This window comes from Hymenobacter fodinae (genome assembly GCF_004745825.1).
In the GTDB taxonomy this organism is placed as follows: Bacteria; Bacteroidota; Bacteroidia; order Cytophagales; family Hymenobacteraceae; genus Hymenobacter; species Hymenobacter fodinae.
This window is the reverse complement of record NZ_SRLA01000001.1, coordinates 284,435-399,777: the sequence shown is the minus strand read 5'-3', so window position 1 is coordinate 399,777 and position 115,343 is coordinate 284,435. Positions and strand designations below refer to the sequence as shown.

Sequence of the window (115,343 nt, the reverse complement as noted above, 5' to 3'; positions counted from 1 at the left end):
ACGGACTGGGTGAAGACCGGCTCGGTGGAGCCAAGCTAGGCTACCTCGATTCGCTGGTGGTGTTGCACCTAACGGGGCGAGTAGGTAACCAGTACCGGGTCCAGCTCAGCGAAACCCACACGGCCTGGGTGCCGCAGGAAGTAGTGCGGTTATTGCCGCCCGGCGGATTCGTGCCAACGTCTCTTACCGGCTCCTGGAGCGTGCAAGGCGACTCCCTCTTCGACTACGTGCGGGTACCCCTTACGGCTCGCCTCCCCTACCGCTCTGAGCTACTGACAAACCCCAGCCGATTGGTAGTGGATATCTACGGAGCCACCTCCAACACCAACTGGATAACCCAGCGCGACGGCCTGCAAGAACTAGGCGATGTGGCCTACGAGCAAGTGGCGCCCGATGTATTCCGGATGGTGCTGCACCTGCGGCATCGCCAAAGCTGGGGCTACCACATTGGCTACCGTGGCAACACCCTGGAAATCCAGGTAAAGCGCCCCCCTCAGAAACTGCGGCTGCGCGGACTAAGTGTGGCTATCGATGCTGGTCACGGTGGCACCAACGTGGGGGCAACCGGGGCTAGCGGAGCCAGGGAAAAAGACCTCACGCTGGCCATTGCCCAGCAGCTGCGCCGGGAGCTGGAGCAAGCGGGGGCCCGAGTACTTATGACCCGCGAGACGGATGCCACGGTTGATAATGGCGACCGGGTACTGTTACTGCGCCGCCGGCGTCCCGATTTGTTGGTAAGTATCCACGTCAACTCTTCGGGCAGTGCTACGGTTCGTGGCACCAGCACTTACTACCGGTACGTAGCCTTCCGGCCCCTGTCGGTAGCCTTGTATGAGCAAATGCGCGCCACTGGCCTACCAGGTTTTGGCAACGTAGGAAGTTTCAACTTTGGGCTGAATGGGCCCACCGAATACCCGAATGCGCTGGTAGAAACGGCCTTCGTCTCTAACCCTGAGGATGAAAAGCTTCTGACCTCACCGGCTTTTCAGCAGCGCATGGCAAAGGCTATGCACGTAGGAATTGCGCAGTTTCTGAAAAGTTGCCGGGCCAAAGGGCCAGCGGGCTGGTTGCTAGGCCAGTCTGCCGAGTGAGGCCGCTGCTTCCGCATCTATACATGTGCTGCAAGCCCTTAGCGGATGGAAAGAGTTGGCCTGCAGAATTAAGAGAACAGCAGGAATGGCTTTGGTGCTACGCACACGGATGTACATACACCCTTTTCAGGTAGAGCCCGTATCTGCTTAGCATGGGCTTGGGCTTGGCACATTAAGGCGCTTGGCGCTAGCTATAGCTACTTAGCAAAAAATAGCCGACGGGGCGCAAAAAAGCTCCCGTAAGATTCTACCTTACTGGTTGTCAATCCGTACAGCCGGAAACTGTTCCGGTAGGCCACTTGGCTCTCTGTTCTTTTACCTACTTTCCCACATCACCCCTCCATTTATGGCAAATGCTTCTTTACTAGACCGCAGCCGTACTATTGCCGGGCCGGGCTACAACCGGTGGCTGGTGCCTCCCGCCGCCTTGGCTATTCACCTGGCCATCGGACAGGCCTACGCCTTTAGTGTGTTTAAAAAACCGCTTGGGGCCTTGCTTAGTGGTGATGTGGACCACCCCGCCGCCGGCGACTGGAGCCCAGCTCAAATCGGCTGGATCTTCTCTATTGCCATTGTACTGCTAGGCCTGTCGGCGGCCATTTTTGGTACGTGGCTGGAGCGCGTAGGACCGCGCAAAGCCATGATGGCCTCAGCCTTATGCTTTGGGGGCGGCTTCCTGATTGGCTCGCTGGGGGTACATTTGCATAGTTTAGCGTTGCTGTATTTCGGGTATGGGTTTGTGGGCGGTATCGGCCTGGGCATTGGTTACATATCCCCGGTAAGCACTCTGATTAAGTGGTTCCCTGACCGCAAGGGTGTAGCTACCGGCATGGCCATCATGGGCTTTGGGGGCGGCGCCATGATTGGCTCTCCCTTGGCAGTAGCCCTCATGGCTCACTTCAAAGACTCAGCTCCGCAGGGCGTGGCCCCCACCTTTATTGTGATGGGTATTATCTACTTCCTGTTTATGCAGTTTGGCGTCTGGACCATTCGGGTGCCCGCCGATGACTGGGCGCCGGCGGGCTACGTGCCTAGCACAGAACACTCGGCCCTCATTACTACGGGCAACGTATCAGCCGACAATGCCATCAAAACTCCGCAGTTTTGGCTGCTGTGGGTAGTGCTACTCACCAACGTAACGGCTGGTATTGGGGTGCTGGAAACGGCCTCCCCTCTTATTCAGGAAACCTTTTCGGATAAAGCCATGGGAGCTGGTCGCGGCGTAACTGTGGCGGCGGCGGCTGGCTTTGTGGGCCTACTAAGCTTGTTCAACTTGCTGGGCCGCTTCTTCTGGTCCTCGGCGTCGGATAAGCTGGGGCGCAAAGTCACCTATGCTATTTATTTCGGGCTCGGTATTCTGCTGTACGCGCTGGTGCCCACCCTCGGTCATAATGCGCAGCTTACGCTGTTTGTGCTGGTAGCCTGCGTCATCATTAGCATGTACGGAGGCGGTTTCGCCACCATCCCGGCGTACCTGTCTGATCTGTTTGGCAAGTACCAAGTAGGCGCTATTCACGGGCGCCTCCTGACGGCCTGGAGCACGGCTGGCGTGCTAGGCCCCCTTATTGTAAACTACCTCCACGAGAGCCGCAAGGCCGAGGGCTTTACCGGGGCGGCCGCATACCAGAGCGTGTTTTACGCCATGGCCGGCCTGCTGGTGATAGGCCTACTGGCCAACTTAGCTGTAACGGCCGTGAACGAGAAGTACAATGAGAAAGGCCCCGTTACCATCCAGCCCGGTGGCCATTAATCCCACCTCCTCTAACCCGACTTCAACATGAGTGCGCAACCAACCTCTCCTGCTCCTACCCCCGCTGAAACCAGCTCCACCGCTTCCCTCGCCATTGCCTGGCTGTTTGTGGGCATTCCGTTGGTATGGGGTGTAGCCCAAACGTTTATCAAGGCTCTGGCCCTGTTCCAGTAAACTCAACCCACACATTCTCAACTAAAAGAAGCACCCATTTGGGTGCTTCTTTTGTTAGGGTAGTGGTGCATCTTTGCGTACCCTTCAGCCTTGGCTTGCCTCTTATGACCTCCGCCCTTCCCGCTGAACCAGCCGTGGTGCTGCTTAGCACATTTGCTGACTCCTTTGCTGCCCATTTGGCCAAGAGCCAACTGGATGCGGAAGATATTCCGTGCTTTCTGAGCAATGAACACCGGCCGTATGGGCCGGTGTCGGGTGGGGTGCGCTTGTACGTGCGTGAGCAGGATGTACTGGCGGCTCAGGAGCTGCTGCAGCCGCAGCACTCACCCATGCACGCCCTACCGGAGCAGCCAGATGGCCTAGAGGACGCGGCGCCCCGCTGTCCCCGTTGCCACCACCACGACGTAGTTTGCCGCCACACGCCCCAGCCCACAGACAGCCTGTTTACTAAGCTGCGCCTGTGGCTGCTGGCTCCCGAAGCGCCTCAATGCCACTGTTTCAACTGCGGCCACGAGTTTGAACTGAAGTAATAGCCAGCGACAGCAGAGGAGGCAGCACTGTGGTGGTGCCCCCAGCGAAGCTATTAGCTGTAGGCAGGGTGTAGCAAATAGAAAAAGGCTCCAGAGTAAGCATGCATAGCTAATATCTACGGGCTAGCGCCAGTCTGGTAAAAAGGCGTTCTGGAAAAGCCGGGTGCGGTTGCGGCCGTCCAGCTCCACGGTGTATACATCCGGAACGGAACCTGGCACGTTATTAACCTGCACAAAGAGAATGCGGGCACCATCGGGCGAATAGCGCGGAGTTACATCGTTAAAACCTAATGGCTTACCCGAACTACTAGTACTGCTATTTACCCCCGCTGACACATCTACTAGGCCACTACCATCAAGGTTTTGCGTGAAGATGTGGGCATTAAGCTGCCGACCCAATAGGTCACTGAAGCCATCCACATCGCGCGTGTACATTATCCGGCGACCATTAATGCTGAAAGATGGGGAATCGAGACGCCCAGGCAGGTTACCTACCGCAAGACTAGTACCAGAGCCGTCGGCGTTTAGCAGGTATATTTCTGAGTCGTAGACACTGATGCCCACTGTTTGCACCAGAATGCGGTTACCCTGGGCCGTCCAGTCGCACTCACGGAAGTGACGACCGGCGGGAGCCGTAGTCAGTAATGTCAGGCCAGTACCGTCGCGGTTGATGCGATAGAGCTTGTCGTAGCTGCTATAAACTAGTTGTGCCCCATCCGGCGACCAATGGTAGCCGATGCCCTGATTGAAGTACCCATCAACGGGCAATAAGGTAATCTGGCGTACGTCAGACCCATCCCGGTTCATGGTGTAGATCTGAAACTGCCCTGTAGCGTTGGAAGTATAAGCAATCCGGTCGCGGTTAGGGCTGAGTTGCGGGGCCGTTTCAATAAACGCGGACGTGGTAAGGCGCTGCAGCGAGCTGCCCGACTCGTTGCTAGAATAGATATCGGTGTTACCATTCACCTCGCGAGCAAACAGAAAGCGGTTATCGGGCAGGCTGCCGGTCTTAAAGCTCCAGAGGTTCGAGCGGGTTGAGGCACCGCTGGCATTGCGCACTGTTACTTGCCAGAAATACGTGGTATTGTACTGTAGGCCCGTTACGGTTACAGTAGTATCGCGCCGGTTGGTGAGGACCATCCGGCTGCTGCCATTGCTACCCTCGTAAAGCACTACATCGTACTTCAGTGAATCCGATCGAACGGCATTTACGGGGTGCCACTCCAGGGTAACATTAGGCCCGGGCACCTGCGCTTGATCGGCGGGTGAGGGACGATTGGGTGCCGCTGGTGCTGCGGTGCTTGGGCTTCTGGCCAGCAGAATAGTTACGGTAGTGGTTTTATTCTCGTCTACCGTAACGGCTACGGTTGTCTGCTGATAATCGGCTTTGCTAGCTACCAGTGTGAGTCGGCCCGTAGGTACGCTGCTTAGATCGAACCCTCCTTGCCCATCAGTGACTACCGAAGAAGTGGCGGGAGTGGTGGTAATGGATACACTAGGTAGCAATTGGTTGGTACGAGCATCGCGTACAACCCCTTGCACAGTTCCGTAATATACTGGCTCAACCGGATTATCTTCGCAAGCGCTCAACACGAGTAATATTGGGAGAAGCAGTAGGTAAAGGCCTTTGCTAAACGTAAGGCGCCGGACCAAGCGCAAATAGACAACCAACATTGAGGTGGGTGGGGATAGAGGAGGAAGAGGAGTGGGTGGAGCAATACCAGCACCTGCTACTGCTAGGCTACTGGTAGATATAGTAGTCTGCTTACCGGTTAGCTAGCCTGCCAGCAGAGCACTCAAGAGGCTACGGGTGGGTGGCTGTGTGCCGGATAGAGTCTTGCGCAACTAGGTGGCCTGCAGCATCCAGAATGCGTAACTGGCCTACAACGCTGGTGCGCTCATCGAAATTAAGCCGGACTTCAGATAAAGTGGTGGTTTGCCCAGGCCCTAACTCGAATCGTCCTTGCTGATTATTAGCTGATTGGCCACCCGGACCACGGCGCAGCAAATACAACTCATACCTATAAGCAGCAGTTTCTGATATCATACTACGGCAGTACCCAGTTACTACCACTGCTTGATCAGTTTTTTTTGTATTTATCCAAGCTTTACAAGGGGCAAGCACCTCAATACTGATGCTCCAGAGAATAAATAGTAGTGTTTGCATAAATGTGATTATAGCAATGACTGTTTTGATTATAAATATACACTTATTTCTTACTATAGCAATATTACTTAAATTTACTTTTTAAAATAACCTATAGAAATTATTCAATTTTCACTACCAACTCGCTGTAAAGCAAGCATGGCCAGACCTCGTACAGAGGCTGACCTATAGTTGGCAACTACATACTAGATGAGCAGGCGCAGTTACTGACCTATGCGCCCTTGTTCAATAGTAAGTTTGATACCATTACCCCGCATATCTATTTCGTATTTAGGCGGAGCTAAAGTTTCTGCTCCCCGCTGCAATAGTGCATTATTGTTACCTGTTTGAGTTAGCGTAACATCGGCGCCATTGGTCATTACATCGCGCACAATCTGGTTGCCACTTCCATATTGGTTTAGCTGGGTAGTGTTGTTGTTGCCTTGTACAGTACTAGTCACTTGGTTATCACTTCCATTTTGAGTTACGCGCGTGTTATTACCGCTACCCGTTTGCGTAACTACTGACTCGTTATAAAAGCCAACCTGCATAATGTAAGCCTGGTTGGCCACGTTACCCGGGTTATTCTGGATGGTGCTGGCTTTGTTGTTATTACCCTTCTGGACGATTTCGGAGAGGTTTTGGATGTTTTGTAACAGTGGAGCCGGCAGGTTTCGCCAATCAGCACCAACATCCTCCGCTAAGCGTTGCTCGGCAGTTGCTGCTTCGCTACGCCCCAACTGCTGAGAGTACGCAACTGAGCTAGCTATCAGGCTTGTGGTTCCCGCTAGCAGAAGGGTAAGTATATATTTCATATCAATCCCGATCAGAACAAATCCGCAATGAATTACTGACTACTACCAAAGCCGGGTACCATCTTCTCCGGCAGGAAGATGATACCCGGATGAGAGTTACCTCAAGCTAGGCAACGCAACGGAGCTGCTTAGTGGTCCTGCGTAACCAGAGCAGAGTTGTTATTACCGCCCTGCAGGATGGAGCTCCGCTGATAAGACTCGCTAGCCAGTGCTGGAATATTGCCAGCGCCTACGTTGTCGCGGCCCTGATAGGTTGCTGCGGTGTTTCCGTTACCCGTCTGCTGCTGTACGGCAGTGCTAAAGTTGGTGTGCTGGAAAATGTTGCCGCTGTTGGTGTTGCCAATCTGGTCTTGCGAAGCCAAGTTGGTGTTGCCATACTGGTTGATGTTGGCGATGTTATTGTTACCATCGCTGGTGCCAGCACCTTGCTGACGCTGTTGAGCCCAGTTGTTATTGCCGTTTTGTGAGCCACCCGGTATGGCTGCTCCGTTCACCTGGTCTACGTTAATACCAGCGCGGTTACCAGTACCACGCTGCAGTTGTAGCGTGGTGTTGTTGCTGCCATAAATGTTGGCTTGGGCACGGTTATCGGTGCCAGCCTGCACTTGCAAACCATAGTTGCGGTTACCCTCAACCTGGGTCAGCTTAGCAATATTCTTGGTCCCCGTCTGATCAACAACTGCTACGTTGTTATCACCCGCAATGACACCTGCACCGCCTTGAACTACTTCAGAGCAGTTGTCGATTTGCGTAGAGGTTGGGGGGGTATAGTTAGGATTAGGATTGGACTGGGTAGCAGAGCGAGGAGAGATGTCAACGGTGCCGCAACCAATGCAATCGTTTACGGACCGGAACGCTTGACGGGTACCGCTTTGTGCATTAGCAACACCAGCAACCAACATTGCTGCTACTAACAAGTGTACTTTTTTCATAATAAGGAAAATGTTAAAAGATGGATGGGTTGGACGGAAAGCACAGAACTTTAATCGGTAATATTTGTCCTAGCCGGAAGAACAGTACAAATATATATTATAAAAGTTATTATTCAAGTAATGCTATAACTTTTTATTTAAAATATTTATTCAAATAAGACAATTATATAGAAATGGCACTTTAGCGTACTATTACAAGGCCGCCATTATTTGCTCACTGATGCTGAGCGCATCTTGGTATGAATCTGATATACCAGCCCAATTCTAACTGCTGCGGTATTATCGTTGTAACGGCCGACGTTGGCCCCATCAATGTCATCGCGTAGAAACAAGCGACCATCTAGGCCACCTGTTACGCTCACTCGGGCATTTACTTGGTATTCTAGTCCCGCCCCTATTGTAACGTGCGGAACGATTCTGGGCTGGTCTGCCCGGGACGGTACCTGACCTGAGGCCCGTATAGTAGCGCCTGCCGCAGCCATCAGATACGGAGTAAACCGGTCGGTTGGGAGCAACCGTGTCTGGATACCTGCTTCAGCGTAATAAAATCGCTGGTTAAAGAACCGTTCAGTGGATAATCTACCCTGCCCGCCAGCTATAAATGGGCTCCAGCGGCCGCCGGGCAGCTGGTAGCTAAGCATACCGTGTATTACAGGCCTAGTTTGCGGCGAAGCATAGTCACCTGCATACCGCTGGGCTCCGGCAGTAAGCGTGAGCCCTAGTGCAGCCTGGCGCTGCATTACTTGGCGCCCTAATACATCATAATGCTTGCCATACTCCCGCTCCTGAACGTATTGTAGCATTTTTGAGCCTTTAAGCTCTGTAGAGTCTTTGGGTAGCCACAAGCCATCCAACATCCCTTCATAAATCAGAGCTTGTACGGCCTTCTCAATAGCTTCCTTCACAGCCATTTCGCTGGGCTCATTATAAGTGAAGCCGGTCTCCGTTTCGAGCAACCGCTTAAAGTTCACGAACCGAAATAAGCTAGCGTCTACTTGCTGGGAGAGGATGGTTTTAGATGTATATACCGTCTTAAGAATGCGGCCATTACTGGTACTAATAGCCCGCAGATATACCGTAACTCGATCTTGGCGGTACTGCCCTGAGGCCCCAGCCCCGAAATAGCGCAAGCCAGCCCCACCAGTAAGCATGTTGGCATCATAGGAGATAATACCTCCTTCCAGCATGGTACCAGCAAACAGCAAGGGGGGCAAAACTGGCTGTTTCACCCCGGTCTGTTCTGTAAATTCAGCGCGGGTAGAGCGGATAATCTTGCGCTCATTGAGCAAGTTGCCTAGATTTTCACGCTCAATAGGGTCAAACCAGCCCGACTCCTCCAGCGCACGGAGCAGAATGGTAGTAGTACCCTGAGTAATAGCGGTAGAAAAGCTGGAACCGTTTGTTTGAGGCTTGTATTGACCAGTTTGGTCGCGGAATTTATAAACGGCTACTACCGTGCGAAGTTTGGCCGCCGGTAGGTTTCGCATTTCCTGGTTACCGTTTACTTCTGCTCCCAGCCGGGCCCGCTCTGTAGAGAAGGGTTGATGGAAATAAGGGCTGCAACCGGTAAGCCACAGGCCTACCATCCCACCTAAGTAGGTAGAAATCAATTTCATGTATGAAGGGAATAAGTACTAGTATTAAGTCACTGCAATGAGGCCTGCCAACTACAATGCTGAGAGGCCTAAGGAATAGAAGGAATAGTAACAGTAGTCTGGTTGCCTGTGGCAGGGTCACTGATTTGAATAACGACCCCTGAATTACCCGGCGTCACTTGAATTTGGTAGCCGCCTACCGTGTAGTTGCCGGCACGCACTGCTCCCTTCCCAAACTGGTCAGAGATAAAACGGTCGGTGAGTTGGCTTAGAATCTGGCGGTTTAGCCCCGCCGCGAAATCAGTTAGTGGATCAGTGGCGGCGCGCGCCTGCGAGGCGTTAGGGTCCTTGTTCGTATCCTGAGAAGTAGCCGAGCTCAGCAGCCAAGAGTAATTAAAAGTGTTCCCTCCACCAAAGCTGGGGTTTTTGGGTTCGTACACGAAATCTTGAGCCAGTGCACTATGCCCCGTAAGCAATAGGCCTAGCCCTACTAAGAGAGAAAAAAACTTCATACGCACTGGGTATTAAGGGTGGGTGAGGTTGGTAGAGGTCAGAATATTTCGAGAGGCTGTTTAGCTCCTTTCTCTAGTTGCCGGCTTACACTGCTGGCTTCCTGTAGGTAGGCCAGCACGACGCCAATAGCATCGGCCACGGCTGCTTCTATGTAATCGGCTTTAGGCTGCAAGGGCATTTCCAGCAGGTCGTTTTCGTTGACACTAACAGTAATTAGTGTGGCAGTGCCACGACTAGGCTTTTCCACCAAGGTCACTACATACTCATCTGTGCCAGTTGGTGCTTCGAACTGTGTGTAGAACAGATCGTAGAAGTCGTGGCCCACTTTGCTGATAGTCTGATCTACAATTAGCCCATCTATCTCCATGGCCCGCTGCTGCCGAGGTGCCTGTGCCGAATCAGAGGTGGCTTGTAAGAGCAGACGGAGTGCTTCCTCCAACTTTTTAGCTGGTAAAGGCGCAGCTTTTGATTCCCGAACGGGTGCCTGCTGCTGTTTTTGTTGCTCCTGCTGGTTTTCGCGAACTGGAATGCGCCGTTGCCCTTGAGCCATCGCCGACTGAACCAGCAGCATAAAGCTGCCTAGGCAAAGTAGCATGCGTACACTTAGTATCCAGCCGGTAGCCGTAGCACTGGTCTTTTCCGTAGTGAGTGTATACCATTTGGCTGCCATAGTAGACAAAACAGGAGCCAGTTAGTATGACTGACGATGGGTAAAGTTTTTGAGCATAGAATTAGAAATGGGCTTTCACTAATAGGATTAAATAGATGCATAAATGTAATTGTTTGATCGAATAATACAAGGATTAGTAGAAATTTTACTTAAAATAGTCATATTTTGTATAATACAGGGATTACTGTATTATTCCCATAATGGCTTATTGTATGCTATTATTTCCAAAGAGCTTGGCTCACTGAATTTGATCTGGTACCTAACTGCTTCACCGGAGTACCACAAGGCGTATTTTGATGTTTTAATGCAGCTGATAGAAACGGTTGAGTTGGGCTCCAGAATTCAGCATTCATCTTCCACATTACTACAATTGCATTCAACAGCTAGGCCTACTGCAATCCTGCTCATCAAGGTGAGCGAAGGATTACAGTAGGCCTAGCTGCTTAATTGCCCTTACCGTTTAGTCAATAATTACCCGTTTGCCCTGAAGCTTAACATTGGTTTTTAACACATTGCCTTTGCTTACTGCCTCTGTGAGGGGCTGCCCACCACCGGCGAAGAGCTGCACCGTACCAGCTTCTTCCGCGCGCTGGGTCTGGGCGCTCAACTGTGATAGTTGCCGGGGCGTAAGAGTGAACTGTATGGTTTTCTTCTCTCCGGCTTGCAGGGGCACGCGGCGGAAACCTTCCAGGGCGTGTAATGCTACCCGGCCTTTAGCATCGGGGTGACGCACGTAGAGCTGCACTACCTCGTCGCCGGGACGCTGGCTAGTGTTCTGTACATCTACGCTTACTTGCACGGGCTGACCGGTTTTGGCTTTAGAAGGAGCTTTGAGGTTACTGTACTTAAAGGTCGAATAGCTCAGGCCGTGGCCGAAGGGGTAGAGCGGAGTATCCTTGAAGTAGCGGTAGGTGCGGCCGGCCATGTCGTAATTATCAAAGGGAGGCAGCTGGCTTTCTGATTTGTAGAACGTCACGGGTAGGCGACCGGCGGGGTTGTAGTCCCCGAAGAGCACATCGGCAATGGCCGTACCGGCGGCTTGGCCCCCGTACCAGCTGTTCACAATGGCGGGCAGGTTAGCGGCCTCCCACTGGCACCCAATGGCGCTGCCGGTCATCATTACAAACACTACGGGCTTGCCCGTGGAGTGCAGCACCTGCATCAACTCGGTCTGTACTTTGGGTAGGGCAATGCTGGTCCGGTCGCCGCCGCTGAAGCCTTCCACGTTTACCTTCATTTCCTCGCCCTCCAAGCGTGGCGAAATACCACCCACGAACACAATGGCGTCGGCATCTTTCACCTGGCCTAGAATGTTCTGGGCGTTCATGGGTACCACGTGGGCCCCGGTAAATTTTAGGATGGTGCGGCTTACCGCCTGGAAATATTCAATCTTAATAGCCAGCTTCTTACCAGCCTCTACTTTCATGATGTGCTGCCGGGTAGACACGCCCCGACCGCTCCAGTTGTCCAGCACCAGCTCATTGTTGATAAACAGGCGGTAGCCGTCGTCGCCGGTAATCTGGAAGGCCATTTCCTCCGTCTTCTCCGGTGTAAACGTGCTCAGGTAGCGCGCCGACACATTCTCCGATGGCAGCCCCGGCACAATTTCCTGCTTGGTATTGGCCAGGTACCGGTCTAGGCCACTCTCTTGCACAGTAGCTACGGGCTTGCCTTCTAGGTTGGTGCCCCGGAAGTACTCAGCCCGGAAGCCCGGCTTGCCTTCGTAGGTCAGGTTCTTGTTGAGGTCGAAGGCCTCGTAGACGATGTTGCTGGCGTAGTCGACGCCCTGAATGTACGTTACCTGGGTATTCGGGCCCACTTTCTCCCGAATGCCCATCAGGGGCTTCACGTTGCGGGTAGGAAAGCCGTTATAGTTGCCCAGCTGCACGCTTTCGTTGTCGGCGTTGGGCCCGAGAACGGCAATCTTCTTTAGGTCTTTGCGCAAAGGCAGCGTGTTGCCTTCATTCTTGAGCAGCACCATCGACTCCTGCGCCATTTTGAGGGCGTGGGCTTGGTGGGGGGCGCTTTCCACCACGCTCATCGGAATTTGGGCGTACTTCACGCGCTCCACGGGGTCGAACATGCCCAGCTGAAAGCGAATCTTGTAGAGTCGCTTCACCGAGGTATCAAGCTGCTTTTCCGTAATCAGCCCCTTCTGCACCGATTCCAGCAGGGAGTTGTAGGTGAAGAGCTTGCCAGTAGCGCACTCCAGGTCGGTGCCGTGTAGCACGGCGTTGGCGGCGGCAGTGGCGGCGTCAGGGTCGGTTTTGTGGTGCTGCCAGAAGTCATTCAGGCCGTCGCAGTCGGAGGTCACGTAGCCCTTGAACTTCCACTTGTCATAGAGGATTTCGTTCATGAGCTTATCGCTGCCGCAGCAGGGCTGCCCGGCATAGGCGTTGTAGGCGCACATTACGCCAGCTACTTTGGCATCCACAATCAGGTCGCGGAAGGCGGGCAGGTAGGTATCCCAGAGGTCGTAGTCGCTGATTTGGGCGTTGAACTCGTGGCGGGAGGGCTCGGGGCCGCTGTGCACGGCAAAGTGCTTGGCGCAGGCCGTAATCTTGAGGTATTTGGGGTCGTCGCCCTGGAAGCCTTTCACCAGTGCCGAGCCTAGTTGACCCGTTAAGTAAGGATCTTCGCCGTAGGTTTCCTGCCCGCGGCCCCAGCGCGGGTCGCGAAAGATGTTGATGTTGGGCGTCCAGAACGTGAGGCCCTGGTAAATGCCCCGCTCCCCGCGCCGCACGTATTCTTGGTGCACCGCCCGCGCCTCATCGGAGGTGATAGTGGCCATCCGCAGCATGGCATCCTGGTCGAAGGTGGCTGCTAGGCCTATGGCCTGCGGAAACACCGTGGTTTTCATGCTGGTGCGCGCCACGCCGTGCAGGGCCTCGTTCCACCAATTGTAGGCCGGTATTTCCAGCCGGTCGATGGCGGGCGAAGCATTTAGCATCTGCGACACTTTCTCCGCCAGGGTCAGGCGGCCTACCAAGTCATCGACCCGCTGATCGATGGGCAGATCGGGGTTGCGGAAGGGCAGATCGGCTACGGGTACCGGGACCAGCTGCGTGGTGGCGGGAGTGGTTTGCTGAGAGCTTTGGGTGGGAATGCCACCCGTAAGAGCCGCCAGCCACACCATGATGAGTGGGTTTTTCATCCGTAAACAACAAGTGAGTTTTCAGTACCTAACCACGGTCAGCGGGATGCACTGCCGGAAAAGGAACGGTATCAAGGTCGGCGCTAAAGTAGGGTTGACATGCAAGGATGCTTGTCTTCTTGGCTTAGGATGGCCAGAAATAAACTATGCAATCGATTTAGATAGTCTTTTTTAGAGGATGCTTAGCATCCTGCTGCTTGACCCATTCAGAAAGCCAAAATTGGGACGCGCCTTTAAGCAAGCTCGACAGAAAGCACAGCGAAAAAACGTTGTAAATCGCCCGATAAACGGCAGCCAGCAGCCATCAAGTCATTAGCAATTCTGCTTTCGCTCTATAAAATCCAAGGCTGAAAATTGACCTGAACTATTGTCTTCATTGGTTATAATCGGCTGTAAACCGTGGCCTAGCGAGTAGTTGGTGGCTAGGCATAGTTTGCTAATTCACTGAGCCTAAACTGTATATTCGCCGACGAGCTTAGCCTTTATTTCTTTATTCAGTGAATTCATCTTTCGTCCGCCTGTACGCTTCTTACCCGGAGGGCGCCCTGCTCGACGCTTTACGAGCGGGCGACGAGGGTGCCTTTGCGGAAGTTTATAAGCGCTACAGTTTCCGGCTGTTTACGGTGGCCTACCAGAAGTTGAAAAGTCGGGAAGCAGCGGAGGAACTGGTACAGGATCTATTCGAGAACCTCTGGACGCGGCGGGCCACAGCGCACATTGAGCAGCTAGATCACTACCTGTTTTCGGCTATTAAGTACCGCATCATTAACTACATCAAAACGCAGAAGCTGCGGACCGGCTACCAATTGTATCTGCAGGTAAGTGGTGCAGACCAACACACGGAAACCGAAGATACCCTCGCGCTAAACGACCTGACGGCCGCCCTGCTGGCCGGCGTGCAGGGCTTGCCAGAGAAATCACGGGAGGTATTCCAACTCAGCCGCCTAGAGCACTACAGTGTTTCAGAAATATCTGTGCGCGTAAACCTGTCGGAGAAAACGGTGGAGTATCACCTCACCAAATCGCTCAAACTATTGCGGCGTTACTTGCGAGACTTCCTGATAAGCGTTCTACCGCTGCTCTTTTTACTTAAATAGTTACACACTAGTAATCAATATTTTACCTACCATTTTATTCGTGTGTTTCGTCTTATTTTAAAAAAAGCAGCTTAGGAGTTTAGGGGTTGGGGCAAGTTGGGTGACTTGTTAGATAGATGCCCGCCTAACTCTCCGTGAACGTGACCGAAGCTCAATTTCAACTTTTACTCCAACGCTATCTGGATGGGCAGTGCACGCCTGAAGAAGTAATTGCAGTAGAACAGTGGTATAACCGTTTAGAAGAGACGGAGGGCAAAGCATTACGCAGCCTCAATCAGGAGGCGGTGGAAGATGCTATTTGGCAGCGCATTCAGGCCAAGAAGCAAACTGAAGCGCCGGCACCTATTGTGGTGCAGCACCCGGCCGGCTTCTGGCAGCGTCCGCAGCTGCAGTGGGCAGCGCTGTTGCTGTTTGCGATAGGCCTAGGCCTATTGTACCCGTTGTTGCGCCAGTTTCAAAACACGCGGCAGCTTAGCCACGCCACCGCCAACGGCTGGACGCGCCGCAGTAACACAACAGCCCTGGAACAAGCCTTCCGCCTTCCCGATGGCAGCAAGATTACGCTGCACCCCGGTAGCAGCCTGCGCTACGCAACTGGCCTAGCCGGCCCCAAACGCGAGGTGTACTTGGAGGGCGAGGCCTTCTTTCAGGTGAGTAAAAACCCTGCCCGCCCATTTTTGGTGTTTACTAAGCAGGTGGTTACCACGGTGCTAGGCACCAGCTTCCGAGTAAAGGCTTACGCAGGCAGTAAAGAAGCATCGGTGGCCGTGCGAGAAGGCAAAGTATCGGTGCAGGCCAGCGACCGGGCGCAGCTAGATGCTACTCCGGCTAAGCCCGCTACCCATGGCGTAGTGTTGCTGCCTAATCAGCAGGTAGTGTACTCTGTAGCTAAGCACCACTTACGCAAAGAGCTGGTGGATAAGCCCGTAATGCTGGCACCCCAGTCTTTCGAGTTTGAAGAACGGCCAGTAGCCGAGGTACTCACGGCGCTGGAGAAAGCCTATGGCGTAACCATAGCCTACGACAAAGCCAAGCTCTCAGGTTGTACCGTCAGCATTGCTTTTTATGATGAGCCCCTATTTGAGAAGCTAGGCCTCTTGTGCAAGTCACTGGGCGCTTACTACACCCTTTCCGAAACGCAAATCACTATTCATAGCACCGGCTGTCAGCTTTCCCCACAAAGCTAGGCCAGTCGGCGCCGCTCCCACTAGCGGTGGCTAAGCTGCTTCCCTCTGCTAAGCTACTCCTGCCCGCTCTGCAATCCCCTCTCCCACTTATTCCTGCAACACCTGGGGCTGCTTTGCCCTAACTCATCCCCTTCCCACAACCAACACAATCGTTCAGCCAAATCCCATGAAAAAGCTGGTACACTTTCCTCCTCCCAGAACTACGAAGGTTCTAACGCTGCAGGCGGCTATGCTTTGCTTCCCGGCTGGCCTTGCCACAGCTCATGTTGCAGCGCCCCCGGCTGCCGTAGCGCAGCCCACCGTAGCCCAAACGGTGTTGGAGCGCAAAATCACGCTACAGGCTGATGCGCAGACCATTAAAGAGGTATTGAACCGCATTGCGAAGCAAGCTAATGTTCGTTTTGTGTACAGCCAGCAACTCATTGGAGCCGAACGCAAAGTATCACTGCAAGCTCAGGAGCAGCCGCTTTCCACAGTCCTTGATGAGGTGTTGTCGCCGCTGAAAATTCAATATGAAGTAAGCAATGACCGGGTATTGCTACGGGTACCATCCAAGTCATCTTCCGCAATCGTTCCCACTGCAAACGTTTTAGAACTAGCCGATGTACCGGTCTCGGGTAAGATTGTTGATGCAAAGGGAAACGGCCTACCAGGTGTAACGGTGGTAGTGAAGAATACCACCATCGGCACTACCACTGGCGCCGATGGTAGCTTTAGCCTCCAAGTGCCGGAAAACAGCGTCCTGGTTGTTAGCTTTGTAGGCTTTACCCGCCAAGAGATACCTGTGACTGGGGCTGCCAGCAGTCTGAACATCACGCTGGCTGAGGACTCTCAGGCTCTAAACGAGGTAGTGGTTATCGGCTACGGCACAGCCCGCAAAAGTGACCTGACCGGTTCGGTGGCCTCCGTGAGTGGCGCACAACTGACGCAGGTAGCCACTTCCGATCCGGTGCAGTCGTTGCAGGGCCGGGTGGCGGGTGTAGAAGTAACATCAAACAGTGGGCAGCCGGGTTCTGGCACTCGCATCCGGGTACGGGGCGTGGGCACCATTAACAACAGCGACCCGCTGTATGTGGTAGACGGTATTCAGACCAGCGACATTGGCTTTCTGCTGCCCGCCGATATTGAATCGACGGAGATTTTGAAGGATGCTTCCGCCACGGCCATCTACGGCTCGCGCGGCGCAAACGGCGTGGTGCTTATCACCACCAAACATGGTAAGGCCGGCAAGACACAGTTCAACCTATCCGGCTACACTGGCTTTCAGGAAATTCGGCGCACGCTACCCCTGACCACCGCCGCTCAGTACGCCACACTCGTAACGGAGGCTTTCACCAATGCCAACAAGCCACTGCCTGACTACGCTCCGCAGTTGCAAGAGGCTATTGCTACCAACGCCAAAGGAATTGACTACCAAGATCTGGTAACGCAGCGAGGCCTCATCACCAACTATAGCCTGTCGGCCTCAGGTGGCACTGAGCAAAACCGCTACCTAATAAGCGGCAGCTACTTCCAGCAAGACGGCATTATCAAGAACTCGGGCTTCAAGAAGTACGTGATTCGCGTTAACGACGACGTGGTGCTCACCAAGCACATTAAGGCAGGGGTGGCAGCCACGTTTACCAACAACAACCAAACGGGCGCCGGCGACGGACAAGGCGGCTCACAGCCCTACCTAGTACTGCAATACGCCCTGCAAACAAACCCGGTCCTCAATCCATTTGGCCCCAACGGAACCTATAACGAGGACGTTATCACGCGTAACGCGCTGAACGTGCCGCGCTACCTCGATGAGCAGAAGTACAATAAGACCCAGAACAATAACCTGTTTAGCAGCAGCTACCTTGACATTGAGTTGCTGAAGGGCCTCTCATTCCGCTCCACATTTGGCATCAATTACTTCAATAACCACCCCAAAGTATACCAGCCACAGTACTACATCGGGCCGGTAGACCAGCGGGCCCAGAGTGCGCTCATCGAAACGCGCGCTGAAAACGTTTCGTGGGTATGGTCGAACTACGCTAACTACAATAAAACCTTCTCCGACAACAGTTCCTTTTCGGCCACCCTAGGCCAGGAAGCGCAACGCGGATATGGCAACGGCATTTCCATCACGGCCTTTAATGTGCCGGCCGATGCTTCCCTGCAATACGCTTCGGCCTCGCGCAGTACTGGCAATGTGGTGCGTAGCTCCCAGTACGACGGAGGTCTCATATCTTATTTTGGCAGGGCCAACTATAACTTCCGCGACCGGTACTTAATCACGGGCACGCTACGCTTCGACCAGACGTCGAAGTTCCTCGGACCGGTACGGACGGGCACGTTCCCGTCAGTGGGCGCAGCCTGGAATATCTCTAATGAGAACTTCCTCAAAAATGCTAGCTACCTATCGGCATTGAAGCTGCGGGCTAGCTACGGCCAGGTGGGCAATCAGAACGCGGCCCCTAACTACGGCTACGCCTCCGTAGCAGCTAACAACCAGACGTACTCCTTCAACGGAGTAGCGGCTCCGGGTCTGGCCATCAGCCAGATCAATAATCCGGATCTGAAGTGGGAAACGGCCGTGACCACCGACGTGGGCATCGACGCCGAGCTGTTTAACAGCAAGCTGAGCTTTACGGCTGACTATTATGAGCGGCGCACCCGCGACATGATTGCCCTGCTGCCGGTACCCGACTACGTGGGCCAAGCCCCTGCCAGCGCCAATGTAGGCGCCCTGCGCAACCGAGGCCTAGAACTGGCTCTGAACTACCGCAATGCAGTGGGTAAGCTCCAGTACAACGTAGGCCTGAATTTCACGAAAATCAACAATGAAGTTACCAGTTTAGGGGGCGGCAACCCCATTTCTAGTGGTAACGTGCTTACGCAAATCGGTAATACCACTCGCACTGGCGTAGGCCGCGAAATAGCCTATTTCTACGGTCTGCAGGCAGATGGAATATTCCACAATCAGGCCGAGATTGATGCCTATAAAAATGCTGCCGGAACACTAGTGCAGCCGGGCGCTGTACCCGGCGACGTGCGGTATCAGGATACCAATGGCGACGGCGCAATTACAGCGGCCGACAACACCTACCTCGGTAGCGCCACCCCCGACTTTAGCTACGGCGCCTCGCTGAACCTCAACTACTCGGGCTTTGATTTCAAGGTGTTGCTGTACGGTGTGCAAGGTGCAGAAGCCCTGAATGGCGCAGCTTTCAACCTGAACAAGTCGGCTGACTTTGTGGGGGTGTGGAGCAATTTCTACGCAAGCCGCATGGACCGCTGGACGCCCAGCAACCCCAACAGCAACCAGCCCCGCGTCACCTCGACCGACACGAACGGCAACGACCGCCTAAGCAGCCGCTACGTGGAAGATGCCAGCTACCTGCGTGCCCGCAACATGGAACTGGGCTACACCTTACCCCAAGCTTTCTTGAGCAGGATTCAGGTGAAGGGCGCCCGCGTGTTTGCCTCGGTTGACAACGTGTTTACCCTCACCAAGTACACCGGCTACGACCCCGAAATTTCTACGGCGGCCTTTTACAACAACCCCCTGGCCTACGGCGTCGATTACGGCAACTATCCGCAGGCGCGCACCTACCGCCTAGGCTTCAACGTGCAGTTCTAATTAGCTTTTCCTACCCAACGTATATGAAACTCACCCGCGTTGCTTTGCTCGGCCTGTTCCTGACTACGGTCTTGTCTCCCGGCTGCCAGAGCTTTCTGGATAAAGAACCCCTGGGCACTACCACCCAAGACAACCTTTTCAAAGACCCTACCAATGCCGTGCAGGCCATCAATGCCGTGTACGACGTGGCCGCCTGGGACCAAGGCCCCAAATGGGGCGACCCCAGCGGCGAATACGTACCTCAAACCTACGAATGGATGTTTGGCGACTTGATGACTGATGACTCTGAAAAGGGGGGCAGCTCGCCCAGCGACTTTCTCCCCTTAATAGAGCTCAAGTCCTGGAATATCCCGCCTTCTAACGGCCCCGTTACCACGCTTTGGGTACACAGTTTTACGGGTATTGCCCGCGCCAATACAGTTATCAACAACATCGATGCGGGTACCATTGATGCGGCTCTGAAGTCGCGTTTGAAAGGCGAAGCGCTGTTTCTGCGGGCATATTTCTACTTCAACCTAGTGAAGGGCTTTGGGGGAGTGCCGCTATTTGAGAAAACGCCAACCCCGACGGAAGCCCCCAACGCAACCCGCGCCAGCATTGCCCAAACCTACGCCTTCATCGAGAAGGACTTGAAGGAAGCCGCGACTCTACTACCGGAGAAAAGCGCCTACGCCGCCGCCGACCTAGGCCGTGCTACTAAAGGCGCGGCCACCGGCTACCTGGCCCGGGCTATTATGTACCAGTTGGGCACCGTGAACGGCAACAATCATACGTGGCAGGAAGTGTACGACCTGACGAGTACCATCATCACTTCCAACCAATACAGCTTGCTGGCCAACTACGCGGCCATTCACCAGGATATTGGCGAGAACAGCAGCGAATCGTTGTTTGAAATTCAGTTCGGCACTTCCAACGACACGTATGGCCCTATCTCGATAGGCACCACCAACAACATCTTCCAGAACAACCGCCGCACGTTTGGCTATGGGTTCAACAACCCTACCCAGAACCTGGTGAATGAGTTTGAGCCCAACGACCCGCGCCTCGAAGTCACGGTTATCAAGAACAACGACATCGTGCTGGGCATCCTCAACCCTGTTGATATCACGCAGAACGCTACGGGCTATTTCAACCGTAAGGCGGCTATTCTGGCCCCCAACGCGCCAGAGTCGGGCCCCCAGAACATTCGGAAGATGCGCTACGCCGACATCCTACTGATGAAAGCCGAAGCCGCTGCCCGACTCAACCGGTCGGCCGAGGCCGTGGCGCTGGTCAACCAAGTACGGCAGCGGGCACGTCTTTCTACCCGGCCTCCGGGCACACGCTTGGGCACCCTCACGTATGATCCAGCCAACACCCCAGCCGGCACCCTGCCCGATCTGGCCCCTGGCCTTTCGGGCCAGCCACTACTGAACGCTATTTGGCACGAGCGCCGGGTTGAGTTTGGGGAAGAGTCGTTACGCCTGTGGGATATGATTCGTACTGGCCGCTATATGAACATCTTGCCACCCGATGTGCGGGCGCGAGCTATGTCGCACGTGGCCACCGAAACCTCCGTGAATCCGACGCCCCTGCTGCCCATTTCTTTGAATGACGCCCAAAGCTGGAAGCTCCCCCAAAACCCTGGGTACTAGCATGTCCAGAGGTGTTTTCACCTCGTTAGTAGGCCTAGGCCAGCAAAAGCCCCTCTTTACTTATGGTAGAGTGGGGCTTTTTATTAAGACGAGAAACTCACTTGACAAGGGCCACCACTGGGTATGACCAGCATGATTTTTTTTCATTTCATCACTTGATGCCTCGATCGTTTATACCCTCGCTCTAGCCTACGTGGTTTTGAATAGGTACCACCCGTTGCCTAAGGGTTTGATGACGATAACCCGGTCGGGGCTCATGCCAGGCACCTGCCGCGCATCGGGCTGATAGAGCAGACCGACGGTATTATCGGTAACGCCTCCAATGATGAACTCCAAGCAACTGCCACAGTCCAGATACTTCTGCGAAACGCGGGTGATGTAGAGCGGACGTAGTAGAGCTTGCAGGCTGTCATCCTCGTTCACCGCCTGTTCCTCGTTAGCTGCCGAGTTGGGGGTGAAGTAATGATGAGCCTGCATGTATTGTACTACCCGCTGAAAAGCCGGCTGATTCTGGTGAAAGTGCTCGGCAATAGCGGCATCGGCCCCAATCCAGAGGCGAATGTTACCGAGCATAAACGCATGCGGGGCGTCGGGGTGCTTTTGGTTGTACTGGGCTACCTCGGCCGGGGGCATATCGGAGAGGAGCTTGAGCATGGGCGGACCGAGCTGCGTCATGGACAGACTGCGCACGGCGGTGAGCTTCCAGGGAGTGGCCGCAGTGGTAGAGTCGTGGCGGAAGTGTAGGTAAATATCGTTGCGGCTCACGGAGTCGCGCAGCTCCACGGTTACCACGGCAGTTTGCTGATTTTGCTGCAAGAGCTGGCAGCGGCGCTCCAGGGTAGCCGGAATCTGCTGGCCTAGGCTCTGGCTGCGAGCCTGACCGGCAGCTTCCCCACTGAGGTAGCTTTTCATGTCGGTCCAGCCGGTTTTGGCCACAAACTGCTCCGCAATCTGCAGGGGTTCCAGCGGCCGGGCAGCCCAGCTTACTAGGGGCAGGCACCAAGCCAATAGCGCAAGAAAATACTTCATCAACCAGTCCAAACTACCCGCCTTTCCCATTTGGGCGCGAGGCTTGAACTTCTAAGGTAGCCAGAAAGAAATCGGCAAGCCATAAAAAACTTGCTGCTGAACCTCTTACTCGTTTGGGAGACGACGCACCAGCCCCACCATTACCGCTCCCAGCAAGGCCATCAGGGCAAACGACCAGCGCAGGTTAGCCGCCTCGGCAATAAAGCCTACTACCGGCGGCACTACAAGAAACCCGAAATACCCTACCGTAGATACAGCCGCAATGGTCGAGCCCGAGCTAAGCGCACTGGAGCGCCCCGCCATGCCAAACACCATCGGAATTACGCACGACACGCCCAAGCCCACCAGCACAAAGCCTAGGCCCGCCACCACCGGTAGAGGCAACAGAGCCGCCAGCAGCAGGCCTACCAGAATCAGGAGGCCACTGTACTGCAACAGGGGTTTTACCCCGAAGCGGTTGGTAAGCGGGTCGCCGGCAAAGCGGCCTACCGTCATGGCTACCATATAGGCGGCAAAGCCCAGGGCGGCGTCTTCCTTAGGCATGAGTACAGCCTTGTTGAAGTAGATGCTGCTCCAGTCGTACATGGTGCCCTCGCAGGCCATGGAGGCAAAGGCAATGATGCCAAACTTAAGTAGGTCGGCGCTAGGCCAGCTAAACCCCGGGCGACGCTCTTCCGGTGCCGGGGGCAGTGCCAGGCTATGGCGGTAGTTGTACAGCGCTACCGCCGTGAGTAATAGGGCCACCACGGCAAAGTGCGGCGCCGGCGCTACCCGCTCCCGAATGAGGGCCGCCCCTACAGCCGCGGCAGCAAAGCCGGCCACGCTCCACACCCCGTGAAAAGTGGCAATGATGGATCTATCGTACTGCGCCTGCACGCCCACCGACTGCGCATTCATGGAGATGTTAAGCAGGTTGCGCGACGAGCCGAAGCAGAATAGCAGCGCCACCAGTTGCCAGGTGTGGGCCGCAAAGCCCAGCAAGGCCAACGCCACGTTATACAGGATGGCGCCCACCAGCATCACCTGCCGGCTGCTAAACCGGCGCAGCAGCAAGCCCGTGACCGGCAGCGTGAGCATCAGCCCCGTGGGTAGGGCCAACAGCACGCCGCCCAGCTCGGCTTCGTTCAGCCCCAGTTGGTGCTGAATGGTAGGGATGCGCGATGCCCAGGTAGAAAACCCAAACCCCGAGACAAAGAAAAACAGGGCAATAGCCACCCGGGCCTGCTTGGGCGTCACCTCTTCCAAAACCTGTGTCATACCAGCAATCAAGGCAGCCTGAGTGCTGCAAACGGGGATAGAGACGCGGATTGCGCCAGTTTCGTTGCGGAGGAGGTTAATACAGAGTGGCCTAGCCAGAGCATAAATGCAGCTAAGCAGGGCGACCATTCTGTGCCTAGGCGGTATGGCAACGTTGCCGGCATCGATTGCACAAAGAAATCTAACGGGTGATGCCTTCTGGGCGCAGTATTTGGGTACTATCAGTAGTGCTCAGGTGGACTCAGTACTGCTAGGCCAGGCGGCCTAGCAGTACTGATCTTCTCTTTAATTCTCCGATAATATGGTTGTCCATTCTTCGCTTCGTCGGCTGTGCCGCGCTGCTATCTGGCCCGCGGCGGCGGTAGCCTTCACAGCTCTGCTGGCCGCCACCAAAGCTCCCGTAGCCGAGCCGTTGCCGGCTTTTCCGGGGGCTGAAGGGGCAGGTCGCTTCACTTCCGGTGGTCGGGGCACAGCAGCCGTGCCCACCACAGTGTTTGAGGTGACCAGTCTCTTGGATGATGGGCAGCCCGGCAGCCTGCGCTACGCCCTTACTAAAGCGGCGCCAGCCCGCACGGTGGTGTTCCGAGTATCGGGCACGATTCACCTGAACTCTCCGCTCACCATTAGCAAGCCTAATACCACTATTGCCGGCCAAACCGCGCCCGGTGATGGTATTTGCCTCGCTGATTACCCCGTGAGCGTGAAGGCTCACAACGTGGTGGTGCGCTTCCTGCGCTTCCGGATGGGCGACAAAAACCAGAACCAGGGCAGGGTAGATGGGGCTGGCGGCGACGATGCTTTCGGGGCCACCCGGATCAACCGCCTCATTATCGACCATTGCTCTATGAGCTGGAGCACCGACGAGGCCCTGTCGGTGTACGAGGGCGACAGTACCACGCTGCAGTGGAACCTCATCAGTGAGCCGCTCAACTATTCTTACCACTTTGAGAAGGGCGACACTGATTTTGAGCAGCACGGGTTCGGAGGCATCTGGGGTGGACAGCATGCCACCATGCACCACAACCTATTTGCGAGCTGCAAAAACCGCACGCCCCGCTTCAACGGCAGCCGCTACACCCACCCCGCCGGCTTCGAGAACGTGGACTTCCGCAACAACGTGCTCTATAACTGGGGCGACAACAACGTGTACGCGGGCGAAGGCGGCAACTACAACATCGTCAACAATTACTACAAGCACGGCCCCTCCACCAAAGAGAGCGTGCGGGCGCGGGTACTCAACCCTTACAAGCTGGAGAAAGGCCCGAACCCACTTCCCTACGGCAAGTTTTACATCGTGGGTAATTACGTGGACGCCAGCGCCGAAGTCACGCGTCACAACTGGCGCGGGGTAACTATGAACGAGGGCACCGCCGCTGATACCGTGCTGGCCAAAGCAGAAAAGCCCTTCGAGCTGGGCCCCGTCACCACACAAACCGCCCAAGAGGCCTACGCCCTGGTGCTACAGCAAGTAGGCGCCACCATGCCTCGGCGCGACACCCTCGACCAACGCATCATCCGGAACGTGGTCACCCGCACGGGCCGCATCATTGATGTGCAGGGCGGCTACCCCCACGGCACTCCCTACAGCGTGTCGCAGAAAGCCTGGCCGGAGCTGAAGTCGGCGCCAGCCCCAGTCGATACCGACCACGACGGCATGCCCGACGCTTGGGAGAAAACCCACGGCCTCAACCCCACCAACGCCACCGACCGCAATAAACTAGCCCCCAAGGGTTACACCATGCTAGAAGAATACCTGAACAGCCTCGCCGCACCTATGGCGACAAAGGGTAAGTAAGAGAATGGCCTACAGAACATCAGCTCCCCTCCTCAGATGAGGAGGGGTTGGGGGTGGTTGAAGTGCCCTAGAACAACCACGTAAGCACGTCATCCTGTGAGCAGCAAAGGATCCTACCCACGCATAGACGGCTTGCTCTAGGCCAGTCGTACCTGCATGGCAAGATCCTTCCTGCGTCAGGATGACGTGCTTTTTGGTGTGGGTTAGTTTGGCAACGTCAGCAAGCGAGATGTCTCGACTGCGCGCGACATGACGTTCTTCTTGATCGTTCTGGGCCAACTCTAGGCCACTCTTCTTAACCTTGCTCTTCTACTGGCTTCTCTACCGTAGGTAGCAAAGAGGCCGGCTCGGCCTCCAACTCCGGCGGCACATCTCGGCCGGCCAGGGCGAGCTGGTGCTTGGCTTCGTCAAACTCATTCTCACTCTTAGCGACAACGAGCGTGGCCACGCCGTTGCCGATGACGTTGGTAATGGCCCGCGCCTCACTCATAAATCGGTCGACCCCCAGCAGCAGGGCCACGCCTTCCACGGGAATGATGCGGGTGGCGGCCAGCGTAGAAGCCAGCACAATAAACCCCGAGCCCGTGACGCCCGCCGCGCCCTTGCTCGTCAGCATTAGAATACCAATCAGCGTAATTTCCTGGCTGAGCGTGAGGTTAATGTTAAAGGCTTGCGCCAGGAAGATGGCCGCAATTGAGAGGTAAATGGAGGTGCCATCAAGGTTGAACGAGTAGCCCGTCGGAATCACGAGGCCTGCCACCGAGCGGGAACAGCCGTAGCGCTCCAGCTTGTCAATCATGCGCGGCAGCGCCGACTCCGACGACGACGTGCCCAGCACCAGCAAAATCTCCTCCTTGATAAAGCCCAGGTAGCGCCACAAACTCAGCCCGTAGTAGCGCATAATGGCGTTAAGCACCCCAAATACAAACAGGAACATGGTGAGGTACACCACCAGCATAAGCTTGCCCAGTGGCAGCAGCGTTGCCAGCCCATACTTGCCAATGGTAAAGGCCATGCCGCCAAACGCCCCAATGGGCGCCAGCTTCATCACCAGGGCCAGCACCCCAAACATGGCGTGCGAGAGTCGGTCAAAGGTCTTCATCAGCGGCTGCCCGTACTCAGCGGGGATGCGGCCCACGGCCACGCCAAACAGCACAGCAAACAGCAGCACCTGCAGTACCTCTCCTTCGGCAAAGGCCCCCACAACGCTGTGCGGCACAATGTGGGTCACGAAGTCAACCCAGTTCATGCCCTCCCCACTGGCGGCCTGGGAGGTGTACTTGGCGGCCTCCGCGGCTTGCGCCGCACTCTGGGTTGCCACCGAAGCCCGGGCATCAATGCCCACACCGGGCTTGGCCAGGTTGGCCGCCGTAATGCCGATAACCAGCGCCAGCGTCGTTACAATCTCAAAATAGAGCAGAGCCTTACCGCCCACGCGCCCCACCTTCTTCATGTCGCCCATGCCCCCAATGCCCAGTACCACCGTCAGGAAGATGATGGGCGCGATGAGCATTTTGATCAGGTTGATAAACGTGTCGCCGATGGGCTTGAGGGAAGCCCCGAAGGCGGGGAACAAGGAGCCCACCAGCACCCCCAGCGCAATAGCCGTGAGAACCTGAAAGGTGAGGTTGGAAGCGAGTTTTTTCATGCAGGGTATGTGAGCGAAGCCAAGGCAGGCTCTAAAGCTAAAGGTAAAATAAGGCTCGCCTCTGAGTTTGAGGAAGGGCTGGAAGTATTGAGGTGGCCTAGAACAGCTTCTAGATTGAATTCTACAGACCGTCATGCTGAGCTTGTCGAAGCATCTCTACTGCTTCGTCCTCACAATTGAGTTACTAACGGTAGAGATGCTTCGACAAGCTCAGCATGACGGTCTATGTAAACAATGATGGTCAACCACCCCCGGCCCCTCCTCATCTGAGAGGGGAGCCGTTGTTGTAGTGGAGACTGGCCTAGGTACGAAATTGCTGGGGACAGCGCCAGAAACAACGCGAAAACGCCCCGCCGGCCAGATGCCAACGGGGCGCTTCAGCGGAAGAGTAGCTACTCGGCGGTTACACGCCGGCGGCTACAGCTACTTTGGGGGCACCCGCCAGGATGTCCTCGTTAGCGTAGTCGGCGTACTTCTCGAAGTTCTTCACGAATTTCTCGGCCAGGTCGGCGGCTGTGTGGTCGTAGGCCTCTTTGTCGGCCCAGGTGTCGCGCGGGTCCAGGATTTCGGCGGGCACGTTGGGCACCGAGGTGGGCACCTCTACCCCGAAGATGGGGTGCTTGTGGAACTCCACATTATCGAGCTTGCCTTCCAGGGCGGCGGTAATCATGGCGCGAGTGTAGGCCAGCTTCATGCGCGAACCCACGCCGTAGCTGCCGCCGGTCCAGCCGGTATTAACCAGCCATACGTTCACCTCGTTCTCGTCCATTTTCTGACCCAGCATCTCGGCGTATTTGGTGGGGTGCAGGGGCAGGAACACGGCACCGAAGCAAGCCGAGAAGGTGGTCTGAGGCTCCGTTACGCCCATTTCCGTGCCGGCCACCTTGGCGGTGTAGCCGCTCATGAAGTGGTACATGGCGTGGCACTTATCCAGCTTGCTGATGGGAGGCAGTACGCCAAAGGCATCGGCGGTCAGGAAGAAGATGTTTTTGGGTGTGCCGGCTACTGACGGCTCCACTGCATTCGGAATGAAGCTGATGGGGTAAGCCGTGCGGGTGTTTTCGGTTACGCTCTTGTTGGCGTAGTCTACGGTGCGGGTGCCGGGCACGTAGCGCGTGTTCTCCACAATGGAACCGTAGCGGATGGCGTTCCAGATTTCGGGCTCCTTCTCCGCCGAGAGGTCAATTACCTTGGCGTAGCAGCCGCCTTCAAAGTTGAAGATGCCCGCGTCAGGTGTCCAGCCGTGCTCGTCGTCGCCGATGAGGCCGCGGTTGGGGTCAGCCGACAGGGTAGTTTTGCCCGTGCCCGAGAGACCGAAGAAGATGGCGGTGTCGCCGTCTTGGCCTACGTTGGCCGAGCAGTGCATGCTCAAGGTATTTTTCTCGTGGGGCAGCAGGTAGTTCAGAACGCCAAAAATGCCCTTCTTCATCTCGCCGGCGTAGCCAGTGCCCCCAATCAGAATCATCTTCTTGGTGAAGTTGAGAATGGCGAAGTTCTTCTGGCGGGTGCCATCTACGGCGGGGTCGGCCTCGAAGCCGGGGGCGCAGATGATGCTGAAGTCAGGCGTCCAGGTGGTGTCCGCGCCTTCTTCGGGGCGCAGGAACATGTTGTAGCAGAACAGGTTGTGCCAAGCCAGCTCATTCACCACGCGCAGCTTCAGCTGGTAATCGGGGTTGGCGCCGGCGTAGGCATCGCGCACAAACACCTCCTTGTCAGCCAGGTACTGCACCATCTTCTCGTGCAGTTGGTCAAACTTGTCGGCCGCGAAGGGGATGTTGATGTCGCCCCACCACACCGAGTCCTGGGTGTTCTCATCTTTTACGATGAAGCGGTCTTTGGGCGAGCGGCCGGTGAAGGCACCGGTGTCAGCCATCAAGGCGCCCGTGTCGGTGAGGGTGCCTTCGCCGCGGCGCAGAGCGTGCTCAATCAGCTCGGAGGGCGTCAGGTTGAGGTGGGCCTGACCGGTGGTGGGGAGGCCTAGCGGGGCCAAACGGGTGGAAATGGGGGAATTTTCCATGAGGGAAATGGGGATTGGGTGGGAAATCATGGAGGAAGTAGCGCCCGCAAACCTGGGTGGGGAAGCTTCAGCCTGCGGGGGCAGGAGGAAGCGAACGGGCGCTAGCAGAGCAGCAAGGAAAGCAGCGTATACGGGTTTGGGGAAGCCCCGGACAACTATCCTAGCAGCGACTCTGGCAGGGTAGGACAAAAATACGATAGCCTTGACCGCGCAGACTGAAACAATTCGCTATTTTGTCAGGACAAAAAAAACATCGGTTTCCTCTATCTCAGGAATTTGGGCCCTGAAACCCGAAAAGTACGCCCCTGAAAATGGGAGAAATCGATACCGCAGTGTTCTGTAGGCCAGTCAGTAAGTAGCCTTTTTTGCCGACATGAAGGAAGTTATAGCCCGCTACGACGGTATTTATGGGGACGAAAAGGCCCAGGTATCCCACGACTATCTGTGCAGCCAGATCATTTCGCCCCGCAACCGCACTACCGACTGGGGCCTGAAGCCGCACTTGCACGGCAACTTGTTTCAGATGTTTTTTCTGGAGGCTGGGCGCGCTTCTTTCCATGCCGCCGCCGAGCCGGTTGAGCTTACCACGCCGTGCCTCGTCATTATTCCGGCCAATACGGTGCACGGCTTCACGTTCAGTCCCCAAGTAAAGGGCCGCACCCTCACGCTGTCGGAGGCACTCATGGATACCATTCTGCAGGCCACGCCCGCCGTGATGGTAGAGCTGAACTCGGTGTATATCCTTTCTGACTTCGAGGATGTTCCCTTCACTGATCTGCTGACCCTAGAGCAGCAGATTCACACCGAAATCAACTCCGATTTGCCGGGCAAGCAGCTGGCCCTGAATGCTTACTTCAAGCTGCTGTTCGTGAAGATCTTCCGGATTTTGCAGCTCAACCGCAAGAAAAATGAGGACAGCTCTAACCGCGCCATGCATTACTTCCGCGAGTTTCAGAAGTGCATTGCCCGCTCGGCCCCGTTTGAGAAGAAAATCTCGGAGTTTGCGCAAGAACTGAAGATTACGCCGGTCCACCTCAACCGCATCTGCCAGACGGCGAAGGGCAAATCGGCCCTGGAAATTGTGCAGGCTCACACCGTACGCAAGGCCCACAACCTACTGGTGTACACTTCCCTTTCGGTTTCGGAAATTGCCTACGAGCTGCAGTTTGCCGACCCCGGCTACTTCGCCCGCTTCTTCCGCAAGCAAACCGGCCTCTCACCCATTGCCTACCGCGCCAAAGCCTACCGCGGCGAAGGCCCACCGAAAGCGCTGCGGGCTATAAACAATGAGCAATAAACGAAACGAGCACTGCGCTGCTGCTCCCAACAAGTGGCCAGCGGAGTGGCCTAGCCTTAGAGTCTTGGTGGCCTCTAGGCCTATGTTACCCAACTTACTGCATGAATCGATTTGACCGCGTCACGGCGCTGCTTGTGCAGTTGCAGACCAAGCGCAAAATAAGCGGGCCTGCCCTGGCCGAGAAATATGGCGTGAGCCTGCGCACGATTTACCGCGACCTGCGCACCCTGGAGGAAGCCGGCGTACCGCTCATTGGGGAACCGGGCATTGGCTACTCCCTGGCCGAAGGGTACCGGCTGCCGCCCGTCATGTTTACCCGCGAGGAGGCCACCGCCCTGCTCACCGCCGAAAAGCTGGCCGCCCGCCTCACCGACGCGCCCACGGCCCAACTCAGTGGGGCGGCCATGGACAAAGTACGCGCTGTGCTGCGCGGACCCGACCGAGACCATCTCGACGATTTAGCCCCGCACATTCAGGTGCTGGGGCCCCGTAACCAGGCTAGTCGGCCGGCTGCTTACCAGCAGCTGGTGGCCGCCATTGCCATGCACCGGGTGGTACACCTGCGCTACCAAACCGCCGAAAACGAAGCGCCCACCACCCGCGACATCGAGCCCATTAGTCTGTTTTTGAGCCGGCAGTGGCACGTGGTGGCCTACTGCCGGCTGCGCCAAACCATCCGCAACTTCCGCCTCGACCGTATTCTGGACCTGGAATTACGCTCAGAGGTGTATGACGTGCGACCCGACCTCTTGCAGCAGCACTGGGCCGCGGAGGCTACCCGGCGGCAGCGCGAGCGGGTGGTGCTGCGGTTTCAGCCAGCGGCTCTGCTGCCCGCCCTGGTTCAGCACCTCCACGATACCAAACACCAGTACGGCTGGGCCCATGAGCACCGCCTCGACGATGGGCAGCTGGAAATGACGTTGTTTATTGGGGAGCTGCCCTACCTGGCAACCTGGCTGCTCCCCTACGCCGGTGCCCTGACCATTGTGGAACCAGAGGCACTAGCCGAGCCGCTGCGGGCGCTGGCCCAACGGGCATATGAGTTTTTTGGCCGCCCTGCTTAATTTTTTGAGCCAAAAACATGCTGACACAGGGCTGTCAGTTGGGGGCTTGACCTTTGAATTATCAAGTGAGGAACACCTGATACTATCTCTCTTCAAGCTCCCTTAACAATGGAAAAGCGCACCGTAGACCCCTGGCCCTGGGGCCAGTACTCCAACTCAGTACAAGCCGTTGAAATCAAGCAGCCCGCCGGCACGCTCTACTGCTCCGGGCAGGTGGCCATCAGTGCCGAAGGCCAACCCAGCACCGCCGATATGCGCACCCAACTCCAGCAAACCATCCAGAACCTGGAGCAGCTCATCAGTGAAGCCGGGTACGAATGCGCGGGTATTGTTCGGTTGAACGTGTACACCACCTCCGTGCAAGAGTTTTTCTCAACCTGCATGGATGTGTATGGCCCCTGGCTGGCAAAACACGGCATCAAGCAAGCTGCTACACTACTAGAAGTGAAGGGCCTGTTTGCTTCTCTGACGGTAGAGCTAGAAGCTACCGTAGTGAAGTAAGACACTGACTACCACACAAACAAAAGCCCGACAGATTGCTGCCGGGCTTTTGTTTGTGTGGTGCAGGAAGCTATAATAGCCTGGCCTAGGGGTCTAGGCCAGTTACTTGATTACCCGGGGGCTGCCTTTGTAGTGGATGTCGCTGGCACCGGAGCTGCGGGAGGAAAGCTCATCGGCCACAGCCACGTAGGCGTCGCTGGCGCCGCTGGCCTGCACCTGGGCGCGCTTGCTTTTCAGGTCGTAGGCGCGGTAGTCGCTGCTGCCGCTGATAGATACCTGCTGGCGCTCAGCGTAACCGGTTAGGCGCAGGTCGCTGGCCCCGGAGGCGCTGGCGTTCAGGTTCTTCACGTCGAGGTTGAGGGTGATGTCGCTGGCCCCGCTGGCCCGGATGGTAAAGTCGCCGGCCTTAAAGGGAGTTTCGCTCTTCACGTCGCAAGCGCCGCTAGCTTCTACCGAGCTCAGACGCGGGCACGTGATATACACCATCACTTTACCCGTGCTCTTCATGCGCTGCAGCAACGATACGTTTTCTTGGTCGCGGTAGATAACCAGCTTATTGCCTTTTACTTCCGTTCTGATTTGCTCTACTACATCGGGCTCCGCTTCTACCTTCACCGAGGTTTGCGAGCCTTGGCGCAACACCACGTTCACGGCGCCGGAAGTTTGCAGCATCTCAAAGTCGCCGACTGAGCGGGTCTGGGTTCTCTGGGCTAATGCAGCTCCTGAGCTAAAGACAAGCAGCGTAGCAGCTACAACAGCGCGGTAGATAGGCGTCTTCATAAGCGAAAAGGATTTGGGTGACTGGTATTGGGTAGATGGCTGGGGGTAGCCTAGGGTTGCCTGTGGGTCTGATTATTCTCGGTCCAACTAATAGTCGAGCTTAAACAAGGCAAGCACAGGTATTTATTGCTCTGACTATCAGTATAATAATATAAAATACTTTGCACTCATAGCTAAGTGAGCAAAAAACTATATAGAAAAGCCTACGTACTGAGCGCCAACCCCCGGCTTTTTCAGCTGCGGATTTCACTAGCTTTTGAACTCATGCATAAGACGCTCCTTTTTCTCTCCTGCGCGGCTACTCTCACAGCCGTTTCCTGTAACCAGGATAAACAAGCGGCCGTGGATGCCGCTACCACTCCATCTGCCGATACGGCGGTAGTAGCCCGCGATGCGGCTGCCACCGAGGTAACCTCAACTGATGCCGACACGGCAGCCTACCGCACCGATGCTGACCGCCTCGCCGACCGTATTGCCCAGGACTTGCGCCTGACCGATACGGTAGTCGTTACCAAAGTGCAGAAAACTTATTACACCCGCGGCCGTCGTCTGCAGGAAGCCAATACGCGCTACGCCACCGACACTACGGGTCGTTATGCAGCGCTACGCTCCATCAACGACGAAACCGACCGCTCTGTGAAAACTATCGTGACGGACCCGGCCCAGTATAATACCTATGCTTCTAACCGCGAGGCCTACTACGCTGGTACGCCCTACACGGCCACTACGGAAACCACCTCTACCACCACAATACGAGCCGCTGCTCCAGCCCGCCGCCAGGGCCCGGCCATCGTGAAGTATGAGCGCGATGGGGGCGACGTGAAAATTGAATACGCCAACGGCACCAAGGTCAAAATTGACAAGGATGGCGAGCGGAAAACCAAGTACGCCAGTGGCCGCAAAGTGAAAGTAGACGACGACGGCGAGCGTAAAGTGAAAAACTAGCTTCCAGCTTTGAGATACGAAAAAGCCCCCGTAGCATATGCTGCGGGGGCTTTTTCGTATCTCAAAGCTAGGCCACTTGCATCAGCTATTGTGGCCTAGCGTATGACACCATACTTCTTTAAATCAGCATCGATGCGGCGGTTCCAGCGTTCTTGGGCGGCTAGGTCGGTGCCACCATGCGTCTCGGCATCGTACTGATCCTGCACGTGGTTCATCTCGGTGAACGATTTGAGGTACTGTAGTTGCAGAATGCTGTTGTAATCTTCCACTGTCAGGCTATCGGGGGAAGCTTTGCGGCGGAAGCGCTCTGCCACAATCCGCACCAAATCAAAGTGGCGCTGCTCGTGGTTGAGGTTGACGGCCGTCTGTTGCCCCGGTGCCACCCACGAAGAGCTGCGCACCACAAAGACGGAAAGCAGAATATCCAACTCCACTACGCCATTGCGCACTCGTGGCCGGCCCTGGTAAGCAAAGCTAGGAAACACCGAGGCGGCATACATTCCTCGCGGGCGAGGCTGCCCAGTAAAGTCGGTCCAGGTGAGCGGGTGGGCGGGGTCGTAGAACACAGTATCAGTCTCTGTGCGGCGAGTCTCGTAATGGAAGGTAGGGTGCACCGCCGTAGCCAGGCGCACATCGGTAGCCGCGGCTTGGTTTAGCCATGTGTTCAGGTAGACTAGAGAGCTGGCTAACGCCTGACGCAGAGTTGGCTCCACGGGTGTGCGGTCAGCAGCGTTCCGCACGTAGCGGGCCCCACCCCGGTACTGGGTCAGAAACACAGTTCGCTCGGGAGTCTGATAGTCGAAGGCCAGATCTAGGTTGATCTGTCCTTCGACGGCCCCGTTGGCCGCAGCCTTCTCCTGCACCCGGCACTCCCGCAACCGGATCTGAATGGGACGTAGCGCCGAATTGCGGGGCAGGCTTTGGCGCACAAAGGCCTGAATGGCCGCTAGGCCACCTCCCTGTAAATCAACGGGCTGAGCGGCCGGCAGCGGCGTGCCCGCTTTGGCGGACGCGGGCACCAGCCAAGCCACCGCGGCCCGGTTAGGCCGCTCATCCCGGATGTGGGCTACGTAAAATTGAGTAGGCGTAAACGGCAGCTTCACGGGCTGCAGCACCAAGGGAGTTTCGCGGGTGCCGGCCGGAACCGCCGCCAGTATGAGTGCCAGCACGGGCAGCACCAATAGCCACCAGCCCCGGCGAAGCATAGCCGGCCACTTGACCGAGAAAGCAGGCATAAGGAAATAGTCTAGTCGTGTGTCTGTCTAACACCGGGAGTGGCCTAGCGCGTTCAAGGTTAAGCGCTTGCTGACAGTAGAGCGGCTAACGTAGCCGCAAAAAGATGCTAGCTTGATCTATTAAAGAGACCATGCTTCTTGATGACTGTAAACGCCCTTCCTGCTTGCTTATTACTGGCCTAGATACAGTTAGTGTATGCCCAATCTGCCAATTTTTGCTCCGTCAAGGCCTGTCGTCATAGTGCCCTATCAGGCGGGGTGGGCCCAGGAATTTGACCTTCTCGCCCAACGACTCCGAGCAGTGACAGGAGAAAGTCTGCTAGCCATCAATCATATCGGCTCTACTGCTGTCCCCGGTTTGTGCGCTAAAGATGTGCTCGATGTGCAACTCCAGGTGAGCAGCCTGCAAAACGCCACCGAGCTTGTTGGGCGGCTGCAGGCAGCAGGCTTTCAGCAGGGAGAGCACTTGATTCACGACATCTTTCACGGGTTGCCGGCCGATTCTGCGGAACTTGAAAAGCGCTACATGCGCGAGCCGGCGGGCGAACGACGCATGCACCTGCACATTCGGGAGCAGGGGCGGTTCAATACTCGCTACGCGCTCCTCTTTCGCGACTACTTGCGTAGTCAGGCCCCAGCTCGTGAGGCGTACGGAGAACTAAAACTACGGGCCGCCTCCCTATTCCCGCACAGTATTGATGGGTACTTGTATGTGAAAGAGCCCGTTTTTCATCTGCTGTATTACGCTGCCGAACTGTGGGCTGAACAGATAGGCTGGACTCCTGCTGAATAAGCCACGGGTGGCGTACACAGCAAAAATCCAGCCCCGACGCACTGCCAAGCGGCTCTAGGCCACTGTACTTACACTACTAAGCGCTGCCGCCGGTACTCCGTAGGGCTTTGACCAGTGTGCCGGCGGAAGGTTTTGTTGAAGTGCGACACGTTACTGAAGCCGCTGGCGTAGCACACCTCCGTCACGGGAATATCATCGAGCAGCAGGCGGCAGGCGTGGCCTACGCGGTACTCCTGCAAGAAGTCGGTGAGGGTGAGGCGGGTCATTTGCCGGAAGTAGCGACAGAAGGCGGGCACCGAGAGGTTAGCCACTTCCGCCACCTCCTGCACCGAGAGTGAGGCCCGCTGGTAGTGCTGCTCCAGGAACTGGTACACCCGGCTGAGGCGCTGCTGCTCTTTGCCCTGCCGCCCTAGGCCGGCGTGGCCCGCGTGCAGAGAAAGACACTCGGAGGCCGGGGCTTGAGCCAGTGTTTGGAGCACGCGCAACAGCGTAAGCAGGCGGGCGAAGGGGGGTTCGTCTAACAGGCGACGCAACTCAGCGCCTACTGCGGCCCGGGTTTCGCCCCCAAACGAGAGGCCCTCGTGGGCGCGGGCCAGCAACTGCCGGATATCCGCCAGCTCGGGATGCTGCCAGAAAGTGTCGCCTAGAAAATCAGACCGCAGCTGTACCACAATTTCCTCGAACGGAATACCGGCCGGTTGCCCGTAACTAAATGTCAGATGGGGCAGGTCGGGGCCAATGAGGACTAGCTCGCCCTCCTCGAAGCGAGAAATGTGCTGACCAATGTGGCGCCGTCCACTACCCTGTGGCAGATAAACCAGCTCATACTCGGGATGGTAATGCCAGAGCAGGTCGCCTTTCTCAACGTTGGTGTAGTGCAACAGCGTAAAGGAGCTGTCGGCGGTAGGCTGAATGGGTTCGAATTGGAGCTTCATGACAAGGTTTGGTGCCCAACTAACGGCCAAGTTACTAAATTATAACCTTGCATGTTAATGCAGCACCATAACTTGCGAACCAGGCGGTAGATATGCGCTGATATTCTTTAGACCTTGTGCTTGTATTTGAGCATGTTGTAAGCAGTCGGTTACAATTGTCTTGCATGATGAGCTTAGTTCAGGTTATTAAACCTTGCTCGCTAAGCCTGTAAAATCAGAAACGAATACTTAAAATAAGACTGACCGCAAGCAAGGTTAGTCAACAGAATACAACGGTTGTGGGTGGGATCATGCCGTTGTAGCGTTTCTCCTGCCGTTGGTGGGATCCGGGTGACGGAGAAACGATAGAGAGGCTGAAGCTGTGGGAGCTTCAGCCTCTTTTTTTGCCTAACCCACTGCCAAGAAGAGTATCAAGCTATCAGCCCGCTCCACCGAAGTGAGGCCTGAATCTCAATATAACTGGTCCTCTACAGTAGTCTCACAAGGTGCAGCCGAATATGGTTTTTCTTGGCAAATGCCTGTTTATCTGATGAATAATAACTCACAGCTATTCACTAAAAAGATCTATTATCTAGCACTCTATTTCATCTAACAAATCTTAGAAATAGTGCTGCCGTGTCAGTAAATGAAAACTGACCAAAGACGGATAAATTCACCAGTATGGGCGCGTATAAGGCTCACGAAAGAGCCGGTGATCATAACGCTTGGCCTTTCAGGTCAAATATCAACAAAATAGTTATATTTAATCTCAAACCATTTATCTTTATATAAGACAATTTCAGGAGAGCAGCTAAGTATATTTGTCTCCTTATTTCCCTTTGCATTTGCACTGAATGGCTGCTGTTGAGCTTCTTGACTTAAAAAATAATCCGGCAACACCACCAACTGACGAGCGGGCATGGCGTGCCTGGGCAGAAAGTCACATTGCGGGTTTACAAGAGACTCTGGCTGCAGCGCAGCAGCAAGCGCGCCTTGCAGAGGCCCGGTTGGCTGGCTTACTAGAAATAATGCCCGGCAGCAACCTCCTATTGTCTGCTGATGGCCAAACGGTGGCGGCAAACCAGAGTGGCCTAGAATGGCTCAGCAACACGGAGGAAACCGACTGCGCAACCGCACTACAGCATCACTTCCAGCAACCCACCGAATTTACAGCCCAAACCCGACAGTTTCGTGCCAATGGTAAATCGGTGCGGGGTACGGAGCTACTGCTGGCAACTGGCCAAGTAGTAGAGTTAGATTACTTGATACTAGGTGACGGATCAGTAGGCCACTTGCTACGCCTTCAGCCCCAACCTGGCACTGCGTTGCCGGCCCAGTTAGCAGTTGAGCAAGAAGCCTCACCAGCTTTCTACGAGACTATTCTGCAAGAACTGCCCGTGGAGGTGGCCGTGTTTGACGCTCAGCACCGCTACCGGTTTGTGAATACCAAAGGCATTCTGGATGCAGCAACTCGCGCTTGGGTTATTGGCCACGATGACTTTGAATACTGCGCCCAGTTCCAGCGCCCTCAAGAACTAGCCGTGCAGCGCCGCCAGTGCTTTGAGCAGGCATTGCAAACTCGGACCGCCGTTGCGTGGGAGGAAATTCAGGAAACGGCGGCGGGTCGCCAGTGTATGCTGCGGCACTTCCTGCCCGTTTTTTCCCCCGACGGCTCCCTACACATGATGGTAGGCATAGGGGAGGATATTACCGAGCGCCGACAGGCAGAAAAGCAACTGGCTGACCAACGGGCTTTTTATGAGTTTGTGCTGGACCAGCTGCCCTGCGACGTGGGCGTTTTCGACCACCAGTTCCGGTACTTGTTTGTCAACGCCAGCGGCATTAAGGACCCGGAAATGCGGAAATGGGTCATTGGACGCGACAACTATGAGTACTTTGCCCGGACCCAACGCCCCGTGGCTATGGCCCATGAGCGGCATGCTCAGTTCCAGCTGGCCGTACAGGAACGCAGCTTAGTCACCTACGAAGAAACGTTCCTTCGCCCCGACGGCGACCGTCATCAATACCGGTGCCTGCAGCCCGTGTTTCACCCCGACGGTTCCTTGCACATGATTCTGGGATACGGCCTCGATGTGACAGAACGGGTAGCCACCGAGCGTGCTCTGCGCCACGCTAAACTAGCGGCTGAGTCGGCAGTGCGGGCACGCGAGCTATTCCTGGCCAACATGAGCCACGAAATTCGGACGCCCATGAATGCCATTCTGGGCATGAGTCAGTTACTGGCCAAAACCCCGCTCACCCCCACGCAAAGCAGCTACCAGCAGGCTATTACCACCTCAGCCGACAACCTGTTGGTCATCATCAACGACATCCTGGACCTTTCTAAGCTAGAAGCCGGTAAGATGGTGCTGGAGCAGGTAGGCTTCGGCCCAGCCCACTTGCTCGCTCAGGTAGAGCAGACCTTGCATTACAAGGCGGCCGAAAAAGGGCTGTACCTGAACACGCAGGTAGACCCTGGCTTGCCCGCCGTACTCTTAGGTGACCCCTACCGCATTACACAAGTCTTGCTGAACCTAGCGGGCAACTCCATCAAATTCACGGAGAAGGGCGGGGTATTGGTATCGTGCGAGGTGGTAGACGCCGGCGCACCGGAAGGGCAGGTGGATGTGCTGTTTCGGGTGGCTGATACGGGTATTGGTATCGAGCCGCAGTTTCTGGCCCATATCTTCCAGGAATTCAGCCAGGAAGACGCTTCTGTTACGCGCAAGTTTGGGGGTACTGGCCTAGGCCTACCCATTTGCCGGAACCTGGTTAAGCTCATGGGCGGCGACGTGCAGCTAGAGAGTGAGAAGCACCGTGGCACGATAACTCAGTTTACCCTACGCCTGCCCGTAGGCACCGCCCAAGACCTGCTCCCTCAGGCGCAGCTCCCCGAAGACAGCCCGCTGCGCCAGCACCTGCGCCACAAGCACGTATTGCTAGTAGAAGACAACCGATTTAACCGGCAGATTGCCAAGACCTTTCTGCAGCAGGCTCAGGTACAGGTTACCGAGGCGGTGCACGGCGCGGAGGCCCTAACCTTAGCGAAAGAGCAAACCTTCGACCTGATTTTGATGGATATCCAGATGCCCATTCTGGATGGCTACGGGGCCACCGAGGCACTGCGTCAGCAATTACAACTCACCACGCCCATCATTGCCCTAACGGCCAATGCTATTAAAGGCGAGCGGGAAAAGTGCTTGGCCGCCGGCATGAACGGGTATTTGGCCAAACCTTTTCAGGAAGCCGAACTGCTACGAGTAGTAAGCGAATGGGTGGTTCCGCAGGTGGAGGCCGTAGCCCCCGAACCTGACTCTACCCTTTGCCCCGCGCTGCCGCTGTACCAAACCAGCGAGCTACTGAAAGTAGGCCAGGGCGACCTGAGCTTCGTGACGTTCATGCTTGAAACTTTTGTAGAAAGCAGCGAGGAAGCCCTGCAGGAACTGGCGCAAGGCCAAAAAGAAGGCAACATCGCCAAGCTGAAGAGTACCGCGCACACCCTGAAGCCCAGCTTGGCCCATTTGCACGTATGGCATTTGCTCCCGGCAGTTACTGAGCTCGACCAATGGCAAGGGGAGTTTCAAGCAGGGCCAGTTACTACACTTGTAAGCACCATCACGCAGCGGCTGCGAGAAGTTATTTCTCAGATTCAGAAAGCGTTGGCGGAGGCCCCGGTTTCGGCAACCGAGTAATGGCACCTACTAGAGCAGCACACCTACCCCGCAACATAGCCATCTGACTACCGGAAACGCCAGGCGGGCAGCACGCTGCCTACCGGAAACACCTCCTGCTCGGGTGGCAACTCCAGGAAGGCTTGGCTGGGCAGCAGACTGGCCTGGTCGCCGGAGCCGCCGGCCCGCTCGGGGTAGGCCAGTAAGCGGCCATCGGGGCCGTGTTCTAGACTTACCAGCAGAAAGTGGGTGAGCTTGGGCTTGAACTGCACCTCCTGAGCCAACACTGCCGGGACCGGACTGCCGGCTGCTAGGGTGGCGGTAGCGGTAGGCTGCTGCACGGCCAGCAGCCAGGGGCGGGCGTAGCGGTAGAAGTTTACGAACGTAGAAACCGGATTGCCAGGCAAAGCAAACACCACGGCACCACCAGGCTGCTTCCCGAACCAGAAAGGCTTGCCGGGGCGCTGCTGTACCTCATGAAACAGCTGCTCCACGCCTAGCTCCCGCAGCGTTTGAGGTAGGAAATCGGCCTTGCCTTTTGAGACGCCCCCGCTGAGCAGCACGGCGTCGTAGTCGGCCAGCAGGGCGGGCAGGCCTAGGCGCAGGGCTTCGGGGTCGTCGTTGAAGTGAAAGCCCGCCGTTTCAGCACCGGCTTGCTGGGCGGCGGCTTGCAACATCAGGCCATTGGAGCGCCGAATCTGATGAGGCTCGGGCTGCTGGGTAATAGGCACTAACTCGTCACCGGTGCTGACCACAGCCACCCGCGGCCGACGCGTAACGGCGACGGTGGCAGCCCCTACGGTAGCGCCTACGGCCAACTCGGCGGGGCCTAGCACTGTGCCCGCCGGCAGCAGCAAGTCGCCATGATGGCGGTCGGCGGCTTGGGCGTGCACATTGTGGCCGGCACGGGGGGCCCCCACTTGCACCAGGGCTAACCGACGGCCGGCTTCGTCGGTGCGAATGACGAGGTCTTCGTAGCGGATAACCGTATCGGCTCCTTCGGGTAAGGAGGCACCGGTCATGATTTCTACGGCGGCGTTTGGGTCTTGTAGTGGCCTAGGGGGCTGACCGGCAAACTGGGTGTGCTCAATCAGGAACTCGGTTTGCCCTTCGGCCAGGGCGGCGTAGCGCAGGGCAATGCCGTCCATGGCCACCCGGTTAAAGGGAGGAAAGTCGCGGTCGGCGTACAGAGGTTCCCGCAGTACTCGCCCAAGGGCCAGCGGCAAAGACAGGTACTCGGCGGGCAACGGGCGGATGGTAGCAGCAACAAGGCGGGTGGCTTCTTCGACGGAGAGCATAGCAGGGGAAAGGACAGTATGGAGACGCAGCTGGGCAGTCTTGCGTTGTGTTAGAGTGACTGAAGCTAGGAATCAGGGAGGTGGCTTAGCGGCTAACCAGCCCCACCTCTCTGCCTGATGCGCAGAATGCTCGGAATAACAATCTTCGTGTTGGCGAAAGCAAAGTACTGGCCTAGCCGGTTTGTTTAACGTTCGCAACGACTAGACGCAAAGTTGCGTCTCTACGGCTACTATGTCTGACTCTCCTAAACTAACCCACCTCAATGCCGCCGGCCAACCGGCCATGGTTGACGTGGGCGCCAAAGTTCCTACCCGCCGGGTGGCCCGCGCCCGCAGCCGCGTCATTCTCGGCGCCGAAATTGTAGCGCTGGTGCGCGAAGGCGACCTACCCACCCGCAAAGGCCCCGTGTTTCAGACGGCTATTCTGGCCGGTATTATGGGCGCCAAACGCACCTCAGAGCTGATTCCGCTCTGCCACCCTCTCGGCCTCGATGACTGCCAAGTGCGCATTGACTTGGATGGCCCTGATGCCGTGGTAATTGAATGTACTGCTACTGTAACGGGCAAGACCGGCGTGGAAATGGAAGCGCTGACTGGTGCATCGGTGGCCGCTCTTACTATCTACGACATGTGCAAAGCCCTATCGCACAACATTGTAATTCAGGAAACACGCCTGCTGGAGAAGACCGGCGGCAAGCAAGACTTTCATCATGTCGGATAATCAGGCTTCTGCCCCGCGCACCAAGCACGCCCAGCTTGCTCGCCCCAACCTGGGCGAGTTTGGCCGCCACGAGCTGGCCATCCTGGGTGCACCCTGTGGAAAGATAAAAGATCTGGCAGCCCGCCTTCTACCCTTCCTCTCCCCTACTCTACAGGTGGCCTACGTCGATGCCGACCATGCCGCCGGCGACGATGCGGCCCAGGGCGGCAGTGGCGGCCAGGATGCCATTCTGCAGGCCGGTGCCGCGGCGGAGCTGACCGATAAAATCACGTTTGCCCGACTCGATGTAAAGCGAAGCTTCGATAAGTTTAGCCAGCCAGAGTGGCTGCAGCACCAAAGCTTGGTGCTAGTGAATGGCAACCACTTTCGGGCCCAGCAGCAGCTCGTAATTCTGGACCCCGCCAAGCCCGTGGAGAAAAAGCTCGACCGCCTCACCAACGTGCGCGCCCTGCTGCTGCCCGAAGGAGTAACGGAAGTGCCCGCCTACCTGCAGGCTCATTTGGGTTCTATTGAAGTACCGGTTCTCCCGCTGCACAACGCAGAAGCCATTGCTGATCTGATTCTGCAGGAATGGCACCAGGCTGCCCCGCCCTTGCGTGGCCTAGTCCTGGCCGGCGGCCGCAGCCAACGCATGGGGCAGGATAAAGGCAAGCTCACCTACCACGCCGGCCAGGAGCAGCGCGCCCGCGCCGCCGAGCTGCTGGCTGAGTTCTGCCACGACGTACACGTTTCCTGCCGCCCCGACCAAGTGGTGGAGCTGGAATTTGCCGGACTGCGCCCCCTACCGGATACTTTCTCTGACCTGGGCCCCCTGAGTGGCATCCTCTCTGCGTTCCGCCTCGACCCTAACGCCGCTTGGCTGGTAGTGGCTTGCGACCTACCCTTCCTCTCTGAAGCCACGCTAGGCCACCTGGTTGAGAACCGTCAGCCGGCCCGCATGGCTACCGCCTTCCAAAGCCCTGAGAACGAATGGCCCGAGCCGCTCATCACTATCTGGGAGCCCAGTAGCTACGGTACGCTGCTGCGCTTCCTTAGCCTCGGCTACTCTTGCCCCCGCAAGGCCCTCATCAACTCCGACATTGAGCTGCTCGCTACCCCCGCGCCCCAGGAACTGCGCAATGTGAACACGCCGGAGGAGGCAGAGCAGGCGAAACGTGAGATAGGATAAGCCATTAGAAAAATAGGAACGGTACACCCCCTCCTCATCTGAGGAGGGGGTGAGGGTGGTTGATACCCATTGTTTATAGACAACGTCATGTCGAGCTGGTCGAGACATCTCGCGCGAATCGTTGGATTATCACTGTAACGTCAACACACGAGATGTCTCGACCAGCTCGACATGACGTTTAAGAGTGTGACGTTCTAGCATAATCGTTCTAGGCCACCTCAATCACCCGAAAATGCGGTTACGGATGCGCCGCTACCCACACGTCGCCATCTTCATAAAACTCCTTTTTCCAGATGGTTACCACCTGTTTCAGGGTATCAATGATGTACTGGCAGGCGGCAAAGCTCTCGGCGCGGTGGGGCGTGGAAACGGCCACCACAACGGCCACGTCGCCGATGTTGAGGGTGCCTTTGCGGTGGATGACGGTCACTTTGCGCAGCATAGGCCACTGCTGCTGAGCCTGCTCAGCCACTTTGCGCAGTTGGTGTAGAGCCATGCTGTCGTAGGCTTCGTACTCGAGGCGCACCACGGGGCGGCCGGTGCTTTTATTGCGCACCGTGCCAATGAACGTGTTGATAGCACCCGCGCCGTCGTCCTCCACGGTTTGCAGGGCGGCGGCTACGTCAATGGGCTGATCGATTAGGTCGATGTGAATCAAGAAAGGAACGAGGTGATAAGGTGATGAAATGATACGTCAGTGGAGTGAGTGGGCTTGGATTCTGCTTAGCACTCATTCCCAATTGCTTATTGCTCAACTAGCCGCCGCTGACGGGCGGGATGAGGGCAATTTCGTCGCGCTCATGCAGGGGAGCATCGTCGGCGGCGTATTCATTGTTGACGGCCACGGCCAGACTGGAAAGGCGGGTCAGGGCGGGGTACTCTTGGTGCAAACGCGCCAGCAGCTCCTGCACCGACTGCCCCTCGGGGGCCGCTAGCTCCAGCGTCGACTGGCCTACGATTTCTCGGGCGATGCCGAACAAAGCAATTTTCAGGTTCATATACTCTAGAATTACGCTGTTTTAACGCTGATAAGCCAGATAGACCTCCGGCGGCGGGCATAGACGGTAAACTACCACGCCGGGTTGGTTGTTACCAAGCACGCCCCGCAGCTTTAGAACATCTTCCGGCTCTGAATCTGCGTACAGGCCCAAGTACGCAGATTCCCGTTTTTAGTGCGACGATTAATCATGAATAATCGTTTGCTTCGGGGTATCCGCGCCTCCTTTGCGTAATCCGCACCTTATGTCTGCTCCTGTACCGTCCGTTTTGTTTGATAATCATGGCCGCCCGCTGGAATACCTGCGCCTGGCCGTCACGGACCGCTGCAACCTGCGCTGCTTTTACTGCATGCCCGAGGAAGGCATCAAGTACATGCCTAAGCACGAGCTGCTGACTTACGAGGAGATGGAGCGCCTGGTAGCCATCATGGCTGGCCTAGGCGTGCGCAAAGTGCGCCTGACCGGCGGCGAGCCTTTCGTGCGCCGCGACTTGGTGCCCTTCATGAGCCGGCTCAGCCAGATTCCCGGCATTGAAGAGCTGACTATGACTACAAACGGCGTGCTTACGGCCCCCCACGTGCCGGAGCTGGCCCGCATGGGCGTGAAGGCCGTGAATCTGAGCCTCGATACCATGGACCGGGCCCGCTTTGCCAGCATTACGCGCCGCGACGAGCTGCCCCGGGTGATGGAGACATTCTACGCCCTGCTGGCGGCTGGCATCCGGGTGAAAATCAACGCGGTGGTGATGGATGGGCAAAATACCCAAGACATTCTGCCCCTGGCCGAACTCACCCGCGACTTACCCGTGGATGTGCGCTTCATCGAGGAAATGCCCTTCAACGGCCACAGCCACGCGGCTACGCTGCCCTGGAACCACCACCGCATCCGGGAACACCTAGCGCTGAATCTGGGTGAGCTAACACCCGTGGTCACACACCCCGGCGATACGGCTTCCCATTACACCGTGGCTGGCCACCAGGGCCGCCTGGGCATTATTGCGGCTTACTCGCGCACCTTCTGCGGTACCTGCAACCGCATCCGCCTTACCGCCGAGGGTGGCCTCAAAACCTGCCTCTACGACCAGGGCGTGCTCGATATTCGGGCGTTGCTGCGCGGTGGCTCTTCTGATGCCGAAGTGGCCCTAGCCCTCACCTCGGCCTTCCGCAACCGCGCCGCCAATGGCTTTGAGGCAGAGCAACAGCGCCCCTTGCATCAGCTCAGCTTTGAATCAATGAGCACGATTGGGGGGTAGTCACCTCATTTTTTTCGGGGAGCAGGGTGATAGTTAGGAGAAACGATGATTAATCTGCAGAATGGCTTCTCCTATGACTGCATCTGTTTTACTCCGGCCCGCCCCACCAGCCACTGCCTTCCTCCGGGACGAGCTGCTCGCTGACCGCACCAGCACGCTCACTCGCTTGTACCAACGGACGTTCCCGATGGTGCGCCGCCATGTGCTGGAGCGCGGCGGCACCACCCAAGACGCCAAGGACGTGTTTCAGGATGCGCTGGTTGTCTTCTATGAGAAGACAGTAAGCGGCCGCTTGATCTTGACCTGCTCGCCCGGCACCTACCTGGTAGGTGTGTGCCGCCACCTATGGCAGCAGGAACTGAGCCGCCGCAACCGTCTGCCGCTCTCGGAGCTTGGGGAGGCCGAGGAGCAATTGCCTGACTTCGCTGAAGCCCCTGCTACTGAGTCTGCGCCAGCTTTGGCAGTGCTGGACTACGTGGCCAAGCTGGGCGAAAAGTGCCAGCACATTCTGCTCTCGTTCTATTACTTCCAGCAACCCCTGGAGCAGATTGCGGCCGAAAACAACTACGGCAGCGTACGCTCGGCCACGGTACAGAAGTTTAAGTGCTTGGAGCGGCTGCGTAAGGCAGTGCGCCAAGCCCTTGCCTTACCCTCAGCTCGCTAGGCCATGCGTCCGGAACTCGAACATCTGCAACAACTGGAGCAGCACCTGCTAGGCCACCCCACGCCCACCGAAAAGGTGCTCTGGCAGGCCCAGCTACAACTCGACCCCGCCCTGGCCGCCGACGTCACGCTGCAACAGCACCTGTACCAAGGCCTGCTCCTGGCGGGGAGGCGGCAGCTCCGGCAAGAGCTAGACGACATTCACGCTCAGCTCTATCGACCCCGGCGCACATGGCTACGCAAGGCCGTAGCGCGGCTCCACCAAGCCCTGCGGCCCACTCGCCGCTAAGCCTTCCTATCTCGATTTTACTGGCTTCCGGCGCCCAAAATATGGGGGCTAGGCCTCTCCATGCCCTTTCACTTCACATAGCATGTTATGTTGATGACTCCCGAATTCCGAAAGTTCGCGGTACATGGCCGGGGCCTGAATGGCCTTACCGTAGACCGTTACCTTCATCAGTTTGAAAGCGCCGCCTACCCCAACGTAACGGGCATGACCCGCTCCGTGATTGAGGAGAGGCCTACGCGCTTTGCGGAAATCGATGTGTTTTCGCGCCTGATCATGGACCGCATCATCTTCCTGGGGCAGGCCGTGGATGATAACATTGCCAACATCATTAATGCCCAATTGCTCTTCCTGGAGTCAGTAGACAACCACAAGGATATCCTGCTTTACATCAACTCGCCGGGCGGCTCAGTGTACGCGGGGCTGGGCATGTACGACACCATGCAGTACGTGAACCCCGACGTGGCCACCATTTGCACTGGCCTAGCCGCGAGTATGGGCGCATTTCTGCTGTGTGGTGGGGCGTTGGGCAAGCGGTCGGCGCTGCCCCATGCGCGCGTTATGATTCACCAGCCCAGCGGCGGGGTACAGGGGCCTTCGGCCGATATTGAAATCACGGCCCGCGAGGTGGTGAAGCTGCGCCAAGAGCTCTACGCCATTTATGCCGAGCGCACCGGCAAAACCCCGCAGCAAATCCACGACGACTCTGACCGCGACTACTGGCTGCGTGCCGACGAGGCCAAAGAGTACGGGCTGATTGATGAAGTCTTGGAGCGGAATCCCTAGTCGATGCTAGCTTGTGAGTGCATGAGTTGTGTTGCTTAAGCCAACCGTTGAATCTGCAGGCAAACCCTACAATACCAATCTGCCCCAAACCCCGTAAGCTTGGAGCACGATGAAGGTTCTCTTGTGGATGCTAGGCCTGGGGGCCGCCCTGTACGTGGCCGTGTGCCTGCTGCTGTATTTCCAGCAGGAGCGACTACTGTTCTTCCCAACCAAGCTAGCCAAGAACTACCAGTTTCGCTTCCCCGGCCGGTTTGAGGAGCGCTGGATTACGGCCGCCGACGGTACTCGCCTGCATGGCCTGCTTTTCCCAGCCGACTCTTCCAAGGGCGTCATCTTCTACCTGCACGGTAATGGCGGGGCGCTGGATAGTTGGGGCGACGTAGCATCTACTTACACCCGCCTCGGCTACGACGTCTTCCTGCTCGACTACCGCGGCTACGGCAAGAGCGAAGGCCGCATTAGCAGCCAGCAACAGCTCCTAGCCGATGCCGATACCGCATACCGGCAATTGCTCAAGGAGTACCCGGAGGAACGCGTGGTGTTGCTTGGCTATTCCTTGGGGACTGGCCTAGCGGCTTGGTTGGCGGCAAATTATCAGCCCAAACTTCTGGTGTTGCAGGCGCCTTACGCCAGCATGCGCGCCACTGCCCGGCAGCATTACCCGTGGGTGCCAGGGCTGGTGGTACGCTACCCCCTGGCCACCGACCAAGTGCTGCCCCGCGTGAAGGCGCCCATCGTCATCTTCCACGGCGACCAGGATGAGATTATCGACTACCGCACAACCTTGCAGCTCAAGGCTCTACTGAAGCCACAGGACCAGTTCATTACTCTGCCCGGTGTAGGCCACAACGGCATGACGGAGAACCCCACGTACCGGCAAATGATCCAGCAACTATTGGCTCCGCAGGGTTAAGGCATGCATAGCTTTCGAGGCTTGACAAATTTGCCGTAGCTTGTCGCCATGCTCCGTCTTCCTTCCTTCCCGCGTTTACTGGCCGCCCTCTGCCTGGCCCTATCTGTAACATTAAGTGCGCAAGCACAGCAGCGCAAAATAAACGTCAAGCAGGAGTTTGACCGCGCCGGGCAGCAGCTCACGCGTCTGCTCCAGACCCACCCCGACGTCACGAAGTTTCCGTACTCCAGTAAGCCCGACGGCTCGCTCAAGGATACGCCCTCGGAGTGGTGGACCAGCGGCTTTTTCGGGGGCACGCTGTGGTACATGTATGAGTACACGAAGCAGCCCCAGTGGCAGCAGGCCGCCGACCGCTGGACGATGGCCATGGCCCAGGAGCAGACCAATACCGGCACCCATGACCTGGGCTTCATGCTCTATTGCCCCTTCGGCAACGGCCTGCGCCTCACTCAAACCCCAGCCTATAAGCCGGTGCTGCTTACTGGGGCCAAGTCGTTGGCTACGCGCTTCAACCCCGAGGTGGGCTTGATTAAGTCGTGGAATGACTTTGCGGGCTACAAGTATCCGGTCATCATCGACAACATGATGAACCTGGAGCTGCTGTGCTGGGCCGCCCGCACCACCGGCGACTCTACCCTGCGCCGCCTCAGCATTACGCACGCCGACAACACGCTGAAAAACCACTTCCGGCCCGATGGCAGCACCTACCACGTGGTCTGCTACGATGAGCACGGCCAGGTGCTGGCCAAGAAAACGGCCCAGGGGGCTGCCGATAACTCGGCGTGGGCGCGGGGCCAGGCCTGGGCCATTTATGGCTACACCACCATGTTCCGCGACACCAAGCTGGTGCGCTACCGCGAGCAGGCCCGCAAAACCGCCGACTTCTTCCTCAACCACCCCAACCTGCCCGCCGACAAAATTCCGTACTGGGATTTTAACGCCCCCAACATCCCGAAGGAAGAGCGCGATGCTTCGGCGGCAGCCATTGTGGCCTCGGCGCTGCTGGAGCTGCAACAGTACTGCCCTGCTGCCGATGCTAAGCGTTACCGCCAGGCCGCCGAGCAAATGTTGGTGAGCCTGAGCAGCCCGGCTTACCGGGCCGCCGTGGGCGAAAACAACAACTTCCTGATCAAGCATTGCGTGGCGCACAAGCCGGCTAAAACCGAGGTAGATGCTCCCCTCACGTACGCCGACTACTATTACCTGGAAGCTCTGCTGCGCTACAATCGGCTGAAATAACCGTCTGGCCTAGCCGAAGCCCGCATGTTGTAGGCCAGTCTTGGCCGGCCGTCGTTACCTTCGCGGGCTAGTATGCCGTTCGCTATGTCTGCCCGCTCCTACCTTCTTTCCTCCGTATTCACAGCCGCCGTATGGGCCGCGGGCAGTTCCGTGGCTCAAGCCCAGACCAATGCAATTCCTGACCCCAGGCTGGGTAGTTGGTTTGTCGGGACGGTGGTTCTGCCGGGTGGCCCCAAGCATTGGGGTGGGTACGTAGAGCTTCAGTCCCGGGCCAACGGCACCTTCCGACAGTTTTTCTACTATGAAACGAAGGGTGGGGTGAGCTATGACCTGGCCAAGAACTTCACGTTTATGCTGGCGGGGGGCCGCTACTCTACCTCCGACTACCGCGACCTGAGCGAGGGCCCGCTCAACACCGAAAAGCGTCTCTGGGAGCAGTTGACCCTTACCCACTACAGCGCCCGCCTCAAGATGGAGCACCGCTACCGGGTAGAGCAGCGCTGGTTCACGTTCCGCGATGATGTAGTGCCGGCCGGCTCATTCCGCTACCGCAACCGCATCCGGTACCGCTTCAACACCTTCCTGCCCCTCAACCACGCCACCTTCGTTGATAAAACGGTGTTTCTGTCGGTGTACGATGAGGTGTTTTTCAACCCGCGGGGGCCATTTTTTGAGCGCAACCGGGTGTATGCGGGGGCCGGCTACCAGTTCGACAAGCATTTTACGGTGCAGGCGGGGTGGGTAAACCAGGCCAACTATACGCCCGCCAGCTACCGCCAGAACACCTTCGTGCCCCAGACCAACATTGCCAAAAACAACCTAGTGTTTTCGGTTATCTACCGCATCAGCCGGCGTAACCAGGTAGTACCGGCGCCGGAGTTCGTACCCTCGCAGCCAGACTAGGCACTGGGGCCTCGAAAGCCTCTGGCACCAATTTGAGGGTGAGGGTGTGGCGGTCTTGGTCGGCGTAGAGCATGTGCAGCTCTAGCACCAAGTATTGTGCGGTCACGGCCTGCACGAGCAGATACAGCGGCTTCTGGTTTTCGACGTGCGTGATTTTATCGGCCTGGCGGGTCCAGTGCGCTGGCACAGCAACCACTGGCTTTTCCTGCGGCGCATCGAGGTACCGGAAATCAAACAGCATACTTTCTGAGAGGCTATAATAGCCCTGGAAAGGCTGCGGACCAGCCTCCACGTGTACTGTTTTCCAAACCTGACAGAGTAAATTTTCTTCCATACGCATCTACTTTCCTAGGCCTACCCACCCGCGCTGCATCGCGTAGTACAGGCCGGTACCTACCAACAGGCCCACAAGATAACCATACGGCAGTCCGCTGCACAGCAGGCCTACCAGCAGGGCCAGTAATAAATCGGAGCGGGAGCCGCTAATGTCGCGCAGCAGGGTGGCCAGCGTCAGCGCCTCGAATAAGAGTAGCACCCCCAGCACTGGCAGCGGAAAGATGTGCACAATCTGCTGGAAGCCTTGGCTGAAGAACAGGCCTAGCACCAGAAATAGCAGCCCGTACAGCACCACCGAGCCGCCCGTGCGCCCACCAAACGTGTAGTGGCCTACCATGCCGCCCGAGCCGTGGCACACCGGGAAGCCCCCCAGAAACGGATTCACCAGGTTCATGAGGGCATAGGTGAAGCTAATCTTGCGCACCGTGAGAGGGCGCTCGGGAAAGTAATCATCCACTACCTGCTTGGTAGCCAGCACCGAGTTGCCGAGCGACAACGGAATCTGGGGCAAGGCCAGCAGCACGGCGCCCAGCAGAATATCGGCGCGGGCGGGCACGTGCCAGCCGGGCAGGTGCAAACCGATAGCCCGTTGGGCGGTGGCAAAATCAAGCTTGAAGACGAGGCCATATGCCACTCCCAGCCCCAGCACAATCAGGGCCGCGGGCCAGCGCCGATTGCCCAGCAGCACTACCGTCACGAGGAAGCCCGCCGCAGCCAGCGCGTAGCCGGGCAAGCCGTCGGCCGGCACGTACTCTTTTAGGGCTAGTGTAGCCAACTGCAGAGCTAGCCCAAATTGAATACCGCGGATAACGGTCTTGGGCACCAGCCGGGCCAAGCTATCAATCAGCCCCGTCACCGAAAGCACTAGCATGCTCAAGCCCACCGCCAGCCCGCCGCCCCAAATCACGCGGCCCGGAATTTTCTGGGCAATGACCAGCGCGGCAAAAGCCTTTAGGGGCTGCACCGGCATGGGCATGCCGTACCACAGCCCCGAAAACAGCTGCATCACGCCGAACATGATCAGCACTCCGGCGCTATCCATGCCTGAGGCCGCAATAACGCCAATGAGCAAGGGCAGATCCGTCCCTAAATCCCCGAACGCCCCCGCCAGCTCATTGCGGTCAAAGCGAATGCGGGGACGGTGGGGAGACGGAGCGGTAAGGGGCATGTGATGGTGATAAGGAAATGAAGTAACAGGTGAGGAGGTGAAAGGAAGACCAGTAAAGGAACGTCATGTCGAGCTTGTCGAGACATCTCGCGTGCTGATGTTACCAGAGTACCTGCCCCAACAGCACGTCATCCTGACGAAGGAAGGATCTTGTCACTATGGAATAACTGGCCTAGCGTCTCGTGCTGGCATGAGAAGATCCTTCGCTGTGCTCAGGATGACGTGCTGTTGTAGTAGGCCTCTGCAATGGAGCGGTAGAGATGCTTCGACAAGCTCAGCATGACGTTCTTGGTCCGTACCCTTACACATCAATGGCTTGCTCATCCCAGGCCAGGATGCCGCCATCGAGGTTGAGCAGGTTGGAGAAGCCGTACTGGGTTTGCAAGCGCTCAATAGCTTGGGCACTGCGGCGGCCGGAGCGGCAATACACTACCACCGGGTGGTGGCGCGGCACCGAGCCCACTCCTTTGTCGAGGTTACTCAGGGGCAACAGGGTGGCGCCGGGGATGTGGCCGGAAGCAAACTCGTCGGGCTCGCGCACATCCAGCAGGAATGGCGGGTGCGCGGAAGCTAGTTGTTCCTGCAGCTCCTGCGCCGATACGGCATTTATGCCGGTTCCGCAGAAATCGGTGTAGTCGTTGGGGTCGGCGTTATCTAGGCCTATCGTGGCTTGGTCGGGGCGGCAGGCAAACTTGAGCAGGCGCGTCTGGAAGGTCAGGGCGTCGAACATCCAGAGGCGGCCCGATAGCACTTCGCCAATACCGAGAATTACCTTGAGTACTTCCGTCGCCTGCGCCGTGCCCACCAGGCCCGGCAGCACGCCCAGCACCCCAGTAGCATCGCAGTTGGGGGCTTCCTCGGCGGAGGGTGGCTGTGGAAACAGGCAGCGGTAGTTGGGCCCGCCCTGGTAGTTAAATACCGATACTTGCCCTTCATACTTGTAAATAGCCCCCGACACCAGCGTTTTGTGTAAGGTCACGCAGGCATCGTTGAGCAGGTAGCGGGTCGGGAAGTTGTCGGTGCCATCTACCACCACATCGTAGGTTTCCAGCAGCTTGCGCACGTTGCCCAGGGTGGCGCGGCAGGTTTGCACCTCCACCTGAATGTGCGGGTTGATGCGCCGCACCGCCCGCCCCGCGGCTTCGGCCTTGAGGTGGCCTAGGTCGGCGGGCCCGTACAGGATCTGGCGCTGTAGGTTGCTGGCCTCTACTTTATCGGCATCCACAATGCCGAGGTGGCCTACGCCGGCCGCCGCCAGGTACTGCAGAATGGGGCAGCCCAGGCCACCGGCGCCCACCACCAGTACGCGGGCATTTTTCAGGCGAAGCTGGCCCTCCTCCCCAATCTCGGGGAGCTGCAGGTGCCGGCGGTAAATCTGGCGTTCTTCGGAAGTGAGCATGATGAGGGGGCAGGTACACAAGTAGTACGGCGCGCCGTACTACTAAATGTACGACTCTGCAGACTACGCCTTCAAACTTACTTCTGGCCGATAAGGTTAAATAACCTCGGCTCCACCCACTTTCTTTCTTATGTCAGCGCCTGTTTTTCTGCCTCCTACCAGCTACGATTACGTGACCGTGCACAAAGTGCAGGGTGAGGAAATTACCCAAGCCTCTGATGTGCTGGCCGCCGAAGAACCGCTGGAAATTCGGGTGGGCTACGGGCCCAGCAGCCAGCGTGAGCACCGCACCCTTTCCATCACCATGCGCACACCGGGCCACGACTTTGAGTTGGCCGCTGGCTTCTTGCTCACGGAAGGCATCATTCGTAGTCGGGAGGAGCTACAGGGCGTTATTTACTGCCCCGATGTGGAGAAAGAGGAAGAGCGCGAGAACGTGGTGCGCGCCGAGCTGGCCCCCACCGCCGCCGTAGACCTACCCCGCCTGGAACGCCACTTTTACACCAGCAGCAGTTGCGGCGTGTGCGGCAAAACCAGCATCGATGCCGTGCACGCCGCGGCCTGCCCCGTGCTGCCCACCCAGGGTCCCTACGTCGATCCGGCCGTAATTCACCAGTTGCCGGAGCGGCAGCGGGCGGCGCAGGCCTTATTTGAGCAAACAGGTGGCCTACACGCGGCGGCCTTGTTCTCGCCGGAGGGTGAGTTGTTGCTGCTGCGCGAAGATGTGGGTCGCCACAATGCCCTGGATAAGGTAATTGGCGCGGCGCTCCTGCAGGAAATGCTGCCCCTGCACAACTCGGTGCTGCTAGTAAGCGGGCGGGCTTCGTTTGAGCTGGTGCAGAAGGCCGCCGTAGCGGGCATTCCGGTGCTGACGGCCGTGGGCGCCCCCAGCTCCCTGGCCGTAGCTGCCGCCAAAAACTTCGGGATGACGCTATGCGGCTTCGTGCGCCAGGGCCGCTACAACGTGTATTGCCACGAGTGGCGCTTGCAGCCCTCGAAATAGTAGGGTGCCAATAGTAATCGGCTGGCGGCCAGGTGGCCTACCACCATTTCTGCAACTGGATTTCAGCGAGCCACCGCAGGGTACCCCAAGACGCCATTGGACTGATAGGGCTAATAGTCTTGCCCAATACACTCGTTCTGCATCTTAAATAAAGACGCGCCTCCGCTTCGCCCTTTCCGTTGCCTGGGCAGGTATTTTGCTGATTTTACGCGCTTCTAGGCCAAACGCCACCATAACATCTGACGCGCCCCTGCGTCTGAATCTCATACCATTCCTTGTCATGAAGCTTCGCATTGAAGATAACTCGCTCCGCCTTCGCCTCTCAGAAGAGGAGGTACACCACTTTGCTGCTACCGGCCGCGTGGCCTCGGTAGTGCCACTGGGCCTTACGGCTACCGAAAACCTGACCTATGCCCTGGAGCGGGCCGAGACGGAGGAGTTCCGCGTCACGTATGGCGCCGGTGCTCTTACCGTGAAAGTACCCGCTGCCCTCGCTACCCACTGGACTACAACCGACCAAAACGGCTTCTCGGCCACCGTGATGATGGCCGAGGATCAACCCCTGAAAATTTTAATTGAGAAGGATTTGGACTGTCGCCATTAGCGCCCATTTCCGCCCCACCCTTATTTGCCCTGTCCATTTCGAGTCATGGATAAATCTCCCGCGTACGATCCTAACCAAGCCGGCAAAACCGAGCAGCAAGGTGCTGAAGCCAATGTGCCGAAAAGCGGTGAGCGTCCCGACCAGGGCACTGCCCCCACCAGCGACAACTGGAGCACTTCTCCCGACCGTAAATCCCTGGATGAGCGGAAAATGGAAGCACCCGATACCTTGGGGGCCAAGCACAAGTACCCTATTCTGGCTCAGCCGCCGGAAGAGTTTACTGGCCTAAAGCTGACCAAGCCGGCCAAAGTAGCAGCCGGAATAACGGCCGTGCTAAAATCAGGAGCGTTTGCTTTTGACTACGAGGGCCCGGTGCGCGGTACGCACGCGTTGCTGAAGATGAACCAGAAGGATGGGTTTGATTGCTCGAGCTGCGCCTGGCCCGACCCCGACGACCACCGCTCCGTAGCCGAGTTCTGCGAGAACGGCGCCAAAGCCACCACCTCCGACGCCCAATCGGACCCGGTAGGCCCCGAGTTCTTCGCCAAGCACAGCCTGGCCGACATGTCACGAATGACGGACCGCGACCTGAACAACGCCGGCCGCATTACGCACCCTATGGTATTGCGGCCCGGTGCCTCTCACTACACGCCCATCTCCTGGCCCGAAGCCTTCCAGCTGGTGGCTGATGAACTCAATGCGCTGCAGTCCCCGAACGAGGCTATTTTCTACACCTCAGGCAAGGTACCCAACGAGCCAGCCTACTTGTACCAGCTCTTCGTGCGGCAGTTCGGCACCAACAACCTGCCCGACTGCTCCAACATGTGTCACGAGAGCAGCGGCGCGGCCTTGAGCAACACCACTGGCCTAGGCAAGGGCTCAGTGACGCTCAATGACATGTACGAGGCCGAGGTAATCCTGATCATTGGACAGAACCCGGGCACTAACCACCCGCGCATGCTTACGGCTTTGCAGAAAGCCAAAAAGAACGGAGCCAAAATCATCAGCATCAACCCCTTGCACGAAGCCGGGCTGCTGCACTTCAAGAACCCCCAGGACTTCATGAACCCGCTGAAGGCCCTGGGCACTTTGCTCGGCGACGGTACCCCCATCACCGACATCTACCTACAGGTGCGCATCAACAGCGACCAGCTGGTAATGCGTGGGCTGCTGAAATGCCTGCTGGAGGCGGAAGCCCTCAACCCCGGCCAGGTCCTCGACCAAGAGTTTATCCGGGACTACACCACAGGCTACCCCGAGCTAGTAGAAACGCTGAACAACACTAACTGGGCCGATATTGAGGAAGCCAGTGGCATCACCAAGGCGCAGATTCAGGAAGCCGCGAGCCTGATTGCCCGCCACAAGAAAATCATCACGTGCTGGGCCATGGGCCTCACCCAGCAGAAAAATGGCGTGTACACCATCCAGGAGATTGTGAACATGCACTTCATGAAGGGGGCCGTGGGTATCCCTGGCGGGGGCCTGTGCCCGGTACGGGGCCACTCCAACGTGCAGGGCGACCGGACCATGGGCATCTGGGAGCGGCCCACCGAAACGTTCCTGGCTTCCCTAGACAAGGAGTTTAGCTTCACCTCGCCGCGAGAGTATGGCTTTGACGTGGTGGAGGCAGTTAAGGCCTTGCACGACGGCAACGTCAAGGTATTCATGGCTATGGGCGGCAACATGCTCTCGGCCTGCTCCGATACGGAGTTTGTAGCGGAAGGCATGCGCAAGCTGCGCCTCTCGGTACATGTAACGCCCAAGCTCAACCGCAGCCACCTCGTAAACGGCGAAATGGCCCTGCTGCTGCCCTGCAAAACCCGCATCGACATCGACATGCAGAAATCGGGGCAGCAGTTTATGACCTGCGAGAACTCCATGGGCGTAGTGAGCATGAGCAAAGGCGTTCTTGACCCCATTTCTGACCAGATGCTGAGCGAAGTAGCCATTGTGTGCGGCATTGCCATTGCTACCCTCGGCGACCGGAGCACCGTGGACTGGGTGGGCTGCACTGAGAACTATGACCTGATTCGGGACTACATTGCCCGTACTATTCCGGGCTTTGAGGAGTTTAATACCAAGGTGCGCCACCCCGGCGGGTTCTACCTGCCCAATGGCCCCCGGGAGCGGAACTTCACCACTGAAAACGCCAAGGCAAACTTCACCAGCACGCCCCTAGAAAAGCACGTGCTGGAGCCTGGCCAACTGGTGCTGATGACTATTCGCTCGCATGACCAGTTCAACACCACCGTGTACGACTACAACGACCGCTACCGCGGCGTACACGGCGAGCGGCGGGTCATCTTTCTGCACCCCGAGGATATGGCTGAGCGCGGGATTCAGGACAGAGGCCTAGTAAATATTACCAGCCACTTTGAAGGCCAGGAGCGCCACGCTGAGAAGTTCATTGCTATTCCCTACGACATTCCGAAGGGCAACTGCGCCGTGTACTTCCCCGAGGGTAACGTACTGGTGCCCATCGGGTCAGTGGCCTACAAGAGCAACACGCCTACTTCTAAGTTCGTGATTGTGACGGTGGCCCCCATAGAGCTGCCCATTGGCACCCGCATTCCAACCTCCAAGCAGGTAGCCGTACCGGCCTAGCTTCCCGCAAAGCTTATCACCAAAAAGCCCGACTGTACTCACAGTCGGGCTTTTTGCTGTCTGGGTATCAGCCCCTGGTTAAACGCATTAATGTGGCTGCTCTGGCAACCTCGTCCCTTACTTCTTCGTCTGAATCTCAAACCATTGTTCAGTTCACCGCTTATTATAAGGTGAGCTGCCGTTGATTCTTTTTGTAGTGGCCTAGCGCCGGTTTTGCTTCGGTTTTTCCTGCGTTTAGAGCCGTCCGGTACTAATACGCATCGACGACCTCCTTGCCGGCCAGCAGGCTGGTACCTTGATTTACTCCACACAAGCGAGCGTCCAGCCATGCCCACCGGTGAGCTTGTCGCTTTCTACTTAATATGTTCTGTCTGCCATGGAAAAGTCCCCCACCGAAGATCCCAGCAACGCTGGTAAAACCGAGCAGCAAGGCGCTGAAGCCAACGTTCCGAAAAGCGGCGAGCGGCCTGACCAGGGCACGGCTCCGACCAACGACCACTACCGCCCCGACCCGCAAATGGACCGCGACCAAAGCAACATCCCGGCCCCCGACGTGGCCAATGCAAAGTACTTGCACCCCATTCTGGCCCAGCCCCCAGAGGAGCTGACTGGCCTACAATTGGAGGAGCGGGCTAAAGTAGCGGCGGGCGTTACGGCCGTTATTAAATCTATGGAGTTTAGCTGGTCGGAGGGTGGTGTGAACCGCGGCACCCGTGGCCTGCTGAAGATGAACCAGAAGGATGGGTTTGACTGCTCGAGCTGCGCCTGGCCCGACCCAGACGACCACCGCTCCGTGGCCGAGTTCTGCGAGAACGGCGCCAAAGCCACTGCTTCTGACGCCGACGACAAAGCCGCCGGTCCCGAGTTCTTCGCTAAGCACAGCCTGGCCGAGCTCTCCAAAATGACCGACCGTGACCAGAACAACGCCGGCCGCCTCACGCACCCGCTGGTAAAGCGCCCCGGCGACAACCACTACTCGCCCATTGAGTGGTCGGAAGCGTTCCAGATTATTGGTCGGGAGTTGAATGCGCTGGACTCACCCAACGAGGCCGTGTTCTACACCTCGGGCAAGGTGCCCAACGAGCCCGCCTTCCTGTTCCAGCTGTTTGCCAAGCAGTTCGGTACCAACAACCTACCTGACTGCTCCAACATGTGCCACGAGAGCAGCGGCGCCGCCCTTAGCCCCACGCTAGGCCTAGGCAAGGGCTCAGTAACGCTGAACGATATTTATGAGGCTGAGGTAATCCTGATCATCGGGCAGAACCCCGGCACCAACCACCCGCGCATGCTCACGGCCCTGCAGAAGGCGAAGCGCAACGGGGCCAAGATCATCAGCGTGAACCCACTGCTGGAAGCTGGTCTCAACCACTTCAAGAACCCCCAGGACTTCATGAACCCGCTGAAGGCCTTGGGCGCCCTGCTTGGCGACGGCACGCAGATTACGGACATCTTCCTGCAAGTGCGCGTAGATGGCGACATGGCCCTGCTGCGCGGCATCATGAAGCACTTGTTTGAGGCCGAAGACCGCAACCCCGGCCAGGTAGTAGACCACGAGTTTATTGCCAAATACACTACGGGCTTCGAATCGTTCGAGCAGAACATCCGCAACACCAGCTGGGAGGACATTGAGGAGCTGAGCGGCATTACCCGCGCCCAGTTGCTAGAAGCCGCCAACCTTATTGCCAACAAAAAGAAAATCATTACCTGCTGGGCCATGGGCGTAACTCAGCAGCGTCAGGGTGTGCAAACCATTCAGGAGATTGTAAACCTGCAGCTCATGAAGGGCGCCATTGGTAAGCCTGGCGCGGGCACTTGCCCGGTGCGGGGCCACTCCAACGTGCAGGGCGACCGGACCATGGGCATCTGGGAACAGCCAACCAAGGAGTTCCAAGACGCCCTAGGCAAGGAGTTCAACTTCCAGCCCCCTTACGAGCACGGCTACGACACCGTAGAGGCCATAAAAGCTATGTATAAGGGTAAGACCAAGGTGTTCTTCAGCTTGGGGGGCAACCTACTGGCCGCTGGACCCGATACCGAGGTAATTGCCGAGGGCATGCGCAAGCAGAAGCTGACCGTGTTTGTGGGCACTAAGCTCAACCGCGGCCACCTCACCACCGGCGAAACCAGCCTGCTGCTGCCCTGCTTCACGCACGCCGATGTGGATATGCAGCGTTCAGGCCACCAAATGACTTCCTGCGAGAACTCCATGGGCGTGGTAAGCCAGAACAAAGGCGTGCTGGTACCCCTAGAAGGCCAGATGATGAGCGAAGTAGCCATCTTGGCCGGGGTGGCCATTGCTACCCTTGGTGAACGGACTAACATTGCTGACTGGGTAGCCATGACGGAGAACTACGACGTCATCCGTGACCATATCTCGCGCGTTATTCCGGGCTTCGAGAACTTCAATGAGAAGCTGCGCCGCCCTGGCGGTTTCTACCTGCCCAATGGCCCACGGGAGCGGAAGTTTACCACCAAGAACGGCAAGGCCAACTTCACCACCACCGAGCTGGAGAAGTACACCCTAGAGCCTGATCAGTTGATCCTGATGACCGTGCGCAGCCACGACCAGTTCAACACCACCATTTACGATTACAACGACCGGTACCGGGGTATACACGGTGAGCGGCGCGTGTTGTTCATGAACCGCGAAGACATGGCCGACCGGGGCATCAAGGCGAAAGACCTCATCGATATCACCAGTCACTTCAAAGGCGAAAAGCGCACCGTGGAGAAGTTTGTGGCCGTACCCTACGACATTCCGCGCGGCAACGTATCGGCGTACTTCCCCGAGGCTAACCCGCTGGTGCCCATTGCCAGTGTAGCCAAGGTCAGCAACACGCCTACTTCCAAGTACGTGATTGTGACCGTTGAGCCCACCCGCAAAACGGTAGGTGCCCCACTGGGTATCCGGTTGGCAGTAGAGGCCTAGGCCTCTTCTTCGCCCCACTTTTCAGGAGCATACATCCTATAACAGAGAAGGCCCCGCTACCATGGTAGCGGGGCCTTCTCTGTTATAGGGTGTGGCCTAGGCCAGTCTATTACCTACACGTCGCTGCGCAGCATGTGGTCTTGCATGATTTTCAATAAGAGCGCATCGGCACTGCTGAGGCCTTCGGCGGGCAGTTGCATGTGCTCGGGCAGCAGGAAGCCAGAAACGTTGCTTAGGTCCTCCTTTCGAACGGGCCAAAACGCCATACTCCAGCTCGGGAAGCTGCGTTTTACCACGTCCTTATCTGCCAGCTTAATGGTGCCCGTATGGCGCCCATCTTGCTCAATGTAGCTATACACCCGGCGCACGGCATCGGCGGGGCCCTCCAGCAGTTGCATAAAGCGGCCCTCGTGGTAAAGCAGCAGCCCAGTGATGTCGTACTTGGCGTTGTTTAGCCGGGCCTGCTCTAACAGTTTCTGCAGCTCCTCATCCGTCATCGGGCTTGTAGCTGTACTCATGTAAATGAGTTGATGCATGCGGTTTCTGATGTAAATCCTGTGGTCCGCTATGTGGCTGCAATAGGTATAGCGGTACTCTCTTATACAACTATTAGGCAACTACTGTTCAGCTTCAGTGTAATAATCTTTGGCCGCAAACATGCACAAAGCCGCGCCCCATAGCGGGGCGCGGCTTTGTGCATGTTTGCGGCCGTCCAGGTAGTGTAAATACCGGTTGCCGGACTCAGGGAGTGGCTTAGAGCTTGTCTTGCTCGGGCTTTTGCACGCTGTCGTCTTTGTGCATGTCGCCGTTGATGTAGTCTTCGTCGCCTTTGGCGGCGCTGTGCAGGTGGTAGGTGCTGTCGCCCATGGTCACACCGGCTTCGGAGTCGAGCTGCTGCTGGCTTGGGCGCGGAATGCCTACGGGCGTGTTGCCATCTTTGCGCTGGTTGCTGGTGGCCTGCTGGCTATCTTCTTGGGGGGCGGGTTTCTGCGATTGATCTGCCATATGATAAAGGGTGGGCTGCCGAGAAGCAGCGGTGCGAAAAAGTATGGGGCGCGGGCCACACTAGGCCACTACGCTGCTTGGTTAGCATGGCCTAGGCCAGTGCAAGCAAGCTTTCCTTCCTATACGCGCCGTAGCACTCGTGGTTATGACTGGCCTAGAAGGGGTAACCAATGGCAATGTTGAGGCGGCCCTTATTGTCCTGCACGTTGAATGATGAGTTCAGGCCAGGCCGAACTACCTCCGTGTTGTTATACGGCACCCGCAACGGATACGCATAATCGAGGCGAATCACGAAGAACTGCACGTCAATCCGGATACCGGCGCCGGCACCTACGGCCAGTTCTTTCAGGAAGGAGTTGAACCCGAACTGCCCATTTTTACCGTCGGGGTTGCCTTCAGCATCTACTGTCTGGCGGCTAGGGTCGGGGTTTACGAGCCAAATGTTGCCAGCATCAATAAACAAGGCGCCCTTCACATACGGGAACAGGTCTTGGCGGTATTCGGCGTTGGCCTCAAAGCGCAGGTCGCCTACCTGATCGTAGAAGTAGCTGTTCTCGCGGGAAACGGGCGGACGGTACGTGCCCGGCCCAATGCCCCGCGCTGGGAAGGCTCGCACGCTGTTGGGGCCGCCAATACCGTACTGTTTTAGGTAGGGCAGCACCGAGGAGTTTTTATAGGGCAGGCCCGCCCCAATGAGCACGCGGGTCGCAATTTTGTTGCCGCTGGTAGGGTTAGCGCTGGTCCGGAAGTAATTGCGGAATTCCAGATCTACCTTGGTGTATTGCGCAAACTGCTGCCCAGCCAACGTGTAGGCCTGGTCGCCGCTAGCGGTTTCTACTTGCTTCTGATTGGTGAGCGAGCTGAACAGGTAGGCCAGGTTGCCGGCTAGCTCAACGCCCCCACTGAAGTACACCTGGTTGCGGCGCTGCTCCAGGGCTTGCTGATTGTACGTGTAGCGGTAAGAGCTGGCTAGAATAAACTGTTGCCGGAAGGAATTGGCCAGAAACGGCCGGTCCACCAGCAACGAATCAAAAGACCTGCTAGTATTGCCCAGCTTTAGGTATTGAATATCAATGGGGCGCAGGGTTTGCTCATTGGTGAGCTTGGTTTTCCAGGTGTAGCCGTAGTTCAGGTTAAATAGGTCCTGCTGGAAAGCTTGACGCCGTTCTACACGCTTTACACCCGCCCCAATAAAGGTGCGGGGCTGGAAGTCGGAGCTGGGTAGGCGCACGTCCAGGAACGGCAGAGGCGGCGTAATCAGGCGCGGAATCTGCAGTTGGGCATCTACCCCCAGCTCATAACTAGTCAGGCCGATGGTGTTGGCATTGCTGCGCGTCTGGTTTTCAAACGAACCGGTAGCATTTACCACCAACTGCTCGGCACCGCGCAGGGCCGAGCGGTTGCGAAACTGCACCTGGAAACCCGGACCCACGAACCCGTTTTCCTTGCTCACCAGCAGCACCTCAGCCCGAATGCTCTTCTTGGGCACTTGTGTCATGCGCACGTAGGAGTTCAGGAAGCCGTAGCCGGCCGAGTCGGCCTTGGCGCGGGCGGGCCGGAAGCCAATGTCCACGTACCGGAACACGCCCAGGCTCATCAGTCGGCTCAGGGTCTGGTCTTGCCGGCGGCGGCGGTACACGCTGTCGGGGTACAGGAAGGTGGCGTTGGTAATGGACTTGGCCGTGAACACGTCCTCACTAGGGAAGTACTGGTACTTCTTGTACAGAATAGGCCGCTCACTCAGGGTAGTATCCGAGAGGGAGTAGTCGGTGTTGAGGCGCACGCGGTTAAGAACGTAGGGCTTAGCGGCGCGCTCGGGCGTTTTCTCCTTCACCTTCAAGTACACATTCACTTGGTTGTTGAGCGTGCTGTCTACCTGAAACAGAATGTAGTCGGGGGCGAAGTAGTAGAAACCTTGGTTTTTGAGGGCCGCATCAATGCGGGTACGCTCATTGGTGAAGGTTTGCAGATTATATGGGTCGCCTACTTTCAGCAGCGACGCCGGCTGGGTGGCCCGCACGGCCCGGGGCAGCAGAGAATCACCTTCGGGGAAGTAAATCTCCTTGATGGTATAGGGCTTGCCCACCGTGGCGGTGTAGTTTACGTGGGCAGCCTGGCCTTGCACATCTACCTGACTGTGCACGGTAGGCTTGAAGTAGCCATTATTGTAGAGCCGGTTAATCATCAGGCCCTTCACCTTCTGGGTGTCTACCTGACTGAGCAGCACGGGCTTCTCGCCGTACTTGTTGGCCAGCCACTTACCCAGGCCTTTGGTTTTGCCCTCGCCCAAGTGCCAGAAGTACAACTTAGGCCGAATTCCGAAGAAAGAGGTGTTGGGTTTAGGCGTAATCACGCTTTCCAGCTCCGTCGTAAGGACCGCCTCGTTGGGGATGGCGCTATCGGACTTTACCTTGACGGTGCTGCCGGTGTAGAGCTTGCTACCCTCGGGTATGTATTTGGTGCCGGAGCAAGAGGCCAGCAGCGTGGCAGCGAGCAGAGCGGTATAGACCCCACTTCTCCGCGCTCTTCCCTCAGGCCGAGGAAAAACCGAATGATTTGCAGCATTAGGGTGTGCTGCCGACAGGAGAGAGAGCAACCGTTGGGACATGAACAGGTATTTCGGGAAATAAAAACAGGCCACTAGGCCACTCCCCCTAGCGGAGGAAGTGGCCTAGCGAATACTTAGCGTTTCGCTGCCCGCACCGTATCGGGGCGGGGGCGGCGGGTAGAGTCGGTACGGGCGGCGGGGAATTGTGCGGCGGCGGTAGAGTCGCGCTGAGAGCGGCGGTCCTGCTTGCGGCGCCGACGCTCCAGCTTGATGTCTTCCTTCACGTTATCGTCAATGCCCCTAAACAGGTCGGCCAGGTTCTGGTAGTCGCGCTGGAACACCAAGGAGGCACCGTTGCGCACAAACTGCCCGTCAATGTCGCTGTACGAGTTGTTGCGGAAGGCCCGCAGGCGGATGCGGCCGTTAGCCAGCACATTGTACTCGATGCTCACATCACCGGCAAAGGCACTCACCCCACTGGCGCTCTGACCCTGGGTGCCCTGGTTGCCGCCCCCGCCCAGCGGCACGTCGGTACCAAGGCGCACGGTGAGGCGGTTGTTAAGCAATTGACGGCGCACGGCCACGTTCAGGTCGGTGCGGGTTTTCTCTTGCCCGCTGCTGAAGTCGGCGTAGGAGTTCACGCCCAGTTCCACACCCAAGTTGGAGAGGTAGCTGCCGGTGAGGTTGTTGAGCTGCTGGGTGAGCACCTGGCTCGCCGAGCCGCGCAATTGCTCGGCCACTAAGTTACCGCTGCTGCTCTGGAAGGGGTCGTCGGCTAGGAAGCGGCCGAGCACCAGCAGGGAGAATACCTGCTTGTTCAGGTCACTTTCCTGCGAAGGCTGGCGCAGTTGAGCCAGGCGGTTCTCAATGGGCCCCCGCAAATCGGTGCGCGACTCTTCCGGCAACCGGATATCGAACCCAATAACGGGCTTGAGCAGCTCACCAGTCACTTTCAGGTCTACCACGAAGGGCACTGGGTTGCGGGCCAGGGCGCTCTGGGTTTCATCAGCCACGCCCTGCGCCGAAATCAGCTCGGCGGGAGCGGCTCGCACGTTATACAGGGCCGTTACGTTGGCCTGCCCATTGTAAGGGTCACCACTCCAGGAAATAGAGCTGCCCGGTGCAATGTCAAACTCCCGCGAAGCCAGGTCATACAGCGACATCTGGTATTTACCATCGGCCACATCGAGGCGGCCGGTGAGCGTGATGTTGCCAGTGCGGTCAATAGCCGTGTTCAGGGTACCGTTGGCCCGCACCTGCAGGTTGTCGCCGGAGGCCTCATCCACTACAATAGTGAACAGGGCTTTATCGGTCACCGTTACTAGGGCCTGAATGTCGTAGCCGGCGGCGGTTTCGGCAGTGTCCAGGGGCACCTTGCGCGCCAGCAGCGTGTCGATGGGGGCGCTCTTATCAATGAACTCCACAATACCCTCACGCTCTACTTTCACCGGGTCGTCGGTGGGCAGGCCTACGAACAGGCTGGAGCCATCGGCCACGCGGGCCCGGGTGCGCACTATGGGCAGGTTGAGGTTACCGGTGATGCGCGAGTCGGAATCAACTAACAGCTTGCCCCAGAACAGCGGGTTGTCGCGCTGGGAGCTTTGCACAGCCAGGAAGTTGTTGGTAGTAGCCTCCAGGTCGAAGCGGAAGTCACTCACGTAGTCGCGGGTGCGCACATAGCCGTTGACGATGGCCTCGCTGCCCAAGGAGTCGCGCACCGCGAACCGATCAAAGCGAATACCCTCCTCGTTGAACGCAATGGGCTGCGAAACCAGGAAGAAGGGCGCACCTAGTTGCGTGAGCGTGAACGTAGCATCGGGGGTGGTGGTGAGCGTGCCGTTGATGCGCGGCTGGCTTACGTTGCCGCCTACGGCCAACTGACCCGTCAGGCCTCCACCCATGTTTTGCAGCTGCCCCGCCGAGAAAGGCTCAATGATTTTCAGGTCTAGCCGGTTCACGTTAACGGAGAACTGAATGGGGCTGGGCGGCGTGGCCAGGTAGTAGCCTACGGCCTGTACGTCCATGCCCTGTGCGTTGGTCAGGCGGGCATCTACGTTGAAGCGGTCGGGAGTGGGATTAGTGGCTTTCAGATTCACATCACCAATGGCCGCCTTATTATAGGCAAAGCCGCTGAGGGCCATATCAGCCGTGAAGGCCTGCTTGGGCTGGCCTAGGCTGAAAGCCACCGCCTGCCCGTTGAGCGTACCAGCCACCATCGAGTCGGGCATGCCGGCTGCTTTGGCGAGGCCATTGATATCGAGGTTGGTGAGGTTGACTTGCAGGGGATACTGCGCCCCGGCCAGTGTCTGGAGGGCAATGAGTTGGTTGCCTTGGCTCAGGCGCACATTCTCAGCCCGCACGGCACCGGTGGCCGTGGTGTAGCTCACCGAGTTATTAGGAGCCACCGTCCACTGCTGGTTGCTGAGCACCAGTTTGGGGTCGAAGCTGAAGGCGTAGACAGCACCCTGGTTCAGAACCTGCAATACCCCGGCTACATCTAGCGTGGTAGCGCTGTCGTTTTCGGCAATGCGGGCGTGGGCGCCAATCTTGTTGTTAGCCACACTACCTTTTAGGCTGGGGTTAGGTAGGCGCAAGCTCGTGTCCTGCGATACTTGCCGCAACGTCAGACCATAGTCCAGCTTCTGCGGGTCAGAGCCCACGTTCAGCCGCAGCGAGTCCATGGTATAGCCCATGTACACAATGCGCGGAATGCGGGTGTTCAGGCGCAGGTCGGCGGCGCGGCTATCAAAGCTGCCGGTCAGCTGGAAGGGCGAGAGGAACTTCAGATCGGGCACAAACTGGCGCACAATCCGGGTGTTTTTTAGGTTGGCCTCGAAGGTGAACTGCTGATTGGCATTGCTAGGCCTATACTGCACGCCCGGCAGGTCAAAGTACCGGTCGATGTGCTCTTGCAGGGCCGTGGCAATGTCGCCGAGGCGGGTGTTGCCGCGCAGGGTTACGTCGGCCACGTTAGAGGCAAAGTCAACCTCGGTGCGGCCCGTGCGCTGCAAGATGCGCCCGTTCAGAGAATCGAGAGCAAACGGTTGGTTGTTGCTGACGATAACAATGCGGCGGCCACTAAATGTACCGTTCAGACTGTTTAGGTCAGAACCGCTGAGGTTGGCGCTCAGATCACCCTGCACGCGCAGGTCGCCGCCGGTATAGAAGCCCAGGGCCGTGAGGTTGGCGCCGCGTAGGTTCAGGCGGTCTACGCTGTACGTGGGGTTGGCCGAGTTGCGCAGGTCCACCGTAGCCAGCAAATCTAGGTTGAGGTTGGGGTCATCTTTGCTGCTGGCATCAATCACGTAGCGGTTACGGTCAATGTCTACGTTGGCCGTAATACCGCGGTAGGTGTAGCCCTGGTAGGTAGCCCGCTGCACCCGCGCCGTGAGCTTACCCCGCATTTGGTTGGGGTCGAGGCCGCGGGCATTCAGGGTACCAGAGGCCGTGATGGCGCCAATGGTGGGGTCACGCAAGATTTTGCCGACGTTGAAATTCTGGGTGCTGAAGACGGCACGTACCGGCTCCTGGCCTACGGGGCCGGCACCCATGTTCACCTTCGCGGCCACGTTGCCAAAGGAGGTAGTGGCTCGTAAGTCGGTGTCAAATACCATGGCGGTAGGCCGGCCTTTAAACGTGCCGGCCACCGTGATACGGGGCGGCAGCGTGTACCCGGCCGGAATAGTGCCCTTCGGTACCAAGCTGCGAATGTCGGCGTCGGTAGTAGTGAACTGCTGAATATTCAGGTCGGTGTAGAGGCGTCGGTCTACTTCAGGCAGACCCTGAATTCGGCCGCTGGCCCGCACAATAGTGCTGCGGAACCCCACCAGCTCCAGGTTCTGCACCCGGAAGTCCTTCACGCGCCCGCTCACGCGCCCGCTCACCAGCACCGATTGGTTGGGTCCGGTGTTGAAAGGCGCCGTGGTGGCCAGGTCGGGGGCTAGGTAGAGAATGTCGCGGAAGCCCAGGCGCGTCTCGCGCAAGTCGCCCTCAATCCCTAGGTTTGGCAGGTCATCGGCAATAGCATCCAAGGATTTGTATTGCATGGCCAGGGTGCGCCGGATACGGGTATGGGGCGTCACCAAGTCGAGGTTGTCGAGGCGGGTTTCCACCGAGTCGAACACCACATCGGCCTGAGCTCGGGTCACGGCGAAGCCGCTCTGCTCCTGCCCCGCCAGTTGGTTGATGCGGACGGTGGTGCGGTTCTCGGAGTACGATAGGTTCTGTGTGTTAAGCGCTAGGCCAGTAAATTTCAGGTGGTTGTAGTCCATGCCCCGCACGGCGGTGCGCTGCCGGGGCTGGTTGAAGTTGTCGAAGGCTACGTCTACGCCCTCAATGTCTGACTGCTTCAGCGTGACCACCCAACTAGCTTCCTGGCCGGTAGCGTTTTCCACCGATTTGTTCAGGTCGCGCACCGCTTCGGCGGGGTTTACCACGCGCTGTTCTACTGGCACGTTTTCGTTTTGCGCGTAGGCAAAGCTGGTGTTGCGCAGGCGCAACGTGTTCAGGTTCACGCGGCTGTTCACCAGGTCAATGCGGTCGGCCGTGATGTCGGCCTCGCCCACGCGGGTACTGATGAACTGGGCCGAGGGGTCGTTTTTATACGTAAGACTGACGTTGTCGAGCCGGGCCCGATTCAGACCAAACTCCAGCTTTAGGGCGGCCGTGTCGGCGGGCGTATCTGGGGGCACCTTGGTCTGCACAATCCCGATGCTCGTATTCTTCAGCGCGGCTTGGTCAATGCGGTAAGTGGAGCCGTCTACGTCTACCTCGTCCATGTTCACGGCCAGCTCGCCCACCTTGGTGCGCACGTTCATGCCGTCCACCTCATCGTTGTAGGTGAGCAGCACATTGGTTAGCCGCAGGTCACCGATATCGTACTTGAAACCTGCGCCGGTGGTGTCGGCCGGAGTGGTGGCCACGGTGGTTGTGTCGCCGGTAGCGAAGGCATTGACAATGAAGTCGTAGTTGCTGATACTGTCGGGCTCGGTGCGCTTGATGGCCACCCGTCCGTCGTTGAGCTCCACGCTCTTCACATTGATCTGTGACTTAGTCAGGGCCCAGATGTCCAGATCTACGCCGAGGTGGCCTACCGACACCAGCGTGTCGCCTTTTTGGTCCTCCAGATAAACCCCATCTAGGCTGATAGCGTGTTTGAAATCAGTACGAAATTTGGCGATTCGTACCTCCGTCTTCAATTTTCCTCGTAAGTACTTTTCAGCTTGGCGGGCGGCGAAATCTTGGCCCGAGGGAAATTGCAGGAATAGCACCACCCCGCCTACGAGTAGGAGGATGAGCAGAACAAGCCCCAACAGGGCGTACAGGATACGGCGTACAGCTGGTGACAAGGGATAGGATAGTGCGGCGAAAGAAAGGGCTCTGGCTTGATCCAACGCAGAATCATGCGCTTAGGTTGGGCAAACGCCACCGTTAGCCATCTACCCAGCGCCAATGTCGAGCTTACTGAGCTTTGCACCTTGCCTCATTTTCTATTTGAGGAGTAGCTTCACTAAGTGGCCTACCAGTTGCGCCAGACGAGCCGCATTACCACTAGGCCACCCTCAAATGCGAAGTGAGTCAGTGGTCACCGCGCAAGCATGCTAAGTGTTGGGTTTTGCAGCTTTGGTTGGCCTCTTCTTAGCCCCGACTGATACCCTATTACCCAATACTTGGGCTATGTGCTCATGTTTGTCAATTTGACTCTGGGCAACTTCCGGCGGCCGGGGTATCGTAGTATCTTTCGCTTCCATACTCGATGCCCGCCCTCATGATTCTTCGTTTTACCCTGCCTTTTCGTACTGACTGGGGCCAGCGCCTCGTGGTGTGTGGCTCCCTGCCCAGCCTAGGCCAGTGGAACCTCGACCAAGCCCTCAGCCTACACTATAACGCTGATTATGGCGTTTGGAGCCAGGAGATTAGCCTCCCCGACGACCAGCTAGGCCAGGTGGCCTACAAGTATATTCTGCTGGATGAGCGCGATGGCGGCAAGCACTGGGAGTGGGGGCCAAACCGCACCATCAGCTACGATGGGCAGCGTTTCACCCGCATTGTGCTGGAAGACTTCTGGCGCCCAGCTGCGCAGCCCGAAAATGAGCTGCACACCGCTGCGTTTACGAAGGCCCTTATGCGCCGCGTGGTCCCAACTCAGCCTGCTCCCTCCACGCCGACCGCCGATTCCGTTGTGCGGTTTCAGCTCTCGGCGCCCCGCGTTGACTCCAACCACCAGGTGTGCGTGCTGGGTTCTGACCCCGCCCTGGGTGCCTGGGATGCCCAGCAAGCGGTCATCCTCTCCGATACCGATTACCCCACGTGGTGCGCCGACGTGGCCCTGCAGAACCCCGAGCAAACCACGCAATACAAGTATGGCATCTGGGACCCGCAGGAAAAGAAGATTCTGCAGCTGGAAGCCGGCGAAGACCGCCTCATCTTTCCTTCTGCTGACCGGCGTACTCTGCGCGTAAAGGCCGACGACAACTTCCGTTACCCCACCGGCAACTGGCGGGGCGCGGGTGTGGCCCTGCCGGTGTTTGCCCTGCGCAGCCGCCGCGGCCTGGGCGTGGGTGAGTTTCCCGACCTCAAGCTGCTCGTAGATTGGGCCGTATCTGCAGGCCTGAAAATGGTGCAAGTGTTGCCCATCAACGATACCGTAGCCACCCACACCTGGGTAGACAGCTACCCCTACGCCGCTATTTCGGTGTTTGCCCTACACCCACAGTATCTCAACCTCGATGCTATTGCTGAACTGCAAGACCCGGCTGCCCGCCAGGAGTTGGAGCAGTTGCGCGAGGAGCTGAACGCCAAGGATTTCGTGGACTATGAGCCGGTGATGAATGCCAAGTGGAAGTTCATCCGGCTGCTGTACCAGCAGGAAAAAGCCCGTTTCCTGGCCGACCCCGAGTTTCAGGCTTTCCGCCAGGAGCAGGAGTCGTGGCTGGCCCCGTACGCCGCTTTCTCGGCCCTACGCGACCGATTCAAGACGGCTGACTTCAGCCAGTGGCCCGAGGAGTTCCAGACGCCTACCCGCGTAGCTGAGCTGACCGACGAGACGTCGCCTGATTTTGATGAGGCTGGCCTTCACTTCTTCACTCAGTTCCACCTCGACAAGCAGTTACGCGAGGCAGTGGCCTACGCCCGCCAGCATGGTGTGGTAGTAAAAGGCGACTTACCCATTGGCATTTACCGCCACTCCGTGGATGCCTGGACTCAGCCCGAGCTCTACCACATGCACCAGCAGGCCGGCGCGCCCCCCGATGACTTCTCACTCACAGGCCAGAACTGGCGCTTCCCCACCTATAACTGGGAGCGGATGGCCGAGGATGGCTACGCCTGGTGGAAGCAGCGCATGGGCACCCTCGCCCGTTACTTCGACGCCCTGCGCATCGACCACATCCTGGGCTTCTTCCGCATCTGGGAAATTCCGGGTCACTCCGTTGAAGGCCTGCTAGGCCACTTCTCCCCCGCCCTGCCCTTCCACCGCCACGAGATTGAGCAGCGCCTGGGCTGGTTCGATTACGGCCGCCTGTGCGTGCCGTACATCCGCTGGCACATGCTGCCTGCTATCTTCCACGGCCAGGCCCAGCAGGTGTTCGATGAGTTTATGGTGGCCGACGAGTACGGTGCCATTCAGCTGAAGGAGCACGTGCGCACCCAACGTCAGATTGAGCAGGTGTTCGACGAGCGTATTGCCGCCGACCCTAGCAACGCCGACCATTACAAGTGGCTGCGCACCGGACTGTATAAGCTAGTAAACGAGGTGCTCTTCGTGCCCGACGACCAACGCGCTGATTTCTACCACCCCCGCATCACGCTGCACCTCACGCAGTCGTTCCGGGAATTGGATGAGCCCTCCGCCCACCGCCTGCGCGAGCTGTATGTGGATTTCTTCTACCGTCGCCACGAGGAATTCTGGCGTGAGCAAGGCCTTGTGAAGCTGCCGCCCGTGCGCTATGCTACCGATATGCTTATCTGCGGCGAAGATTTGGGCATGGTACCTGAGTCGGTACCCGGAGTGATGAAGGCCTTGGGCATTCTGGGCTTGAACATTCAGCGCATGCCCTCCGACCCCAACGTGGAGTTTGGTCACCCCGGCTCGGCGCCCTACCTATCGGTAGTCAGCCCCGGCTCTCACGATATGAGTACCGTGCGCGGCTGGTGGGAAGAGGACCGCGAGAAAACCCAGCGCTTCTTCGAGCATACCCTAGGCCACTACGGCCAGCAGGCCCCGCAGCACTGCGAGCCGTGGGTAGCCCGCGAAATTACGGAGCAACACCTGTACTCGCCGGCTATGTGGGCCATCTTCCCGCTGCAGGATTTGCTAGCCATGGACAGTGGCCTACGCCGCGAAGACCCGCTAGCGGAGCAGATCAACGTGCCCGCCAACCCTACCCATTTCTGGAAGTATCGCCTGCACCTTAACCTCGAAGAGTTAGCTCAAGCTCAGCCTTTTACTGACCAAGTAAGCCAACTGGTAAAGCACAGCGGCCGGGCCCAGGCCTATTAGCAAATAATACTTTTTCTTAGATAAAGCATAAAAGTCTCGCTGAACCAGCGAGACTTTTATGCTTTTTTATTTTGCACTAAATCCATAACACTAGCCTTTTTCGTAGTCAACAACTGACGCCAAATCTCTATGAACACTCATCTAGCGTGTTAGACCTTTCACCAATGCAATCTGATTTTTTAGCCAGCTACTTCTATCGTTCACCGAAAAGGACAAATGACCTTATTATCCCAAAATAGCTTTGAATTATAAAAGAGTACCACCACTCCGCAAAACTTCAATTCACTTACCCTAATATTCATGAAAACACTCTTACGAGTTTTACTGCTGCTACTGGCCTGGACCAGTTTGGGCAGGACAGTTGGGTGGGCACAAGTCTGTAATCAGGTGAATACCCTGAATTACACTACTGCCACGACCGGTGATAGGAAAACCGCTACGGAGACCCTTGGTAACACAAGTTTCACCTACAGTGGCTATGCCTCAAATGCATCTTCTGTTCGAACATTTAGTGTTGGCACCGTTGCCAACCTGAATGGTCAAAGTCTGATATGGCAGGAGAACTATCAGAACGTAGATCCTGCCGTTACTGCCAACCGCGCTTCCATTACTCTCACCTTTACGCGGCCGGTAGAGAACCTTACGTTTAACCTACAGGATATTGATGCAGAAGCGGCAACGAACTTCATTGATAACCTGCGTTTTGATGGCTACGCTACTACAGCTGCTAATGCACCCGTTATTCAGCTGACAGCAAGCAACTTTACATTGGGTACTAAAAACCGTTTCGTGGCCCCCAATACAGTGGAGGGTACCGGAACTGCAGCACCTGGTGACGCCACAGCTAACGTAACTGTAGCCTTTACTTCTCCCGTGCAGCGTCTGGTACTTACGTATTCCAACCCGTACCCATACACTGCAAACGTACCTCGCCAGCAAACAATTGGTATTAATGCCATTCGCTGGTGCGCGCAAGCTGACGTAGCAACGACCGTAACGGGCCCAACAGCTGCTTCGGCTGGTAACCGAGTAATCTATACCACCACAACTTCCAACGCCGGAGCAGATGTAGCAACAGATGTAATTCCAACGCTGCAACTTAACCCAGGCTTACCAACTGCTAATGTCACGCTACCCGCTGGAGCTAGCTATAACTCTACATCGGGCTTAGTAACATTTGCCACCACCACTCTAGCTTCTGGGGCGAACGTTACCAACGCTGTTACGTTCACTATGCCCAACTCGGGAAACGTAAGTGGAAAAGCTGCTAGTACAGCTACTACGTCCGATATAATTGCGGCTAACAACAATGGTACGGCTGCTAATGCAAATGTAACCACGGTACAGAGCGTCCCCAGCTGTCAGCCTTCTTATCTGAACAATACTACAGCCTCTTCGGGCTTAACAGCCGAGTACTACCCTGGTGTGTTTTACAACCCCGGGAATAACTTCAATGCCAACGCTATTACGTTTTTCCAGCGTACAGCCAGTGTTCGGCGCATTGACCCTACGCTGGACTTCAGCGGCAGCAGCTTCGGGAATATTGTACCGCCAGCAACCGGTACTACCACTGACCCGAACAACTTCAGCGCTAGCTACCGCGGCAGCATCAACATTGCCGTAGCAGGTACTTACACGTTCTACCTGAGCTCGGATGATGGCTCATACATGTGGATTGACGATAACGCACTGGTGTCTGCGCCAAACGTGGCCAATGCGTTAATTGATAACGGCAACGACCACAGCCTACAAGAGCGCTCCGGCACGGTTACCCTGACTGCCGGCCAGCACGATGTACTGATTTACTACGCTGAAAATGGCGGTAGCAACGTTCTGAAGTGGGAATACGCCAGCGCAGATGCCGGTTTGGCTCGCCAGGTAGTACCTACTTCGGTGCTTTGCGCGGGTCCTTCTAAGGCCGATGCAGCTCCTACGGTAAGCAATGTTACCAACTCGACCCTGCCAAATACAGCCCCAGCCATTGTACTTTCTCCTGGCCTAGCTGGCTCTGATCCGGATGGCAATAACACGCTTGCCTACTACAACATTCTGACCTTACCGGGCGCCGCCTCTGGGGTTCTCCAGTTTAATGGTACGAACGTGGTAGCCGGACAGGCTATTCCAGCTGACCAGCTCAATCTGCTCACCTTTGACCCCGCGGCTGGCTTCACGGGCAATGCTTCCTTCACGTACACCGTAACCGACAACATAGGGCGTACGGCCCAGAATGCCGCTACGTATACCATTCCGGTGGCAGCGGCTGTTACGCTCAGCGGTACTGTGTTTGAAGATGTAAACTACGGTGGTGGAGCAGGACGCAATTTGTCCACAGCTGCCTCAAGCGCTGCTAGCTTCACTGTTCGTCGTCCGAACGCCCGCGTTGAGTTGTATGATGCCAACGGCAACTTTGTTTCGGCCACTACTACCGATGCAAATGGTGCTTACTCTTTCAGCGTGGCACCTACTACGTACACCGTGCGCGTGGTTAACTCCACCGTTACCTCGTCTCGTCCGGGTAGCGTAGCTGGCTTGCTTCCCGTTCAAACGTTCGTGAATGGCGCTACTAACCAAGTAGGCGGTGAAGCACCGGAAAAGCAGGATGCTGCCGCTAACACTACGAACCAGAACCTCGGTGCACTGACGGCTGGTACCTCTACCGCGCAGTCTATCAGCCGCTTCACAGTGGCAAGTGCGGGCTCAGCTAACGTTGACTTTGGCTTCAACTTCGACGTCGTTACCAATACCAACAATGATGGTCAGGGTTCTTTGCGGCAGTTCATTTTGAACTCTAATGCCCTAACCAATGCTAACCTGGCACAGGCTGGCCTGACAGCTGGCCGGGAAACCAGCATTTTCATGATTCCCTCGGGCTCAGCTACGCCAGGTCTGCGGGCCGGCTTGGTTTCAGGCCTCACTAATGGGGTAGCTAGTATCAACCCCACTACCGCGCTGCCTACTATTTCTGATGCTAACACCGCCGTGGATGGTACTACTCAGACGATAAACGTTGGTAATACCAATAACGTGACCTTGAACACCGGAGGTACAGTAGGCACTGCCAACACGACCCTGGGCACTCTCAACGGTCCGGAGGTGCAGTTGGTAGGTACCCGTGCTTTCGACGGGTTGTCTGTATCGGCGGCAAACGGCACTATCCGCGGCCTGAGTGTGTACGGTTTCGCTAACGGTATCAATACCACGGCGTCCGCCTCAGGTATCCTGATTGAGTCGAATACCATCGGTACGTCGGCTACTAGCTTTACTGACCCCGGCAACGGTGTACGCACCACTCAACAGGGTATCAACCTTAACAGCTCCGATAACGGTACTATCCGGAACAACCTAGTGGCCTACAACGGTGGCATGGGTATCTGGGTGCTGGGCAACAACAACGACGGCGCCAATAACAATACTATCTCGGGCAACGAAATTCGGGGCAACGCTATTGAAGTGTTCCTGGATGGACAAGGATATGTATTCGACGGACTAGAACTGCAGGGAGCCAGCACTGGTAATACTGTTAGCGGCAACTTGATTACTGCTAACAATGGCCACGGTATCGATTCCTTCGGTAACGGCATTGGCGGCAACACCATCACAGGTAATACTATTAGTAACAACGGTACCGGGGTAGCTCGCAGCCAAACTGCGTTGAATAACACGACGGTTGGTGAAGGGTCAGGCCTACGTGTATACGGAGCCACTAATCAGACCATTATCTCGAACAACGTGCTTACTGGTAACACTGGGTCGGGCGTTCTAGTTGAAGCTCCTGCTCTAAATGTTACAATCTCGCAGAACTCTATTTCTGGTAACACCCGCTTAGGCATTGACTTACTGAACAGCAGCGACCGTTTCAACAACGGTAACGTAGGCACGCTCACCAACGTGACCCTGAACGACGATGGTGACGCAGACACGGGTGGCAACGGCCTGACCAACATGCCAGTAATTACCAGCGCTACTATTCGCAATGGCAATCTGCTGGTATCGGGCTTCTCACGGCCCGGCGCTACGCTGGAATTCTTTATCGCCAGCGTGGGTACGTCGGCAGGCACTGGCAACACTAACTTCGGTCAGGGCCAAACTTACCTATTCACTCAGGCGGAAGGCACCAGTGACCTAGATGCCACAACGGGCAGCTACAGCGGCAACATCAACGGCTTCAACCAAGGGGCGGAAAATAACCAGAATCGCTTCTCCTACTCCGTGCCTCTGTCTTCTCTGACGGTAGCCCAGCAAAATGCCCTGAACGCTGGTACAGCTCTCCTTACTGCCACGGCCCGACAGATTACGGCCGTAAATGGCAACCAGGGAACCTCTGAATTCTCGGGTAATGCCCCCGTACAGTTAGCTCCAGTTGCCAATAACGACTACACCACTACGACTCCAGGCACGGCCGTTACCGTCACGGTGACGAGCAACGACCAGAACGGTATTGACCCCGCCACTGTGGCACTGAATAGCCAAGCTGCCGGCAGCACCGCCTCGGTAACTGTAACCGGCGGTACGTTCACGTTCCTCGGCAACGGGCAAGTGAGCTTTGTACCAGCCGCGGGCTTCACAGGGGTAGCTACGGTTCCTTACACCGTAAACAATACCTCGGGCACTACTTCTAACACGGCTTTCTTATCAGTGGCTGTGTCGGGTACTACGTTCAACTTGGCTACCAACTTCTCAGCTACTCCTGCGGCTAACTCCAATGCCGGCTCTTCGCTGAGCTACACGGTGGTATCTAGCAACCCAGGCACTGTGGCTGCTACCAGCGTGGTAGAAACTGTGCAATTGCCCGCGGGCCTGACAACTACCGGCTTCACGGTGGGCGGCAACAACGGCACGCTCAATAATGGCATCATTACTTTTGCAGGTGGTGCCAGCTACAACCAGAACACTGGCCTGCTGACCCTCACCATCGGCAACTTGGCAGCTAACGGTGGTTCAGTTTCGACAGCTCTCGTATTCCCAGCCCCGCTGACCAGCCCACTTACCGTGACGGCCAGCATTAGCGGCTCGGGTGGCGCAGAGACGACTGTAGCCGACAACACGGCCGTATCTACGATCAACATCACGCCTCGCTTCGACGTAACGACAGCCATCAGCGGTCCGACGGTCGTAACGGCTGGCAACGAGCTGACCTATACGGTAGTAACCAGCAACCTCAGCAGCGCTACCACGCCGGCTAACGTCAACTCCATTTCACCAGCGGTGAATGTGGTGCAGACGGTTTCGCTGTCGGGTAACCTCACGGGGGCTGGCATCTATGCCTCTAATGGCGGTACTGTGGCCTTCAACTCCTCGCAGAACGCTACCGTGATTACCTTCCCCGCTATTGGGGTACTGGCTGCTGGTCAGTCGCAGGTAAACACCATCAGCTTCACGGCTCCTAGCACCAACTTCCCGGCGCCAGTGGCTATTGTTACCTCGGGCCTCACTGGCACCAACGCCGGCGACCTAAACTCGCCTACCGCGGGTACCGACAACAACACGGCTCAGCTGAATGGCTTGGCTACGCGTCCTACCATTACCCCTATCACGCGGACGGGCACGGAAGCTAACGTATACACGAACATTTCGGTTTCGGCTGCCAACGTTGCGCCTGGTGCTAACATCACCCTAAACATTACGGCAGGCAACGCGGGTGCCGCATCAGCCGCTGGCGTGCAGGAAACGGTAACTTTGCCTACTGGCCTAACCTTCAGCAACCTGGGCGGTGGCTCTTACAACGCGGCTACGGGTGTTCTGACTTTCCCAGCTCTAGCTTCACCGCTGGCAGCAGGTGCTACGCAGACCTACTCCGTAACCTTTGCAGCTCCGCAGCAAGGCTTCGTGCTGGCTACGGCGGCCGTAACGACTACTACCCCCGACGCAGTACCTGCCGATAACTTGGCTCAGACCAAGATCGAGGTAAACCCAGTGGTAGATGTAGCTACGACCCTGGCTGGCCCCGCAGTAAGCCTGGCGGGCCAGACGGTAACCTACACGGTTACAACGGCCAGCAACGGCCCGGCTGCTGCCAACGGTGTGGTGCAAACCGTACAGTTGCCCACCGGCCTGACCAACGTGCAAGTAAACTCGCTCAGCGCGGGCTCGCAGTACAATGCCACTACCGGTATCCTGACCATCTCGTTCACCGAACCGTTGGCGGCTGGTTTTAGCCAGACGAATACCATCTCGTTCACGGCTCCGGCCGGATCGGCTAACCTGAACATTGCTGCCGCAATAAGCACGAGCTCCGCTGAAACTGTATTGGCGAATAACACTGCCGTCGTAACCACTGCCCTGACGCCTGCTGCTGATGTAGCTATTAGCGTTACGGCCCCGGCTACTGCTACAGTAGGCAACGCTGTACCTTATGCGGTATCTGTTACCAACAACGGCGCCTCGGTAGCTACTGGCGTTGCCGCCACTCTACAGCTACCCGCTGGTTTGGGCACGGCTAACGTAACCTTCCCCGGTGGTACCTCCGCCGACTCGTACAACAACACGACTGGCCTAGTAACGTTTGCCTCGGTGCCCACCCTGGCCACCGGTGCCAGCACCAGCCGCGTGGTAGTAGTAACGATGCCGGATGCCGCACAGCTCACGGCCGTAGGCCAGGTAACGTCTACTAGCGCCGACGTGAATTCTGCTAACAACTACGCCACGGTAGCTACTACTGCAGCTGCAGCTACAGCTACTACGGCCGACCTGCGCGTGGCTCTGACCCCAGCTACCGCTACGGTTAATGCCGGCAGCCCCGTTACCCTCACGGCTACTTTCGACAACCTGGGTACTGGAACTGCTACTAACGTAGTGCCGCAGTTGACTCTGGCACCCGGCCTGACCGGCGTAACCGTGACTGACGGTGGTGTGACTCGCAACGCCGACTACAATGTTACCACGGGGGTAGTTACCTTCCAGTCCGTGGGTTCACTGGCCAGCGGTGCTTCGCTGCCGGGTACTTATTCGGTAACATTCAATGCTCCAGCTACTGGCCCGGTACTAGCAGTAGGCAATGTGTACTCCGCTACTTCTGATGGCGTACTTTCGAACAATACTGCTCTGTCTACGGTAACGGTAACGCCCCAGGCCGATGCCCAAACCACCATCGCAGGCCCAGTTTCTGCTCAGCCTGGTTCACGGGTAACGTACGAAATCACCACTTCTAACAATAGCACGGCTTTGTCGCCTGCGACGAACGTGGTGCAGACTGTGACCATCCCTGGTACGCCAGCTAACCTGACGTTCTCGGCTGGTGCTTTGTCTACCGTAACGGGAGGCAACACGGTAGTTACGTTCCCTCCCGTAGCCTCCATGGCTCCTGGTACGGCTGGTGCCGTAACGAACTTTATCTCGTTCACGACTCCGGCTACGGCTACCTCGCTCACTATCACGGCGAACGTAACTTCTGCAGCAGACATCAATACTACCGCTGCTTCAAACTCGGCCAGCATCACGACCATCGCGAACAATGCCCCAGTGGCCTACAACGTAGTGAACAACCTGCAGCCCACGGGCGAGGTGCGCTTCAACCAGGTAATTGAGAACACGGCCACTACGGCCCAGCCTATCTCGGCCCTGGTTGCAACTGATGCTAACGCTGGCCAAGTGCTGACGTACACTCTTACTTCGGTGCCAACCTCTGGTAGCTTGTACATTGGCACCAGCTCTACGGCCCTGACGGTTGGTTCACCCATCACGGCAACGGAAGCTAGCCAGCTGCGCTACCTGCCTACCGCTGGTTTCGTAGGTAATGCCTTCTTCTCGTACACGGCTACTGACAATGCTACTGTACCAGCTACCTCGAACACGGCCCTCTACACCATTGCAATAGGCCAGGATGTAAACTCGAATTACACGCTCACAGCAGTGAAAGGTGGCGCGACGCCTTACGTGAATGGCGACGTAATTGCTAATGTGTTCGACGCTAATAGCGGCACGTACAACTCAGCTACACCTCAGGCAGTTGTGAAAAATGGCCTCAGCTCGGCTACCCTGGTTACCACGGGCTTGCCCACTGGCTACCTAAGCAGCTTCCCAGCTGGTGTTGGTTTCAATACTACTGATGCTAACCAGATCGGTCAGATTGTAGTAACCAACAACCGCCTACTAGTAGCTGGTACTTACACGGTACGGATTGCAACAGTTGATGCGAACGGTGGCACTAGCACCCGGGACGTAACCTTCACCATTGGTGTGCGTCCGCTACCAGTAGAGCTGGTGAGCTTTGTGGCCAAGGACGCCGGCCAGGACGCCCAGCTGACGTGGCGCACGGCCCAGGAGCTGCACAACGACCATTTCGTGGTGGAGCGCAGCTTCGACGGCAAGAGCTTCAGTGCCGTCGGCCAGGTGAAAGGCCAGGGCACCACCACCCTAGCCACGGACTACCGCTTCACCGATGCACAAGTAGCAGCCAAGGCAGCTGGCACGGTGTACTACCGTCTCAAGCAGGTAGACACCGACGGCACTACCAGCTTCAGCAGTGTTCAAGTAGTAACATTCGTTAAAGCTGAGTCAGCCATCAGCCTGTACCCGAACCCAGCTTCCTCGACTACTACGCTGGATATGACTAGCCTGCCCCAAGGCAGCTACCAGGTAAGCATCATTGACGCAGTAGGTCGTACAGTTCGTCAAGCACGATATGAGGCTAGCACTACCCCAACGCTGTCGGTGCAAGATCTACCCGTAGGAAGCTACCATGTATTGGTGAGCGGCAAAGATTTCACCAAGTCATTGCGCCTTATCAAGGAATAGTTTACTAACTGATAACTAAAAAGCTCCTCTGCTTGGCAGAGGGGCTTTTTGCTTTTATGCATGTACTTAGACATTATAAGTGCAACAGCAAAAGCATAATTTCATATCTAAATTTATAACGCTACTAATATTTAATTAAACCGTGCTAAGTAACTGAAAATTAATGTATACAACCTATTAAATCATTATTGTCAAGGTCTACTTTTGTAAGATTTTCAAAATGAAAATCTGTTCCAATTTTGACAAAAGCCTTATTAAGAGAGCTGCTCCTTTATATGAAAAATTATATTTTAAACACATAATCAAGCTGAGTAATACTCCCTTTGTCTAATTCTCAAACTTTGCTTCAGAATCTTGAAGTATACTAACATAGACTCGGCCTTTAAAACATGTTCCCATTTTTCATACATACAGCTTTTTGGATGAGAGTACATTTACGATCGTTGATAGCACTGCTAACATGGAGCGTAGTTGGGCTGACTAATGCCCTAGCGCAGACGGTACCAACACTAGAATTTGCGACGGGAGGGGGCCCAACTGGTAGTGGACCTTCGATAGCCGATCAGACTGTCACATTTCGAAACAATACTGATAATCCTACAGGCACCACGTACGCCACATATACCCCTACAACGACAGCCACTTTTAGACTGGATAATCAGGTATATACCAATGTAACGTCTGTTCCAACAACGAATACAGGTGCTTCTTTTGGGGGAGGGAACAACTCAGGTGGAACTAATGCGACTGCACTTGCTATATATCAGACCTTAGGCTCTATTGGAGGATCTAGCAACACTAATTTTACATCAGCTAATGGCGTAAATGGGGGTATCAGCACTACGACCAATTATGGAGTTGAAGTTTTACTATCAACTCGTGCTTTAAATAGGACAGCTAGCACAAGTGCAGAGTACCCATATGCTGACCTCACTGTTACGTTTAACAGAGCCGTCGTAAACCCTGTTCTACATTTTTCTGGTTTAGGTGGTGCCAGTACGACTGGTGACGGGACTATTGGTTATACAACCAATCTATCCTTAATCACAACAGGAGTTTCTTTATCTAAACTCTCTGGTTCACAAGAACTCACAGTCAGCAACACCGCTATCACAAATAGTGCATCTATATTTAATGGTACTACAGGACAAGGAGCAGCTAGCGGTTCTGTGTTAGTAACAACGCCATCCTCTGGTATTACTACTATAAAGTTTCGAATTTCACTAAAGGGGGATGGACAAATAAACACATGGTATCCAGCTACTCCCACAACACATGGTGGTGACGGCTGGTTAATCAGTGTATCATCTACTGCTGTCACCCCCATCACAGGATATGTATTTGAAGATATTAACTATGGTGGTGGCGCTGGTCGACCCATTACTGCTAGTGGAACTTCAGCTCGACCAGGTGCACGCGTAGAACTTTACACTTCAACTGGAACATTTGTGTCAGCGGTTAATACTGATGCAGATGGTCAATATAATTTCAATCCTGTTGCGGGAAGCTACATTGTGCGTGTAGTTAACAGCACAGTAACCAGCAGCCGCCCAGGCTATGTTAATACGCTTATCCCAATACAGACATACAATGGTACTACTGACGATGTAGGTGGCGAAACGCCTACTAAGATTGATGCTGGTGCAGGCACTACAGGCACTACTCTAGCCAGCCTGAATACAGCAACAACCATTGCCCAAAGTCAAGCTGCTGTTACGGTAGCTACTGGCACTACTGCGGTTGGAGCTGACTTCGGCTTCAATTTCAGCACCGTTGTTAACACCAATAATTCTGGTCAAGGCTCATTGCGTCAGTTCATCAACAATAGTAACGCTCTCACGAACGCCGGTTTAGATCAAGTTGCGTTTAACGGCACCCCCGCCACTAACACAACTGCCATTGACCCAGCAGCAGGCACTGAGTACGCCATCTTCATGCTGAACGATGGCCGCACCTCTGGCACAGCACTACCCGGTCTGCGCCTGAACATGACGGCACCCGCTGGCTACAGTGCCCAGACTAACGCTTTCACGTTCTCTGGCTTAGCGGCCTTACCAACCATCACCGATAGCAACACCGCCATTGATGGTAAGCTGCAGACTATTTTGACGGGAGAAGGGACCACGCCTACTGCTAACAACTTGGCAGGTGAGATTATTTTGGACTTCAACACTTCTAACCGCGGGGGAATTTCAGTTACAGGAGGCAATACTCGCATTGCGTCACTGAATATCACGGGTGCTGGCAATGTTGGTGGTGGCACAAATGGTAGCCGGGCCTTAAATACTACCGGTGCCGTACTAGAAGATGGCGCAGCCATTGTTTTTTCTGGCGCAGGTACTAACGGCTCCATTGTGACAGATGTAACCGGATTTAATAACACTATTGCTTCGGTGCTTTTGGGAAATGGCGCCATGGGCGTTACTCTCCGCAATAACGTGTTCCGTACCGGCCGAACTGTTGCCGCGACGAGTACTACTATTGCGTACGACGGAGCCGGGGTACTGCTGTCAAACGCATCTGGCAACACCATTAATAATAATAACATCAGCAGCAACAACGGCTTTGGCATTGAGCTGGTCAGCGCTAGCAACAACATTATTAGTGGCAATACCATTGGCTCTAACGGAGCAGGTACTAACGTTACTGATGATGCTGGTATCAGCATTACTTCAGGCAATAACAACCTGATCAGTGCTAACACCATCACTAACAACTCCGGCGATGGTATTGTGGCCTTGAATGGCACTTCCGGCAACCGGTTTACGGAGAACAGCATCTCCGGAAATATTGGCTTAGGCATAGACCTTTCGGCCAATACAGCTGCTACTGGAGATGATGTTACATTGAATGCCAGTGGGAAAACAGCTACAAGCGGCGCCAATGGATTACTGAACTTCCCGGTTATCACGCAGGCTAAAGTCAGCAATAATAGCTTGATCGTAACTGGATTTGCTCCAGCTGGTTCCTTGGTAGAGTTCTTTATTGCGGCCGCTGACCCAACGTCATTTGGAGAAGGTAACACGTACCTTTTCAACGCTACAGAAGGTTCTTCAGCCGACGGTGATACCAAAACCAGTTCTTACAACACTAGCACTTTTGTTCCTAGCTTTGATCAAGGTTCAGAAACTAACGCTAACCGCTTTCTCTTCGTGTTTCCTTTAGGAGCACAAACAAATTTGTCTAGCGCTAAGCTTACTGCTACTGCTACGGTACTTTCTACTGTTAATAACATACAGGTTGGTAACACATCTGAGTTCTCTGGTAATATCACTGTAGTTGCAGGCCCGCTACCAGTAGAGCTGGTGAGCTTTGTGGCCAAGGACGCCGGCCAGGACGCCCAGCTGACGTGGCGCACGGCCCAGGAGCTGCACAACGACCATTTCGTGGTGGAGCGCAGCTTCGACGGCAAGAGCTTCAGTGCCGTCGGCCAGGTGAAAGGCCAGGGCACCACCACCCTAGCCACGGACTACCGCTTCACCGATGCACAAGTAGCAGCCAAGGCAGCTGGCACGGTGTACTACCGTCTCAAGCAGGTAGACACCGACGGCACTACCAGCTTCAGCAGTGTTCAAGTAGTAACATTCGTTAAAGCAGGAACTACTATTAGCGCAACTCCTAACCCAGCTTCTAGCCATGCCGCTCTTAATTTAGGTGGTTTGGCAGCAGGCAGCTACCAGGTTACCGTACGTGACGTAACCGGCCGCTTGGTGTATCAGGGGTCGGCTACGGGTGGCCTAGCGCAGGAGTTGCCCGTAGGCCAGTGGCCCGCAGGTCTCTACCTGATTCAGGTGAATGGACAGGCTGTGGTTAAAACCGCTCGTCTGATCAAAGAGTAACTCTTCTAACAATTATAAAAAAAGGCTCCTGGCTACCAGGAGCCTTTTTTTATGCCCAGCAACCGCTAGTCAGCCTTAACCGCAAAGGCATTTTGGCGGTATAGATACGCCGCTACTAACTACTATTGTATGCCTGCTGCAACCACTCCCCGCCACCGCGCACCTGCTCAGCCTGCCACCGACTACGACGTGATGATTATTGGAGCGGGCAGCGCCGGCCTGAGTGCCGCTTTGGTATTGGGCCGCTGCCTGCGCCGCGTGTTGGTCTGCGACGGTGGTAAGCCCCGCAATGCTCCTTCCCCGGCAGTGCACGGCTTCCTGACCCGCGACGGCATGCTTCCTGATGAGCTACTACGCCTGGGCCGGGAGCAACTCACCCCCTACAAAACCGTGGAAGTGCGGGAAGCGCGTGTGCTGAAGGTGGAGGTAATGAGCAAATACTTCCGCCTGACGCTGGAAGGGGCCACTGGCCACCTCACCACCTACACCACCCGCAAGGTGCTGCTGGCTACGGGGGTCGACGATGAGTTGCCGCCCCTTGATGGCATGCGCGAGCTGTGGGGCAGCGGAGTTTTGCATTGCCCCTACTGCCATGGCTGGGAAGTGCGCGACAAACCGCTGGCCGTGTATGGCAAGCACAAAAGCGTCACTGGCCTAGCCCTGTTAGTGAGCCGATGGAGCAACGACATTATTGTGTGCACCGATGGCTGGAAAGGGCTAACCCCAAATGCTCGTCGGCGACTGCGCCGCCAGGGCATTACCGTGCGGGAGGAAGAGATAGAACGCCTCGTGGGCACTCCGGAGGGCGACCTGAAACATTTGCTGCTGAAGTCGGGGGAGAAGCTGGCCCGCAAGGCCGTGTTTATTCATGCCCACCAGCACCAGCGCAGCCCCATTGCCGAGCAGTTAGGCTGCAGCCGCTCAGAGAAAGGTGCCATTTTAGTCGATAAAGACCAGCAGACTTCGATACGTGGGTTTTATGCCGCCGGCGATATTACGCCCGGTACGCAGCAAGCCCTGCTGGCCGCGGCAAAAGGGTGCCAGGCCGCAATCTGCATCAACGAAACTCTTACCCGCGAGGAGTGCCCGAAATAATGCCGGCTAGGCCACTCCACCTCTGATGATAGAGGGTAGCGCAGAAAGCAGTACAGGAAGCCGTAGGCCACTATTTTTTGCGTTCTGCTACTCGAGTCCAAGAAACTCCACTTCCTCTGCCGGCTCTAGTACGTAAAGTAACAGACGCTGGAACTTACCGGGTGCGGGCCTTGCTTGTGCTCAGAACCTGTGTATCTTACCCGTTGCTACCTTCCCAACATCTGGCCTAATCTGTTTACCACATGAAATTCGTTTACCTGCTGCTTGCGCTAGTGCTGCTGGTAGGCGTAGGCCCAGCTTGGGCCCAACGGGTAGTGTTTACGGGGCGCGTAACGGAGGCCGCCAATGGAAAGCCCGTGCCCTTTGCCTCGGTGTTCGTGCCTGGCTCCGGGCAGGGCGCCACCGCCGACGAAGACGGCCGTTATCAGCTCACAGTGCCTGACCCAGTCGATTCACTGGCGGCGTCGGCCATTGGGTTTGGCACGGTACGCAAGCGCGTGAGTGGCCTAGCCAGCCACACCGTCAACTTTGCGTTGGGCGCGGGCTCGGTTTCACTGGGGGAGGTGGTGGTACGGCCCCGGGAGAACCCCGCTTATGCTATTTTGCGCCGGGTGCAGGAGCACAAGCCTCGCAACAACAAGCGCAACCTGACGGCGTTTGAGTTTGACAGCTACAGCCGCACGGAAGTCGCCCTGAATAACCTGCCCGACCAAGTGAGCCGCCGCAAGCTGCTGCGCCAGATGACGCAGGTGGCCGACAGTATGGGTCTGCCCCGCGACGCCCAAGGCAAACCCGTGGTGCCGTTTTTCGCGTCGGAGGTGTTGTCGCGCTTCTACCAGAATAACCAGCCTTTGCGGAAACGTGAGGAAATCCGGCGCACCCAATTGCACGGCGCGGCACCGCGGGAAGGCTCCGTCACCTCTCAGATTCTCGGCTCCTCATTTCAGGATTGGGACTTTTACCTCAACTGGCAGCAGCTCCTGGGCAAAGACTTTATCTCGCCCATTGCCGATGGCTGGAAGTTCACTTACGAATACGACCTGCAAGACTCGGTATTCGTAGGCCAGGACTTCTGCTATAAGATTGGTGTGAAGCCACGCCGCCCCCAGGACTTGGCCTTCGTGGGCACCATCTGGATCAACACCGAAACCTATGCCCTGCGCCGGGTAGATTTGGTGGTGAGCCCCGAGGCCAACCTCAACTTTGTGGAGCAGGTACAGGTAAAGCAAGACCTGGTAGCCTCGGCGGCCGGCGCGGGCCTGCCCCGGCGTACCGCCGTGGTCATTGGTATCAAGCCCACCAAAGGCAGTACCGGCATTCTGGCCCGCCTCACCATCGTCAATACCAACTTCGACGTCAACCACCCCAAGCCCCTGGCGTTCTACGACCGGCCGCTGGAGACGGCCGCCGATGCATTTGATGGGCCCAAGGATTTCTTCGAGAAGAATCGGCCCGACTCGCTGAGTCGGGAGGAGCAGGCTACCTTGATGGTGCTGGACTCGGTGCGGCAGCTGCCAGCCATGCGCAACCTGCTGGAGGTGGCCGATATTGCCGTGAATGGCTACTACCGGGCCGGCAAAATCGACTGGGGCCCTATCCTGACGGCTTACAGCTTCAATAACATTGAGGGCAACCGCTTCCGGGTGGGCTTCCGGACCACGCCGGAGTTTAGCCGCGACTGGCTGCTGCGTCCCTACCTGGCCTACGGTACCCGCGACGGGCGCTTCAAGTACGGCCTGCGGGTGCAGCGTATTCTGGACCGCCGCCACTGGACGGTGCTCAACTTCGAACACCGTAACGACCTCGACCAGGTCGCCCTTCTCGACAACGACTACGCGCTAGAGAACCCGTTGTTTGAGGCCTCGGCCCGGCTGGGCAACATTACCTCCAGCCGCCCTCTGCGCCGCAACCTAACCACCGTAGCCCTTCAGACGGACCTGTTCCGGGGCTTTACCCAGCGCGTGATGCTGCGGCGGCAGAGTTTCGACCCGCTCTACCCCTTTGCTTACTACACCCAGGAGCAGCGGCCCGGGGCCCCCACCGACGACCACTTTACCCTCTCGGAAGTGGTGGTGGAGTCACGCTACGCCCGCGACGAGGTGCTGGTGCCCAACAACCAGAACCGCCGCACGGCCATCGGGCTGAAGCGGTGGCCGGTGTTTACGGTGCGCTACACGCTGGGGGTGGATAACTTATTGGGCAGCGACTTCCGCTACCAGAAGCTTAATGTGCTCATCGACCAAAGCATCCGGCTAGGCCAGGTGGGCCGCACCGACTACCGCCTCGATGCCGGCATCATCCCGAGCACAGTGCCCTATCCGCTGCTGAAATCACACTTGGGTAATCAGTCGCCATTCTACAACTCGGGGGCGTTCAACCTAATGCGCTACTTTGAGTTTGTGAGCGACCGGTACGTTTCCTTCCGGTTTGAAAACCAATTCGATGGCTTCCTGTTAAACTCCATCCCGGCCATCAAGCAACTTAACTGGCGGCTGGTGGCCACGGGCAACGTGCTGTGGGGTAGCGTAAGCGACGCCAACCGCCGCATCAACCCCACCGAAGACCCCGTAAACGGCGGGCCTCTGCCTACGTTTCAGTCATTGGGCCGTGCGCCGTACGCCGAGGTAGGCTACGGCATAGAGAACATTTTGCGGGTGGCCCGCGTCGACTTCCTGCACCGACTTACGTATCGAAACTCTCCCGGGGCCCGTACCTTTGGGGTAAAGGTGAGTTTTCAGTTTAAACTCTAACTTACAGCTCGTCAGCCCCCAGCGCGCTCACCTGGCGTGAGATATGCTGCTAAAAGTGAATTAAAACGGCTGTTTTCTTGTAGAAAGACTCAATATGCCAAAGTACGAAGTAGAAAACCTGACCCTGGCGGAAGCCACCCGCCACGCCCCCTTCGTCGACTACGCTCGTTGCGTAGATGCTAGCCAGCGCCCCTACAACCACGTAGGCGACTGGCCCGAGGAAGGCCAGCTCTACCCCGTTCGGGTAGTAGACTCCCGCACCGAAGGCCTGCCCTTGGTGCACGTTCTCGGCTTCGAGGGCGAAGCCCCGTATTACAATGCCTATGCGCCTCACCGTTTTGAACTGCTGCTGACCGTGTGGCTGAACTAAGCCACTTTCAAGTTAGCTCAGTAAAAAGCCCGGCCTTCTCGCTATGAGGAGGCTGGGCTTTTTTATGTTTGTTATGAATCTTTTAGAACGTCATGCTGAGCTTGCCGAAGCATCTCTACCTCCCGCTAATTTCACTTTTATAAATTCAACCGCTCCATAGTCCAGGGGTTAAACCTTGGGCTAGTGAACTGGCCTAGACGAAGCGGGAGAGATGCTTCGGCTGCGCTCAGCATGACGGGCTGTTAGCTGTCCAAGGTTGTTCGGCTACCGCTCCAGCTTAAAGTTGGGGTCTTGGGTTACGCGCTGCGGCGTGGCGGAGACAGCCCAGCCGGTGGCGTACATCCAGCGGGTCATGCGGGTGAGCTTGGCCACGTCGATGCGCGAGGCCTCGTCGCGGGGGGTGTGGTAGTCGGGGTGAAGTAAGGTGGTGAAGAACAGGGCTGGGATGCCGGCGCGAGCGTAGGGCAGGTGGTCACTGCGGAAGTACCAGCCCTCGGGGTGTTTGGCGTCGTCCCAGGAGTTATCGAGGGTGAACTTGGTAATGTTTTGGTTGGCTTTCAGAGCCATATCCACCAGGGCCTGGGAGTTGCGGTGCGGGGCCGTGGAGCCCAGCAAGGCCGCCGAATCGGGGGCGTTGCGGCCCATCATGTCGCCGTTGAGCACGGCTACAATGGAGGATTTCGGTACCGTGGGGTGCTCGGCAAACCAGCGGGAGCCCAGCAGGCCGCGCTCCTCGGCACCGTGCCACACGAACAAGGCCGAGCGGGCGCCCGGCCGCTGTTTCCAGGCACGGCCAATGGCCAGCAGGGCCACGCTCACGGTGGCGTTATCGTCGGCGCCGTTCCAGATAGAGTCGCCGGCTACGGGCGCCCCAATACCGTCGTGGTCGTGGTGGCCGCTGAACAGCACGTGCTCCTGCCGGCGCTCCGCATCGGTGCCGGGCACGCGGGCCACCACGTTAATGGAGGGATACTGGAAATCATTCATACTCAGTTCAGCCTGCAAGCGCGCTTTGGGCGCCCGCAGAGCGGCGGCTACCGATTGCCGCACCAGCAGCACGGGAATGAGCGCGGGCGGCACCGGCATGGAAGGGAGCAGGTACTGCCCATCCTGGTAGCGGTGGCCTACAAACTCCAGGCTCGGCTCGGTGGCGTCATCAGCGGCCAGAATAATACCGGCTACTCCGCGCGCCCGTAGGGCGGCGCTCTGCTGCCCAATAGCGGCCAGGGCGTAACGCATACTCCACAGGCTCATCTTGGGGGCCGGCAGCGGCGTGGGCGGCAGCAACGACATGGCTACAATCTTACCCCGTAGGTCGCGGCGCACGGTATCGGCCATGGTGTTCAGCCACACCACCGGCCCGTCGAGGCGGCTGTTGATGGGCGCCGTTACCCAAGCATCCTTCCACAGAGCCAGTGGTTTACCGCTGAGGCTCACTCGCGAGGTGGCCGCCATGGTGATGCGGCGCAATGGATAAAATTGGAAGTAGGTACCATCGTCGCCGGCGGGTTGGAGGCCTGCCTCGCGGGCGCGCTCGGCTACCCACACGGCAGCCCGCAACTCATCGGGGGTGCCAGCGCGGCGGCCCCGCATACTGTCGCTGGCCAGGGCAAACAAGTCGCGGCGCACCTCCGCCTCCCGAATGGCCTCTAGGGCGGGGGGCTCGGTGGGAGATGCTACGCCCGAGGTGGAGGGGGTCCGGGCGCAGCCAGCAAACAGGCCTAGCGCCAGCGCGGCACTTGGCAGAAGAGTAGTAAAACGCATAAGCAGAAAGGAGCAGTGGCCTACTGAAGCAGGCGGAGAGGATGGTTGTGGCGAGGTAAGATAGAGCGCAAGACCCTCCCTTCATATTTCCGACAATAAATTGTCGTTTCGTTATTCTGAAGTGGCCTAGCAAGCTAGGACAAGAGACTAATCAGCTTCTTTAAGACTCCAGTAGCCCCATCTCATCCTTCAGACCCACCCCGGAAAGCTGGCGGCGTAGGGCTTCCTGAAGCAAAAAGAACAGCTTGTCGGCAGCCAAGGCGTAACCAAGTCCCTCGGGACGGATGTTGGAGACGCAGTTGCGGGCTTCATCGGTAAGGCCGGGGCGGGGGCCGTACGTGAAGTAGGCACCCAAACTATGCGGGGAGCTGAGCCCCGGCCGTTCCCCGATCAGAATGAGGGAAAGCTGCGCGTGCAGGAGCTGACCAATTTCGTCGCTGATGGCTACGCGGGCCTGTTCAGCAATGGTTACGGGAGCCAGCGTAAAGCCCGCGGCTTGCAGCTTGGGCAGCAGCAGTTGCAACACGGGCACAGCATGCTCCTGCACGGCCGTAGCTGATAAGCCATCGGCTAGGATAATAGCTACATCGGCCCGTTCAGGCGCCTGCCCCTGCAGCAGCATCTTGCGCGACTCAGGATGTAATTGGCGGCCGAGGTCAGGGCGTTGCAGGTACTGAGGGCGGGTTTCGGCTTGGCTGCGCACAGCGCATACTGACACACCCAACTGCTCTAGGCCACTCGTTAGCAAGGCCAAGTTCAACTCAGAGTATACCGCGTCGCGCGCATCGGCATGGGCCAGTCGGAAGGCCAGAGCTTCGGATAAAGGCACGCTGGTGCCTACCCGGCCCAACGCAATGCGGGCCGCTGTAAACTCCCGCAGGCCCGACCACGGGTCGGGCTGCGGATCTTCGGGCGACAGAGCAGGCAGGTCAGTTTCCATAGAAAGCAATAGGCCTAGGCATTACCTAGCTGCTGCAGGGTCTTCTGATCTTTGGTACCGTTGAAAAACTTCTGTAAAACGGCCTCGAATACTGGGTCCGTGTTCTCAAGCGCGGCGAACAACGTCATCGAGGATTTGAGCTTTACATCATCGGGGCTGCCTAACACTTGGGTCGCATTGTTGCTACTCAACGTCAGCAGCGCTTGGCAGATAGTCACCAGCCGGGGGCCTAGCACTGGGTGGTGCAGAAAAGCCTCTGCCTCCTGTCTGTTTTTGATGGCGTAGAACCTAGAAGTTTCGCTGAAGCCCAGCCCGTGTATCTGCGGGAAAATGTACCACATCCAGTGGCTGCGCTTCCGTCCGCTTTTAATTTCAACCAAGGCAGTGGCGTAGTCTGATTCCTGAGCAGCAACAAATCGTTGCAGGGTGTTTTCAGCGGGCATTTTGGGCAGGGTTAATTTGAGGGAATCGTTTCCGCTTAATACGTCTGCCCACAGATAGAGGGGAAACTTGTGCAACATCTAATGCTAGTTGCAGTTCATCCTAGGCCTCAAATTCAAATGCATAGGCCCACCTAAATCCTGTCTGCATTATAGATAACCCAAGCATTGCGGGCTGCAGTGAAGGCGCGAAGGCCAATTCGAAAGTCTGGCTTACAGGTAGCTTGAGGAAGTAACAGTTAATCTATACCCTATTTTGATTTATTTAACTTAACACTCCGCAAATAATATTTACTATTTTCTATAAACTTGCGCAAAGCGGTATCCGTTTTCTCAACCTGTAACTCAAAATTAAATTGAATATTATTCCCTTTTACATTCGTAGACGCCATCAACTTTCTAGTATTTACTGCGTTAACTGAATCATTAGAATCGTATATTAATATTGAATAATATCTGTTATTGATTTTCTCAATAGTATCAGAAACCAGCATTGCAGAAGCGCCTTTTAGCAGACCTTTTTCCCGTGCAGCTATCTTTTTAAGGCTATGATCCTTAAATACGTATGACGAATCTGTCTCCCTACCACCAGAAACAAAAGAAGCTGGGTGTATTATCGTAAATCTTTCAAACACATCAGTCGGTTCTTTCCAAAACCAGCCATTTTCCTTTGTAACTGGAAAAGCTTTAGGTTGGAAACGGTATCTTAAATCGCCACAATCAATACAATCTGAATAACGAGTCCAGGAATAAGTAGTATCATATCGCGTTGGAAGACTAATAGTAATAGAGCCCAGGCTATCGACTAATTTTACTGTAACTACGTGGACTTGTTCGGGAGCTGTCAGTGCTAATTCTTTGGCAGAACGTGAAGTACAACTCGCAAGACAGTACAGAAATAATATCGACAGGAATTTTAGCATTAAGATATTTAAAGAAGTGCAGTAGCAGGGAGCTGATAAGGGGTAAATTACTCCAGCATGTTTGTATTTAACAACCGATGCCCTGCTGAAGCCGGTAGCTGCTGGCCGTGCTCGTTGAAAATTCCCTGTTGCTGCAGCCATGCCTCAAACTCTGGGGCGGGGCGCAGGCCTAGCACACGGCGCAGGTAGAGGGCATCGTGGAAGGAAGTAGACTGGTAGTTGAGCATGATATCGTCGGCGCCGGGAATGCCCATGATGTAGTTACAGCCCGCCACGCCAAGCAGCGTGAGCAGAGTGTCCATATCGTCCTGGTCGGCTTCGGCGTGGTTGGTGTAGCAGACGTCTACGCCCATGGGCAGGCCTAGGAGCTTACCGCAGAAGTGGTCTTCTAGCGCTGCCCTGATAATCTGCTTACCATCGTAGAGGTACTCAGGACCGATGAAGCCGACGACGGTATTTACTAGCAAGGGCTTGAAGCGCCGAGCCACGGCATAGGCGCGCGCCTCGCAGGTCTGCTGGTCGAGGCCGTGGTGAGCATTGGCCGATAATGCGCTGCCCTGTCCCGTCTCGAAGTACATCACGTTCTGGCCCAGGGTGCCCCGGCCCAGGCTTAGGGTAGCTTCCCAGGCGTCCTGCAGTAGACTCAGGTTTACGCCGAAGCTGGCGTTGAGCGCCTCAGTGCCACCAATGGATTGGAACGTCAGGTCTACGGGGGCCTGCTGCCGGATCAGTTCCAGTGTAGTTGTAACGTGGCAGAGCACGCAGGTCTGAGTAGGTATCTGGTACTGCTCCCGGCCGGCATCGAGCATTTCCAGCAGGTTGCGCACCACGCCGGGGCTGTCGGTGGCGGGGTTGATGCCCAGCACCGCGTCGCCGCTGCCGTAGAGTAGGCCATCAACGAGGCTAGCCGCAATGCCGCGGGGGTCGTCGGTGGGGTGGTTGGGTTGCAGGCGGGTAGCTAGGCGGCCACGCAGGCCTAGTGTGTTCCGGAATTTGGTTATCACCTCACACTTACGGGCTATAGCAATGAGCTCCTGGTTGCGCAGCAGCTTGCTCACGGCCGCCACCATTTCCGGAGTGAGGCCGTAGGCCACTTGGTGCAGCTCCACCTGGCCTGTGGTGTCCGAGAGCAGCCAGTCGCGGAGTTGGCCGACGGTGAAATGGCCGATGGGCGCAAACGCCGCGGCATCGTGGGTGTCAAGAATGAGGCGCGTAACCTCGTCCTGCTCGTACGGAATGAGGGCTTCCTGCAGAAAGGTTTTGAGCGGCACAGCGGCCAGGGTGATTTGCGCGGCTACCCGCTCCTCATAGCTGGTCGCTGCCACCCCGGCCAACTCGTCGCCGGAGCGCAGGGGCGTGGCTTTGGCCAGCAGCGTTTTCAGATTGGGGAAGGTGTATACCTGGTTGCGAATGGTGTGTTGGTAGGCCATGGGGCGCAGAGCAGCTTGTGAGCTAATGGATTTCAGCTTCTACCAGCGGTTGTTGTGCGGGCTGGGGCTGCTTGCCGAGCAGGCGGTACAGGCCTAGCGCCACCACTAAGCCCGCGCAGAACAGCACCGTAAGCTGCCAATTGTAGTACACAATGGCACCCAGGCTGACAGTCGTGAGCAGAAGTGCCACCGCCGGAAAGTAGGGGTAGAACGGTGCCGTAAAAGGCCGCTCTAGCTCAGGCTCCTTGCGGCGCAATACAAACAAGCTGATCAGGCTGATACCGTACATCACCACCGCTCCCAGCACCGACAGCACAATCACTTGGTCGGTAGTGCCCGTGAGCAAAGCCACACAACCTACTAGGCCACCAGCTACCAGTGCCCAGTGCGGGGTTTGAAAACGCGAATTCACCTGGGCGAGAAAGCCAGGCAGGTAGCCGCTGCGAGCCAGGGCAAAAATTTGCCGTGAATATCCAATGATGGTAGCGTGAAAGGAGGCAATTAGCCCGAAAAGCCCAATACTGGCGAAGATGCGCGTCCAGGGGCTGTTGCGCCCGAAGGCAATGCCTAGCGCTTCGGGCAGAGGGTAATCGATGCTGCTCAGCCGCTCCCAGTTGGTGACGCCCCCGGTCAGGATCATAACGCCCAGCGCCAGCAGAATAAGAGTGAGCAGGCCATAGATGTAACCTTTCGGGATGGTGCGCTTAGGGTCTTCTACTTCCTCGGCCACCATGGCCACACCTTCAATGGCCAGGTAAAACCAGATGGCAAACGGCAGGGCCGCAAAAATGCCGCCCCACCCAAACGGCAGTGGCCTAGAGAGAAAATTGACCGCCTGGAAATGCGGCGCTACCAATCCCATGTACAGTAGCAGCTCCCCCACCGCCAGCAGCGTCACCACCAAAGAAAACGTAGCCGATTCTTTGATGCCCAGCAGGTTGATTCCGATAAACACGCCGTAGCAGCCCAGCGCCATAGGCAGCACGGGCACCACCGGATGCAGAAAATGGGCGTAGCTACCTAACGCAAAAGCAATGGCCGGGGGCGCAAACAGAAACTCAATCAGAGTGGCATAGCCGGCTATTACTCCGCCCAGCGGCCCCAGCGCCCGGTGCGAATAGGCAAACGGACCACCCGCCTGCGGAATGGCCGTAGTCAGTTCCGTGAAGCTAAAAATGAAGGTGATGTAGAGCACCGTGATGACCAACGTAGCCACCAAGAAGCCTACTGTGCCGGCCACGGCCCAGCCATAGTTCCAGCCAAAGTACTCGCCTGAAATTACCAGCCCCACCGCAATAGCCCACAGGTGCAGAGGCCTCAAGACTTTTTTTAACTCAGGAGCGGAAGCGTTTGGCATGGCGTACACAGTCAGGAAGTCTTGATCCTGAATGTATTAAATAAACGCCAATAAGCTAGGCTATCGGCAAGGTATAGCTTTGAGGACTGGCCTAGCTCTTTCTCTTTTACTCTTGAGCAGCCACGGGCTGCTGCAACATAGGCTGCAACACGGCCCATACGTTGCGGGCTACCAAGCGGTGGCCTGCGGGCGTGGGGTGAATGCCGTCGCGCTGGTTAAGCTTCCGGACCCCGCCTACTCCTTCGAGCAGGAAGGGAATCAGCTTCACCTGGTTTTTCTGGGCCAGCTCGGCGTAGAGCTTTTTGAACTGCGTGGCGTAGTCGGGGCCCATGTTAGGTGGGATTTGCATGCCAGCCAGCACAATTTGCGCCTGCGGGCTCCGGCGGCGCACCGTATCAATGATGGCTTGCAGGTTGCGGCGTGTATCTGTGAGGGGCAGGCCGCGCAGACCGTCATTGCCGCCTAGCTCCAGCACAAACACGCTCACCGGCTGGCGCAGCACCCAGCCCACGCGGCTGCGGCCGCCGGCGGTAGTTTCCCCGCTCAGGCCCGCATTCACAATGTTGTAGGCCAGTCCGGCCGAGTCGAGCTTCTGCCCAATGAGGGCCGGGAAGGCTTCGTCGGGCTCCACTCCGTAGCCGGCCGTGATGCTATTGCCGAAGAACAGAATGGTTTTCGGGGCAGCTTTACCGGGAGCCTTCGGCATTTGGGTGGCCGTAGCGGCTGGGGCCTCGGCGGTTTGGGTAGCCGTCTGGGAATCGGAGTTACAGCTAACCAGAGCGCACAGGAGCGCGCCGCTCAGCAGGGACAAAACAGTTCTCATGCAGGATATAGTTACGGGTAGTTGCCTAACGAAAGAAAGTATGCGTAAGGTTAATCCGTCTGCTAATAAGTAATTGATTGCTGATTGTTCGTTACTGATTGCTGTACGCAGTCTAGTGTCCGCTAAGTACATCCTTACCGGCAAGCAACCTCAGACAATCAACCACTAGCAATCAGCAACCAACTCATTCTTCGTGCTCAAAGTCGAAAACCTCACCAAATCCTATTCCAGCGGTGGCCGGGCCCTTACGGTGCTGGAAGCCGTCAGCTTTGAGCTGGCCGCCGGCGACACCTTTTCTATTGTTGGGCCTTCGGGCAGCGGCAAAACCACCTTGCTAGGCCTATGCGCCGGCCTCGACCGCGCTACTTCGGGCAGCGTGTGGCTCAATGGGGTACAGTTAGATAATTTATCGGAAGACCAGCGCGCCGCCGTCCGTAACCAGTACGTGGGGTTTATCTTCCAGAACTTCCAGCTGCTGCCCACCCTCACCGCCCTCGAAAACGTGCAGGTGCCCCTGGAGCTGCGCGGGGAGAAAGGCTCGGCCCGGGCGGCGCAGGAGTTGCTGGCTCGCGTGGGCTTGGCCGGCCGCGGCCACCACTACCCTACCCAGCTCTCGGGCGGAGAGCAGCAGCGCATTTCGCTGGCCCGGGCCTTTGCCAATAGGCCTACCATTTTATTTGCCGATGAGCCCACCGGCAACCTCGACGCCGACACCAGCGCCACGGTGGTAGACCTGCTATTTGAGCTGAACCGCGAGGCCGGCACCACGCTCGTACTCGTGACCCACGACCTGGAGCTGGCCGCCAAAACTCAGCGCGTGGTCCGCATCAAGGGCGGCACTATGATTTCCGATTCGGCTGCGCCTGTTTCTTCTCCTGCATCCTCCGCTACGTTATGAGCCAGTTACCTTCTGCTAGGCCAGGGGCCGGCTGGCTGTGGCGTATGGCTTGGCGTGACAGCCGCCGCAGCCGGAGCCGCCTGCTGTTGTTCGTCTCGGCCATTGTGCTCGGTATTGCGGCCCTGGTCGGCATCAACGGCTTCGGGGATAATCTGGCCCGCACCATTGATGAGCAGGCCCAAGAGCTGCTGGGCGCCGACCTAGTGCTGTCGGCCAGCCAGCCCCTCAAGCCGGAGTTTCAGCCCATGATTGGGCCCTACATCGAGAACCACAGCACGGAGGCGGCGTTTGCCTCGCTGGTTCAATTCCCGAAGGGCAACGGGGTGCGGCTCGCTCAGGTACGCTCCATGGTGGGCGACTTTCCCTACTACGGCACCTGGCTGACCGAGCCTACCACGGCCGTGCAGGAGTTCCGGCAGGCCATGCGCAACAACCAGCCCGTGGCCCTGGTCGACGACGCCTTGCTGGTGCAGTTTGCCGCCCGCGTCGGCGACTCTATCCGGGTGGGTCGGGTGGTATTCCGCATTGCCGGGCGGGTGCGCAAAACGCCGGGTCAGTCGGAATTCAACGCCTCGGTGGCCCCCACCGTGTTTATTCCCGGCGACGATAGACTCAACGTGATGGGCGAGGCTGATTCTACCTCCTTGCTCGCCCGCACCCAGCTCATCAAGCCCGGCAGCCGGGTGCAATACCGCGCCTATTATAAGCTACGGCCGGGGGTAACCCCCGAGCGGCTGCGCGACCCGCTGGTAGACATTCCCAGCCAGGAAAACACTCGGGCTGAGACGGTAGCCAGTCGTAAGCAGCAAACCGGCCGCGCCTTCTCTGACCTCACCCGCTTCCTGAACCTGGTGGCGTTTGTGGCCTTGCTACTGGGCTGCGTGGGCGTGGCCAGCGCCGTGAGCCTGTACGTGCGCGAGAAAGTAGCCTCGGTGGCTGTGCTGCGGTGCTTGGGGGCCAGTGGTCGGCAAGCTTTACTTATCTACCTGCTGCAAACTGCTCTCATGGGCCTAGTGGGTGCCATTGTTGGAGCGGCGCTTGGCACGGCCATACAACTGGTGCTACCGCGGTTGTTTGCGGGGTTCCTGCCGGTGGCCGTGATTACTACTATTTCCTGGAGTGCCGTAGGCGAGGGCGTGCTGACGGGCTTGCTGGTGGCGGTGCTGTTTGCCCTGCTGCCCTTGCTGAGCATCCGGCGCGTGTCGCCGCTGCGCACGCTGCGGGCCTCTTATGAGGAAGATGCTTCTCGCCCCGACCCACTCCGGCTGGGTGTGTTTGGGCTGATTCTGCTGTTCATCCTGGGCTTTGCTTACCTGCAAACGCGTGACGTGAAGCTGGCCCTGGGCTTTACGGGCGGCCTAGTGGTGGCTTTTGGGGTGTTGGCGGGCGTAGGCCAGGGGCTGCGGCTGCTGGTGCGGCGCTTCTTCCCGGTGTCGTGGAGCTACGTGTGGCGCCAGGGCCTGGCAAATCTGTACCGGCCTAACAACCAGACCCTCCTGCTCACCGTGTCTATCGGACTGGGTGTGTTCTTGATGGCGACGCTATACCTGTTGCAAGGGCTCTTGCTGAGCCGGGTGCAGCTTTCGGCCAGCGGCCAGCAGCCCAATCTGGTCTTGTTCGACATCCAGACCGAGCAGAAGGCCGGTGTAGGCCAGTTGTTGCAGCGGCGCGGCCTACCCATTATGCAGGAGGTGCCCATCGTGACGATGCGGCTGACCTCCATCAACGGCCGCACCATCTCGCAAATGAAGAAGGATACGGCCAATGGCCCGTCCAGCCGCATGCTCACCCGCGAGTACCGCGTTACCTACCGCGATACGCTCAATCCTGGCTCCGAAAAACTGGCGGCCGGACAGCTCCCGAAGCTCGGGGCCGATGGCATTCCGCGCATTTCCATGGACGAGGATTTCGCCCAGCGCCTCAAAGTCAAGCTCAATGATACGCTGGTGTTCAACGTGCAGGGTGCCCCGCTTACCACCATCCTGGGCGGCACCCGCACCATCGATTGGAGCCGGGTGCAAACCAATTTCCTGGTAGTGTTTCCGAAGGGGATGCTGGAGCAGGCACCGCAGTTTCATGTGCTGCTCACCCGCGTGCCCAATAATCAAACGCTAGGCCTGGTGCAGCGCGACTTGGTGGCGGGCTTTCCCAACGTTTCCGCTATCGACTTGGGCCTGATTCTACAAACCCTCGACGATATTCTGAGCAAAATCTCCTTCGTGATTCGCTTTATGGCCCTGTTCAGCATTGCGACTGGGGTGGTCGTGCTCATCAGCTCGGTGGTGATTAGCCGCTACCAGCGCGTGCAGGAAAGCGTGCTACTGCGCACCCTAGGAGCCAGCCGCCGCCAGATTCTGCGTATTACGCTGGTGGAGTACGCCCTGCTAGGCCTGTTGGCGGCCGTGGCCGGGCTGCTGCTGGCGGTGGTGGCGGCATGGGCGTTGGCCACGTGGGTGTTTGAGGTGGCCTTTGTGCCGGCTCCCTGGCCCCTCCTGGTGTTGGCGGCTCTTACTACGGCGCTTACCGTGCTCATCGGCCTGCTCAATAGCCGTGATGTACTGACGCGGCCCCCACTCGAAATTCTGCGCGGAGAAGCCTGAACAGCCTTTTTTCCGGGTTATTTCATGTTTTTCTCACTTAAATTATACGGCAAGGGCAACATCGGTTGCAGTTACCCGTTAAAGTCTAGCCGAAGCACAACAGGCAACTGGTGTTTCTTCGACTATGTTTCATGCCCCTAATTTCTTTCCCCATGAAAAAAGTATTTGCTGTTGCCGCTTTCCTCGTAGCCGGTGTTGCTACCGCCAACGCCCAGACGAGCACGACTACTACCACTCAGTCGCAGACTACTACTCCTACCCAGGGCACGGTAATTCAGACGGCACCTGCCACCACTGAAACCACTAAATCGACGACTACCACCACCACGATGGACCAGCCTATGTCGGGCACCACGTCGGGTTCGTCTATTGCAACGCAGTCGGGCACGGGCGTGACCCAGGGCACTGCCACTGGCAAGTCTGACGTGAAAGCTAAAGACAAGAAGCGTAAGTCGAAAGTTAAGGCTGATCCTCAATAAGCTAGCCGTAGCGCCTCGCGCTATAGCCAACCCTACTAGAAAGCCCGACCGCCCTTGTGTGCGGTCGGGCTTTCTGTTTTAACTTGCTTACCGAAGGGGCGTTTGGCGCCTTTTTTCGCTTTTGTGCCCTGGCCTAGGCCTGTTATGAACGACCCCGAAATCCGCGCCCTGCTTTATCCCCTGCTTACGGAGGGTGTGTACGTGGATGAGCTACCCACCGGCACTACCCGCGCCGATGTGGTGCACATCACGCCTGCTTTTATGCACGGCTACGAGGTGAAGGGCGACGGCGACACCCTGCAGCGCGTGGCTAATCAGCTCCGCTGCTACGGCGAGGTGTATGACTTCGTGACGTTTATCGTGACGGAAAAACACCTGCCCAAGCTGCTGCCCCTGCTGCCCGAGTGGGTGGGCGTGCTGGTGGCTGTCCCCGGCCAGGAGTTGCGAGTACACCGGGCGGCCGCGTACAATGCTACCGTTGCGCGCGCTCCGCTGGCCAGCTTGCTGCTGCTGGAAGAAGTAAAGCAATACCTGCTGGCCCTAGGCCTCTCGGGAGTAAGCACGCTGCGTCGCCGCGAGGTGCTCAACTTCCTACGCACCACCCACTTGGTGCCTCTCTCCGGCCTGGCCCAGTACGTGCGCGACCGACTGACTGCCCGCCTACCCGAGCGCCTACTACACCGCGCCGAGCGCAAAGCCGAGCGGCAGCGCTTCGGCGGCCGCCGTCGTCGCAAACCTACTCACAACACGAAAGCAAAGACCAAGCGTAAAGCCACTGCCACCAAGCGCAAGCCAACCAAGGTGGCCTAGAGCGGCAGCAGCAACTGGCGGCCGGGAGTATCCTCGCCCGCCGTATCTAGATTAGATAAGGAAGCTCCCAGCAGCCGAATGCCTTTGGGCAGGGGCCATAAGGAATTCAGCAATTCCCGCCCCACCTGCTCTAGCGCGGCTTGACTTGTAAAAGGCACTATGCTGGTGCGGCTACGCGTGAGCACTTGAAAGTCGTTGTACTTGGCCTTTACCGTGAGCGTGCGCCCCAGAATACCAGTCCGTTCGCAGTAACTCCACACCGATTCCAGGGCTGGCTGTAGTCCACTCAGTAGCTGCTCCTGGGTGGTCAGGTCTTGCTCAAAGGTGGTTTCGGAGCCTACCGATTTACGCACCCGGTCGGCCACAACGGGGCGGTGGTCTTGAGCACGGGCAATGGCGTAGTAGTAAGAGCCTGCTTTTCCAAAGTTCTGACGTAAGAAGGCCTGCGTCTGCTGGCGCAAATCCCAGCCCGTGAAGATGCCTAGCTGGTTCATGCGCGCCGCCGTAACGTGCCCAATGCCGTGAAACTGGCCTACGCTCAAAGCTTCTACAAAGGCCAGCCCCTGGGCGGGCTTAATGACAAACTGCCCGTTAGGCTTGCGGTAATCGGAGGCCAGCTTGGCCAGAAACTTATTGTAGGAGATGCCCGCCGAGGCCGTGAGCTGAGTTTTCGCCAAAATTTTGGCTCTTATTTCCTGGGCCACCTGCGTAGCCGAAGCAATCTGCTTGAGGTTGTGGGTCACATCGAGGTAGGCCTCATCCAACGACACCGGCTCAATCAGCGGCGTGTATTCCGCAAAAATCTCCCGAATCTGCAGAGATACTTCCTTATATACGTCAAACCGGGGCTTCACGAAAATCAGCTCCGGGCACTTGCGCTTAGCCACCGAGGAGGCCATGGCCGAGCGCACCCCGAATTGCCGGGCCTCGTAACTGGCGGCCGCCACCACGCCGCGCTGCCGCGAGCCGCCCACCGCCACGGGCCGCCCACGCAAGATGGGGTTGTCGCGCTGTTCCACGGAAGCGTAGAACGCATCCATGTCCAGATGAATAATCTTCCGGCTTTCTTCCTGCTCCACCAAATCGGGTACCTAACTCCCCACGAAGATACAACCCAATGACCAGCCCATATAGCACTGAGCGGCCCCTAACGGCCCCATCTTTATAGCTTGAAAGCGCCCGTTGCTGGCCTAGAAATTAGAAAGCCGGCTCAGAACCCCCGTGAAGGAGTCTGAGTCGGCTTGGGCGCTATGCCAACGATTGCGGTAGGTGAGCTAGGCCACTTCCTGCACGCAGGAGGCCGGAAGTTAATGGTCTACCAGAGCTTGGTGTCGTGGATGCCGGCGGGCAGCGGGGGCCGCTCACTTAGGCCTAGCACGCACCAGCCGGCTTCTACGCCAAACGAGCCACCGTGCATGATGTAGCTAACCCAACGCGTCAGGCTGCGGCCACTGTACTGCTCACTTTCGGGCTCATACTCGCGCAGCACTAGTACGTCGCCCACGCGGAAGTCCCGATCATTTTCTCGAACATCAAAAGGTTTGGTTCCGGCATCCACCGCCGAGAAGCAGGCAGGCCAGATCTTGAGTTCATGCGTTTGCGCATGAGTAGGTGCGGCCCCAAGGCCGTAAGTTGCTATGGTAGGGTGCATGGAAATCTGCCGTTAAAAAGAACGCCTATATCCCAACGCGGGGCGTCAGGAATCTACAGATGGGCTTTCGGATGAATCAGTACACAACGGCTGCAGAACCGTTGCATGGGGAGGCACCTCGCGCCGTGAAGCTTGCAGGTGCTCAATAACCTATTTTTTGGAAGACTGACACTACTCACTCCACCCTCACAAAACGCGCGGCCTCCGAGGGTATAACCGCGCTAAAGCAAGTTTCGTGCCCCAGGCTTGCATTCTCTCCTAAGGCCACTCGTCCGTAAACAACTCACACGCACCCACGTTATTGTTGAGCTAACCTTACGTAGCGCGCCTGTTAGTTACCAATTGGCAGTGCAGGGGCCTTCTTGCGGGTCTGCTTTCTCAGCCCCTGGATGCCTGACTCAGGGTATTCGGCAAACGTTCTGTTTCGGCCCCCCGAATGGTGGCTACGGGCGGTTAAAGCTAGCTCTACGGCCTAGTGTGAAACCCCTTTTTGCCAGGTGCCTATTGGTTGCGTACCTTATCTTTGCGGAATATAGCCGCCTTGTTTTCTATGTCGTCTGCTTCCGAGAGTCCTGTCATTTTGCAACGCTTGCGGTCCGAAACCCGCCCTTACCACGACGCCCTGGAGCAAAACCACTTCAACCAGGCCTTGGGTGCCGGGCAAGTATCGGCAGAGCAGACGCATTGGTTTCTGGCCAAGCTGTATGGCTTCCTGAAACCGTACGAGGCGCACCTAGATCAGCACGAGTTTACGCCGGCCTGGGACATAGCTCAGCGCCACCGGGCCCACCTGATTCTGGCCGACCTGCCGCCCAACTCGCCCCTACCTCTGTGCCCCGACATGCCCCCTCTCGCTACGTGGCCCCAACTGCTGGGGGCCTTGTACGTACTGGAGGGCTCTACTCTAGGGGGGCAGGTAATTACCCGCCAGTTGGCCAAAGCCGGTATCGAGTCCCGCACGTACTTCTCGGGCAACGGCGACCAAACCGGCCCGCTATGGAAGCGCTTTTGCCAGCTGCTTACTGAAGAAGCCACCGATGCCAACCAAGCCGAAATAGTGGATTCGGCGAGTCTCACGTTCCAAAAACTACACGCGTGGATCAATCAGCCGTAATCTACTCCGATGAGAGCCTGATAAATGCTCCCATCACTCTTACTAACTGCGACCGGGAGCCTATTCATATTCCGGGCTCGGTGCAGCCCTACGGCTTTTTGCTGTGCCTCGACCCTGCCACGAAGCGGGTGGTGCACGTCAGCGAGAACACGCAGGCCCTGATTGGCATTTCGGCGCCGGACCTGCTTGGCAGCAGCCTCGACCAGTTCCTAAACCCCGCCACCCTGGCCGAGCTGACGGCACTCTGGCCTACGCTCACGGAGTCGGCCAAGCTGCTGGGCACGCGCCTCGAGCAAGTGGAAGGTCAGCCTTTCTACAAGCTCATCGTGCATCGCTACGACCAGCTGCTGTGGCTGGAGTTTGAGCCCGTAGCGGAAACGGGCACCAGCGTGCTAGACCTGCCGTCCCTGAACATAGCCCTAGGCCAGATGCTGAGCGCCACGTCGGTGCTAGAATTCTGCCAGCACGCGGCAAATCAAATTCGCGACATCACGGGCTTCGACCGCGTGGTAGTGTATCGCTTTGCGGAGGATGCCAGCGGTGAAGTAGTGGCCGAGGCCAAGCGCGAAGACCTAGAGCCCTTCCTAGGCCTGCACTACCCGGCCACCGATATTCCGCAGCAGGCCCGGGCCATGTACCTCAAAAACTGGCTGCGCTTTATTCCGGACGTGAATTACGTGCCGGCCCTCCTGCACCCCGTGCTGCACCCCACGGCCGCCCGCCCCCCCGACATGACCCACGCGGTGCTGCGTAGCGTGTCACCAATTCATCTGGAGTACCTGCGCAACATGGGCGTGGCGGCCACCATGACCATTTCCATCATCCAGGATGGGGTGCTCTGGGGCATGATTACTTGCCACCACCTCACGCCGCGCCTAGTAAGCTACGAGCTGCGCGAGCTGTGTTTGTTTATTGGTAAAACGTTTTCGGCGTTGCTGCGCAGCAAGCAGCAGAACGATGACTATGCCTACCAGCTGCACATTCGGGAAACGCAGGCTCGGCTTTTTGATTTGGTGGGCCGCCAGGAGAACTTTATGGAAGGCCTCTACCTCCATAGGCCTACCGTGCAGGAGGTAATTGCCTGCGGTGGAGCGGCCATTTGCTTTGAGGGACAAATTATTACCCTGGGTGTCACGCCCAATGAGGCGCAAATCCAGGACCTGCTAGCCTGGCTGGAACAGAACGCTCCCCAAGAAGACGTATTCTACACTGATTCTTACGCGCGGCACAACCCCGCTGGGGTAGCTATCCGGGGAGCAGCGAGTGGCCTACTGGCTATTTCTCTCTCGCAAAAGCCCGGCGACTATATCATTTGGTTCCGCCCAGAGCAGATACAGACGGTTACCTGGGCCGGCAAAACCCAGAAAGCCGAGGTGATGCAAGACGGGCAGGTGTTTCTCTCGCCCCGGCAGTCATTTGAAGCCTGGAGCCAGACCGTCGACAACACTTCGGCCCCGTGGCGCCCCATGGAAATTGAAGCTGCCCAGGAAATTCGGCTTCATCTCTCCGATGTTCGGTTGAAGATTTTCAACGAGCTACAGGCCCGGGCTGCCAGCCTGAGCCGCCTCAACCTAGAGCTGGCGCGCAGCAACGACGAGCTAGACTCGTTTGCCTACGTGGCCTCGCACGACTTAAAAGAGCCCCTGCGCGGCATTCATAACTACTCCGTTTTCCTGCTCGAGGATTATGCTGAGCAGCTGGATGCGGAGGGCGTGAACAAGCTCCAAACGCTGGTGCGCCTGAGCAAGCGTATGGAATCCCTCATTGAGTCGTTGCTGCAGCTTTCCCGGATGGGCCGCGAGGAGCTTACGCTCGTTGAGACCAACATGCAGGAGGTGGTGGAAGACGTTATTGACATGCTGCAGCCCCGATTTGAGCAAATGGGCACCACGGCTACCATTGTCGACCCGCTGCCTACCCTTATCTGCGACCAGGTTCGGATTCGGGAAGTCTTTAACAACTTGCTCACCAACGCCATGCGCTACAGCGACACCCCTGAGCGCTCGGTGCAGGTAGGCCTAGCGCCCCCAGAAATGCGCGGCCCTCGCGGTACTGGAACTCCCCAGGACTTTTATGTTTTCTATGTGCGCGATAATGGCATTGGAATTGATCCTAAGCACCACGAAAACATCTTCAAGATCTTCAAGCGGCTTCACACGCAAGACAGATATGGAGGTGGTACTGGAGCGGGCTTAGCCATTGCCAGAAAAATGGTGGAGAAGCACAACGGCGAAATTTGGGTAGATTCCGTACTAGGCCAGGGTGCAACCTTTTATTTTTCCCTTTCAAAACATTTGTAAGTGTCAGCCTTATCTCTCAAGCCCATTTTAGTGGTGGAAGACAGCGTGGAAGACTTCACGGCCTTAGGCCGGGCCTTCCGTCGGCACGCGCTGCCTAACCCCGTGCTGCGCTGTGAAGACGGCGACCAAGCCATTGAGTATCTGCAGGGCTACGGCAAGCTCCCCGGCTGGCCCCAGCAGCTGCCAGCCTTTGTGCTGCTCGACCTGAATATGCCCGGTACCGATGGCCGAGCTGTGCTGGCTGCTGTTAAGCAAGACCCCCGGCTACAGTCTATCCCGGTCATCATTTTCAGCACCTCTACCAACACCCGCGACATTGAGGACTGCTACCGCCTGGGCGCCAACAGCTACCTGACTAAGCCCATCGACTATGCCATGCTGGAGGAAAAAACCCGCCTCCTGGTGAGCTACTGGTTGAAAACCTCGGAGTTACCCCTGTTGAGCTAGGATTTGCCCCGCGTGAAGAAGATTTTACTTATCGATGATAATGAGCAGGACCGCATGCTCTATAAGCGGTTCCTAGGTAAGCAAATTGGGCATGAGCGGTTTGAGATTCACGAAGCCAGCTCTGGGGCCGAGGGTCTGCAGCAGTTTCGGAACCTGCGCCCCGATTGCGTGCTACTCGATCATAACCTGTTGGATACCGATGGTTTGACCCTGCTCAGCAACCTGCAGCAGCTCACGCCGCCCGACACCTTATGCGTGGTAATGATTACCGGCGGGGGCAGCGAGTCCTTGGCCGTACGGGCCCTCAACACGGGCGCAATGGATTACCTGGTAAAGCAGCACTTCGACCCAGAGCTCCTGTACAAAACGGTAACCCACGCCATTGAGAAAAACGAGTGGCGGCAGTACATCACGCGCTACCACCAGCAGCTGCAAACCGTAAACCAGCAGTTGCGCGACTCGCTGGATGAGCTTACTGAAACCCGCCAACAGATTCAACTGGCTAACAACCAGTTGACAGCGGCCAACGAAGAGGTACGGGCCCGCAACCAGGAGCTGCGCACGGCCAATGAGCAGCTGGCCCGCACCAATGCCGACCTCGATAATTTCGTGTACGCTGCTTCCCACGACCTGCGCCAGCCCGTGCACAACTTACAGGGCTTGTTTGAGGAACTGCGGCGCTCCGCTACGTTTCACGACCCAGAGGCTGGCCAGATGCTGCGGCTCATGGAGGACTCCTTCAGTAACTTATCTACTACCATTACTGATTTGGCCGCGGTAGTGCAGGTGGCTCGCCCGCCGGGTGAGCAAATCACGGAGCGCGTTCCCCTCGCCGACCTTACCGCTGATATTCTGCAGACCCTCCGTCCGCAGTTGCAGGAAGCCAAGGCCGAGGTGAAGACCGACTTCACAACCCTGCCCGAAGTAGAGTTTGTGCGCAGCAGCCTGCGTACGGTGCTGCTCAACCTGATTGCCAATGCCGTGAAGTACCGGCATCCTGCGCGGCCGGCACTGGTACAGCTGCGCAGCCATCGTTCCGGCTCTCACGCGGTGCTAGAGGTACAAGACAATGGCCTAGGGCTGGATCTGGAGCGGCACGGAGCCGAGCTGTTTCAGCTATTCCGTCGTTTCCATCCGAGCGCGGGCGAAGGCACTGGCGTAGGCCTGTTTCTGGTAAACCGCTTGGTGCAGGCCGAGGGGGGCCACGTAGAAGTAGAGAGCGTACCGCAGCAGGGCACTACCTTTCGGGTAATTCTGCCTGCCTAAGCACTCTAGGCCAGTCCCACGCCAAGTCAGGACAAGGCCTGGGGTGGAGGAGAACCGCCCGACCCGGCTGGCCGAGTACGATCTTGGGGCAAGGGCACGAACTCATGGTTGTCGTTCGGAGGTAGCACAATCCGGCCCGCCTGCCAGTCGGCCTTAGCCTGCTCAATTCGCTCGCGCCTCGACGACACAAAATTCCACCAAATAAACCGCTCACCCAGAGGCTCGCCGCCCAGCAGCATTAGGGTAGTAGCTTCCGGGGCCACCAGTACTGGGTCGATGCCTGGTGTGAAGACTAGCAGCTGTCCGGCCCCGTAAGTGCGGCCTCCTACTTCCAAATTGCCTTTTGCAATGTAAACGCCCCGCTCGGGGTAGCCCCGAGGCAAGCCAAACCGGGCGCCAGCTTGCAGTACCACGTGCAGGTAAAACAGCGGCGAGTGCGTTTTCACGGCGTTGTGCAGCCCGAAGGCGTCGCCCGCGATAAGGCGCATCCACACGCCTTGGTCAGTAAAGATGGGCAGTTCGTGGGGTTGGTAGTTAGTAAAAGTGGGGGCACTTTCCTCATCCGCTTCGGGCAGGGCTACCCAGGTCTGGAGCATTTCTAGGGTGCCCCCAGCCAGGGCCGCTGGATCCTCAAACCGCTCAGAGTGAGCAATACCGCTGCCAGCCGTCATCCAGTTTACCTCGCCTGGCCGGATAATCTGCTCCACGCCCAGACTGTCGCGGTGGGTTACTTGCCCGCCAAACAGGTAGCTGACCGTAGAGAAGCCAATGTGAGGGTGGGGCAATACGTCCAGGGCTGGTATCAGCTCCGGGGCTACCTGCACGGGCCCGGCGTGGTCCATGAAGATAAACGGCCCGAGCATGCGCCGCAGCCGATAGGGCAGAATGCGTTTTACCCCAAAGCCATTGCCCAAGTCAGCCGGGCGGGCGTCAATTACCAGGTCGAGCATGGGCGATTTAGCAGGAGTTAGCGTACCTAAAGTACAGATTACCCCTTGCATTGACACCAAGTGGCCTACGCTGACCGGTGGCTACCAAGTACCCGAGTCACAGCTCCAGAAACGCCTATAAAAGAAACGACCCGGCTGCCGTAATGGCAACCGGGTCGTGTAGGTAGCGGGGACTGGACTCGAACCAGTGACCTTTGGGTTATGAGCCCAACGAGCTACCAACTGCTCCACCCCGCACTGTTTGGTGATGCAAATGTAGTAGGGTTTTTCGGAAAAGCACACCCCTTGGTTACAAATACTTAACACAAGCCTGCTTCTGCCTGATTATCAGCACAAAAATTTATCGACACATTATTCGCTTAAGGGTTGAGTATAGGATTTTGGCCTTTGTCCACCGCCACAATATCCGCGCCCGTAGAATACTTCAGCTTACTATCTACCACTACCACACCGAAACTCTATGAACTCCCCTCTCTCCTTCTCCACTGCCCTGCCCTCGCTGCGGTGGGCAGTTCCGGCACTGGCCCTAGGCCTGTCGCTGACGGCTTGCAATTCCTCGCCGAAGTCCGAATCTGAAACGGCCACCAGCACGACCAGCTCCGAGACGACTCCTGCTGACACTTCCGCTTCTTCCACTGCTACCAATACCCCCGACGCTATTAAGCCAGCGGGTCCTGCTCCGGCCTGGGCGCCCAACATCAGCCCCCAGATGCAAACGGTGATTGAAAAGCTGGAGAAGCTGCAAGGCCCAACACCACCTGAAAAGCTGCCCGTTGCCGAGGTGCGTAAAGCCCCATCTGCGGCGGATGCCGCTATGGCCGTTATGGCCGACTTCCACGTGCAGGCTCCCCCATCCAAGCTGGATACCATGAGCAAGGTGATGGCTCCCGGCCTGAAAGCGCGCATTTATACCCCCCAGGGTGCAACCGGACCGCTGCCCGTAGTGGTGTATTACCATGGCGGCGGCTGGGTAATTGCTAACCTCGATACCTACGACTCGTCAGTGCGGGCCTTGGCCGAGAAAAGCGGGGCCATCTTCGTGTCGGTGGCCTACCGGCAGGCTCCCGAAAACAAATTTCCCACGGCCCACAACGATGCGTTTACCGCTTACCAATGGGTGCTAAAGAATGCTGCTTCCATCAAGGGTGACCCTAAACGGGTAGCCGTAGCCGGCGAAAGCGCTGGCGGCAACCTAGCGGCGGCCGTTTGCATGATGGCCCGCGACAAAGGTGCCATGCAGCCCAAGCATCAGCTGCTGGTATATCCCATTGCTGGCTACGACCTGAACACTCCTTCTTACCAGAAGAACGCCAACGCCAAGCCCCTGAGCAAACCCTTCATGGCCTGGTTCTTTGATAAATATTTGCGCACGCCCGCTGATGGCAAAAGCCCGCTGATTTCACTGGTAACGGCCCCTAACGTGAAGGGCTTGGCTCCTGCCACTGTTATTGGAGCTGGCATCGACCCGCTGATGAGTGAAGGCAAGGCGTACGCCGATAAACTGCAAGCGGCTGGGGTCCCAGTGAAGTACCAACTGTATGACAACGTAACCCACGAGTTCTTCGGGATGGGTGCTATTATTCCGGAAGCTATGCAGGCGGAAGAGTTAGCAGCCGGTGAACTGAAGAAAGCTCTGGCGGCTCAATAGCCTTTATCAAGTTGTATAAAAAGCCCTGGCACTCTGATGTCAGGGCTTTTTCATTTTATAGGCAACAAACTGTTAGAACCGGTTGGTGATGCCGAAGTGAATCTTACCGGAGCCCAGGGCAAACTTTTGCTGTTGGTCGCGGCCCAGGGCGTACACAAACTGAAACTGCCCAGCCGGGGTTCGGAAGCTAAGACCGGCCCCTAGGCCAGTCGGCGTATCGTGGGAGGTTTCGGTGGTGATGTCGCGCCGCAGCCAGGCCTGATCGGCGAAGACGAACACGTAGGAATCGGGGCCGGTGAATTGCCGAAATTCGGCGGTGCCCACGGCATACTGGCTGGCGTAGAAGTTCAGTTCATTGAAACCGCGCAACGTGGCTAGGCCACCCAACCGAAACAGATCGTTTAGAAACAGCCGCTGATTGAGCAGAGCCTCGCCGCGCACCCGCGTAAACAGCATCCCATTGCGGCCCATCCGGAAGTAGCGCTCCACGCGTCCACCCAAACTGATTTGGGTAGAGCGTAATGGCACTGTTTGGTACAACTGCTCCCGTAAATCGGGGTTACGGTTGATGCGTTTAGTACCCACGGCCCCTTGTCCACTGGCTAGGATTCCGCGCCGCGGTAGGTACGGGTCGTCGAGGGTATTCCAAGCATAATCGACGCCGTAGGAGTTGAACTCGGAGTCGATGTTCTCTGGGAGGCTAGTGGTGTACACGGACAACGCGGTGGAGTCGCCTAGCAGGCGGGAGCTGCGGCGCTCGGTGAAAAAGGATACCCGCCCGGCGTGCGCCGTGGGGTACGTAACCTGCAGGCGGGGCCGCACAGTCAGAAACTGCTCGTTTTGTTTGAGTAGATTAAACGTGCCGCCTACTTCCAGCGGCGTCCCGAAAAAGCTGGGGTGCACATATTGGGCATCGAGTAGCTGGGAGGTAGCATCGAGTTTACGCCACTGGATGCCGATGCCTTTGCCGCCGCCCTTGATGTTGCGCAGGTTCAGGGTGACGTCGCCCGTAATCTGAACTTTCTTCTGGCCTACGCCGGGGTTGGCATTGGGTAGCACGCCCACAATAGCATCAAACTGGCTGGAGGCCCGATCTTCGAGCAACAGGTACACCCGTGCCTTGCCCAGGGCAAACCGCACTTCGGGCTCAGCCCGTAGCTGCAGGTAAGGCAACTGCCGGAGCCGCCGCGCTGCCTCTTGTATCTTCTGCTGGCTGTAAGGCTGCCCCGGAAATATCTGCAGGTAGCGCGTCAGGAAGCCCACCCGGGTTTTGGTTTTGCCCACAATCTGGAGGGAGTCAAATACTACCGCCGGACCCCGCTGCAGCACCACGCGGCCCGCTACTTCTGCCCCGTTCAGCTCCAACGAGTCGAGGGTAACGGTAGCGAAGGGAAACCCCTGGTTCTCGGCTTCGTGCAGAATGCGCTCTTGCAGCTGCGCCCACTCTTTGGGCTGAAACGGCTGCCCCCGATACAGCTTTTCGCGGTAGCCGGCCCGCGTCATCAGCCCGTCGCCGAGGTTGCCATTGCGCAATTGGGCCCACTGAAACTTCTCACCCACGTACAGGCGCACCCGCAGAGAGTCGTGGCCCCAGCGCTGTTCATCGGCCGAGGCCGTGAGGTAGGCATCACCCTGCAGGGCCAGCACCAACTCCCGCAACTCGCGCACGGCGGCCGCAGAGTCGGGCAGCACCCGCCGGTAGCGGTAGCGCCGTACCACGGGCAGGTCGGCGGCTTCTACTTGCAGGGCCAGCGCTACGGGCCGCCGGGCGGGCAGCACCCGCCGCTGCGCCACCGAGTCGGGCCGCTGGACTGGCCTAGCGGGAGCCGGCGGCGTTTGCAGGGCAGGTTGCGCCAGAGTGTTTGGGCTGGTTTGCGCGCGCGCCGTTGCCAGGCCACTTAATAGCCACCAGCTTAGCAGGCCAAGAAAGAAAAGGCGGGCGTACATTTGGGAACTGAAACGCAAAAACGCGCTTTTAATTTCCCGAAAGTACGCCAGAGTATGGTCGGCTTTCTTTTTCGCCTGCCGGAGTATTTTCCCCGGCGCACCTTGTTCGGCCTTACCCTGTTAGGATAGCGTCTACCGCACCGCTAGGCCACTCTTTTGCTGCTTCCACTCATGTCCGGCCTCTACCTTCATATTCCCTTCTGCAAACAAGCCTGCCACTACTGCGACTTTCATTTCAGCACCTCCATGGCGCTGAAAAGCCGTTTTGTGGAAGCCTTAGTGCGGGAGATGGAGCTGCGTCGTGACTATCTAGGCCAGTCTCCCCAACTCAACACGATTTACTTCGGCGGCGGCACTCCTTCCCTGCTCACGGAGGCTGAGCTCAATACTATTTTCGAAGCCATCCACCGCAACTTCGCGGTGGCCCCGAATGCGGAAATAACCCTAGAGGCTAACCCCGACGACCTCACGGCGCTCAAGCTGCGAGAGTTGGCCGCCTCACCTATCAACCGCCTGAGCATCGGCCTGCAGACCTTCCACGAGCCGCACCTGCGCATGATGAATCGGGCCCACTCCGCTGAGGAGTCGCGGGTCTGCGTGGAGCTGGCTCAGGACGCGGGCTTCGAGAACATTTCCGTAGACCTGATTTACGGAGTGCCCGCCGAGGGCCACGGCATTTGGGAGCGGGATATGGAAATTGCCTTTGGGTTGGGCGTGCCTCACCTTTCCTGCTATGCCCTCACCATTGAGCCCGATACGGTATTTGGGCGGCAGCTGAAGAAGGGCAAGTTTCTGGCGGCGCCCGAGGAGTTTGTGGCCCACCAGTTTGAGCGCCTGCTCCAGGAAATCAGCCGCCACGGCTATCAGCAGTACGAAATCAGTAACTTCTGCCAGCCCGGCCGCGAGTCGCGCCACAACTCAGCGTACTGGCGCGGGGTGCCCTACCTAGGCCTAGGCCCTAGCGCCCACTCCTTCAACGGAATCACTCGTCAGTACACCGTTGCCAATAACCCCCAGTACGTGCAGGCCGTGCTAGAGCGCGCCGAGGTACCCGCCACCGTGGAGCACCTTTCCGCCACCGACCGTGCCAATGAGTACCTGATGACCAGCTTACGCACCGCTCAGGGCTGCGACTTAGGCCACCTCCGCGACGCTCTAGGCGTAGACCTGCTGGGCCCGCGGGCCACCTATCTGCAGGAGCTGCAACACGCCGGCTGGGCCACGCTTAGCCCCCAGCACGTACTCGTCCTCACTGACCAAGGCAAGCTGCTGGCCGACCAGATTACGTTGGAGTTATTTCAGGAAGAAGAGTAGGAACGGTGCACAGTCGAGCTTTGCAAATAGCGCGCGGCTACTCAGGTACTTAGGGCTGGCTCCCGCATTTTTACTGGATTAAACCCTAGTTGCCGCGCCAAAAGTCCTAATTTCCCTTTCCCATTTCGGGCAATAGCACGCTAGCTGCCCAGTGGGCGCGGGGTTGTTGCACCCAAATTGGGGCTGAACTTTAGTGTATGTTGCAACTCTAGTGCTGGTATGAGAAGACTTATTGATGCCCTTGCCGACGATACCGACTTCTTCATCGAGCAGGTGCAGATTACGGCTATTGTTTTTGACACATCCGACGACGTAACTATCTGGGCCACCACCTTTTTTGATCAGGAACTTCACTTCTTTCACTTAGGCCTTCCCTTTCAGCAGCTTGACCTGCTGATTCGGTTGGCGGGCCCCCGCGCCGAGGCCATCCAGGAGGACGTGGCCGACGCCCTCGCCACCGTTACGGAATGGCCCTGCCTACTCGAATACAGCAGCGAGGAAAGCCAACCCGTACCGCTGCCCAACGTGGCCCTTAAGCTCTCCTGCACCTACCCCGCCGATGGCCCCTTTGGTGACGAGGACGAGAACGAAGACGGCGAAGAGGACGACGAAACCTTTGACATCAGCTTGAACGCTGAAACCGAAGACCCCGAAGAATACGAATCCGATCAACCCCACAACATCTTTTACCTGGAAGGAGTATTCCTGCGCATCGAACCCTAAGTGGTGAATGAGTGAGGAGAATACATGAGTAAGTCAGCCTTTTACCCATGTAGGCTAGGCCACTAATAAAGCCGTTTCACTCATTCACTCCACTCATTCATTCTTCAATGATCTACCTCATTCCGGGCCTTGGGGCCGACGAGCGGATTTTCCGGAACCTGCAGCCGCTGCTACAGCATGAGAATCAGGTGGTGCAGTGGCTTACCCCTGAGCCGGATGAAACCCTGCCGCATTATGCGGCTCGGATGTCTGCCAAGATTCCGCTAGGCCAGTTGGGGTTGCTGGTGGGCGTGTCATTTGGGGGAATGGTGGCGTTGGAAATTACACGGATGCGGCCGGAGCTGCGCACGGTGCTTATTTCCAGCATCCCCGATTCCAGCTGCCTACCGCCGCTGCTACGCCTGATTAGGGCAACGGGCGTGTACCACCTGGTGCCGCCCCAGATGCTGAAGCTGTTCCCGCGGGCTGGGCAATGGTACTTCGGGGTGAAGAACAAGGAGTACCCACTGTTTAAGGAAATTCTGCGCGACATGGAGCCCGTGTACACCAAGTGGGCCATCGACCG

General features: G+C 57.2%; 83 protein-coding genes and 1 tRNA gene (2 of these 84 running past the window's edge). 46 read left to right on the top strand and 38 right to left on the bottom strand.

Annotated elements, in window-relative coordinates:
• The 4 genes from EU556_RS01660 to EU556_RS01650 form a co-directional block, all read left to right on the top strand.
• On the top strand, positions 1-1,091 hold the 3' portion of the coding sequence (locus EU556_RS01660) for an N-acetylmuramoyl-L-alanine amidase (protein ID WP_135430370.1). Its footprint begins 430 nt before the window's first position; 1,091 of the gene's 1,521 nt are visible here — the last part of the coding sequence; its start codon lies off the left edge, out of view; its stop codon occupies positions 1,089-1,091.
• A gap of 346 nt (positions 1,092-1,437) precedes the next feature.
• The gene (locus EU556_RS01655) at positions 1,438-2,841 is read left to right on the top strand and encodes an L-lactate MFS transporter (RefSeq protein ID WP_167855411.1); all 1,404 of its coding nucleotides are present in this window, start codon (positions 1,438-1,440) and stop codon (positions 2,839-2,841) included.
• A 27-nt stretch (positions 2,842-2,868) separates the two neighbouring features.
• Positions 2,869-3,015: an MFS transporter small subunit gene (locus tag EU556_RS25940; protein WP_167855410.1), complete on the top strand. Its 147-nt coding sequence runs from the start codon at positions 2,869-2,871 to the stop codon at positions 3,013-3,015.
• A 104-nt stretch (positions 3,016-3,119) separates the two neighbouring features.
• The gene (locus EU556_RS01650) at positions 3,120-3,545 is read left to right on the top strand and encodes a putative signal transducing protein (protein WP_167855409.1); all 426 of its coding nucleotides are present in this window, start codon (positions 3,120-3,122) and stop codon (positions 3,543-3,545) included.
• A gap of 123 nt (positions 3,546-3,668) precedes the next feature.
• Here the strand turns inward: EU556_RS01650 and EU556_RS01645 are convergent, their stop codons facing one another.
• From EU556_RS01645 to EU556_RS01610, 8 genes are all read right to left on the bottom strand, one after another.
• Complete coding sequence (locus tag EU556_RS01645) at positions 3,669-5,087, bottom strand: carboxypeptidase-like regulatory domain-containing protein (protein ID WP_167855408.1); 1,419 nt, start codon at positions 5,085-5,087, stop codon at positions 3,669-3,671.
• 262 nt (positions 5,088-5,349) lie between these two features.
• Complete coding sequence (csgH, locus tag EU556_RS01640) at positions 5,350-5,712, bottom strand: curli-like amyloid fiber formation chaperone CsgH (RefSeq protein ID WP_262709624.1); 363 nt, start codon at positions 5,710-5,712, stop codon at positions 5,350-5,352.
• A 203-nt stretch (positions 5,713-5,915) separates the two neighbouring features.
• A complete protein-coding gene (locus EU556_RS01635) occupies positions 5,916-6,506 on the bottom strand; it encodes a hypothetical protein (RefSeq protein WP_135430362.1) in 591 nt (196 codons plus the stop codon).
• 128 nt (positions 6,507-6,634) lie between these two features.
• On the bottom strand, positions 6,635-7,438 hold the full coding sequence (locus EU556_RS01630) for a hypothetical protein (protein WP_135430360.1): 804 nt from the start codon (positions 7,436-7,438) through the stop codon (positions 6,635-6,637).
• Between the two features lie 206 nt (positions 7,439-7,644).
• Positions 7,645-9,054 carry a CsgG/HfaB family protein gene (locus EU556_RS01625; protein ID WP_135430358.1) on the bottom strand — a complete coding sequence of 470 codons (1,410 nt, stop codon included), beginning with the start codon at positions 9,052-9,054 and terminating at the stop codon, positions 7,645-7,647.
• Between the two features lie 68 nt (positions 9,055-9,122).
• Positions 9,123-9,545, bottom strand: a complete 423-nt coding sequence (locus EU556_RS01620) for a curli production assembly/transport component CsgF (RefSeq protein ID WP_135430356.1) — start codon at positions 9,543-9,545, stop codon at positions 9,123-9,125.
• A gap of 38 nt (positions 9,546-9,583) precedes the next feature.
• Entirely contained in the window at positions 9,584-10,141 is a 558-nt protein-coding gene (locus tag EU556_RS01615; RefSeq protein WP_210116199.1) for a CsgE family curli-type amyloid fiber assembly protein, read from the bottom strand.
• A 535-nt stretch (positions 10,142-10,676) separates the two neighbouring features.
• Positions 10,677-13,370 (bottom strand): glycoside hydrolase family 3 C-terminal domain-containing protein, encoded by a 2,694-nt coding sequence (locus tag EU556_RS01610; protein ID WP_135430352.1) that lies wholly within the window; start codon positions 13,368-13,370, stop codon positions 10,677-10,679.
• A gap of 497 nt (positions 13,371-13,867) precedes the next feature.
• Between EU556_RS01610 and EU556_RS01605 the strand changes: the two genes are divergently transcribed.
• The 4 genes from EU556_RS01605 (at position 13,868) to EU556_RS01590 (ending at position 20,898) form a co-directional block, all read left to right on the top strand.
• On the top strand, positions 13,868-14,467 hold the full coding sequence (locus EU556_RS01605; RefSeq protein ID WP_135430351.1) for an RNA polymerase sigma-70 factor: 600 nt from the start codon (positions 13,868-13,870) through the stop codon (positions 14,465-14,467).
• 140 nt (positions 14,468-14,607) lie between these two features.
• A complete protein-coding gene (locus EU556_RS01600; RefSeq protein ID WP_167855406.1) occupies positions 14,608-15,654 on the top strand; it encodes a FecR family protein in 1,047 nt (348 codons plus the stop codon).
• Positions 15,655-15,883: 229 nt separating this feature from the next.
• Entirely contained in the window at positions 15,884-19,264 is a 3,381-nt protein-coding gene (locus EU556_RS01595) for a TonB-dependent receptor (protein WP_210116198.1), read from the top strand.
• 23 nt (positions 19,265-19,287) lie between these two features.
• A complete protein-coding gene (locus EU556_RS01590) occupies positions 19,288-20,898 on the top strand; it encodes a RagB/SusD family nutrient uptake outer membrane protein (protein ID WP_135430345.1) in 1,611 nt (536 codons plus the stop codon).
• Positions 20,899-21,087: 189 nt separating this feature from the next.
• Here EU556_RS01590 and EU556_RS01585 read toward each other — a convergent pair whose 3' ends face one another.
• A complete protein-coding gene (locus tag EU556_RS01585) occupies positions 21,088-21,927 on the bottom strand; it encodes a hypothetical protein (RefSeq protein ID WP_135430344.1) in 840 nt (279 codons plus the stop codon).
• A 105-nt stretch (positions 21,928-22,032) separates the two neighbouring features.
• Positions 22,033-23,184, bottom strand: coding sequence for an MFS transporter (locus EU556_RS01580; protein WP_167855405.1), 1,152 nt, complete (start codon positions 23,182-23,184; stop codon positions 22,033-22,035).
• A 301-nt stretch (positions 23,185-23,485) separates the two neighbouring features.
• Between EU556_RS01580 and EU556_RS01575 the strand changes: the two genes are divergently transcribed.
• The gene (locus EU556_RS01575; RefSeq protein WP_245327362.1) at positions 23,486-24,979 is read left to right on the top strand and encodes a pectate lyase family protein; all 1,494 of its coding nucleotides are present in this window, start codon (positions 23,486-23,488) and stop codon (positions 24,977-24,979) included.
• Between the two features lie 295 nt (positions 24,980-25,274).
• Here EU556_RS01575 and EU556_RS01570 read toward each other — a convergent pair whose 3' ends face one another.
• Positions 25,275-26,627, bottom strand: coding sequence for a dicarboxylate/amino acid:cation symporter (locus tag EU556_RS01570; protein WP_135430342.1), 1,353 nt, complete (start codon positions 26,625-26,627; stop codon positions 25,275-25,277).
• A 403-nt stretch (positions 26,628-27,030) separates the two neighbouring features.
• The gene (gene pckA / locus EU556_RS01565) at positions 27,031-28,644 is read right to left on the bottom strand and encodes a phosphoenolpyruvate carboxykinase (ATP) (RefSeq protein WP_135430341.1); all 1,614 of its coding nucleotides are present in this window, start codon (positions 28,642-28,644) and stop codon (positions 27,031-27,033) included.
• Positions 28,645-29,017: 373 nt separating this feature from the next.
• Here pckA and EU556_RS01560 point away from each other — a divergent pair, with 373 nt between their 5' ends.
• From EU556_RS01560 to EU556_RS01550, 3 genes are all read left to right on the top strand, one after another.
• A complete protein-coding gene (locus EU556_RS01560; RefSeq protein WP_135430339.1) occupies positions 29,018-29,941 on the top strand; it encodes a helix-turn-helix domain-containing protein in 924 nt (307 codons plus the stop codon).
• Between the two features lie 101 nt (positions 29,942-30,042).
• Complete coding sequence (locus EU556_RS01555) at positions 30,043-31,005, top strand: helix-turn-helix transcriptional regulator (protein ID WP_135430337.1); 963 nt, start codon at positions 30,043-30,045, stop codon at positions 31,003-31,005.
• 108 nt (positions 31,006-31,113) lie between these two features.
• Complete coding sequence (locus tag EU556_RS01550; protein WP_135430335.1) at positions 31,114-31,506, top strand: RidA family protein; 393 nt, start codon at positions 31,114-31,116, stop codon at positions 31,504-31,506.
• Between the two features lie 102 nt (positions 31,507-31,608).
• Here EU556_RS01550 and EU556_RS01545 read toward each other — a convergent pair whose 3' ends face one another.
• Positions 31,609-32,286, bottom strand: a complete 678-nt coding sequence (locus EU556_RS01545) for a head GIN domain-containing protein (protein ID WP_135430332.1) — start codon at positions 32,284-32,286, stop codon at positions 31,609-31,611.
• A gap of 264 nt (positions 32,287-32,550) precedes the next feature.
• On the opposite strand from EU556_RS01545, the gene EU556_RS01540 reads away from it, so the two are divergent.
• Entirely contained in the window at positions 32,551-33,231 is a 681-nt protein-coding gene (locus tag EU556_RS01540; RefSeq protein WP_135430330.1) for a T-complex 10 C-terminal domain-containing protein, read from the top strand.
• Between the two features lie 95 nt (positions 33,232-33,326).
• On the opposite strand, the gene EU556_RS01535 is transcribed toward EU556_RS01540, so the two are convergent.
• Positions 33,327-34,466: a hypothetical protein gene (locus tag EU556_RS01535; protein ID WP_245327360.1), complete on the bottom strand. Its 1,140-nt coding sequence runs from the start codon at positions 34,464-34,466 to the stop codon at positions 33,327-33,329.
• Between the two features lie 196 nt (positions 34,467-34,662).
• On the opposite strand from EU556_RS01535, the gene EU556_RS01530 reads away from it, so the two are divergent.
• The gene (locus tag EU556_RS01530) at positions 34,663-35,259 is read left to right on the top strand and encodes a GrpB family protein (RefSeq protein WP_135430328.1); all 597 of its coding nucleotides are present in this window, start codon (positions 34,663-34,665) and stop codon (positions 35,257-35,259) included.
• Positions 35,260-35,327: 68 nt separating this feature from the next.
• On the opposite strand, the gene EU556_RS01525 is transcribed toward EU556_RS01530, so the two are convergent.
• Positions 35,328-36,194 (bottom strand): AraC family transcriptional regulator, encoded by an 867-nt coding sequence (locus EU556_RS01525; RefSeq protein WP_135430326.1) that lies wholly within the window; start codon positions 36,192-36,194, stop codon positions 35,328-35,330.
• A gap of 717 nt (positions 36,195-36,911) precedes the next feature.
• Positions 36,912-37,094 (bottom strand): hypothetical protein, encoded by a 183-nt coding sequence (locus EU556_RS25935; protein ID WP_167855404.1) that lies wholly within the window; start codon positions 37,092-37,094, stop codon positions 36,912-36,914.
• A 107-nt stretch (positions 37,095-37,201) separates the two neighbouring features.
• Here EU556_RS25935 and EU556_RS01520 point away from each other — a divergent pair, with 107 nt between their 5' ends.
• A complete protein-coding gene (locus EU556_RS01520; protein WP_167855403.1) occupies positions 37,202-39,865 on the top strand; it encodes a hybrid sensor histidine kinase/response regulator in 2,664 nt (887 codons plus the stop codon).
• 47 nt (positions 39,866-39,912) lie between these two features.
• Here EU556_RS01520 and EU556_RS01515 read toward each other — a convergent pair whose 3' ends face one another.
• Complete coding sequence (locus EU556_RS01515; RefSeq protein ID WP_135430321.1) at positions 39,913-41,142, bottom strand: molybdopterin molybdotransferase MoeA; 1,230 nt, start codon at positions 41,140-41,142, stop codon at positions 39,913-39,915.
• Between the two features lie 232 nt (positions 41,143-41,374).
• Here EU556_RS01515 and moaC point away from each other — a divergent pair, with 232 nt between their 5' ends.
• Both moaC and EU556_RS01505 read left to right on the top strand, forming a co-directional pair.
• On the top strand, positions 41,375-41,863 hold the full coding sequence (gene moaC / locus EU556_RS01510) for a cyclic pyranopterin monophosphate synthase MoaC (RefSeq protein WP_135430319.1): 489 nt from the start codon (positions 41,375-41,377) through the stop codon (positions 41,861-41,863).
• Positions 41,853-43,031, top strand: coding sequence for an NTP transferase domain-containing protein (locus EU556_RS01505; RefSeq protein WP_135430317.1), 1,179 nt, complete (start codon positions 41,853-41,855; stop codon positions 43,029-43,031). The genes moaC and EU556_RS01505 overlap by 11 nt, the downstream gene beginning before the upstream one ends.
• 238 nt (positions 43,032-43,269) lie before the next feature.
• Here EU556_RS01505 and EU556_RS01500 read toward each other — a convergent pair whose 3' ends face one another.
• Together EU556_RS01500 and moaD are read right to left on the bottom strand one after the other, a co-directional pair.
• The gene (locus EU556_RS01500) at positions 43,270-43,689 is read right to left on the bottom strand and encodes a molybdenum cofactor biosynthesis protein MoaE (RefSeq protein WP_135430315.1); all 420 of its coding nucleotides are present in this window, start codon (positions 43,687-43,689) and stop codon (positions 43,270-43,272) included.
• 97 nt (positions 43,690-43,786) lie between these two features.
• Positions 43,787-44,029 (bottom strand): molybdopterin converting factor subunit 1, encoded by a 243-nt coding sequence (gene moaD / locus EU556_RS01495; protein WP_135430313.1) that lies wholly within the window; start codon positions 44,027-44,029, stop codon positions 43,787-43,789.
• A 244-nt stretch (positions 44,030-44,273) separates the two neighbouring features.
• On the opposite strand from moaD, the gene moaA reads away from it, so the two are divergent.
• The 7 genes from moaA to EU556_RS01460 all read left to right on the top strand — a co-directional run bounded on the left by moaA (position 44,274) and on the right by EU556_RS01460 (position 50,071).
• Positions 44,274-45,281: a GTP 3',8-cyclase MoaA gene (gene moaA, locus EU556_RS01490; protein WP_135430311.1), complete on the top strand. Its 1,008-nt coding sequence runs from the start codon at positions 44,274-44,276 to the stop codon at positions 45,279-45,281.
• A 73-nt stretch (positions 45,282-45,354) separates the two neighbouring features.
• On the top strand, positions 45,355-45,945 hold the full coding sequence (locus EU556_RS01485) for an RNA polymerase sigma factor (RefSeq protein ID WP_135430309.1): 591 nt from the start codon (positions 45,355-45,357) through the stop codon (positions 45,943-45,945).
• A gap of 3 nt (positions 45,946-45,948) precedes the next feature.
• Positions 45,949-46,233 (top strand): hypothetical protein, encoded by a 285-nt coding sequence (locus tag EU556_RS25930; RefSeq protein WP_167855402.1) that lies wholly within the window; start codon positions 45,949-45,951, stop codon positions 46,231-46,233.
• Positions 46,234-46,320: 87 nt separating this feature from the next.
• The gene (locus EU556_RS01475; RefSeq protein ID WP_135430305.1) at positions 46,321-47,016 is read left to right on the top strand and encodes a ClpP family protease; all 696 of its coding nucleotides are present in this window, start codon (positions 46,321-46,323) and stop codon (positions 47,014-47,016) included.
• A gap of 109 nt (positions 47,017-47,125) precedes the next feature.
• Positions 47,126-47,929, top strand: coding sequence for an alpha/beta hydrolase (locus tag EU556_RS01470; RefSeq protein WP_135430303.1), 804 nt, complete (start codon positions 47,126-47,128; stop codon positions 47,927-47,929).
• Positions 47,930-47,977: 48 nt separating this feature from the next.
• Complete coding sequence (locus EU556_RS01465) at positions 47,978-49,168, top strand: glycoside hydrolase family 88 protein (protein WP_135430301.1); 1,191 nt, start codon at positions 47,978-47,980, stop codon at positions 49,166-49,168.
• Positions 49,169-49,252: 84 nt separating this feature from the next.
• On the top strand, positions 49,253-50,071 hold the full coding sequence (locus tag EU556_RS01460) for a DUF2490 domain-containing protein (RefSeq protein ID WP_135430299.1): 819 nt from the start codon (positions 49,253-49,255) through the stop codon (positions 50,069-50,071).
• Here EU556_RS01460 and EU556_RS01455 read toward each other — a convergent pair.
• From EU556_RS01455 to moeB, 3 genes are all read right to left on the bottom strand, one after another.
• On the bottom strand, positions 50,013-50,312 hold the full coding sequence (locus EU556_RS01455) for a hypothetical protein (protein WP_167855401.1): 300 nt from the start codon (positions 50,310-50,312) through the stop codon (positions 50,013-50,015). The two genes, EU556_RS01460 and EU556_RS01455, sit on opposite strands and share 59 nt — an antisense overlap.
• A 99-nt stretch (positions 50,313-50,411) precedes the next feature.
• Positions 50,412-51,575, bottom strand: coding sequence for a putative sulfate/molybdate transporter (locus tag EU556_RS01450; protein ID WP_135430295.1), 1,164 nt, complete (start codon positions 51,573-51,575; stop codon positions 50,412-50,414).
• A gap of 301 nt (positions 51,576-51,876) precedes the next feature.
• Complete coding sequence (gene moeB, locus EU556_RS01445) at positions 51,877-52,974, bottom strand: molybdopterin-synthase adenylyltransferase MoeB (RefSeq protein WP_135430293.1); 1,098 nt, start codon at positions 52,972-52,974, stop codon at positions 51,877-51,879.
• 130 nt (positions 52,975-53,104) lie between these two features.
• Between moeB and fdhD the strand changes: the two genes are divergently transcribed.
• The 4 genes from fdhD (at position 53,105) to EU556_RS01425 (ending at position 60,114) form a co-directional block, all read left to right on the top strand.
• Positions 53,105-53,977 (top strand): formate dehydrogenase accessory sulfurtransferase FdhD, encoded by an 873-nt coding sequence (gene fdhD / locus EU556_RS01440; RefSeq protein WP_135430291.1) that lies wholly within the window; start codon positions 53,105-53,107, stop codon positions 53,975-53,977.
• A 280-nt stretch (positions 53,978-54,257) separates the two neighbouring features.
• Positions 54,258-54,581, top strand: coding sequence for a DUF7009 family protein (locus tag EU556_RS01435; RefSeq protein ID WP_135430289.1), 324 nt, complete (start codon positions 54,258-54,260; stop codon positions 54,579-54,581).
• Between the two features lie 45 nt (positions 54,582-54,626).
• On the top strand, positions 54,627-57,185 hold the full coding sequence (locus tag EU556_RS01430; RefSeq protein WP_135430287.1) for an FdhF/YdeP family oxidoreductase: 2,559 nt from the start codon (positions 54,627-54,629) through the stop codon (positions 57,183-57,185).
• A gap of 376 nt (positions 57,186-57,561) precedes the next feature.
• On the top strand, positions 57,562-60,114 hold the full coding sequence (locus EU556_RS01425; RefSeq protein ID WP_135430285.1) for an FdhF/YdeP family oxidoreductase: 2,553 nt from the start codon (positions 57,562-57,564) through the stop codon (positions 60,112-60,114).
• Positions 60,115-60,227: 113 nt separating this feature from the next.
• On the opposite strand, the gene EU556_RS01420 is transcribed toward EU556_RS01425, so the two are convergent.
• The 4 genes from EU556_RS01420 to EU556_RS01405 form a co-directional block, all read right to left on the bottom strand.
• A complete protein-coding gene (locus EU556_RS01420) occupies positions 60,228-60,650 on the bottom strand; it encodes a BLUF domain-containing protein (RefSeq protein WP_135430283.1) in 423 nt (140 codons plus the stop codon).
• 217 nt (positions 60,651-60,867) lie between these two features.
• Positions 60,868-61,119, bottom strand: a complete 252-nt coding sequence (locus EU556_RS01415) for a hypothetical protein (RefSeq protein ID WP_135430281.1) — start codon at positions 61,117-61,119, stop codon at positions 60,868-60,870.
• Positions 61,120-61,273: 154 nt separating this feature from the next.
• Positions 61,274-63,727, bottom strand: a complete 2,454-nt coding sequence (gene tamL, locus EU556_RS01410; RefSeq protein WP_135430279.1) for a translocation and assembly module lipoprotein TamL — start codon at positions 63,725-63,727, stop codon at positions 61,274-61,276.
• 74 nt (positions 63,728-63,801) lie between these two features.
• A complete protein-coding gene (locus EU556_RS01405; RefSeq protein ID WP_135430277.1) occupies positions 63,802-69,015 on the bottom strand; it encodes a translocation/assembly module TamB domain-containing protein in 5,214 nt (1,737 codons plus the stop codon).
• 419 nt (positions 69,016-69,434) lie between these two features.
• Between EU556_RS01405 and EU556_RS01400 the strand changes: the two genes are divergently transcribed.
• From EU556_RS01400 to EU556_RS01375, 6 genes are all read left to right on the top strand, one after another.
• Positions 69,435-72,167, top strand: coding sequence for a 4-alpha-glucanotransferase (locus tag EU556_RS01400; RefSeq protein WP_167855399.1), 2,733 nt, complete (start codon positions 69,435-69,437; stop codon positions 72,165-72,167).
• 300 nt (positions 72,168-72,467) lie between these two features.
• On the top strand, positions 72,468-80,900 hold the full coding sequence (locus EU556_RS01395; protein ID WP_135430273.1) for a right-handed parallel beta-helix repeat-containing protein: 8,433 nt from the start codon (positions 72,468-72,470) through the stop codon (positions 80,898-80,900).
• 1,448 nt (positions 80,901-82,348) lie between these two features.
• Entirely contained in the window at positions 82,349-84,739 is a 2,391-nt protein-coding gene (locus tag EU556_RS01390) for a right-handed parallel beta-helix repeat-containing protein (RefSeq protein ID WP_167855398.1), read from the top strand.
• 129 nt (positions 84,740-84,868) lie between these two features.
• The gene (locus EU556_RS01385) at positions 84,869-85,834 is read left to right on the top strand and encodes an NAD(P)/FAD-dependent oxidoreductase (RefSeq protein ID WP_135430269.1); all 966 of its coding nucleotides are present in this window, start codon (positions 84,869-84,871) and stop codon (positions 85,832-85,834) included.
• Positions 85,835-86,076: 242 nt separating this feature from the next.
• Positions 86,077-88,584, top strand: a complete 2,508-nt coding sequence (locus tag EU556_RS01380) for a DUF5686 and carboxypeptidase-like regulatory domain-containing protein (protein ID WP_135430267.1) — start codon at positions 86,077-86,079, stop codon at positions 88,582-88,584.
• Positions 88,585-88,678: 94 nt separating this feature from the next.
• Complete coding sequence (locus EU556_RS01375; protein WP_135430265.1) at positions 88,679-88,954, top strand: hypothetical protein; 276 nt, start codon at positions 88,679-88,681, stop codon at positions 88,952-88,954.
• A gap of 264 nt (positions 88,955-89,218) precedes the next feature.
• On the opposite strand, the gene EU556_RS01370 is transcribed toward EU556_RS01375, so the two are convergent.
• From EU556_RS01370 to EU556_RS01340, 7 genes are all read right to left on the bottom strand, one after another.
• A complete protein-coding gene (locus EU556_RS01370; RefSeq protein ID WP_135430263.1) occupies positions 89,219-90,718 on the bottom strand; it encodes a M28 family metallopeptidase in 1,500 nt (499 codons plus the stop codon).
• Positions 90,719-90,878: 160 nt separating this feature from the next.
• Complete coding sequence (gene eutC, locus EU556_RS01365; RefSeq protein WP_135430261.1) at positions 90,879-91,658, bottom strand: ethanolamine ammonia-lyase subunit EutC; 780 nt, start codon at positions 91,656-91,658, stop codon at positions 90,879-90,881.
• A 14-nt stretch (positions 91,659-91,672) separates the two neighbouring features.
• Positions 91,673-92,101: a DUF1810 domain-containing protein gene (locus EU556_RS01360; RefSeq protein ID WP_135430259.1), complete on the bottom strand. Its 429-nt coding sequence runs from the start codon at positions 92,099-92,101 to the stop codon at positions 91,673-91,675.
• A gap of 248 nt (positions 92,102-92,349) precedes the next feature.
• The gene (locus EU556_RS01355) at positions 92,350-93,021 is read right to left on the bottom strand and encodes a hypothetical protein (RefSeq protein ID WP_135430257.1); all 672 of its coding nucleotides are present in this window, start codon (positions 93,019-93,021) and stop codon (positions 92,350-92,352) included.
• A 47-nt stretch (positions 93,022-93,068) separates the two neighbouring features.
• Positions 93,069-94,451, bottom strand: coding sequence for an ethanolamine ammonia-lyase subunit EutB (locus EU556_RS01350; protein WP_135430255.1), 1,383 nt, complete (start codon positions 94,449-94,451; stop codon positions 93,069-93,071).
• Between the two features lie 22 nt (positions 94,452-94,473).
• Positions 94,474-95,808, bottom strand: a complete 1,335-nt coding sequence (gene eat / locus EU556_RS01345; RefSeq protein ID WP_135430253.1) for an ethanolamine permease — start codon at positions 95,806-95,808, stop codon at positions 94,474-94,476.
• Between the two features lie 106 nt (positions 95,809-95,914).
• Positions 95,915-96,631, bottom strand: coding sequence for an arylesterase (locus tag EU556_RS01340; protein ID WP_135430251.1), 717 nt, complete (start codon positions 96,629-96,631; stop codon positions 95,915-95,917).
• A gap of 193 nt (positions 96,632-96,824) precedes the next feature.
• Here EU556_RS01340 and EU556_RS01335 point away from each other — a divergent pair, with 193 nt between their 5' ends.
• The 4 genes from EU556_RS01335 to EU556_RS01320 all read left to right on the top strand — a co-directional run bounded on the left by EU556_RS01335 (position 96,825) and on the right by EU556_RS01320 (position 101,418).
• Complete coding sequence (locus EU556_RS01335) at positions 96,825-97,529, top strand: ABC transporter ATP-binding protein (protein ID WP_135430249.1); 705 nt, start codon at positions 96,825-96,827, stop codon at positions 97,527-97,529.
• Entirely contained in the window at positions 97,526-100,129 is a 2,604-nt protein-coding gene (locus EU556_RS01330) for an ABC transporter permease (RefSeq protein WP_245327358.1), read from the top strand. The genes EU556_RS01335 and EU556_RS01330 overlap by 4 nt, the downstream gene beginning before the upstream one ends.
• A gap of 152 nt (positions 100,130-100,281) precedes the next feature.
• The gene (locus EU556_RS01325; RefSeq protein ID WP_135430247.1) at positions 100,282-100,608 is read left to right on the top strand and encodes a hypothetical protein; all 327 of its coding nucleotides are present in this window, start codon (positions 100,282-100,284) and stop codon (positions 100,606-100,608) included.
• Between the two features lie 144 nt (positions 100,609-100,752).
• The gene (locus EU556_RS01320) at positions 100,753-101,418 is read left to right on the top strand and encodes a sce7726 family protein (protein ID WP_135430245.1); all 666 of its coding nucleotides are present in this window, start codon (positions 100,753-100,755) and stop codon (positions 101,416-101,418) included.
• On the opposite strand, the gene dinB is transcribed toward EU556_RS01320, so the two are convergent.
• Entirely contained in the window at positions 101,415-102,497 is a 1,083-nt protein-coding gene (gene dinB / locus EU556_RS01315; RefSeq protein WP_135430243.1) for a DNA polymerase IV, read from the bottom strand. The two genes, EU556_RS01320 and dinB, sit on opposite strands and share 4 nt — an antisense overlap.
• 236 nt (positions 102,498-102,733) lie before the next feature.
• On the bottom strand, positions 102,734-103,069 hold the full coding sequence (locus tag EU556_RS01310; protein WP_135430241.1) for an ASCH/PUA domain-containing protein: 336 nt from the start codon (positions 103,067-103,069) through the stop codon (positions 102,734-102,736).
• Between the two features lie 550 nt (positions 103,070-103,619).
• Between EU556_RS01310 and EU556_RS01305 the strand changes: the two genes are divergently transcribed.
• Genes EU556_RS01305 through EU556_RS01290 form a run of 4 tightly spaced genes read left to right on the top strand, consistent with a single transcriptional unit; the run spans position 103,620 to position 108,196 of the window.
• The gene (locus tag EU556_RS01305; protein ID WP_135430239.1) at positions 103,620-104,183 is read left to right on the top strand and encodes a biliverdin-producing heme oxygenase; all 564 of its coding nucleotides are present in this window, start codon (positions 103,620-103,622) and stop codon (positions 104,181-104,183) included.
• Positions 104,165-106,483, top strand: coding sequence for an ATP-binding protein (locus tag EU556_RS01300; protein WP_135430237.1), 2,319 nt, complete (start codon positions 104,165-104,167; stop codon positions 106,481-106,483). The genes EU556_RS01305 and EU556_RS01300 overlap by 19 nt, the downstream gene beginning before the upstream one ends.
• Positions 106,484-106,930 carry a response regulator gene (locus tag EU556_RS01295; RefSeq protein ID WP_135430235.1) on the top strand — a complete coding sequence of 149 codons (447 nt, stop codon included), beginning with the start codon at positions 106,484-106,486 and terminating at the stop codon, positions 106,928-106,930. It abuts the gene before it with no gap.
• Positions 106,931-106,942: 12 nt separating this feature from the next.
• Entirely contained in the window at positions 106,943-108,196 is a 1,254-nt protein-coding gene (locus EU556_RS01290) for a hybrid sensor histidine kinase/response regulator (protein ID WP_135430233.1), read from the top strand.
• A 26-nt stretch (positions 108,197-108,222) separates the two neighbouring features.
• On the opposite strand, the gene EU556_RS01285 is transcribed toward EU556_RS01290, so the two are convergent.
• Together EU556_RS01285 and EU556_RS01280 are read right to left on the bottom strand one after the other, a co-directional pair.
• Entirely contained in the window at positions 108,223-109,146 is a 924-nt protein-coding gene (locus EU556_RS01285) for a pirin family protein (RefSeq protein WP_135430231.1), read from the bottom strand.
• 164 nt (positions 109,147-109,310) lie between these two features.
• Positions 109,311-109,383: transfer RNA gene (locus EU556_RS01280), tRNA-Met, on the bottom strand.
• A gap of 223 nt (positions 109,384-109,606) precedes the next feature.
• On the opposite strand from EU556_RS01280, the gene EU556_RS01275 reads away from it, so the two are divergent.
• Positions 109,607-110,794, top strand: a complete 1,188-nt coding sequence (locus EU556_RS01275) for an alpha/beta hydrolase (protein WP_135430229.1) — start codon at positions 109,607-109,609, stop codon at positions 110,792-110,794.
• A gap of 72 nt (positions 110,795-110,866) precedes the next feature.
• On the opposite strand, the gene EU556_RS01270 is transcribed toward EU556_RS01275, so the two are convergent.
• Positions 110,867-112,741 (bottom strand): BamA/TamA family outer membrane protein, encoded by a 1,875-nt coding sequence (locus EU556_RS01270; RefSeq protein WP_135430227.1) that lies wholly within the window; start codon positions 112,739-112,741, stop codon positions 110,867-110,869.
• 171 nt (positions 112,742-112,912) lie between these two features.
• On the opposite strand from EU556_RS01270, the gene hemW reads away from it, so the two are divergent.
• The 3 genes from hemW to EU556_RS01255 form a co-directional block, all read left to right on the top strand.
• Complete coding sequence (gene hemW, locus EU556_RS01265) at positions 112,913-114,055, top strand: radical SAM family heme chaperone HemW (RefSeq protein ID WP_135430225.1); 1,143 nt, start codon at positions 112,913-112,915, stop codon at positions 114,053-114,055.
• A 219-nt stretch (positions 114,056-114,274) separates the two neighbouring features.
• Positions 114,275-114,778, top strand: coding sequence for a hypothetical protein (locus EU556_RS01260; protein ID WP_135430223.1), 504 nt, complete (start codon positions 114,275-114,277; stop codon positions 114,776-114,778).
• Positions 114,779-114,885: 107 nt separating this feature from the next.
• On the top strand, positions 114,886-115,343 hold the 5' portion of the coding sequence (locus tag EU556_RS01255; RefSeq protein WP_135430221.1) for an alpha/beta fold hydrolase. 220 nt of this gene lie beyond the right edge of the window; 458 of the gene's 678 nt are visible here — the first part of the coding sequence; it begins with the start codon at positions 114,886-114,888; its stop codon lies beyond the right edge, outside the window.

What these genes read in the sequence shown, in the direction of transcription:
- EU556_RS01655 (WP_167855411.1), top strand. Translation starts at nt 1,438, where the DNA reads ATGGCAAATGCTTCTTTACTAGACCGCAGCCGTACTATTGCCGGGCCG.
- EU556_RS25940 (WP_167855410.1), top strand. Translation starts at nt 2,869, where the DNA reads ATGAGTGCGCAACCAACCTCTCCTGCTCCTACCCCCGCTGAAACCAGC.
- EU556_RS01650 (WP_167855409.1), top strand. Translation starts at nt 3,120, where the DNA reads ATGACCTCCGCCCTTCCCGCTGAACCAGCCGTGGTGCTGCTTAGCACA.
- csgH (WP_262709624.1), bottom strand. Translation starts at nt 5,712, where the DNA reads ATGCAAACACTACTATTTATTCTCTGGAGCATCAGTATTGAGGTGCTT.
- EU556_RS01635 (WP_135430362.1), bottom strand. Translation starts at nt 6,506, where the DNA reads ATGAAATATATACTTACCCTTCTGCTAGCGGGAACCACAAGCCTGATA.
- EU556_RS01630 (WP_135430360.1), bottom strand. Translation starts at nt 7,438, where the DNA reads ATGAAAAAAGTACACTTGTTAGTAGCAGCAATGTTGGTTGCTGGTGTT.
- EU556_RS01625 (WP_135430358.1), bottom strand. Translation starts at nt 9,054, where the DNA reads ATGAAATTGATTTCTACCTACTTAGGTGGGATGGTAGGCCTGTGGCTT.
- EU556_RS01620 (WP_135430356.1), bottom strand. Translation starts at nt 9,545, where the DNA reads ATGAAGTTTTTTTCTCTCTTAGTAGGGCTAGGCCTATTGCTTACGGGG.
- EU556_RS01615 (WP_210116199.1), bottom strand. Translation starts at nt 10,141, where the DNA reads ATGCTACTTTGCCTAGGCAGCTTTATGCTGCTGGTTCAGTCGGCGATG.
- EU556_RS01610 (WP_135430352.1), bottom strand. Translation starts at nt 13,370, where the DNA reads ATGAAAAACCCACTCATCATGGTGTGGCTGGCGGCTCTTACGGGTGGC.
- EU556_RS01595 (WP_210116198.1), top strand. Translation starts at nt 15,884, where the DNA reads ATGCTTTGCTTCCCGGCTGGCCTTGCCACAGCTCATGTTGCAGCGCCC.
- EU556_RS01590 (WP_135430345.1), top strand. Translation starts at nt 19,288, where the DNA reads ATGAAACTCACCCGCGTTGCTTTGCTCGGCCTGTTCCTGACTACGGTC.
- EU556_RS01585 (WP_135430344.1), bottom strand. Translation starts at nt 21,927, where the DNA reads ATGAAGTATTTTCTTGCGCTATTGGCTTGGTGCCTGCCCCTAGTAAGC.
- EU556_RS01580 (WP_167855405.1), bottom strand. Translation starts at nt 23,184, where the DNA reads ATGACACAGGTTTTGGAAGAGGTGACGCCCAAGCAGGCCCGGGTGGCT.
- EU556_RS01575 (WP_245327362.1), top strand. Translation starts at nt 23,486, where the DNA reads ATGGTTGTCCATTCTTCGCTTCGTCGGCTGTGCCGCGCTGCTATCTGG.
- EU556_RS01570 (WP_135430342.1), bottom strand. Translation starts at nt 26,627, where the DNA reads ATGAAAAAACTCGCTTCCAACCTCACCTTTCAGGTTCTCACGGCTATT.
- pckA (WP_135430341.1), bottom strand. Translation starts at nt 28,644, where the DNA reads ATGGAAAATTCCCCCATTTCCACCCGTTTGGCCCCGCTAGGCCTCCCC.
- EU556_RS01560 (WP_135430339.1), top strand. Translation starts at nt 29,018, where the DNA reads ATGAAGGAAGTTATAGCCCGCTACGACGGTATTTATGGGGACGAAAAG.
- EU556_RS01555 (WP_135430337.1), top strand. Translation starts at nt 30,043, where the DNA reads ATGAATCGATTTGACCGCGTCACGGCGCTGCTTGTGCAGTTGCAGACC.
- EU556_RS01550 (WP_135430335.1), top strand. Translation starts at nt 31,114, where the DNA reads ATGGAAAAGCGCACCGTAGACCCCTGGCCCTGGGGCCAGTACTCCAAC.
- EU556_RS01545 (WP_135430332.1), bottom strand. Translation starts at nt 32,286, where the DNA reads ATGAAGACGCCTATCTACCGCGCTGTTGTAGCTGCTACGCTGCTTGTC.
- EU556_RS01540 (WP_135430330.1), top strand. Translation starts at nt 32,551, where the DNA reads ATGCATAAGACGCTCCTTTTTCTCTCCTGCGCGGCTACTCTCACAGCC.
- EU556_RS01535 (WP_245327360.1), bottom strand. Translation starts at nt 34,466, where the DNA reads ATGCCTGCTTTCTCGGTCAAGTGGCCGGCTATGCTTCGCCGGGGCTGG.
- EU556_RS01530 (WP_135430328.1), top strand. Translation starts at nt 34,663, where the DNA reads ATGCCCAATCTGCCAATTTTTGCTCCGTCAAGGCCTGTCGTCATAGTG.
- EU556_RS01525 (WP_135430326.1), bottom strand. Translation starts at nt 36,194, where the DNA reads ATGAAGCTCCAATTCGAACCCATTCAGCCTACCGCCGACAGCTCCTTT.
- EU556_RS25935 (WP_167855404.1), bottom strand. Translation starts at nt 37,094, where the DNA reads ATGCCCGCTCGTCAGTTGGTGGTGTTGCCGGATTATTTTTTAAGTCAA.
- EU556_RS01520 (WP_167855403.1), top strand. Translation starts at nt 37,202, where the DNA reads ATGCCCGGCAGCAACCTCCTATTGTCTGCTGATGGCCAAACGGTGGCG.
- EU556_RS01515 (WP_135430321.1), bottom strand. Translation starts at nt 41,142, where the DNA reads ATGCTCTCCGTCGAAGAAGCCACCCGCCTTGTTGCTGCTACCATCCGC.
- moaC (WP_135430319.1), top strand. Translation starts at nt 41,375, where the DNA reads ATGTCTGACTCTCCTAAACTAACCCACCTCAATGCCGCCGGCCAACCG.
- EU556_RS01505 (WP_135430317.1), top strand. Translation starts at nt 41,853, where the DNA reads ATGTCGGATAATCAGGCTTCTGCCCCGCGCACCAAGCACGCCCAGCTT.
- moaD (WP_135430313.1), bottom strand. Translation starts at nt 44,029, where the DNA reads ATGAACCTGAAAATTGCTTTGTTCGGCATCGCCCGAGAAATCGTAGGC.
- moaA (WP_135430311.1), top strand. Translation starts at nt 44,274, where the DNA reads ATGTCTGCTCCTGTACCGTCCGTTTTGTTTGATAATCATGGCCGCCCG.
- EU556_RS01485 (WP_135430309.1), top strand. Translation starts at nt 45,355, where the DNA reads ATGACTGCATCTGTTTTACTCCGGCCCGCCCCACCAGCCACTGCCTTC.
- EU556_RS25930 (WP_167855402.1), top strand. Translation starts at nt 45,949, where the DNA reads ATGCGTCCGGAACTCGAACATCTGCAACAACTGGAGCAGCACCTGCTA.
- EU556_RS01475 (WP_135430305.1), top strand. Translation starts at nt 46,321, where the DNA reads ATGTTGATGACTCCCGAATTCCGAAAGTTCGCGGTACATGGCCGGGGC.
- EU556_RS01470 (WP_135430303.1), top strand. Translation starts at nt 47,126, where the DNA reads ATGAAGGTTCTCTTGTGGATGCTAGGCCTGGGGGCCGCCCTGTACGTG.
- EU556_RS01465 (WP_135430301.1), top strand. Translation starts at nt 47,978, where the DNA reads ATGCTCCGTCTTCCTTCCTTCCCGCGTTTACTGGCCGCCCTCTGCCTG.
- EU556_RS01460 (WP_135430299.1), top strand. Translation starts at nt 49,253, where the DNA reads ATGTCTGCCCGCTCCTACCTTCTTTCCTCCGTATTCACAGCCGCCGTA.
- EU556_RS01455 (WP_167855401.1), bottom strand. Translation starts at nt 50,312, where the DNA reads ATGCTGTTTGATTTCCGGTACCTCGATGCGCCGCAGGAAAAGCCAGTG.
- EU556_RS01450 (WP_135430295.1), bottom strand. Translation starts at nt 51,575, where the DNA reads ATGCCCCTTACCGCTCCGTCTCCCCACCGTCCCCGCATTCGCTTTGAC.
- moeB (WP_135430293.1), bottom strand. Translation starts at nt 52,974, where the DNA reads ATGCTCACTTCCGAAGAACGCCAGATTTACCGCCGGCACCTGCAGCTC.
- fdhD (WP_135430291.1), top strand. Translation starts at nt 53,105, where the DNA reads ATGTCAGCGCCTGTTTTTCTGCCTCCTACCAGCTACGATTACGTGACC.
- EU556_RS01435 (WP_135430289.1), top strand. Translation starts at nt 54,258, where the DNA reads ATGAAGCTTCGCATTGAAGATAACTCGCTCCGCCTTCGCCTCTCAGAA.
- EU556_RS01430 (WP_135430287.1), top strand. Translation starts at nt 54,627, where the DNA reads ATGGATAAATCTCCCGCGTACGATCCTAACCAAGCCGGCAAAACCGAG.
- EU556_RS01425 (WP_135430285.1), top strand. Translation starts at nt 57,562, where the DNA reads ATGGAAAAGTCCCCCACCGAAGATCCCAGCAACGCTGGTAAAACCGAG.
- EU556_RS01420 (WP_135430283.1), bottom strand. Translation starts at nt 60,650, where the DNA reads ATGCATCAACTCATTTACATGAGTACAGCTACAAGCCCGATGACGGAT.
- EU556_RS01415 (WP_135430281.1), bottom strand. Translation starts at nt 61,119, where the DNA reads ATGGCAGATCAATCGCAGAAACCCGCCCCCCAAGAAGATAGCCAGCAG.
- tamL (WP_135430279.1), bottom strand. Translation starts at nt 63,727, where the DNA reads ATGTCCCAACGGTTGCTCTCTCTCCTGTCGGCAGCACACCCTAATGCT.
- EU556_RS01400 (WP_167855399.1), top strand. Translation starts at nt 69,435, where the DNA reads ATGATTCTTCGTTTTACCCTGCCTTTTCGTACTGACTGGGGCCAGCGC.
- EU556_RS01395 (WP_135430273.1), top strand. Translation starts at nt 72,468, where the DNA reads ATGAAAACACTCTTACGAGTTTTACTGCTGCTACTGGCCTGGACCAGT.
- EU556_RS01385 (WP_135430269.1), top strand. Translation starts at nt 84,869, where the DNA reads ATGCCTGCTGCAACCACTCCCCGCCACCGCGCACCTGCTCAGCCTGCC.
- EU556_RS01380 (WP_135430267.1), top strand. Translation starts at nt 86,077, where the DNA reads ATGAAATTCGTTTACCTGCTGCTTGCGCTAGTGCTGCTGGTAGGCGTA.
- EU556_RS01375 (WP_135430265.1), top strand. Translation starts at nt 88,679, where the DNA reads ATGCCAAAGTACGAAGTAGAAAACCTGACCCTGGCGGAAGCCACCCGC.
- EU556_RS01370 (WP_135430263.1), bottom strand. Translation starts at nt 90,718, where the DNA reads ATGCGTTTTACTACTCTTCTGCCAAGTGCCGCGCTGGCGCTAGGCCTG.
- eutC (WP_135430261.1), bottom strand. Translation starts at nt 91,658, where the DNA reads ATGGAAACTGACCTGCCTGCTCTGTCGCCCGAAGATCCGCAGCCCGAC.
- EU556_RS01360 (WP_135430259.1), bottom strand. Translation starts at nt 92,101, where the DNA reads ATGCCCGCTGAAAACACCCTGCAACGATTTGTTGCTGCTCAGGAATCA.
- EU556_RS01355 (WP_135430257.1), bottom strand. Translation starts at nt 93,021, where the DNA reads ATGCTAAAATTCCTGTCGATATTATTTCTGTACTGTCTTGCGAGTTGT.
- EU556_RS01350 (WP_135430255.1), bottom strand. Translation starts at nt 94,451, where the DNA reads ATGGCCTACCAACACACCATTCGCAACCAGGTATACACCTTCCCCAAT.
- eat (WP_135430253.1), bottom strand. Translation starts at nt 95,808, where the DNA reads ATGCCAAACGCTTCCGCTCCTGAGTTAAAAAAAGTCTTGAGGCCTCTG.
- EU556_RS01340 (WP_135430251.1), bottom strand. Translation starts at nt 96,631, where the DNA reads ATGAGAACTGTTTTGTCCCTGCTGAGCGGCGCGCTCCTGTGCGCTCTG.
- EU556_RS01330 (WP_245327358.1), top strand. Translation starts at nt 97,526, where the DNA reads ATGAGCCAGTTACCTTCTGCTAGGCCAGGGGCCGGCTGGCTGTGGCGT.
- EU556_RS01325 (WP_135430247.1), top strand. Translation starts at nt 100,282, where the DNA reads ATGAAAAAAGTATTTGCTGTTGCCGCTTTCCTCGTAGCCGGTGTTGCT.
- EU556_RS01320 (WP_135430245.1), top strand. Translation starts at nt 100,753, where the DNA reads ATGAACGACCCCGAAATCCGCGCCCTGCTTTATCCCCTGCTTACGGAG.
- EU556_RS01310 (WP_135430241.1), bottom strand. Translation starts at nt 103,069, where the DNA reads ATGCACCCTACCATAGCAACTTACGGCCTTGGGGCCGCACCTACTCAT.
- EU556_RS01305 (WP_135430239.1), top strand. Translation starts at nt 103,620, where the DNA reads ATGTCGTCTGCTTCCGAGAGTCCTGTCATTTTGCAACGCTTGCGGTCC.
- EU556_RS01285 (WP_135430231.1), bottom strand. Translation starts at nt 109,146, where the DNA reads ATGCTCGACCTGGTAATTGACGCCCGCCCGGCTGACTTGGGCAATGGC.
- EU556_RS01275 (WP_135430229.1), top strand. Translation starts at nt 109,607, where the DNA reads ATGAACTCCCCTCTCTCCTTCTCCACTGCCCTGCCCTCGCTGCGGTGG.
- EU556_RS01270 (WP_135430227.1), bottom strand. Translation starts at nt 112,741, where the DNA reads ATGTACGCCCGCCTTTTCTTTCTTGGCCTGCTAAGCTGGTGGCTATTA.
- hemW (WP_135430225.1), top strand. Translation starts at nt 112,913, where the DNA reads ATGTCCGGCCTCTACCTTCATATTCCCTTCTGCAAACAAGCCTGCCAC.
- EU556_RS01260 (WP_135430223.1), top strand. Translation starts at nt 114,275, where the DNA reads ATGAGAAGACTTATTGATGCCCTTGCCGACGATACCGACTTCTTCATC.